Raw genomic sequence first — 115,343 nt, 5'->3', positions numbered from 1 at the left:
AATAAGACGAGTACTTTCCCCATCTTCATACTATCGTATAAATGGTAGTTACCTTTCGAATCGCCCACTTGTGTAGCATAGGTATTTAACTTAAACTCCCGCGGATTCCGCTGATAAGATATCAGAAACAGGTCTACGGTAGCAGTATCCCCTTTTGCTGAAAGTCCTACTTGCTTTATATCCACCTGAATTTCATCCACCAGTATCGCCGTAGTATCTATTTCCTGTGCAAATGCTAAATGGGTAAATAATATAAAAGACAACCCACAAAGTACCTTTTTCATATTCTTACTACCTTAAACGATCCGCTGATTTGATAATTTTTTCATCTTTACGAATGCCGCCAGCTGCCATTCCTAAAAGTATAACCGTTATCGGTAGCAAGAAAAATCCAATACCAATATTATGAGCTCCAATGGATTGTGATGTCAGCGAAAGCGTATGATTCGCCGTCACGATAAGCCAAACGCCAAATAGAACGATCAGCAAAATTTCTATTAAAACTAACAGTACCTGACGTTTTCTGTTTTTAAACTGGAAAATAATATAAAGGGGAAACAGGCCTAAGATCACGGTTGCTATCATCTGTAATATATTCGACTGTTGTTTTATAGGCTCACCATTTACCGCGGTATAGGAACCCGTTACATATAATTTTTTTCCTAAGCCTACTAAATCGTTATAATTTAAGTAAGGGAATAAAAATAGTCCAAAAATGACAATGCTAGCTAATAGTAACCATATTGTTTGAATACGCTGTATCATAGAATATCGATATTTTTAATTGACAACAAACTTAGATAACTTGTCGTGTAAATGCAAGTTATCAGCCTCCCATCTGCTGTAAATAACATACTTTGCACATAGAATACAGTATAAACACGAAAAAGATGATTTAGTTTATCATCAACTTCAACCTCGACATTCTAAATCATATGCTTACCGTCATTTTTCGTGTTTTAGACCTTTTAGGTTTACTGGACATTTTAGCGCATTACTAATTTATGTACCTTTGCTTGGTGAAAGGTACAAAACGCTTTTTTTTAGAAATTGCTTACGACGGTACGGCATATCATGGTTGGCAGATACAGCCTAATGCTGTATCGGTACAGGAAAAACTAAACCTTGCTTTACAGACTTTATTACGTGCCGAAGTGGAAACTCTCGGTGCGGGGCGGACGGATACTGGAGTACATGCAAAGCAACTCTATGTGCACTTTGACAGTGATAATATATTACTTATAAATAGTCCCGACCGATTCGTACACTCACTGAATGCTCTACTACCTTTTGATATTTCTGTAACCCGCCTTTTAGAGGTAGAGGCAGCATCACATGCTCGGTTCGACGCAACTGAACGGTCGTATGAATATCATGTTCATTTCACAAAGGACCCTTTTTTGATCAATAGATCATGGCAGCTCCGGGATCGACTGGATGTGCAACGAATGAATGAGGCTGCCAAGTTGTTATTGGGAAAAAAAGATTTTGGTTGTTTTAGCAAATCGAACACGCAGGTATTCACTAATATCTGTACGATAACAGAAGCGAAATGGATAGAGGTAGCGGAAAAATTAGTTTTCCATATTACAGCCGATCGATTTCTACGTAATATGGTGCGTGCTATTGTCGGAACATTGCTAGAAGTCGGTGCCAAAGGCAAGTCAATTTCTTATGTAGAAGAGGTACTCGCCAGTCAAGATCGTTCAAAAGCTGGCACCTCGGTTCCAGCACATGGATTGTACCTCACTAAGATAAAATATCCTTATATTGACCCAATTAAAGAATAGCATTGAAAGAAAATAAAATAGTAGGAAAAGCTTACGACGGCAGATTGATCAGTCGGTTAACGAAATACATGCAGCCTTATCGCCGTGTATTTTGGATATCCGTTATATTGACCATACTACTGGCTGCTGTTGCGCCGGCTCTTCCTCTCCTGATAGAACATACGTTAGATCGTTATATTTTGTCCGCCAACTACACCGGTTTGACCACGATGCTGATCGTCATGATGCTTTTGCTCATTGCACAGACCGTTATACGTTATTTTCACACGTTAATGACCAATATGTTAGGACAATCGGTCATTCGTGACATTCGGATTCAGGTATTTAATCATATTACCAACCTCAGATTAAAATACTTTGACAATACACCTATTGGGAGATTGATCACACGTACAATTTCCGATCTAGAAACTATATCCAATATTTTTTCTGAAGGATTGATCCAAATTATAGGGGATCTGCTACAATTGGTTGTCATTCTCGGCGTCATGTTTTATACTGACTGGCGTCTTACTTTAATTGTACTGATACCTATGCCACTGATGATCGGGGCAACTTACGTATTCAAAGAAGCTATGAAATCTGCTTTTCAGTCTGTAAGGCTTTGGGTCTCGAACCTCAACACATTTCTGCAAGAACATATTTCGGGAATGGGCATCATTCAATATTTCGCAAGAGAAGAGCAGGAAATCCGAAAATTCAAGACCATCAACAAGGAGCACCGAAATGCGCATATTCGCGCCAATTGGTATTTTTCAATATTTTTCCCGGTTTTAGAGATTATCATAGCAATCGCAACGGGTCTATTGGTATGGTACGGCTCAAAACAAATCTTGGTCGATGTTATCTCGCCGGGAGTTGTAGTTGCCTTTCTGATGTACATCAATATGATTTTTAGGCCTATCCGTGAGCTTATTGATAAGTTTAATACGCTTCAGATGGGAATGATCTCTGCAGAGCGGATATTTGAAGTGTTGGACACCAATGAATCTACGCCCAATGAGGGAACATACAAACCCAATCAGATCCGGGGCGAGATTGAATTTAAAAACGTTTGGTTTGCCTACAACGATGAAAAATGGATATTGAAAGATGTTAACTTTAAAGTTCGCGCCGGAGAGACGTTGGCACTTGTGGGTGCCACGGGTGCGGGTAAATCCTCAACCATAAATATTTTAAGCCGTTTTTATGAAATTCAAAAAGGGGAAATCCTTTTGGATGGTGTAGATATCCGCAGATACGATTTAAACTTTTTGCGCAAAACTATCGCTACGGTATTACAAGATGTATTTCTATTCTCGGATACGGTCCTGAATAATATTACATTGCGTGATCCTGCCATTCAAAAATCGGATGTTATAGATGCTGCCAAAAAAGTTGGAGCACACGATTTTATTATGCGCCTTCCAAATGACTTCAACTATGAAGTGCAAGAGCGCGGAGCAACGCTTTCTGCAGGACAAGCCCAACTGGTATCCTTCATCCGTGCGCTCGTACATGATCCTAAAATATTAATTCTCGATGAAGCTACTTCTTCCATCGACACGGAAACCGAACAACTCATTCAGTCTGCGATCGACAATCTAATGGAAGGAAGAACGGCAATTGTTATCGCCCACCGGTTATCTACCATCCAAAAAGCAGATAAAATTATCGTACTCGATAAAGGAGAAATTAAGGAAATGGGCTCGCATCAGGAACTTCTTACCCTAGACGGACATTACAAAAAACTGTATGACTTGCAGTTCAATTCGATTGGGATTTAAAAAAACAATCCCTCGCAGGGAAATCCATTGAGGGAATTGTCTATTGAGAAGAGATACAACAACTAGAAAATAGTGCCTAACCGGCTCGTTGCATTGGTAAAACGCACAAGCCGCTAGGACTTAATATTGTTAATTTATTAATTGATAAATTTCACGCATATAATAGGCTTCATTTAGTGATCCTGTGAAATCAGCCCATTCGTCTTCTGTGAACGTAAATAAAATTTCATATACCGGGGTAGTGAGCAGTAACCTAGAGTCTCCATCTGGAAATCTGACAAATTCTTCTGTCCCTATTTTACTTTTTATTTCAACTAAGAAACTAGTATACTGATTGGCATTAAAAGTCAGCAGGAAAGAATTCTGCCATATATAATGACTTTGACATTGACTACAATAACTTATTGTTGTATTACCTTTAGTGCTTAATATAATGGACTGACACATACATTAATCTTATTTAGATCAAATATAAATAAGATATTTGGATATCCAAATTTTATTACGGAAATTTTTATATTATTTCAAATCCAATACTACCTTTTACTTTTCCGTTGACAAGAATTTCTAACTGATGCTCGCCGGCGTAATGTTTTCGAGTAGTCAGATCCTGGAATTGTTGCTTTTTGCTGAATTGGATGGTCTGGCCTGGTAGAATCTTTACCTCTCTCAGTTTAAACACCTTTTTTGTACGGGAACCGGAAACTTTTACATAGTGAATGGCATAATCAACAACTAGTTTTTGTTCTTGCTCGCTTTCGCTACTCAATCCGAAGCTGAAATGTAGTGAATCACCTAATTGCAGAGAGGTTCTGTCTGTAGTAAGGTTATCCAGTTTGACCGATACCTCATTCTCAAAGCCAAAAATCATCAGCGCTTCTTTATTGCCCCGTTTAATAAGTGAGCGAATCGCATGCTTAATGATCCAAGATGTGTGTTTGTTGGCTTTGTCCCAGCTACTGACGAGTTTAAGCATGTATGAATCATTGTCTTTAGTATGGTCATTCAGGTGATTTGCAACGGATTTCCGTACATAAAGAGCTTCGTCTGCGTTTAATCTTTCCAAAATACCTTGCGTTAACATCGGCTGTTTAATGATTTCTGTCAATTTGAAGGACCAAGGAAGTCGCGGACGACTTCCTTCGGAGGCCAGACGTCTTACATGATCGTTGCTGTCTTCGGCCCATTTATGCATGACATCCAATGTTTTGACCAAATCCGTTTTGAGAAACTCACGTATAGCGAATTCTGCCGAACCGTACCTGGTAAAATACTGAAGGGCCTCCATAGACAGATCGAAATGTTGCTTTCCATATAAAGCCACGTAATCGGGTAATACTAGAGCGGTGTAACCACTCGGCAAGGATGGTGCAGCTTCGTACAGAATGGCAACAGCCCGCTTATAGTCTGTAGGAAGATACTTTTTGAGCACATGTGATGTATTACGCAGTCGGCCATTCAACGAGAGTGTGTCCATGTCACGGGTGACATCGCCTAGAAAGGAATCCACATGAAAGTCTTTGGTTACCTCGCCGAAGACGTGAGCAAAGTTTACATAAAATTCCCGATTAAACATTTCTTTAAGTGGTTCCATAGCATAAAAATAACAAATGCCAATTGCTTTTCCATATTTCAAAAAAACTTCTATCGTATGTACAAAGGTATCCCTGTGTTGAGTTGTCTAATAAAAAACATGAAGTTCATTGCTTACCCAATTTAATGGTATTGAGTTATATGTTTAAATTAACTTTTGCCGTTCCATCCTATTGGATTTTGGCAGAGCATAAAAAAAGCAAACTTTTCAGTTTGCTTTTTTTAGATGGTACTTTAGTTCAGTCCCCTTTTTTTCATCAAGTGAATCGGGTTTGGATCTGTCCCACGGAACGTGTGGTACATCTCTGCCGGATTACCCGTTCCCCCTCTCTCCAAAATATTTTTACGGAATGAGGCTGCAGTGCCTTGATCGTACAGCCCTTTTTCCTTGAACGCTGCAAATGCATCAGAATCCAGTACTTCAGACCAAATATAGCTGTAATAGCCTGCGGAATATCCTCCTGAGAAAATGTGTTGGAAATAGGAACTTCTATAGCGCGGAATGATCGCATCTATTAAGCCAATTTTTGTCATAGCACTTTTTTCAAAAGCATTTACTTCCGCAGTAATCGGAATGGTAGCAGCGTGATAATTCATATCCAACAGAGAAGCAGACAAATACTCTACTGTTGCAAATCCTTGGTCAAACGTACCGGCTTTATCCATTTTTGCAATTAATGAATCTGGGATTGCTTCACCTGTTTGATAATGCTTTGCATATGTTTTTAGTACTTCTGCATCAGCGGCCCAGTTTTCCATGATTTGTGAAGGTAACTCTACAAAATCACGCGGTACCGATGTTCCAGAAAGCGACTTATATTTAACATTGGACAATAAACCATGTAACGCATGGCCAAATTCGTGAAATAGCGTACTTGCCTCATCAAATGTTAATAATGCCGGCTGGTCTCCCACTGGTTTTGTAAAATTGCACACAATAGAAATTACGGGTGCTATACGCTGTCCCTCTTCTTTATACTGCTTGCGATAAGAAGTCATCCAAGCCCCCCCACGTTTTGATTCGCGTGGAAAAAAATCTGCAAATAACAGGCCAAGGTGCGATCCGTCTTTATCTTTTACTTCGTAAACTTCCACCTCCGGATGGTAGACAGGCACGTTGTTTAATGCAACGAACGATAAGCCCCATAACTTGCTGGCGGTTGCAAATGCGCCTTCGCGTACTGCTGCAAGGCTAAAATATGGCTTGATCTCTTCTTCATTCAACGCAAAACGTTTAACCCTGATTTTTTCGGCATAATATCTCCAGTCGTACGGAGCAACCTCGAATGTATCTTTAGCGGCTTCGATCTCCTTTTGAATATCTTCGGCTTCGATCTTGGCCTTCGCCAAAGCAGGAGCCCACAGTTTATTCAGTAATTCATATACACTTTTTGGATCTGACGCCATAGATTCTTCCAATACGTAAGCTGCATGCGACGGGTATCCAAGTAATTTCGCTTTTTCCAACCGCAGGTTTGCAATCTCTACCAATGCTTTTTTATTGTCGTTCGTATTTCCGTTGTTACCTCGCAATTGGTAGGCTTCCCAGATTTGTTTACGTAGGTCGCGGTTATCCGCATATTGCAAAAACGGCATAACAGAAGGATTCGAAAGTGTGAACACCCATTTTCCTTCTTTGCCCTTTCCATTGGCCACATCTGCCGCTGCCGAGATTAATCCCTCGGGTAAACCTACTAGATCTTCCTTTTTATCCACGACCAGCTCATACGCGTTGGTCTCGGCCAATAGGTTTTGTCCAAATTGCGTTGTCAAGATCGAAAGCTTGGCATTAATCTTTTTAAGCTTTTCCTTATCTGTGTCTGATAAATTTGCTCCCGAACGTACTAAACGTTTATACGTTTCTTCCAGCAATTTAATATCCTCGGCATCCAAACCCAAACTTTCCTTTTTACTATAAACTTCTTTTACACGTGCAAAAAGTTTTGGATTAAGATTGATTTCGTCACTATGTGCCGAAAGTACAGGAGCCAAATCTTTAGCTATAGCTTGAATGGTATCATTTGTATTCGCTGAATTGAGGTTAAAGAAAACAGTAGAAACCTTGTTAAGTAGTGATCCGGCATTTTCCAAAGCCAAAATAGTGTTGGTAAAACTTGCTTCGTCTTGGTTACTAACGATTTTTTCTATTTCCAAATTATGCTGCTGTAATGCTTCCTCAAAAGCAGGTCTAAAATGTTCATCTCTAATCTGATCAAACGCAGGAACATTAAAAGGTGTCTCACTATCAATCAACAAGGGATTGTCTGATTGATTTTGCTTTTCTTCACTGTTACAACCAACAAATATTGAAGCGATTACCATAAAGGGTAAGAAACTTTTTTTATTCATTTCGGATTTATTATTTATTTGCATTACTAAAATTAATTGCAAAGGTAAGGATTATTTGAGCAATCCTTTTGCATCAACATATTTTTAAAATTTATTCTGGTTTTGTTGTTACTTTTATCCATAAAAAGCGTCAAATAGTAAATTTTTTAAAATGAGCTCAATAAAACAATTCTTCTGGTGGTGCGCAGGTGTTCACGAAAAGACACTAGTACGTTGTCCTGAAGAACATAGCAAATATGTAAGCATCGGTGCGACAATTTTTTTTACCGGTCTTTTCGCAAGTATTGCAGGTGGATATGCCTTATATTTTGTATTCAGTGGAAGTCCCAATGCGCTATTTTATGCGCTCTTATTTGGTTTAACTTGGGGGTTGGCAATTTTCAATCTGGACAGATACATCGTATTGAGCATCGACAAAACACAGTCTAGTGGCAAACAATTTTTACAGGCACTGCCACGTATTATATTGGCTATAATTATCGGATTGGTGATCTCACGTCCACTTGAACTAAAGATTTTTGACAAAGAAATCAAAGAGCATCTTCGAGTGGAATACCTCAAACAGCAGCGCGCCACTATTGATACGTTGAATAGCACATTTGAAAATAAATACCTGGTAGAATATAGTCAGCTTACCGCTTTAAAAAAACAGGCCGATTCGCTAGAAAGTACGATTAGAACTTCACGGCAACAGCTAAATCACGAAATTTTCGGAACGAAGACAGAAGAAACTTCCGGCGTATTAGGCTATGGGCCTTATGCAAAGATGAAGGAAGAAAATCTAAAAAAACAAGAAATTTATTTGGACACCTTACGTTCGCGCATTCAGACCAAGGAATCTCAATTATTGGATAGAAAAACACATGAAGGTCTGATGGATCAAAAGATATTGTCGGACAAAGGGTTGGATAGCGTAATAAATATTGCTGGATTTGCTGACCGAAATGCGGCTTTGAGCAACCTTCATAAAAATCCAGACGGCACGATAAATGAATCCACTGAATATGCCGTCATTTTCATTGCTCTTCTTTTTATATTTTTTGAATGTTTACCTGTGTTTGTAAAACTAATGAGCGGGCGAGATACATATGATAACGCAATATTGAGTCAAAAAATCATTAATAATTACGAATCCGACACGAATATTGATGTAGAAAAGCAGGCCTTGGATAAATTGAAAGGGCATCGTACTGATGTAGCAATACAACGGCGTATGGCTAGGTTGAATGAGGATTACGAGGCGTCGAAATGAAATAAAAAGAAAGATCCTGAAGCGGGGAGCGACAGGATCTTTCAAACCAATTATTAACCTATTACAAATAACGTAAGTTTACCGCAATTTGTTACAATGGTCGTCTCATTTTAACAACTTTTTAACTTTAAGTATACCATCAACACATTATCTCAACAATTCAAGCAAATCATTTTTGGATAAATTACTCAGCGCGAACGCCTCTGTTTTTACCAGATCTTGAGCGAGTTTGCTTTTCCGTTGTTGAAGATGTCTAATTTTTTCTTCAATCGTGTCGGGACAAATCAACCGTACAGCAATTACATTCTTTGTTTGTCCGATCCGATAGCTCCGGTCGATAGCCTGGTTCTCTACCGCAGGATTCCACCAGGGATCTATTAAATAGACGTAATCTGCTTCCGTCAGGTTGAGGCCGGTACCGCCGGCTTTTAAACTGATTAGGAATACCCGAATATGTTCGTTGGCTTGAAAATTATCGACCTTGGCACCTCTATCCTTGGTCTGCCCCGTTAGATACTCAAAAGGTATTCCGCTGTTCTCGAGCTCGGTTCGGATGAGATCCAGCATGCCTACAAATTGAGAGAATATCAGAATTTTATGCTCACCGGATTTGTTGACAATCTGCTCCATCAATACATCGATCTTGACCGCATCGGCTCCGGAATAGCCTTCCTTCAACAATACAGGAGAATTACAGATTTGTCGCAGACGGGTGAGTCCGGTTAGTACGTGCATACCATTTTTATGGATTTCGTCCTCGTCCACAGCAGATATATATTCCCGCAGTTCCCGTTCATACCTATCGTATATTTCTCTTTGTGTTGCATTCATTTCACAAAAAATCACCATTTCGGTTTTTTGGGGTAGTTCTTTCGCAACCTGCTTTTTTGTACGACGTAGCATAAAAGGCTTGATCTTCTCCTGCAATTCGAGAGCTCTCTTATTATATTGAAATTTATCAATGGGCAGTGCGTACACATCCCTGAAATAGGACTTACTTCCTAACAACCCAGGACAGGCAAAGGAAAGCTGCCCGTACAGATCAAAGGTGTTGTTTTCAATCGGTGTGCCCGTAAGTACTATTCTATTTCTAGACTGCAGCAAACAGGCGGCTTTATAGCGTTCGGAATTTGGGTTTTTGATGGCTTGCGACTCATCTAGAAAAATGTAGTTGAACCGAAACTCTCTTAACCATCGGATATCGGAAAGCAGCATACCATAGGAGGTCAGGATTACCTCATATTCACACATGTCGTCTGTATTCTTACTTCTATCCGCGCCATAATGCACCTTTACCGATATCGAAGGTGCAAATTTTGTAAGCTCTTCCTGCCAATTGGAAAATAAGGACGTCGGTACCACAATCAGATTGGTATGATGGGTATGCTTATCACGCTGTGACAAGATGAAGGCGATAACCTGTATGGTCTTGCCCAAGCCCATATCATCCGCTAGACAGCCTCCAAAGTTAAACTGATCGAGGAGATTCAACCAATTCAGGCCTTCCTGTTGGTAGCGCCTCAACGTAGCATGTAGGCCTATAGGGACAGGTACTTCGGGGATCTGCTTTATCTGCAGAAATTGCTGTGCATATGCTGCTAATTCAAACTCGACTTCTTTACTCCACATTTCTTTCTCAAACAGATCTGAAATCGCGGTGAAATTGACCTTGGGGATCTTGATCAACTCCTTATCGATATCTCCGACCTGGAAGTAGCTAGCAATTTTCTGCACCCACTCCTCGGGCAGGAGGCCCTGTGTTCCATCGTCGAGCTGTACAAATTTACGTTTGTGGCGGATCGCCCTATGCAATTGCTTGAGGGAAGCTTGCTGTCTGCCAAAACGCACCTTTACATGGGCATTGAACCAATCTACTCCGCTGACGACCTGTATGTCTACCTTGGCTTTATGCGGATTTAATGTATTCACCTTAAGCTCATTGAATCCTAAGATGGTCGCTCCGGCCTGCCTCCATAACTCGAAGGCATCCAAAAACCAGCTGTCGTCCAAAAAGGCATCTTTATGCAGATAAAAATACTCATTCTCCTGTAACTGTTCTTCAAAATCAGGATGCTGTTGCATGATCAGGGTCGTTAGCTGCAATTCTGCTGCCTGATCGCGCTCAATCTGAAACAGATTCCCGTTTCGGTCGGTATCAAACAACTGTTGTCGCGAATACACAGGCACTTCGATTATACCATACCGCATAACGGGCGTGATAAAAATATAACTGCCTTCTTGATGCAAATAGACAACCTGTTCTCTTTGACAACTTTTCTCCGTTAATTCAACCGCTGTAGCTGCTCTAATGTAACTGTAGTTGATCCGGATACGCTGCCCCAAGGCGGAGAGAACGGTCTGGAGAAATTCGTCATATTTAGAAGAGTGTATCAATAATTTCTCATTATTACGCTTGAAGAACTTGATCACCCGAAGTTGATCAGGGTCACTTACCAAACTCATTCTATTACGTTGTACGACAAAGTATTCATTTCGAATGGTCACATTTTTGAAAGATATTGTATCATCATTAAATATCAGTTGCCCAGTAATTTCGTAAAACGGTTCCTTTTTAAAGACATGCAATTCTATTTCAGCTTGCAGCATATCGATTTCGATAGGTACAATGGATTTTGCGGTTATTTTTTCCGATATGCTTTTATCGTGGTAATACGTATCCAGCCCCAGTGGATTCTGTACAATGATCTTTAGGGCGTCGTATTCAGTCTCATCAATTTCCGTCGTATAATTATACTGGAAAGCACTTACCGCTGTATAAAATTTAACATGTAGTATATCTTGGGATTTCCATATTAGTTGCTTGGCATCAATCGTTGTCAGCGGATTTTTGACCTTGCCCGATCGGGTTTCTTCGCCTTCCATTACCTGAATGCTCAGCTGATGATAAAATCGATGTTTGCTGATTACAAGGATCTGTTTCTTTCCGGTATCCCGAAGGGCAAGCGCTACTATCTTGGATCTACGCCGAGGTAAAAGTTCTTGCGTAAATACGGTTGTATCGTGTTTCAGCAGTTCTTTTAACTTGGGCTGTATATCCACTAGCCCACCTTGATATATTAACTCAAAATAAATATCCAAGTTAGTTTCATTTTCCAGTCCGTATCCTTTAGCAACGGGGAGTAGGGTCTGTCGACGGAGGATACGGTCAAAAAAGAGGCGAAAATGTTTCTGTTCTAAAATGCATAAAATAATTTCGGCTTGGTGTGGGCAAAGAAACTGGCTATTGGAATGATCACAGGAACAGGAGGTCGTCAACGATGTGCCTACCTGACTGACCGCTACTGTTGGAAATGCGATTGCATTGATTGTCTTGGAAAAAACGCCTGCATTGATTTCAAGTGCGATCGGATAAATGGATCCGAAATCCTGCGTATCTAACGAAGCCGCGGATTGAACATGTTTCAATAAGCCAATGTAAGATAGTTTGTGTATATCCGTATCGTGTAATATATATTCGTGTAACGATTCACGCATGCCTAGCATCTCTTCTTATCCTAAAATTCGCACGCAAGATACATTCCCACATGCAAGCAACCGCAAGTTCGCTAAAATATTGATTTTTCTACTATTTGTAAAACATGAAACTACTCTGACTTTTCCACCTAAAAAGTTAATATATTAAATTATAATTTTACCCCGCGAAAGCTAATACCGGCATTGTTTGTTTTTATGGTACGTAAATACCATAAAACAGCGTGCATAACGGTAGGATACCTACCCCTAATGGTAGGTTTTATTATTATTTAAAGACTGCATAGACAATGAAGAATAATATACTTTTATTTGGTGTGGCAATACTACTGCTGCTAACAGGCTGTAAGAAAGCTTTTCAATACTCGCTATTGGAGGTAAGACCCCTGGCAAGTGATCTTAACGTCAATGCTGTTGAACAGATCCGCTCGCTTCCACAGAAAAGCAGCTTTACTTTTTTGGTTATCTCGGATACCCAGATTGCATTGGGTGAGCTGAGCGATTTTGTAAAATATGCCAATAAGCACTATACCGACGAGGAGATCGCCTTTGTATTACACGGTGGCGACATAACCGATTTTGGTGCGAACTACGAGTATAATGACTACTACAATGATATTAAAAAGTTGAAATTTCCAAATATCGCGACGATCGGAAACCACGATATGCTCGGCAATGGATCGGAAATATATCGAAAATACTTCGGGCCCGACGACTTCACTTTCCGATATGGAAAAAGTGCATTTATTGTCTTCAATTCTAATTCGAGGGAGCGTGGATTTGACGGGACTCTTCCCAACGAGGAGTGGCTCGCCCAGCAGATCCAGCAGACGGACGCCCAAGAGACGGATCATATATTTTTCCTCTCGCACGTACCTCCGATGTCCGCAGATTTCGATCCCAATAAAGTTGATTCTTTTACGGAGCTACTTGCGTCTACCGATAAAGCACGCCTGTCGATCCATGGGCATACGCATGTCTTTTCGTACGACGAGCCTTACAATGACGGCATGCCCTATCTCATCGCTCCCTCATTGGAGAAGCGTTCGTTTGTAGAGGTAACCGTTGTTGACGATCAATCCATTTCTGTAAATCTTATCCACTACTAATGAGAGCCTACATTTTATTGCTGCTTCTTTCCTTTTTTCTCGCAGACGTTGTATCGGCCCAGGATACCCTGCAAAAATCTGATCTGGCCTACAAGATTATGCCCAGCAATATCAAGCTTCAATTTGCCGGAAATATTGGTATGTTCTCGACAGGTATTGGTTACGAATCGCCCAACAAACGTTGGAAAGGGGATCTGTTATATGGGTTTGTACCGCGCAGGTACTCGGGCACGGAACCTATCCATTCCTTGACCGTTAAAGGTAAATACAGTACGCTACATCGCGAATATAAAGAGGATATCCATGTGGAGTGGCTCCAGATGGGGCTATGGGTCAATTATGCCCTGAATGAGGATTTTTTCTTCAAACTGCCGAGCTACTATGAACCCAATTATTATTTAATCCGACCGGGATTAAATATAGGGGGCTTCCTGGGTAGCGAAGTACGCTATAAGAACTGGGGGCTCTACTATGAGGTGGGTACAACGGATAAATATCTAATCCATTTTTTTAAAAATTTTCCATCGGTGCAGTTTAATCATATTGTCAGCTCAGGACTTGGACTGGTATTTCATTTAAAGCCATAGTTCGCGCGAGTTTGGCTTTTAAATCTTCGTGCTCTCCCGCTAAAAATACGATTTAGCACACCCAACGGGCGCTAATGTTAAAAAACGTTAAACATACATTTATTTAAACATTTTGCTTGCAACATATCAAAAATCGCCTTATATTTGTATCATCATAATTTAGGTTTATAATTGGTTAGTAAAGGTTTTCATTCTCCCCGTTTGAAAACCTTTCTTTTTTTAAGAAAATCCTAATTATTTATTTTCGAATCAAGTCTAACAGCCTAATATCCCCGCATTTACAGTAAAGGCGAATTATGATTTTCCAATTCTTCATACAAATGTTTGACATCTTGTGACGATCGCTTATGCACAACGAGTATGGCATCTTCGGTATGGACGAGAATGGTATTTTCTACCCCCAAGAAAGACACATATTTTTGGGTGCCGATGACCATATTCCCGCTACCATCGACTTGATGCCCTTTTACTTTGAGGTAATCGTATAAAGAATCGTAAGACCCCATGTCGGACCAAATAAAGTTAGAGGGAATAACTTTTATGCGTTCACTGCGCTCCATTACGGCGTAATCAATGCTCTTTGAGGGTATCTTAGCGGAAAGATCTGCCGAAAATTGGCCTCCATTGGCAGATTCATAAACTTCTTTGGATGTGCGGAATACTTTGGGCTCGAAACGGAACAGCTCCTCCAAATAAATGGATGCCTTAAAACAGAATATTCCAGAGTTCCATAAAAAGTTTCCTTTTTTCAGAAATTCCTTTGCGGTATCTTCATTGGGTTTTTCGCGAAAGGAAAGCACATCGTTTCCTTGATATTCAATATAGCCATATCCGGTCTCCGGACGTGTGGGCTGGATACCGAATGTCACCAAAAACCCTTCTTCAGCATATTTTATCCCTTCGCGCATAATATTTTCATATGCTTCCTGATTTTCGATCAAATGATCTGACGGTGTAACGATCAGGATGTCATCCGGATCGCATGCCAATGCGGCGAAAGCAATCGCCGCCGCGGTGTTGCGAGGTGCTGCCTCGACTATTGTTTGACTTTTGGTCGCAGGAAGGAATTCCCGAGCTAGGTCTACATTTTTGATTCCACCTACCATGAGGGTCTGATCTGTGAAGGTCTGATTTCGGGCTACCGTTAGTTCAAACAGGGACCGTCCTTCAAACAAGGGAATATATTGCTTAGGCTTTGACTTACGAGACAAAGGCCATAGACGCGATCCCACGCCTCCAGACAATATTACATTAACAACAGATGCCATATATTTTATTTTCGTAGATATCTAAATAATTAATGAATCAGCCGCTCTATCCTGATGTAGATATAACAGCGCGCTCGCACGGGCGTCGGATAGCGCATCATGATGGTCTAAGGGGATACCCATTACCTGACAACACATACTTAATTTTGTTTTTAAAAAACCTTTTGCTCTGTAAATATTGCTGGTACAATCCCATTTTTCGGGTAGATCTAAGGATTTGTAGTTCAATCCGTAAAATTTCATCGTTCGCTGCAACACTGATCGGTCAAAAAGCTCATTATGTGCAACCATTTTCTGGTTGGACAGCAAAGGTTCTAACTGTGGAAACAACTCTTTGAAGGTAGGCGCGTTTAAAGTATCTTTTGCCTTAATACCATGAACACGTGTGGTTTGCCACATGTATTTATTCTGTGGGGGGCGTACTAAACTGTAAAATTCATTGATGATCTTTCCCTCTACTACATTTACGATCCCCACCGAGCACACACTTACATAATCAGAAGTGGCTAATTCAAAGTCTATCGCGGTAAATGTTTCCATACTGAACAAAGTTAACAATTTGATATTGAATATCTGTAAAGTCATAAAGTTGATTATTCGTAAAGCCAATCTTACGGCTTTACATCTCCACACTCAATATCCGTATTTATTCTCCCATTTCTCTTTCAACGACTGCCGAAGCTTGTCCTCTGCACTGTTTTTCCCGGGATCATACAGTTTTGTATTGCTTATGGTCTCGGGCATATACTCCTGATTTACAAAATTACCAGTAAAACCGTGTGCATATTTATATTCGACACCGTAGTTTAGCTCTTTCATCAGTTTGGTTGGTGCATTCCGAAGGTGTAAAGGTACAGACAGATCGCCGGTCTGTTTCACCAACGCCTGTGCTTTGTTGATTGCTTCATAAGCAGCATTGCTCTTGGCCGAACTCGCAAGATAAGTAACTGTCTGAGAAAGAACAATCCGAGACTCTGGCCAACCTATCACATTGACTGCCTGAAAGCAATTATTAGCTAACAATAACGCATTTGGATTGGCATTGCCGATATCTTCGGAAGCCAAAATTAACAGTCGCCGCGCAATAAAAGAGGGATCTTCGCCGCCTTCTATCATCCGTGCCAACCAATATACAGCTGCATTTGGATCGGAGCCACGAATGGATTTGATAAATGCCGAAATGATGTCGTAATGCTGTTCGCCTGTTTTATCATAGCGTGCCATATTTTGTTGTACTTGCTGCAATACAAAATCATTTGTAATGATCTTACCGTATGGAACAGCAGCATTCACGACGAGCTCAAATACGTTCAACAAACGTCGGGCATCGCCACCTGAGACCCGAATTAACGCATCAAATTCTTTAATTTTTATTGTGTCATTTTTCAAAAACTCATCTTCCTTAATGGCTTTCTGAATCAATGAAATTAGATCCTCCTCATTTAAATTTTCTAATACATAAACCTGACAGCGAGACAATAATGCTGAAATCACTTCAAAAGAAGGATTCTCTGTTGTAGCACCGATCAGCGTGACTAATCCTTTTTCGACCGCACCCAATAGCGAATCTTGCTGAGATTTTGAAAATCGATGTATCTCATCGATGAAAAGGATAGGCTGCTCTTGATTGAAGTTCATCAGTTGTTCGGCCTTATCAATGACTTCTCTTACATCTTTCACCCCCGATTTTATTGCACTCAAACTGAAAAAAGGCCGTTCTAATTCTTTGGCAATCAAAAATGCCAGACTTGTTTTCCCAACTCCTGGAGGCCCCCAGAGTATCATAGAAGGAATATTTTGCTGTACTATTGCGTTTCGAAGGACGGCATCTTCGCCTACAATGTGCTGCTGACCGACATAATCGTTTAAATTCTTGGGCCGTAATCGCTCTGCCAACGGAATTCGTGTAACCATATCTACAAACTTAAGTGATTTTATCCAAACTCAACGCACTGAGGTCATACCTTAGCGGAGCAGGAGTAGCGTTTGTGAATATAAAGCATTTTAAGTAAATTTGATAAAATAGTTATATGCAAAGATCTTTTTTTATTCCCGTCGTATCTGTACTAGTGGCTGTTTTTCAGGTAGATTTAGTCGTTGCCCAAAATCGGGAAGTACCGCTGGATCCGGCTGGATTCGTCACAAAATATAATACCGAATTCGAGGGTGTGGGGCCAAAAGTGTATGTATTGCCTGCTCCGCGGACGAAAGAAGAAATGCTCACGGATACATTCGCAGAAATTTTATCGTTCCAGGATAGCATCCAACAGGCTATGGTCTACCAACGTCTAATCGCTGATTTTAAATCGACGAACAACGAAGGATTGGTAAAAAAAATTGTAAACCCGCTACCGAAAGATGAACTTGGCTGGAATACGGTGATTGAAACCAACATACAGCAAGAAAACCACGGAATAGCCTATGGATTGCTTAATGAGTATGCCAGCCAGTCTTTATCCATAGAACAGATTAACCGTGCGATCGCGCTCTTGGAAAGCGCTTTACAACAAGCGAATAAACAGGAGAACACGCGCGATCGTGGAATTATTCAGTCTAACTTGTCTGCGCTATTGATCTATTCTAAAAACTTTATGGAGGCTGGTAACTATGAAGAGGCCTATTACCAACAAGCTGTAAAGGATAAAAGCATCGTGGAGCAGGCTGAATCGTTGGTGAAAATAGCCAAGATACAGGCTCAGGACAAAGACTTCAATTCTGCTGAAAATACCATTATCCGAAAAGCTATCCCCTTGTTTAACAGGAGCAAACATTACGAAGGCAAACTACTGGCCTGGCAGGAACTGGCTTCGATTTACCAAATGCAAAACAAACACACGGAAGCACAATGGTTTTTAATACAGGCTCGCGATCTGGCCGAAACAAAGAATTTTCCGAATGAACTAGCCGAGATAGAATATATGTTGGCTTCGTCTAAAATCATTCAGAAAAACTACAGTGTCGCAAAAAAAGAGCTGGATCGAGCGAATAATCTTGCGCGCAAAGAGAACAACAAGCTGCTGCAGCTGGCCATCGTCGAAAAACTCGGCCGTATCAACATGATCCAACGAAATATTGATGACGCGGCAGAGAATCTTGAACATTACTGGGCCCTAAGGACAGAGCTTTTTTAGGCGATGCCCCCCATAATCCGGGCGTACTACGAAAGTTACAAGTGAATTGACACATTTTAGCAATTTATTACGTTAAGCAGATATAAGCTTGATATTTTTTTAACTAAATTTAGCCCTTGCAAGATTTGGAGAGAATTTTGCAAGAAGAATGAAGAATGATATTTAATACAACGTTACATATGTTTAAAAATTTAATTTTTTGTTTAGCCTTAATCTCCGTTGTAGCATGTGGATCGAAGCCGCGTGTACAATTGGAAGAGGGAGGTATAAACTTAGCTCCTACGGTGCAACATGAGGTCATAGCAAAAGAAGTAGCCATGCTACTTGAAAATCACAGCTATAAAAAGATACCTATGAGTGACTCTTTATCTGCTATTGTTTTCAACAATTTAATAAAATCCGTAGATCAAGGCAAAACTTACCTTATCCAAGCGGATATTGATGGTATCCAACAATATAAAAACACAATCAGTCAGGATTTCCGTCAAGGAGATCTATCTGCATCCTTTCATATTTTCAACATCTACTCTCAGCGTTATTTACAGTGCATGGAATATGCGCTAACGCAGATTGATGCATCCCACGACTTTACAGTGGATGAGAATTATTCGAACTTCAGAGAGAAACTGGACTGGTTTAAATCGGAAGAGGAACTGAAAGACCAATGGCGCAAGCGTGTGAAATATGACTTGCTAAATCTTCGGCTGACCAGTACAGACAAAGATGCTGACGAGGAAAAACATAAAGAGACGTTGCGTAAACGCTACAACAACTTAATCTCTCAAGCAAAAAAAACAAATTCAAACGATGCCTTTCAATTGATTATGACCTCTTTGACGGATGCTGTAGATCCACACACAACGTATTATAACCCTTCTTTTGCCCAGGCATTTAACGAAGGAATGTCTAACACATTGGAAGGTATAGGTGCACGTCTTCAGATGGAAAACGAAATGGTGACGATTAAGGAAATTATTGCCGGAGGCCCTGCTTTTAAAGACAAGACCTTACAAATGGACGACCGTATTATCGGTGTGGCACAAGGAAATGGCGAATTTGAAGACATCATCGGATGGCGTCTAGATGCAGCTGTAGCAAAAATAAAGGGACCTAAGGGAACCGTTGTACGTTTAAAAATACTTCCTGCGGGACAGGAGCTGACGGCACAACCAAAAACGGTTTCATTAACGCGTGAAAAAATCGTTATCGCGGAAGAATCTGCTAAAAAATCGATTAAAACTGTCCAAGGTGAAGACGGCAAATCATATAAGGTGGGCGTTATTACCTTGCCTAAGTTCTACATTGATTTTGACGCTTACCGCAAACGTGACCCAGACTATAAGAGTACTACCCGTGATGTAAAATTGATTTTGGATAGCCTTAATAATGAGAAGGTCGATGCAGTTGTATTGGATTTACGTAATAACGGTGGAGGATCGCTACAAGAGGCAATAGAACTTACAGGATTGTTTATTGACAAAGGCCCTGTAGTGCAGGTACGCGATGTCCGCAACCGTGTTGAAGTAGAAAGTGATAACGAGAGTGGCGTAAAATGGAGTGGGCCATTTGGTGTAATTATCAACAGGTTTTCTGCATCAGCATCTGAAATTTTCGCGGGCGCAATTCAAGATTATGGCCGAGGCGTTATCTTAGGTTCTACGACTTATGGTAAAGGAACTGTACAATCGGCTATTGAGATGGCACGCTTTATCAGCCCCACTAACAGGTTATTATTGAAAGCTGCAGGAGGCGACCCAGACACGCCAAACGGTGCGCCTGAATTCGGACAAATCAACATCACGATGGGTAAATTTTACCGTGTAAACGGTAGCAGTACGCAACATAAAGGTGTAGATGCTGATGTCATTTTTCCGACGCAGTATTCTGCGGAGAAATTTGGCGAAAGCTCAGAGCCTTCGGCTTTGCCTTGGGATCAAATCAAGACGACGACCTATGCTAAAATAGACGATCTTACCTCAACGATTCAAAAACTGAATGCATCTCATCAGACACGGATGGCAAAATCACCGGAATACAAATTCTTGTTAGAGGATATTGAAGAGTTCAACAAAATTGAATCAGTACCGCAGATTAGCTTGAACGAAACAAAACTTAAAACGGAACGCGATAATAGTATCGCAAAAAATAGAGCACGTATCAACAAAGTTTTGGAATTACGGGGACTTCCACTTTGGAAAGAAGGAGAACCTCAACCGAAAACGGAATTCGACTTTGTACTTGATGAAAGTTTGAATGTGATGTCAGACTTTATTCCATTAGCAAATCTTAGCAAATAACGCGGTAGCATTATTAAATAAAAAAACCTTCAGCTTACGTTGAAGGTTTTTTGTTTGTTCGTAAAGCCGAATAATTCGTAAAGTGTATTGACTTTACATCTAACGGCTTCACAATAGTACTAATCGGCTCGCCAATTTTTATATTGATTGATCAATCCATTGGTAGAGCTATCGTGACTTGAAATCGGAGCATTATCTTCCAATTCTGGTAATATTTTATTTGCCAACTGCTTACCCAATTCCACTCCCCATTGATCAAAACTGAAAATATTCCAGATGATCCCCTGCACAAAGATCTTATGTTCATAAAACGCGATCAATGTTCCAAGACTTCGAGGTGTAATTTTCTTGATCAGAAAGGAATTACTAGGACGATTACCTTCGAACACTTTATAGTTTTTTAATTTTTCAATTTCCACATCTGATTTACCCCCTTGCTGGAGTTCAGCAACAACTTCTTCTTCGCTCTTGCCGTTCATCAATGCTTCAGTCTGTGCAAAAAAGTTGGACAGTAACAACTGGTGATGATTGCCGATCGGATTGTGCGACACGGCAGGTGCAATGAAATCGCAAGGAATCAGTTTTGTTCCTTGATGAATTAACTGATAGAAAGCATGTTGCCCGTTGGTCCCTGGCTCTCCCCAAATAATAGGCCCCGTTTCATAATCTACACGGTTGCCGTTTCGATCTATATACTTGCCGTTACTTTCCATATCTCCTTGTTGAAAGTAAGCCGCAAAACGATGTAAATATTGGTCATACGGCAATATGGCATGACTTTCGGCCCCAAAGAAATTATTATACCATATCCCTAACATCGCTAATATTACCGGTATGTTCTCTTCAAAACTGGCGTCTTGAAAATGTATATCTGCTTCATAGGCGCCCTGCAATACTTCTTCAAAATTGTCAAATCCGATGGAAAGTGCAATAGAAAGACCGATGGCAGACCACAGGGAATAGCGACCACCTACCCAATCCCAAAACTCAAACATATTTTTTGGATCGATACCGAATGCCGAAACACCTTTTTCATTTGTACTCAACGCAGCAAAATGCTTGGCTACGTCGGCTTCTACCGCTCCGGATTTCAGGAACCAGTCTTTTGCCGATTGTGCATTTGCCATGGTTTCTTGGGTAGTAAAAGTCTTCGATGCAACTAAGAATAAGGTGGTTTCCGGGTTAAGACCTTTCAATGTTTCGGCGATATGTGTTCCGTCCACATTGGAGACAAAGAGCACGTTGAGATGTGTTTTATACGCTTTTAATGCTTCTGTCACCATTACAGGGCCTAAGTCCGAACCACCAATCCCGATATTGACGATATCTGTAATCGTTTTTCCGGTATAGCCTTTCCACGTGCCAGAATGTATCTGTTGGCAAAAGGCTTTCATGTGCTCCTTTACCGCTTTTACCTTTGCCATCACATCTTCATTATCTACAATGATCGGATTGCCCGCTTGATTACGCAAAGCGGTATGCAATACTTGACGTCCTTCCGTAACATTTATTTTTTCACCTGAAAACATAGCATGGATTGCTTTTTCCAATTGACATTCGCGTGCTAATTGGATAAGTAATACAAATGTTTCAGCATTAATTCTATTTTTGGAATAATCCAATAGAATGTCGTTTAACTTCACCGAGAAGTTTTCAAACCGCTGTGGATCTTCTTGAAAAAGCTGACGTATCGATTTCTCGTTAATGGCAATATAATGATCCGCCAGATACTGATAGGCAGGCGTTTCCGTAAAATTTATGGATGGTAACATATTTAAATTTGTGTTTAATCCAAAGATAACAATTCTAGGCGGAAACCTATTAAAGCAAATTTATCTAAGTTTATTACACAATTGAACAGGTTTATGCCTATTTCTCCTTTTTACTGTTTACTTTTGTTTTATGACGAAAGAACACATTCAAGACTTGAGGGATAGAGTGACGGCCCTGAGGAGGCATCTTTGACATAGATGCAAAAAAAGTAGAGATAGAAGAACAAACCGCTATCACCCTACAGCCCGATTTTTGGGACGATTCTAAAGCTGCGGAGAACGTTTTAAAATCCATTCAAATCACAAAAATATGGACTGATCAATACGATGAAGTTTCCTCTGCCGTAGAAGACGCTTACGTACTGTACGAGTTTTACCAAACTGGTGATGCGACAGAGAAAGAACTTGAAGAGCAATACCAGATTGCGCTGACCCATGTTGAGGAACTCGAATTTAAAAACATGCTCAGTGCTGAGGAGGACCAATTGGATGCGATCTTACAAATTACGGCTGGCGCTGGAGGTACAGAAAGCTGTGATTGGGCAGCAATGCTGATGCGTATGTATATCATGTGGGGAGAAAGGCATGGCTGTAAAGTAACGGAACAGGATCACCAAGAGGGCGATGTTGCCGGTATAAAATCAGTAACCTTACAGTTGTCGGGCGATTTTGCCTATGGTTACCTAAAAGGCGAAAATGGAGTTCATCGCCTTGTACGTATTTCGCCCTTTGACTCCAACGCCAAAAGACATACTTCTTTTGCATCAGTATACGTATATCCATTAGTAGATAATAATATTGAGATCGATGTTAAAGATTCCGAAATCGAATGGGATACTTTTCGTGCCGGTGGAGCTGGTGGACAAAATGTAAACAAAGTCGAAACAGCAGTACGTCTTCATCACAAACCGACAGGTATTATTATCAAAAATCAAGAATCCCGATCACAGCTTCAGAATAAAGAAAATGCACTACGGCTCTTAAAATCGCAGTTGTACGAGATTGAAATGCGTAAACGTGCAGAAGCTAGTGCCGCTATTGAAGGGTCTAAAAAGAAAATCGAATGGGGATCGCAGATACGTAATTATGTGTTGCATCCTTATAAATTGATTAAAGATTTACGAACCGGAACGGAAACCTCCAACACGCAAGGGGTACTGGATGGGGATCTGGATGAATTCTTGAAATCCTATCTGATGGAATTTGGCGGTTAATATAGCATAGAAAAAAGGATCAACGAGCAGGGGGGATATTTCTTTGTTCTTTAATCCTTTTTTCTTATTGTCTTTAAAAAGAGTTTTTCCACATCATACTTTCTACCGGACGCACGGTTTTACTATTGTATTTGGCATTGCCTTTTGTGTTATATAATGTCTCGATCTCTCCTTCAACAGCAAAGTAAATCAATTGACCGACAGGCATACCCGCATATATACGAACAGGTTGTGCGACCGAAATTTCCAGTGTCCAGGTATTACAAAAGCCCACATCTCCCTTACCTGCGGTGGCATGAATATCAATACCTAATCGACCCGTACTCGACTTCCCTTCTAGAAATGGAACATGTGCATGGGTTTCGGTATATTCTAATGTCACGCCTAAATATAACGTATTTGGCTGCAACACAAAACCTTCTTCCGGAATTTCAAAATGATCGATTTCATTGTGTTTTTTAGCATCCAAAATCCGGTCTCTGTACGTTGCAAGATACTTTCCCAGATGTACATCATAGGAATTTGTACCTAACCATTTACGATCAAATGGTTCAATAACAATTGTTCCCGTTTCTATTTCCTCTAATATTCGTTTGTCTGATAAGATCATATGGGTAATTTAATAACCAGCTGAGCCAGTAAGTTTCCAAAAATACATTATTACTTGAATCCAAGCAACTTTTAACATTAATATGTCGCTCAAGCCGCGACTGGCTCGTCCTTTTGTCTTTTCAAAAGGACGCAAAACCGTGTCGCTCGAACCTTTTAGCAGTAGGGATAGTGCCTCCTCCTGCTATTGCCAAACCGGAACGAAGTGGAGCTCAGCGTAGCTAAAGCTTCACAGGCGACATTTATCGGTGATGAAAGGATAGTGCTTTAATCTTAAATATTAGTTTAAACTTTAGCTTAATTTAAAAGGACGATCTAGGTCGATGTAGCGTTAAAAAAGCTTATGGATTTGCGTTAAGAACAGATCTACGAAGTGCAACGGCTCAGATCTGTTTAGTAAATCCAAAAGTTTTTAGCGTAACAGTGACCAAGTCTTGACTTTTTTTGCTTCGTTTTTTTGGTCAAGCAAAAAAATGAAGGCCGTGTCGCGGCAGCGACGGAAAGGCAAGGCGGTGGACCAGCCTCAACAAATATCGAATTTAAACCTTCCTTTAATCCCAATAATTAACCTTAAATAAACAAAAGACCACAATTCGTGTATAAGATGTTTTTAAATTTAATGTTGCCATTTCCCTTTTTACTGTTTACTTTTATCTATGGCACTGGTATATTTAAGGGAGCTAGACAGCACAACCAAATTTGCAATTTGGAAGATTGAAGAGAATGCGCAAGAACTCTTGGCGAAACTTCAATTGGATGAACATGAAAAAGCAAGGCTCCAACAGATGGGCAAAGGCAAACGAACATTGCATTGGTTGGCTACCCGTGTGCTGCTGCGCTATTTATTACAAACGAGCGAATATATCAATTGCCCTTCAGATTCCAATGGTAAGCCTTACCTTCCAGACTACCCGTATAAAATTTCGCTCACCCACTCTTTCGATTATGCGGGCGTGATGCTCAGTACCAATGGGGAATGTGGAATTGACCTCGAAATCGTAAAAGACAAGGTACTGCGGATTAAAGAAAAATTTCTTAAACCGGAAGAGTTGAGCTTTATTTCTGCCGAACATGAAATTGAACAGCTATATGCCTGTTGGTGTGCAAAGGAGGCTGTTTACAAGTTGCAGGGAAATAAAGGAGTTTCCTTTTTGCATGACATGACCATACTGCCTTTTAACTATAAGGCGCAAGGGGTGATGACGTTGACACTAAAAAAAGGAGATGAGGAACATCACTTTCATGTACATTATGAAAAATTCAACGCCTATATGTTAGGCTACGTAGCGGAATAGTTAGGGCTGATCTTGTTCCAATTGCTCTCGTTTTAACGCCAAGCGTTTATTGGCTTTATAAATTTTTACGGCTATTAAAAAGTAGGCTAGAAGAAGGGGGCCATATACTAATCCCATGATTCCGAACAATGGAAGCCCAATGATAACCCCTACTACGGTAATGATAGGATGAATATCGCCTATTTTTTTGGCGATTACAAGCCTTAATACGTTGTCGATATTGATGACTAGACCAAAACCCCAGAGTAATAATCCAACAGCTTGCCAACTCTGACCTTCGGCGAACAGAATCATCGCCGCCGGAACGAAAATCAGGGGCGGACCTATAAGTGGAATAAACGATAATATAGCGCAGATAACACCCCAAAATAGGGGATCCGAAACGTCAAAGATCCAAAACCCCAACGCAAGACAAGCCCCCTGTACAATCGCTATAAAGGTCTGACCGACGATATTGGAATAGGTAATGTTTTTTAACTCAGTACCAAATTCTACTGCATTCTCCGCGTCAAAAGGCATATAAAAAACGATGCCATTTTCGAAGCCTTTGTAATTGACAAATAGAAAGTACAAGATAAAATACATGACAGATATTTCTAAAAATATATTGGCTGCCATACCCAAAACGGCTGTCAACAGTTCACCGGCATAGGCTGCGCTGGCTTCAAGCTGCTCCTTTAGAAAGTCGGGCTTGCCCAACTTATCACCGACAAATGTATTGATCGCATCAATAATACTGTTTATCCAGTCGGGATTATCTTGTAGCTCCCTTGCTTTATTCAAAAGCATAGAGCCAATACCTACAAATGGAAGAACAATGATGAAAAGGGAAATAATAATAATAAACACCGAAGAAAGCGGCTTAGGCCAATGCCAGTTTTCGATCAGAAACCGATTGAGCCTTCGAAACAGGGTGTACATGACCATTGTTCCTAGAATAGCACTAAAAATTCCCTTTAATGCATACATCAGTATAGCACCGAGAAAAAGGACAATAATGAGGATGATGATATTCCGTTCCTTTTGAGAAAAAACAGCGTTATTCATATGTGTATAATTACTTCGTGAGCTCGCAAGCTCGGTTTGACTTTAATTGTCATATGGAATATCCAAACTATATTCATTCGTGTTTGTGCAGCCTATGCTACATGGATATTTCATATATAAAAAATCGTTTTGTGAGCTTGATCGCTCGAAAAAATGTATCTGTAATGATATAACAACAATGCGCTAGAAATTTGGTTTTCGCTTTTCAATAAAGGCTCTAATCCCTTCCTTTGCTTCCGGAGAGGCGAAGCATTGGCCGAATAACTCGATCTCCTTCTCAAACCCCTTTTGAGGAGTTTGTATTGCGGCATTTACCGCATCAATCGCCTTGGAAATGGCATTTGGAGATCTAGCAAATATCTTCTGAAGGAGTTGCTTACTGAAATCCATGATCGCAGCGGGATCAACGACATGATTCACCAGCCCCCAGTTATATGCCTCGTTGGCTCCTACTCTGTCGGCGGTCATGATCATCTCAAGGGCTTTTCCGCGCCCTATCAGCTGCGTGAGGCGCTGCGTACCGCCATAGCCTGGTATAATACCAAGGGAGACCTCCGGTAGCCCCAGCTGCGCATTGGTGGAAGCCACCCGGATATGACAGGACAAGGCTAACTCCAAACCTCCCCCAAGCGCAAAGCCATTGATAGCTGCGATCACGGGTTTAGAAAAATTGTAAATCGTATCCATAAGACCGTGCCCTTCATTGGCTAAGGTCTCGGCGCCAGTATCATCCAAGGATGCAAATTCGGTAATATCTGCACCTGCAACAAATGCCTTCTCTCCCGCTCCTGTAAGGATCACTCCCCTTACTTCGGATTGCTGCTCCAGGAAACGGAATGCCGTAGTAAGCTCGAGCACGGTCTCCCGGTTCAATGCATTTAATTTCTGTTCTCTATTTACGGTCAAAACTGCAGTTTGATCGGTTACCTGCAAGAGTAAGTTGTTATATGATGTCATTTCTATGTATTTACGGTTACAAATCTGTGAGGTGTTATCTGCTTTTAGCGAAAATGATGCCGAGATAAGCGTCGTCTTGTTTTAGAAATCAAAATGGAGCGAAACGCGAAACCGTTCTTTATTTATGCTCGCGTGATCGAGGTAATTGAGTCTTTTTATATATTCGACTTTAACTATTTTAAGGATATTATCGATGCCGACATATCCTTCCCAATAAGGGTTCTTGCCCATAACATGCGTCATGGCATTTCCTTCCTCATCGTTGTCAAAATAAACACCTCCTACGCCATTGTAGGGGTTATTCGAAGCCGACAGATCTCCATAGAACATTTTTGCGCCAAATACTTCGCGCAGTTTTAACTTTTTAATCAGGGGAAGTTTGTTAAAAATAAACCCCTGAAGCTGGTGATCATAGGAAAATTTAATGAATTGATCGGCGACGAATTCCATATTATTGGTCAGTTCGTAGGAAATTGTATGACGGTCTTTGATTTCCTGGACGTTAGGCATTTCTAGGAGTGGATATGGCAACTCTCCCCAGATCTTCCCCACGGAGAAAGTCATATCTCCAAAGCCGAGCTGGTTTAAAAACCATCTTTTGGATACAAAAAACCGTAACGCATCATAATTATATGATGCCGTCCAAAAACCTTCCAATCCCTTGTTGTATTGCAAGCTGAAAATTGGATATTTTTCGACCACTGTCGTCCTCCGGAGATTGCGGTAATAAAACTTTTCGAAAGGTGCCCATCGGAGCGTCAATTGTACATCATTCGTATTAATTCGGTCTAAAAATTGGGTGGTATCTATTGCTAGCGGAAAACGCAAATCGCCCACCGGTACCCGGCGCTGATGGGTTAGGTTTGTAGAAAGACTAATATGATTCCCAAACTCTACTAAATGTCCAAATCGGTATGCATCGGAGGACAACCATTTTAGCGGCCTATTGGTTCGAAACCCTTGAAAGAAACTATCACCCTTTAAAAAGCCAATACCTCTACCCGGATCAAAAACATCGTGCTGGACGGTGCCTTCGATATAGTGGGCAGGAAAAGTCGCGATAGATTTTCCATTTAGCGATACGGCAGATCTCAAAAAATACTTCCAAGCCTCATCCCGCGTTCCGTAGGCCAGATATCCCTCCAAATAAACTTTATCTGAAAAAGCCTCTGTCGTACGTCCGCCCAATCTAAAGCGATTGCCTTCTAGATTATTCTGATGATATGCGTATTCTAATGGTCCTAACTCTACCTTTCCCAACGAATAGTAGCTTTGCGAAAAGAGGTATCCTAGGGAGAGTAAGGTTTTGAACGATTTCAAATTGTTAACGCTGTCTACATTACTGTAGGTGCGCTGCTCCACAGGGTTGAGCGCAACGGGACGATCTTGGCCTACGATAGAGTTGACATCCAATTTGGCTTCAATCGGTGCTCCGGCAAACAATCCTTCAGGAAGAGGCATCCGTAAATTATAATCTTCATTGACACTCAAGCGTTCGCCAAATACGGCATCCGTCTTCCCCCTACCAAATAGGACACGTACCATTGCCGTATCCTGAAGCATATTGCCATCCCGATCTGGTGAATAGGCCAAGCGAATAGCAAACTCATTTACCCAGTTGACGTTGGTGTTGGCTCCAACGGACATATTCGCTTGCTTCACGGCATACTTACCATCCAAAGAGACTTGCAATTCGCCTCGCAATAATAGGTCGGTGCTATTCCGTGGTTCGAAAGCTAGCCGCACGTAGAGTTCCTTGGCCGTACGAACCGTATCAAGGATATAGTACTTATAGTAAATCTTACCGTTATCTGCAATCGGACTTAAAAAGAGCTTATTAAGGAAAAATATACTTTCGTCATAGATGTCTACCGGTTGGAAGAGGTAGTTCATATACGACTGCATATTGGGGTTATTGATATAGCGTGGATCAAATTCTGTTTTCTCCTGCGCGCGGATGATTTTCTTTTGACGGGAAGGGTTTTGCTTGGAATAGTTGTCCGAGATATTTTCTTCCATATATAGCGTAAGCAGTTCTTTGCCCGCAACTACGGAGGTGTCAACATTCCGAAAGAAAAAACTCAGGTTTCCGAGACGATTTTTAGCAGCGCTTGGCGGATCAACTAATCCAAATTTTATTTTTTCATACTGCTTAAAGTATAGGCTATCCTTACCCGAAAGTCTGTTTTGTCCCTTATTCCGGATCACCATGTCAATAAGTTCAACGGCGGGATTATTTCTATTCGAATACTTTCTTTTTCGGAATATATCGACCGCCTCAATTTCGTTTTGATCGGGCTTCAAGTACAGCGTCAATAAAGAGTCCTGCGTATAGATGGGAGCTTCGAACGATAAATAGCCGAGTGCCTTGATCATAACGATCAACTCGGAAGAGGAGTCGTATGGGATCGAAAACTGTCCCGAAGCATCTGTAGAGGTACCGGTTGTACTTCCCTTCACTAAAATACTTGCTCCCGAAATCGGCCTATGCGATTCTTCATCTATTACCCGACCTTTAAGAATAGATTGTGCCAATGTAGAGATGATTGTGAAATTCACAATGACTCCTATCAAAAACATACGTAATAGCAACAATTTTCCTTCTCTGCCCATAACAACCTTGGTCAATTATAAAGATACAATTTGTAGAGAAAGTTCAAAATTTAACGCAAGAAAAAAGAGGTTTTCCATTAGAAAAACCTCCTTTATCATAATTGACTACGTATTTTCACAATATACTAAGGATACAATCCGGATACAGCCCTATTAAAACGGTCACTAGGGTAGCAATGATAAAAACGATTTTAAAATTCAGCGGCACGGTTACCTCTACGACCCCTTCATCAGCAGACTTGAAATACATGTGGACAACCACGCGCAAATAATAAAAAACACCTATCGCCGCATTGATGGCAGCAAGGATCAACAGTGTAATTTTATAATCCTGCATAACGGTATGAAACATCATAAACTTCCCAATAAATCCCGCGGTAAGGGGAATACCTGCCAACGAGAGCATGGCTATAGTAATGGCAATAGCCAATAGTGAGTTTGTTTTTCCAAGTTCGTTAAATGCAATAAATTGATCCGATCCATGTGCCCGCTTCACCAATATTAACCCTCCAAAAGCGACTACAGAAGCCAACGAATAAGCGATCGCGTAGGCAAAGATTCCTGAGGCAGAATCTGCTCCTATCGCCACAATAGCAAACAACATATAACCGGCATGCGCTATACTCGAATAGGCTAGCATACGTTTAAAGCTGGTTTGCATCAACGCACTGATATTACCCATAAATAAAGTGATGATCACGATAACGAGTAGAACCGGTGTCCAATAATCATGTAGGGGAACAAACACATAGCTGAATAGGCGCAAAAAACCAGCGAAGGAAGCTACTTTCACAACCGTACTCATATAACTTGTGATCAATATAGGAGCCCCATCGTATACATCCGGTGTCCAAAAATGAAACGGTGCCGCACCTATTTTAAAACATAAACCGACCAAGAGCAGCAATATCCCACCATAGAATAATGGAGAGATCGTCTGCGGATTACCGATTACATATTCTTTCACTCCGGTAATATCAAATGTGCCGGTAGCACCATATAATAGGGTAATTCCAAACAACAAAAAGCCTGTCGAGAAGGCTCCCATCAGGAAGTATTTTAAGGCCGCTTCATTCGAGTTGAAGTCGGTTTTTCGTATACCTACTAATATATAAAGTGCAACTGACATGACTTCTATTCCAACGAAAAGCATGGCAAAGTTATGATAGGAATTGACCAATAATGCACCCGTCAGCGAGAACAGTATTAATGTATAATACTCTGCAACATTGCTACTAATAGCTCTAAAATATTCTTTGGAAAGCAGTAATATTAATCCAGTAATGACAATACAAAGGATAGAAAACGACAGTGCTAGGTTGTCAAACACAACCATTCCATGATATATAGGCGTAGCGCCTGTGTCCCATGCAGCTATTTCAAAACCTAGCGCCACTACTAACCCGAGCAATGTAACGGGCAATAAGGCATTCTTGGCTTTATACAGCCCTAAATACAATACTAATATTCCTAATAAAGACAGCGTTATAATCGCACCCATAATTCTTTTCGTATATAATATTCGCTATATTAAAATTTGACCTCTTGTAACATCTGAAAAACGGAAGCCTCTGATAAGTGCAATAATCCGTTTGGAAATACCCCCAAATACACAATAAGGATTGATATAATCGTGAGCAACACAAGCTCGTGACCTTTTATGTCTACAACACTCGCTTGCTGTTCCGCTAACTCGCCCAGCATGGTACGCTGATACAACCGCAACATATAAACGGCCCCCAAAATCAACGTGAGGCCCCCAAAGACGGCAAACCATACACCATAATCAAAAATACCTTTGAGCAATAAAAACTCGCCGACAAAGCCGTTGGTTAATGGTAGTCCTACTGCACCCATTATGATAATCAGGAAAAAGACGGCTAACTTTGGCATCTTACTCGCTAGACCACCTAGATCCCGCAATGATCGCGTTTGCGTTTTTTGTTCTATAATATCAATTACAAAAAATAATCCGACGACACTGATACCGTGATTTACCATCTGCATCACCGCACCTTGAAGACCTTCTTGATTCCAGGCAAATACACCCGCACTGATCAGTCCGACGTGTGCAATAGACGAATAAGCAATAAGCCGTTTGGTATCCTGTTGTTTGAATGCAATGATAGATGCGTACACAATACCGATTACGCATAGGATCAATGCGAGCTGACCATATGCTGCTACGCCAAGAGGTGCAATCGGAATCAACCAACGGATCAATCCATAAACACCCATTTTCAGCATAATACCTGCCAATAACATCGTGCCCGCAGCGGGCGCATGGGTGTAGGTATCCGGTTGCCAGGTGTGGAACGGAAAGATAGGTATTTTAATAGCGAAAGCTAAGAAAAAGGCCCAAAATATCCATCTTTGTGTAGGATCAGCTAAGTCTAATCCACTGAAAGACGTCCATTCAAAATCATTATTTGGTGTTTGATGATATAAATAGAGGATAGCGACCAACATAAATATACTTCCCAGGAAAGTATATACAAAAAATTTAAGATTGACCCTGATGCGATCACCTTCTCCCCATAACGCACAAATAAAATAAATAGGAATCAGTGCAATTTCCCATCCGACATAAAACGTAAATGCATCCAGGGCAGTAAATACCAATAACAGCCCGGCTTGCATGAAAGCGACCAAGGCATAAAAATTACCTTTTAAGGATTTACCAAAGGTCGAAAGTACGATTAACGGAATCAAACCATTTGTCAGTAAAACAAGCGGTAGGCTAATACCGTCTATTCCGATATGAAAATGAATACCCAAGCTCGTTATCCAAGGGAAAGATTGCTCAAACTGGAGCGCGGCCTCTGGAACAAACTGGCATAAGAAAGGTATTGTCAATACGAACTGTAATAACGATAAACCAAGCGCGGCCCATTTTGAAATCGTCGAGGACTTCATGAAGGCTAAAACCAGTGCGCTTATTATGGGGAATATCAGTAGTATAAAAAGGTTATCCATTGATTACTTCAATTATTTTTTAAACTATAGGTTTAACAATCCGTACAACATGATAGCGATCACACCGACTACCATCATGAAAATATAAAATCCGACATGCCCACTCTGTAACTGCCTTATACCTCTACCCGAAACAATAAAGAAATTTGCTACACCGTTAACCAGACCGTCAATTGCTTCACGATCGACGACTTTATAAAAGAACTTGGACAAGGCGTCCAATGGTCGTACAATTAAGGCATCGTAAATTTCATCGATGTAAAATTTGCGATAAGACAAGTCGTACAATAGGCTTTGCTGTATTCCGTCATCTTGGGGTATATCCGCACGTTTTACATACTTTGAATAGGCCACGAAAGCCATGACAAGAGCCGCTAGGGACGAAATACCCATTAAGATATATTCTGTTGTATGATCCAAATGAAAAGGTTGTGCCACAGCCTGACTATCTGCAAACACCGGAGTCAAGAAATTGGCCAGCCAATGACTCCCGTTCAACGCCTCGGGAACATTCAAAAAGCCGCCTACCACAGCTAACAAAGCAAGAATAACTAGCGGAACCGTCATTTGCCAAGGCGACTCATGCAGGTGATGCCGCTGTTCTTCTGTGCCTCTGAATTTACCAAAGAAGGTTAAATACAATAGTCTAAACATATAGAAAGCCGTACAGAGTGCTGCAAGAAATCCTACTCCCCAAAATATGGGATTGTGTACAAAAGCATAGGCCAATATTTCGTCTTTGGAAAAGAAGCCTGATAACGGGGGGATACCAGCTATGGCGATGGTACCGATCAACATGGTAGCATAGGTAATAGGCAACGATTTTTTCAGTCCTCCCATCTTACGCATGTCCTGCTCGTTACTCATGGCGTGGATTACGGAACCAGCACCTAAGAACAATAATGCTTTAAAGAACGCATGTGTTAAAACATGGAAAAAAGCGCCTGTAAATGCACCCACTCCCAATCCCAAAAACATATATCCCAACTGGGATACGGTTGAATAAGCCAACACCTTTTTAATGTCATTTTGCGTGATAGCGATCAACGCGGCCAGCAATGCGGTACAAACACCGACAACGGCGATGATCTGCATCGTAACAGGAGATAATGTAAACATGATATTTGATCGCGCAATCATGTATATACCTGCTGTAACCATCGTAGCCGCATGAATCAATGCAGAGACCGGAGTCGGACCCGCCATCGCATCGGGAAGCCAGGTAAATAGCGGGATTTGTGCGGATTTTCCGGTAGCTGCTATAAATAGCAATAATGTAATCACCAATAAGGTCGAATCGCCAGATGACATTTGCGCTGCCTGTCCTAGTACTGTACTGAATTCCAACGAACCAAACGTGGCAATAATAAAGAATACCGCAATCAAAAAACCAAGATCTCCTATCCGGTTCATGACGAAAGCTTTCTTCGCTGCAGCAGCATAGCTTGAATTTTTATACCAAAAGCCGATAAGAAGATACGAACACAGTCCCACACCTTCCCATCCAATAAACATAACCAAATAATTAGACCCAAGGACAAGCAGAAGCATGAAAAAGACAAATAGATTCAAGTAGGCAAAAAACTTCCCAAATCCGGCATCGTGTGCCATATAACTTATCGAATACAGGTGAATCAAAAATCCTATCCCTGTGATGATGAGCAACATAATAGCACTTAGTGGGTCAACGAGGAATGACAGGGAAAAATTAAGCGAACCTACACTGATCCAATCGAACAGATGGTAGGTGAATACGCCTGTTTCTCCTGCTTGGCGAGCGGCATTTACCTCGCCAAATAAAGCACAGCTAACCGCGAATGAAACCAAGATAGCACCGCTACCGATTATCCCAATTACCGGTTTAGGTAATAGGTTTTGTCCCAATCCATTTATTATAAATCCTACTAAAGCGCTTAATGGCACTAACCAAACTAATTCTATCATATTATACGGGTGTGCTTAATTATTACCAACGTAGTTTACTTAATGATTCTATATCTACAGATTTTGTATTGCGGTACACCATGATCACTATGGCAAGCCCTACCGCAACTTCAGCTGCCGCTAGTGCCATGACGAAGAATACAAAAACCTGACCGCTTGCATCGCCGCGATAAGCTGAGAACGCCGCTAACAGTAGATTGACGGAATTTAACATCAACTCGACACACATCATAATAATGATGACGTTACGACGAATCAATACACCGATTACACCTATAGAAAAGATGACACTACAAAAAATCAAATAATGATTTAATGGTATCCCTTGTATATTTTGAATGACACTATCCATTAGATTCTTTTGTTTCTTTTTTTGCTAGTAAAACGGCGCCGATCATTGCGGTCAATAGTAAAAGGGATGATAATTCGAATGGCAGTAGAAACTCATCGAATAAGACTTTACCCAGATTCTGCACCAAACCTACATCTGTATTGCCGGTCACATAGTCATTATTGACTTCAATCACACGGAAAGCGCCTAAAAGTGTTGCCAGTAAACACATTCCTGCGATAGCACCCATAATTTTGACCAAATTGGATCTCAGGGGTTCGGTTTCCTTATTGAGATTCAAGAGCATGAGGACAAAAAGGAAAAGTACCATGATAGCGCCCATATAAACAATGAAATTTACAACGGCCAAAAACTGTGCATTCAACAGGATGTAATGCACCGTAAACGTAAAAAATGTAATAACGAGATATAGCACGCTATGTACCGGATTCTTTGCGAAGATGGTCATCAATGCAAAAAATATAGATAAAAATGCGACAAAGTAAAATATGGACATTTTATAATGATTTTTGCTGTGTTAACTGTACCAAATTTATTTTTGGCTCGACCAACTTGTCCTTACCGTAAATAAAATCCTTGCGTAAATAATCTGCAGTAACATGGGGCCCGTCTAGGTAAATCGCTTCTTTAGGACAGGCCTCTTCACACAGTCCACAGAAGATACAGCGCAACATATTAATTTCATAAACGGAAGCGTATTTCTCCTCGCGGTAAAGATGCTCTTCGTCTTTTTGACGTTCTGCTGCTATCATCGTAATGGCCTCTGCAGGACATGACAATGCACACAACCCACAGGCCGTACAACGTTCCCGGCCTTCCTCATCCCGTTTGAGCGAGTGTTGACCACGGAAATTTTTTGAATAGGGTCGGATTTGTTCCGGGTATTTTATCGTAGGAATCTTCTTGAAGAAATGCTTCAAGGTGATACTAAGCCCTTTGGCAATGGCAGGTAAATATATACGCTCCCAAAAGTTCATCGGCTTTTGTTCTAATACTTTTTTTCTATTTGATAACGACTGCATCTTGTTCCCTTCTTAACTAGTTAAAATAAGTATCCTTTACAATAGTAATTATCCCTGTCAACACAATATTGGCGATAGCCAGTGGAATCAGCATCTTCCAACCCAGTTTCATCAACTGATCATAACGGAAACGTGGCAGCGTCCAGCGAATCCACATGAAAAAGAAGATAAAAGCAAATATCTTCGTAAAAAACACCAAGACGCCTATAATCGTGATCCAGTTTTCTGACAGTCCCAAGTCATACATGAATGGGAAGTTATACCCTCCAAAATACAATGCAGCCATCAATGCTGATGAAACAAACATATTGATGTATTCAGAAAACATGTAAAGACCTAATTTCATGGACGAATATTCGGTATGGTATCCGCCAATCAGCTCCGTCTCACATTCGGGTAGGTCAAAAGGTACCCGATTACATTCTGCAAATGCACAGGTCATGAAAATAAGGAATCCTAAGGGCTGTACCCAGATATTCCAATTGACAAAGCCAGACTGTTGCGACACAATATCACCGATAGATAACGAACCCGTGACCATCAATAAGGCGATCAGGGATAATCCCATCCCTATTTCATAACTGATACTTTGTGATGCCGCACGAATAGCTCCCATCAACGAGAACTTATTGTTAGACGCCCAACCACCAATCATAATACCATAGACACCCAATGCGATCACGCCGAATATATACAATACACCTACGTTGATATCAGCCACCTGCAGGGATACCACACGGTCTCCTATCGTTAGGTTCTGTCCCCAGGGGATTACAGCAGAACTAATACATGCAGTAATGATAGCAAGTGTTGGTCCGATAATAAATAAAGGCTTATGTGCTCCCGCTGGAATAATCTCTTCTTTGAAAAAGAACTTCCCCCCATCACAGAGTGGTTGCAATAGTCCAAACAGGCCGGCACGATCTGGCCCGTAACGATCTTGCATAAACCCAGCGATCTTACGTTCTGCTAGGGTAGAATACATCGCAATTACCAATGAAATAGTAAAAATGATGACAACCAATATTAATTTTTCTAAAATAAAAGCTCCTTCCATGTCGTGCCTGTGCTTATTTTAATTTTTCAGTTCTTGCTAATTGTTCCGCATTGGCTTCTTGCAATACTGGATTTTCTTTAATGACAGGTGGTGGACTAAAGTTGTAATAATGATTCGAATTAATTACCGATTCTTTATCCACTTGTGTAGGCTCCTCCAATATCCAATCACTGGTCTGCTTTGTATCGAAACGGCAGGTATTACAGATGAAGTCTTCCACCTCTCCAAACTCGTCTTTACGTCCGGTTACGCGCAGTACATCTGCGCCTTTATACCATAATGTAACCTTACCGGAACAAGACGGACAGTCCCGATGGGCATCTACGGGTTTGGTAAACCACACCCGATTTTTGAATCGAAACGTTTTATCCGTAAGCGCCCCAACTGGACACACGTCAATCACATTTCCAATGAAATCATTGTCTAAGGCTTCTTCAATGTAAGTAGATATTTCGGAATGATCTCCTCTATGCAGGATGCCATGCTCACGTTTGTTGGTAAGCTGATTGGCAACATATACACAACGATAGCATAAGATACATCTATTCATGTGCAGCTGTATCTTATCTCCAATGTCGATACGTTCAAAGGTGCGGCGCCCGAATTCATAACGTGTTTGCTCTGCACCGTGTTCGTAACCCAGATCCTGCAGCTTGCATTCTCCAGCCTGGTCACATACCGGACAATCTAAAGGGTGATTAATCAATAAAAACTCTACAACCCCTTTGCGTGCATCTACCACTTCGGGCGACGTAATATTTTGCACTTCCATACCGTCCATTACCGTTGTGCGACAGGAAGCTACCAATTTTGGCATTGGTCTAGGGTCTTTCTCGGATCCTTTGGAAACTTTCACAAGACATGTTCGACATTTCCCTCCTGAACCTTCCAACTTGGAATAATAACACATCGCAGGAGGAACGATATCCCCACCAATCTGACGTGCGGCATTCAGAATAGAAGTACCCGGAGCTACATCCACCGGAATACCATCAATCGTTACTCTAAATTTTACTTCTTCTTCAGCCATCTATCTGCTATTAATATTATTATACTACAGGTTCAATTGGATCTGCATAATGTGCTAATCCATAATTCCTACTTAGCGCTTCTTGGGGATGGGTAATGTGCCATTCAAATTCATCTCTAAAATGACGAATAGCGGCTGCGACAGGCCATGCCGCGGCATCTCCCAAGGGGCAAATGGTATTACCTTCGATACGGCGTTGAATATCCCATAACAAATCGATGTCTTCGATACTACCTCTTCCGGTCTCGATCTTATGTAATATCTTTTCCATCCAGCCTGTTCCTTCTCTACATGGCGAACATTGGCCGCAGCTTTCATGATGATAAAAGCGGGCAAAATTCCACGTATTGCGAACAATGCACTGATCTTCATCAAAGACAATAAAACCTCCTGATCCCATCGAACTACCTGTTGCAAAACCGCCGTCGGCCAATGACTCGTAAGTCATTAGGCGTGCGTTTCCATTTACTGTTTTGGAAATCAAATTTGCCGGTAAGATTGGAACTGATGATCCACCCGGAACCAAAGCTTTCAGCTTTTTACTATTAGCAATCCCGCCACAATATTCGTCTGAATAAATAAATTCTTCCACTGGAAGGCCCAAATCTATTTCATACACGCCAGGACGTATTATATTACCACTAGCGGATATTAGTTTTGTACCGGTACTTCTTTCAATGCCAATCTTGGCGTATTCTTCGCCTCCGTCGTTGATGATCGGAACAGTAGCAGCAATGGATTCCACGTTGTTTACCACCGTTGGGCAACCGTAGAGCCCGGCAATCGCAGGGAAAGGGGGCTTAATGCGTGGATTGCCACGTTTACCTTCTAGAGACTCCAACAGAGCCGTTTCTTCACCACAGATATAGGCTCCTCCTCCGGGCTGAACATAAATCTCCAAATCATATCCCGTCCCCAAAATGTTTTTGCCTAGAAATCCGGCTGCTTTAGCCTCCGCAATAGCTTTCTCCACAATACGGATTTGCGGCATCATCTCGCCACGGATATATATATATGATGTATTTGCTCCTAAAGCAAAGCTCGACACGATCATACCTTCCACCAAGATATGGGGAATGTGCGTCATCAAATAACGGTCTTTGAATGTGCCGGGCTCTGACTCATCTCCATTGCATACCAAATAACGCGGAACACCTTCGGGTTTGGCTAAGAATCCCCATTTCATACCGGTTGGGAAACCTGCTCCACCTCGTCCACGTAAACCCGATTTTTTTACCTCTTCCACTACATCTTCGGGCGACATGGTTTTTAACGCCTTTTCCACAGCACGGTATCCTCCCTGTTGCCGATACACATCAAAAGTATTGATGCCTGGAACGTCTATATGTTCTAATAATAACTTACGACCCATAATGATTACGCTTCCGTTTGTACTTTATTTTTCAAAGTTTCAATTAATTGAGCGACACTTTGTTCTGTTAAGTTTTCGTAAAAAGTGTAGTCTGGACCGATTTGTAATACCGGACCATATCCACATGCGGCAAGGCACTCGACTCCACGCCAAGAAAACAGTCCGTCTGCTGTGACTTCACCCTCTTTTACACCGAGTGTTTCTTCTATATACTGCATAATACGTTCAGCTCCTACCAAACAACATGGACCTGTACGACATATTTCCAAATTATACTTCCCTTGAGGGCGCAAAAAGTACATCGTATAGAAGGTAGCCACTTCATACACCTCAATCGGTTCGATTTGAAGAAAATGAGCAACTTTATCCATCGCGTCTGTACTCAACCAGCCATATTCTGCCTGTACCAAATGTAAAAGTGGTAAAAGCGCGGATTTTTGTTTGCCTTGCGGGTAACGACTTGCGACTTCTGCAAACTTGTCTAATAGTTCGGCAGAAAACTCTACGGGGTGATTTTCTTTTACACTAAGCATCTAATTCTCCTGCAATAACATTTAAACTACTCATGTTAATAATCGCGTCGGAAATTAACATTCCGCTACTCATAGGTGCAAACATCTGATAATTGATAAAGGAAGGTCTTCTGAAGTGAAGACGATACGGTGTGCGACCACCGTCATGAATCAAGTAAAAACCTAATTCTCCATTTCCTCCTTCTACCGCATGATACACTTCGGATTGCGGTGTTTCCCATTCGCCCATGACAATCTTGAAATGATAGATCAATGCCTCCATATTGGTATACACCTGCTCTTTTGGAGGGAGGTAAAACTCCGGTACATCGGCATGGAAAACACCCGATGGCTCTTTGGATATTTTTTCTAATGCCTGCTCGATAATGCGCATCGATTGCCACATCTCTTCGTTACGTACCATGAATCGATCGTACACATCTCCATTGGTACCTACCGGTACATCAAAATCAAATTCTTCGTAAGAACAATAAGGATCAACAACACGTACATCGTAATCGACACCTGTTGCACGCAGAATAGGGCCGGACCAACTATAATTTAATGCTTCTTCGGGAGTAACTGCAGCCACACCCGAAGTACGCTCTATGAATATTCTATTACGAACAAACAACTCCTCAAATTCTTCTAAAACTGCGGGGAATCGCTTGATAAATTCTTCTATTTTAGTAAACGCGATCTCATTAAAATCTCGTTCGAAGCCACCAATACGGCCAATATTTGTCGTCAAACGCGCACCACAGATCTCTTCAAAGATCTCATAGATAAACTCACGTTCCTGCATGAGATATAAAAATCCCGAAAATGCACCCGTATCTACACCTAAAATACCGTTACAGATAATATGATCGGCAATACGCGCAAGCTCCATAACGATTACACGCATATACTGCACGCGCTTCGGAATTTCAATACGGAGTAGCTTCTCAACCGTCATATGCCATCCCATATTATTGATGGGAGATGAACAATAATTCAGACGGTCTGTTAGCGGTGTAATCTGATAGAACGGACGGTGTTCCGCAATCTTTTCAAAAGCACGGTGAATATAGCCAATCGTTGAAATTCCACTTACAATCCGCTCGCCATCAATCTGAAGGACATTTTGGAAGACACCGTGAGTCGCCGGATGCGTTGGCCCTAGATTTAAGGTAATCAGATCCTCTTGCGGATCGTTATCAACAAAAACGCTTTTATTATTTGTTATTTTGGTGATAGGTACACTCATCTCATCTCTTAATTAACTCGGATTTAACGTCCAAAATAAAAATCTTTTTTATCTACCCGATTCGGATCTTCTAAAGGGTACTCCTTCCTCATCGGGAAAACACCTAAGTCGTCCATATTTAAAATACGCCGTAAATCTGGGTGTCCTTCGAAAATGATTCCAAAAAAATCATATGTCTCCCGTTCCATCCAATTAGCTCCATTCCAAACTATAGTAGCCGTGGGAATAACCGGATTTTGTCCATCAATATATACCTTAATACGTAAACGTATATTTTGATAGAGGTTATGTACATGGTAGACGACTGCAAAAGATTTTTCCTGGTTCGGATAGTGTACAGCTGTAATGTCGGTCAAATAGCTAAACTGAAGCATATCGTCCGATTTCACAAACTGCAATACCTCAATAATACTTTCAATTGACGTCTCTATGGTCAAAAGATCGTGTGGCTCTAACGGATTTTGAATCTGGTCTCCAAATTTATCCTTTAATCGGTTTAAAATGCTTTGATTATTCAACTTATCCATTATCTGTAACAATTCCGTATTTCTCTAATAATGCTTTATACTCGGGCGTATTCCGCCGATTAAGTGTTTCGCTTTTTACAATATCCTGAAGCCGCAGTACACCATCTAGAATTGCCTCAGGTCGAGGTGGACAGCCCGGGACATATACGTCTACAGGAATAATCTCATCTATACCTTGTAATACGGAGTAGGTATCAAAAATACCCCCACTAGAAGCGCAAGCTCCGACAGCAATTACCCAGCGGGGCTCTGCCATTTGAATGTATACCTGTTTTAAAACAGGCGCCATTTTCTTTGCGATGGTGCCCATTACGAGCAACATATCCGCTTGTCTGGGAGAAAAGCTTGGCCGCTCAGCTCCAAAACGAGCCAAATCATAAGTCGAACCCATAGTAGCCATAAATTCAATTCCACAACAAGACGTTGCAAAAGGCAAAGGCCAAAGGGAGTTAGCTCTTGCTAAACCTATAGCTTTATCCAGTGATGTTGCAAAAAATCCTGCCCCCTCTACTCCCGGAGGAGTTTCTCCTAACTTTACGTTACTCATGATGTTATTGTTATTCGGTTTAACTCGTTTTTTATGATCGAATTAGTCACAAAATAGTATTTTTCGTCTTTTTAAAAAAGGCTATTCTTTATTTATAACGATTCTAATCCCAATCTAGTGCCTTTTTCTTAATGACATAGATAAATCCTAACAGAAGCATCCCCATGAAAATAAACATTTCGATAAGACCTTCTATTCCAAATTCCCTGAAATTAACCGCCCAAGGGTACATAAATATAACCTCAACATCAAATACCACAAACAATAAGGCGACTAAAAAATATTTAATAGAAAAAGGTTGGCGGGCGTTTCCAATTACTTTCACACCGGATTCAAAAGATTCCAGTTTACTTTCTGTACGAACCTTTGGCCCCAGTAAATGTGTACTTACGATAGCAAATACACCAAATGCTACCGCCACCCCAAGCTGTATGAGTATTGGAATATAATCGACCGGAAGGCTTTCTCCCTGTAGGTTTTCCATAATTTTCTAATTTGTTGTTGTTCTAGCAAACTTAGATAAATTTGCTTTTATATGCAATTATAATTGCATCGCATATAAAAACAATTTATCGGTCTCTCCTCTACCATTGAGAATTTATTCATTGAGGAAATATAAAGATTTTTGGCAATAAAAAAAGGGACTTGACCAGTCCCCTTTTCAATGATGTTAATCATTAATATTAAATAACTATTAACTTTCCAGATATTCAATGTAAGCATTTGCAAATTCATCCTCCGGAGACAATTTCACTGTATTTTGGAAAGATTCCATTGCTGCATCATATTGCTCCTGCGTAATTTGATAATATCCGATGTAGTTATGTGCATCTACAAGGTACGATTTTTCTACATCTGTAATGGCTGCACCCCCTGCTTCTTTATCTTTAAGCACCTGAACCAATTGGGTAAATGCAGGAACAAACAAGCCTTTACATTGGTCTGCCTCTTCTGGGTTAACATTATCCAATGAAATATTTACATACCCAGTTAGGTACAATGCACGCGCCAAGTATTCTTCGTTAACTTTTTGATCATTCGATTTGATGATAATATCGAATGCTTTCAACGCAGTATCGAATTCTTTTGCTGGATCCTCACCTTTCTCTTTTTTCGCTACACCCGCGCGGAAATTTGAATCGCCTAAGAAGAAATTCGCTTCGTAGAAATAGTCTGTACCTTTTTGGCTTGCGGGAATATTGAAGATACCCGACGCCACATCGTATTTGCCTTCTCCATAAGCGATCATACCTGCCGTTCCTATTTCCGGCATCATCTCCGGGTTTTTCGCTAACGCGGTTTTCAGGTTTGCCAATCCCTTCTCTACATTTCCAGTTTGGATATAAGACAATCCTGAGAATAGATAATCATAGTCTATCAAACGGCTAGTGTCCGATTCTGCAAACAATTTATCAAAGTAGCCCACTGCTTTTTGGTAATCCTCATCTTGGTTGAACGCAATATATCCCAAATAACGGTATACTTTAGCGTCTACACCTGGTGCATTTTCCAATTGTTGTGCCACTGTTTTCAATTCTGCGTATTCCTGCCCAAATACCAAAAAGTCTGCATAACGTACGCGTGCATCGATCGAGTTGTCGCCGGTTACTTCTAAGTACTTTTTGTAACTGGTAACGGCTTTCGCAATCTCCGTTTCGTATGTTGCTTTTTGCTCATCTGTTTCATTAGGAAGACGTTTAGCAAACTGCAATTGTGTTTCTGCCAGTTCACGATAAATAGGACCAAACGTCGGATACTCTTCCGCTAATGCAGTTAATTGTTCTAAAGCTACATCATAAGCCTGTGCACGACGCGTAATAACCGCCTGAGCTACCTTCGCCTTAATCAAATTCTCGTCAATATTTAACGCATCACGATAATTAACATACGCTTGGCTGCTTTCGTTCAAACCTACGTATGCATCACCTAATGCTACTGGAATCAATGCGTCCTTTGCGTTTTTTGATTTTGCTTGTGTCAAATATTCGATTGCCTTAGTATAGTCCGGTTTTGGTGCATCAATATAAGCGCGCCCCACAAAATATAGTGGCAAATAATCTTTTTTACCTAAACTTGATGTTGCGGCCGCAAACTTTTGCTCCGCGGCTGTAGCGTTTCCCTTTTCTAAATCTACAATTCCCAATCCTACATTGTTCAATTGTTCTTTTGGACTATTCGTTAAACCTTCATTAAATACGATAGCAGCCGAATCGACTTTATCATTGATTAAGTGTACCTGACCTAAGTAAAAGTAATTTACGCCATCTTTGGCTTTCTTTTGCACAAGATTCTGCAAAATACCTTTAGCTTTATCGTATTGCTCTGCTTCAATTGCTGCTTGAGCATCTTTTAAACTTTGAGCACTTGCTGAACTAACCACTGCCCCTGCCATTAAAAGACTCAAAAATAATTTGCTTTTTGTCATAACTCTATTTGTGTTCTTTATTGTTTCTAATTTATTCTATCTCTTACTATAATCTCACGTCCCGGCATCGTTGCTGGGAGTAACCCTGACTTCAACACGATACGTTGCCCTCTATCGCCCGTTAAGAACGCTGAAAAACCGATTCCTAATCCAAAATTAGGTTGATAATTTAACACGAAAATCTCTCTTTTCAACGGATATTCGTCCGTCGCTAAACTCGCTTGAGAAGGCTTTACATACCTACGCTTTCCTCCGCTGTCGTTTAAGACGCTTAATATACGAATTTTATCCATTTCTGTAAAAGAACTTTTTAAATATAAATATTGATTAAAACTTATCAACCCTATTTTGTCCACATTATTTGCAACTTCCTTCAGCACCTCTTCCGACGAAGTAAGTGCTTCAACATAAGTACTCGCTATTTTGCCAACTTTCCCTAAATCTTTGAAGTAGCGCAGCACGCTCGAGTTTACATTATCAAAAACAAGCTTAACGTTTTTGGCTTTATTTCCTTTTAATAACGCTATAACGTCCGCAACGACAAAACTAGTATCCACGCTCGCGTTATTCGTTACCAAAACTATGCCATCGTATGCAATCGGATAAATGTATGGTTTAATCGAACGTTTTGCGAATGACTGATTCTCCTCGGCGGTCAGCTTGCGGGCCAATACCGCAAAGTTGGTCTCACCCTTTATCAACGCATTGATAGCATGCACTTCCGCTGCCGGCTGTGGAACTATTGTCGCATTATAATATGAACTTTCAAAGACCTCTACATTCTCCAGAAATAGCGGCAACACCGTCTCATCAACCCCCACCTGCATACTTCCCTTTAATACATCTTCCTTGTTCTCCTTTTCCCTATCCTGGGAATTGTTATTATTACCGCAACTGATCCAGCAAAAAGAAAGAAAAACGAATAGATATGTCCAGTTAAATATTCTCATATTATCAATAGGATTAGTAAAAATGGAAAAAGATTAACCCTTAACACTTTTTTAACCTTTATCTCGCATTAAGCGAATACAAATCTTAATGGGTAAAGTTTTTTTGAAATAGCCGAATAAAACGCATAAAAGAATATACGATCAGCAATATACCAAACATATTTCTATACCGTGTGTCTATTTCCAAAGGAAACTTATCCCAGAATATAATCAACAAGCCTAATGTGAAATACACTAAAAACATGAAAAGGCCTAAAATAGACAGAAATCGCTGCGTTGGCGATTTCTGTCTAAACTTTGTATTACTATTCATTATTGAATCTTCACGCTAATTACATATTGGTTAAATCCAATCGAATTGGTAAGGTGTAAGCCACACGTACTGGACGTCCATTTTGGATACCTGGACTCCATTTTTTCGCTTTCTTCAGCATATTAATAGCAGCTTGTCCTGTGCCGTATGACAAATCGCGTGCGACTTTAATATCTGTTAAGCTACCATCTCTCTCTACTACAAAAGATACTTGTACTGTGCCTTTTACACCGGCATCGATAGCCCCACTAGGATAAGCGTAATTATCGGCAATCCATTTCCGGAAAGCTGCCATGCCACCCGGTGGCTCTGGTTGTACCTCTACCGCTGTAAAAATCTCGTCGGCACCGCCAGTTCCTGTACCACCTTCGACACCTTTTGTACTACCTGTAGCGGCACCTGCAACATCTTTTGTACCCCATTTACCCTCTGTAGTAACCGCACCACCTTTCATACCTTTCATGGCTGTAGGCCCGATAAGTTTTTTCTTATCAGTAGCTTCTTCTACCGTAGCGACTTCCGTTTCTACGGCTTTTTCCTTGGGTACCGGTTTAATCTCAGGCAAAGCAACCACATCCAAAGCGGGTTTAGATTCAGCAATTTTTGGTGCTAACTCCTCTACAGGCGGTTTTTCTTCCTCAGGAGGTAACTCTTCGACAAGGTCTTCCAATGTTACTTCTTCCGTAAAAGCAATCTCTTGTTGAGGAGCATCGCTCTTTGGAAACAAGCTGATGTTGAAGACTTGTGTAGCACTGAATACAGCCACGACAGCCGCAACAATGGCCAAAGCGATGTTAGTAGCCTTAGGCCCCAACTTACGTAGCTCATATGCTCCGTAGGCTTTATTTCTGCCTTCGAAAACAACCTCGAGCCACTCGCTTTTGAATATATTTAATTTTTCAAACATAACTTCTTGATTTTATGTTAGAACCTTCTAACTAGTCGTTATAGATTCCTTCTTTTTCCAATAGCGCGACTTCCTCCGGCATAATACGATTTGAAATCATGTAACGTTTTATGTCAGCAATTTTCATTTCGTCTAGTGCATCGATAATATTGCGTGTTACAGCTTGTTCGCTTGGGCGAATAACAACAATTATGTCCTTTCCACCCGTCTTTTTTGGAACTTCTGCTTTCATCCGCTGAAGAACTGCGCGAATTCCGTCCTTACTATAATCGATTACAGCGGGTGGATAAATTGGACTTGCAATTGAACCATTATACCATACAATTTTGTCATCAGAGCCTAATACTAAAGTCACACTACGGTGTTCGTCAACGTTTACATCGGTATTTTTATCCGTTTCAACGTTTTTATCAGGCATAGCAACGTCCATTGCTTGAGGCTTGTTCAATGAAGTCGTCAACATGAAGAATGTGATCAATAAGAACGCCAAGTCTACCATCGCGGTCAAGTCGACCTTACCGCCATTTTTCTTGGACCTTACTTTCCCACCCTTTTTACCGCCGCCGGAATCTTGATTTAATTCTGCCATATCTCTTTAATGTTATTCAGCTTTAAGTCCTGTTACAAAACTGAACTTATTTTGCTTCTGGTTACGTAACGTTTCAATAATTAAATTCAAGCTAGGAAACTTCGCGTCTCCATCCGCTTTGATTGCTACCGTCATCAATTCGATATCATCCGGATCCTTATTATCTACAAGCGCCCTATCTTTTAATATCCTTGCCGAAGCAATGCGGGCTTCTTTAACCCAATGGAACAATTCATTTGATGCGTCCATCGTAGAATCCACAGGTACACCTTTCTGAAGTTCTACCGTTCTCTGTCCAGACTCTAACGCTAACAGTTGCTTTAAGTTTTTAATCGGAACTCCGAAATCTTCCGTAAGCGCGAATTTTTCATATTCTTCAGCTGTGAAAGAGATATTGTATCTACTTGACATACTTTTCAATGTCTCGGCACGTACATTAGGATCACTCATGCTATAGAACACTTTTCCCTCATCACCTACTGTAATCACACTCAAATTACCATCAGGTAATTTTGCTTGAGAATAAGAAGGGGCCGTATCGACAACTAATGTCTCAGGCGTTCTAGCTGTTGCTGTTAGAACGAAGAACGTAAGTAGCAAGAAAGATACATCACACATCGCCGTCATATCGATCGAGGTACTGGTTCTTTTTACTTTTGCTTTACCCATTTCTTTAGTTTTATTAAATTAACAACTCTATCTTTTATTAATGATGCCACAGATTTTCATTTTCCATAAAAAAAATGAAAATACTTTTATAGGCTATTTGTGGTTCGCGGCGTACGTTTGTACGATCGAGAAACCAGCTTCATCAATAGAGTAAGTTAATTTGTCAATTTTTGCAGTCAAGATGTTATACATGACAATCGCAAACGTCGAAGTTGCGATACCTGTAGCTGTATTGATAAGAGCCTCGGAGATACCATTTGCCAACTTAGCAGAATCTGGAGCTCCACCAGTTGCCAATGCCGAGAAGGCCTTGATCATACCTGTTACTGTACCCAATAGACCTGTCAATGTACCAATAGAAACTAATGTAGCAATAACGTTTAAGTTCTTCTCTAACATCGGCATTTCTAATGCTGTTGTTTCTTCAATTTCTTTTTGAATTGCTAAAGAAGATTTTTCAGCGTCTAAACCAGGATTTGCCTCTACGTCTTTGTACTTCAACAAACCTGCTTTGATTACATTAGCAACCGATCCTTTTTGTTTGTCACACTCAGCAACCGCAGCGTCAATGTTTTGACTTTTCAAGAATCCTTGGATTTTTCTCACAAAGTTTCCTACGTTTCCTGTACCAGAGGCTTTTCCGATAACGATGAAACGTTCGATAGAAAATACCCATACCATTAAGAACAATCCAAGAAGTACGGGTACTACAGCACCTGCGTGATAAACCATACCAAGATAATTACCTGGTTTTGGCTGGTTATCTGGATTGTTGTCTATAAAGTTTTCAGCATTACCCATTACAAATCTCCATACAAGAAAACCGATTATGAAACAGATGATAATTGCTAAGCTTGCAAATACATTACTTGAGTTGCCGCTTTCTTGTTTTGCCGGGCTAGTAGTTTTTGGTGCGTTTGCCATTTTACTAATTTTTAGATTTTACTGTTGTTTAATTATTATGTTTAATTCAATTTTTAAGCACGAATGCACGTTATTTCGACGTTCGTCAAAACAAATATACTATTTTGTTACAAAAGTCAAATTTTATTTGCATTTAAATTATATCCCTGTTAATTGTGAGGCTTGAGATGATCATCAGCAGCAATCATATCTCAATTTCCATATACTTAACGACGCCTTACCGTGAATATTTTACAATAAAAACCATTTTTTTTATGATATGCAAATTATTAAATTGTTAAATATGAAAAATAAGTAAGTGTTCACTCATCAAAACATATTCTGGTTAATAACGCTATAGCCAAAAATATATTATATAAAACATTAGTTATAACATATTTATCCTAAGCTGGGTTCCATACTACCCAATGCTTTTCGCCTTGTATCCCATCTGGATAAGGATGTCAAATATTTTTCCCTTAAAATCCCCTTGTATCAAAATTTCTCCGTCTTTCGCACTCCCGCCTACTCCACACTTTTGCTTTAACGTCTTAGCCAAATTTTCTAAATCTTCCTCTTTGCCTACAAAACCTTCTACCAAAGTAACGATTTTACCCTTTCGGGCTTTTTTATCTAAGAGCACGCGCAATCGTTGTTTTTCGTTGGGTTGTGTTTCGACGTCGGGAGTCTCTTCCGGATTCTGATAATCAAAATCATCAGCGGTTGAATATACAACACCGTCGTAGCGTTGTTTTTTTTGCTTTGCCATATCTAATTTATCTTAACAAATAATTTTTAATGAACTGGGTTTAATACTTATATTTAATATTCCTTCCATTTGGATAGGTTCGCCGTCTACATGTACCGGCCCCTCACTATCCCGTTCAATTTTAATGATTTTACCCGGAATAATTTCCACATATTCGGATTGGTCCGCTGTCTTACTGAATAGATGGTATATCATCATCGGTAATATATACATCGGAAACTTGTGCACAATACATACATCCAATAATCCGTCACTTACGGAAGCATTTGGAGCGATGTACGCATTATTACCATATTGCGGTGAGTTCGCAACGCTAATCATGAAAGCTTCTCTTTCGTATACCACGTCGTCAATGGTAAGTGTATATCTACAAGGTTTATAATCACTCAATACATTGATGACAGACCGCATATACCCGATCGGCCCTCGGGTCGAATCGTTTGCAAAGCGATCACTTACCGATGCATCAAAACCAAGTCCGGCAATATTGAAAAAAGGTCTTTCATTGATCATGCCACTATCTACTTCAACAATATCAAATCGATTGATGCGACGAATGGCAGAAGTCTCGTTTAAGGGGATACCCAAATACAACGCCAAACCATTCCCTGACCCCTCTGGAATAATCCCTAGGGGTACATTAGTACCCACTAAAGCGGATCCCAGTTCATTGATTGTACCGTCGCCGCCTACTGCGATGACTGCATCAAAATTCTCGACCACAGCCGTTTTTCCCAGTTCGAATGCATGATTGGGTTTTGTAGTCTGTTGGAAAGTAGGATTAAATTTTTGTAAGTCGAGCACTTCTAAAACCTGCTTATTAAAAGAAGTTTTCTTTTTGCCCCCTGAAATTGGATTTATAACGAATAATATTTTTTTCCGATCCATTATTTAAACACTGTTCTGTCGTAAAGATAAGCATTGGATGTGATTAAAGTTATATCAAAAAAAGGTAATAAATATTATTTATCTTTTTATAATACCGAAAGAGTTGTAGCTTTGCACCGACAAAAATGTGGACTGATTTGCATTTTACACTTCGATGTAAATGGGAGATTGCAACCACAGAAAAAAAGTGCTAAAACCTTTCGAGACTAAAAGTTTTTCCACTTCTTATCTAGAAGCATCTTCGGTAAATCATAATTTCAAAGATTTAAATATGGCGTATTTATTTACTTCCGAATCGGTATCTGAAGGGCATCCGGACAAAATTGCGGATCAAATTTCAGATGCACTAATCGACAATTTCTTGGCATGGGATGAAGACGCCCGTGTCGCTATAGAGACATTAGTAACGACCGGACAAGTGGTGTTGGCTGGTGAAGTAAAATCAAAAATTTATCTAGATGTACAAAAGATCACACGTTCGGTGATCGAGCGTATCGGGTACACCAAGTCGGAATATATGTTTGAAGCAAATTCATGTGGCGTACTTTCGGCCATTCATGAACAGTCGGCTGATATCAATCAGGGCGTAGACCGTATTACGAGACAGGAACAAGGAGCAGGTGACCAAGGGATCATGTTTGGATATGCCAATAATGAAACAGACAATTTGATGCCATTAGCATTAGATTTGTCGCACCGTCTGCTATATGAATTAGCTGCATTGAGACGTGAAAATAAGGAAATAACCTATTTACGCCCCGATGCCAAATCCCAAGTGACACTGGAATACAGCGACGATCACAAACCGCAACGCATTGATACCATTGTAATTTCTACACAGCATGATGATTTTGCATCAGAAGAAGAAATGCAACAAAAGATCAAAGCAGATATTATAGCAATCTTACTTCCTCGTGTAAAAGCACAATTAAAACCTGAACTACAGGCTTTATTTAATGATGACATCAAATTTCACATTAACCCAACGGGAAAATTTGTCATTGGTGGCCCACATGGAGATTCCGGTCTAACCGGCCGGAAGATCATCGTCGATACTTACGGAGGCAAGGGAGCCCACGGTGGGGGTGCATTTTCTGGAAAAGATCCTTCAAAAGTAGACCGGTCGGCTGCATATGCCACACGACATATTGCTAAAAATCTAGTCGCTGCAGGAGTTGCCGATGAACTACTTGTACAAATTTCCTATGCCATCGGTGTGAAAGACCCAATGGGAATCTATGTTAATACCTACGGCACAAGCAAAATCGGATTATCAGACAGTGAAATCGCAAAAAAAATTTCTGACATATTTGATATGACACCGTACGGCATTGAAACACGTCTGGGATTACGTAATCCAATTTATTCGGAGACAGCAGCATATGGACATATGGGGCGCACACCGAAACGGGTTACTAAAACCTTTGAAAACTCCAATGGGGAAGTCAAAACTATTGAAGTAGACCTTTTCACATGGGAACGACTCGATTATGTGGATCGCATAAAAGAAGCATTTAACATTTAATCGCTCGCTATAGTAACACAAGAAAGAGGCTCTTTAAAAAAAGGGCCTCTTTCGTAGAATTTATTTGTTTATATTCGTTGATAAGACCCTAAACAAATAGCGATGAAAAGAAGAAATTTTATCAACAAATCCACAGCAGGTATGGCAGCACTTACGCTAACAGGTATAACAGCACAGTCCTGTACCTCTCCAACGAAAACACATGAACCGACACCCGGCACAATTGTACACACGGTGTTCTTTTGGTTGCAAGAAGACTTAGGGGAAAAAGAGATTCAAAATTTTACGGGCTTTTTTGAGGCACTTCGAAAAATACCAACTATACAAAGTCTTCACTATGGAAAACCTGCGCCCACCACTCCGCGCGAAGTCGTCGACAACTCCTTTTCTTATAATCTGATCGTAACATTCGCAAATATCGATGACATCAATGTATACGAAACACACCCTATTCACCTTCAAGCGATTGAAAAATACAGTCACCTATGGACAAAAGTAAGGGTCTCGGACACAATATTGGAGGGTTGAAGTTAAACAATTGCGAAAGTTTATATCATACCCCTGGCTTTAATCTCCAGATATTTGTTTATCGAATTAATACTCAAATCTGCCGGATTTGTATAGATAGTCTGTAAACCATTTCTATTCAGTTCCTGAATAATTAGTTGCTTTTCGTACACAAATTTTTCGGCAATAATCTTATTATAAATATCACTTATTGTGGAGGCTGGCTCTTTGGCCATATCAACCAACTCTGTATTCTTAAATACAACGACAACGACAATATGGCTTTTGCGAAGCATCCGGAGGTAAGGCAACTGCCGATGTAAAGCGTCTAAAGTTTCAAAATTGGTATACATGAATATCAAGGAACGCTTGTTGATATGCTGCCTTGCAAAAGCATAGAGATTTCCAAATTCGGACTCTTCGAATAAGGTTGAAACACCATATAACACATCGGAGATTTTTCGAATCTGATTATTTCTCTTCTCTGCCGGCACATGGTTATTGATTTCTTTTGAAAAAGTGAGCATACCCGCTCGGTCCTGCTTTAATATGGCGGTATTTGAAAGCACCAACGTGGCATTGATCGCGTAGTCTAACAAGGTCATTTCGTTAAAGGGCATCCGCATTGCTCGTCCTGTATCGATAAAAGAATAAATCGGCTGGGATTTCTCCTCCTGAAATTGATTTACCATTAGTTTACTATGCTTGGCCGATGCTTTCCAATTCATGTGCTTATATTCGTCGCCTCGCACATATTCGCGCACGTGATCAAATTCCAACGTGGAGCCAATCTTGCGAATGCGTTTTATGCCCAATTCTACAAGACGGTCTGTAGTGGCCAACAATTGATATTTTCGCATCTGGATAAAAGAAGGATAGCAAGGAATAACCCGATCTTCATCCAGCACAAATTTGCGCTGAAATAACCCCAAGTGTTTTACCAGTGCATTACAAACACCGAACTGGTATGTTCCACGTGTTACAGGTGTCAATTCAAATCGAATTTCCTTTTCATCATGCGCTTTGATCGAAATATAGAATTCATTATCCCGCAATTGTAGCTGCTCCGGGAACTCCTCCAATACGCTAACCTTTACCATCAGTGGAAATGTGCTCTTGATGCTTAAGAAAAAGGGATTTGCATCTCCATTGGACAATTTCTCCGGGTAGTTTCTGTTCAGCAACACCTTATTTTTGGGAAAATATAAAATAAGAAGATCCCATGTACAGACTACAAACCAGCTCCAAATGAGTATATCCGCCACCATGCGAAATTCCTGCATATAGGCCGATAGAACGTACAGCGCCGCAATACCCAAGAGGATATAAAAAAACAGATTTGTGATATATAATCTCTTAAAAATCTTCATTAACGTGGTATCTCTACACTTTCGATGATCTGGCGTACAATATATTCTGCGGAGAATCCTTCCATCTCCTTCTCCGGTGTGAGTTGTACGCGGTGTCCGAGCACAGAAGGAGCGACATACTTCACATCATCAGGTGTAATAAAATCGCGTCCCTGCAACGCTGCAAGCGCCTTAGCAGATTCTAAAATAGCAATGGAGGCCCGTGGAGATGCACCTAAGGTTAAATTTTGGTCTACACGCGTTTGCTGGATCGTTTGTGCGATATATTGGAGGATATCTTCATGCACATAAATCAATTTAACCAAATGCTGGAAATGAATAAGTTCATCAATGGAAAGCACAGGCTGCACAAGGTCTTCTTTATTTTTCGTCTTCTGTGCGTGGTGCTCCCTTAATATTTCGAGTTCCTGTTCATATGCCGGATAATGCACATCAATTTTAAATAAAAACCGGTCTAATTGAGCTTCTGGCAACCGATATGTTCCTTCGTGCTCAATGGGGTTTTGGGTAGCAAAAACGAGGAAGGGGCGAGTCAATGGATAGGTATGTCCATCCACCGTGACCTGATTTTCGCTCATACATTCAAACAATGCCGACTGTGTCTTGGCAGGAGCCCTATTAATTTCGTCGATGAGCACGATGTTTCCGAAAATAGGACCTTTCTTAAACTCAAATTCATTTGTTTTCAAATCCAGAATAGCCGACCCGGTAACGTCGGAAGGCATCAAATCGGGTGTAAATTGGATCCGCTTGAATTCGCTATTGATTGTTTTGGCAATCAGTTTGGCGGTTAGCGTTTTGGCTACTCCGGGCAAACCTTCTATTAGCGAATGTCCGCCAGCAAGAATAGAAACCAACAGCATGTTGATCACCTTGTCCTGCCCGATAATGACCTTCTTCACTTCTTGACGTACTTCCTCAAATTTGGAACGCAATACAGCTACATCTATTCGATTCTCGAACGCTGGCGTATATTTCTCCTGTATATTTTCTAATTCGTTCATATGATATTCGCTTTACTTTTAAAGTCTTCTATAATGTAATTAATGAATTTAACATCTTCAATGGTGAAGGTTTCCCGATGTCTATATTGATCGATATATGTGATTAACGATTGAGTTTCCGCTATATCTACCCCTGATTTACGTGAAAGATGCCTGATGAATTCCGGATTCATCAGATCCAATGTTTCCAACTGATAGCTGCTACGAATGGCATATAGAAAATAATCGATCTTTTTGAGAACAATATTTCCAGGCTTCCCATTTTCAAAGTACAGGGCACCTATGGTTTTCGCAAAGTCTCTTGAAAGATTCGGTTCTGGTGTAACAATCTTTACGGCCCGCTGTTCGCGCTTACTCTTAAAAAGCAAAAGCAGCAGCAATCCTATCAATAGTAGATACCAGGCTTGGCGAAAACCAGATTGAGAGAGCACTACACGGAGTGGTGATCGCGACACTGCGCTATCGTAATAATTGTCGATCCAAAGTATATTTTTGTACGTAATGACCTGCAGCGCTTTACTTGAATAGCGGTAGCCCGGCTCGGTCAACATGTTATAATTCGTGAATACAGACGGCGAAGCATGCAAGTAGAAATGTCCTTTACCAAACGAAACTTTAATAAAATTAGGTATCGATCTCCCCCTTGCATGTAAATTGCCCAAAATAGTACAATGTTTGCTATTCAATTTAGTGAATACCGTAAAATCAGTTACTTTTTCCAATATGATGCGAGCCGTATCACCCGCTAATGAGTAAGTCACACTTTTATCCGACGGAAAAAAAATCGAGTGCCGCAGCTCTTCCTGTGCTATTCCTAATGTATCTAATAGCCATTCGTCAAAATACAGGGTAGACACAAATACTTCTCCGCCATTGCCCACGAAATTTAAGAGCGGTTCCATTTTCGTGTCGCCATAAGTACCATAATCCAGAATATCTATTAGTGCCGTATGATACGCCTTGAGACTATCAAGCTGTTCAATTTCTTCGTAAGCAGTACGTTTCGTATCATCGATTTTCTTTTCCGTTCCAAAAATAGATGACAGCTCCTGATGGAGCACATACAAGCCGAACGGAATTTTGTCACGCTGATCAAAGGTTGGTGTCCAATTTACCGGCCGATTGGTTCCGGCATCAATAAGCGCAATTCCGCCTAATACGACAATAAAGAAAACTAAAATCATCCCCCTGTTCATGCCCATTTCTTTTGAAATTGGTGGAACACCTGTGCATAGTGGTCGTACTCTTTTTTCCCGATCGGGAATTTTCCAAACCAGACGTGATCGAAGATAGCGACACTCTCCTGAAACGATCGTTTCAATTCTTCATTACCGATTTCTTCCGACAATTCCATATTCGTCTTGGTATGTTTCCAATCGATAACACCTTTTCGGGAAAGTACCTGAATATTGAGTAATTGTTGGTATCGAATCGCCAATGGAAAATTTTCGTTTTTTAATGCCTCACTGATATAATCCTGCACACGGACATGCATTAAGTTTCGTTCGACAAACTGTACTTGTTCCTCTTCTTCAATTTCTTCGTCTTTCAAATAGACAACCAGCTTATTTCTATTGAAAATGAGTTTATACACCAGAAATAGAAATATAATAGCCCCCATTGCACCTAATATATAGAAAAAGGGTTTGTTTACAGCGGTTTTAGATTTGGGAAATAAATCTTCCAGTAACTTCATAATACGATTCAGGATCGTGTCTACAAAGTTCATCTTCTGTGCCACGCTCTCGGAGTACACAAAATCTTTCTCTTGGTATTTAGCAATCAGTTGCTCAAAAGTCTGCGTATTTGTATTCACTAAATAGGCTGCGGACGGTATAGAATCGTAATATCTGCTCTGCCAATATTCATGCACCTCGATCGTATCAGAGGCTTCATCGTCTTCGAGTACCTCGAATTGTTGAGAAAAGGACTGAAAACTGATTAAACAAAGTAACAACAACGACAACCTATGCATGATTACTCCTTCCGATTTTAGAAATCTTCTCGAAGATATCCTCTCCATATTTCAGCTCTTTCGCCGTCTCGTAAATGATTCCGTAGCTCATAACTGCTAACATGGCATATACAATACTAAATAGCGTCAACACGCTTCCGCCCAACGACATCAGCATTCGACCATAAAATGTATTAAAAAAATCGGAATTGAACTCCAATGAATTATAAGCAATCAAACCGATAACAAGAGAAGGGATCAGGACGACCAGGCTAAGCAAGGATTGGAACAAGAAGCTCACGACATAAGACGCTACGCCGTATTCAAAAGCTCTTCTTTTTAACATCGAAAATGAGGACAGAAAACAATCCGTTAAGTCGTCGTACCCTTCTCTGTAAAGTAGAAAAGCACAAAAGTACCACAAGCCAATCATAGCATAAAATATACCCAAGCCTACAGAACCTACCAGTGGAATAAAGACACTTAAAAAAGTTACGATTCCAATCGGAATAATAGCGATAATAGAAACAATAAAAGCCACTAATAAAAATCGTATATACTTTGCCATATTGTCCTTAAAATTTCGCAATACATCCTTTTCGTCAAATCCCAACGCTCGAGTATCCCTGATCAATAAAAAGTATTCTATTGCGAATCCAAAAGCAATCAACGCCGTAAAGGAAAGTATGATAAATGCGAATCCAATGTTAGCAAATAGATCAACAGAGAAGCTGGTAGATAGATTGTATTTAGTAGAGATATAATAGGAAACCAATATCATGATACAAATAGGCAAGAACAAAAGCCGAATCATCACTTTAGCACAGTGCCCCAAAATAATCTTAAGCAAATTAATAAAGTCTTGAACAAACTCTCCTAGCTTGCGTTCCCGTTTAAATTCAAAATCCATCAATTCCATTCGTGTTTTTTTGCCATTTGCCTCGGTTTAATAATATAGGTATATATTATAGCAAATAATGATAAGGTAATAACGAAGATACTCAGCCACACCGAAACCTGATAATATCTCGTCACAAAACCTTCTAATGTCCCGGCGACGATGAAAAAAGGAATCGTACTAATCAACACCTTTGCCGCTCGTTTTACAGTTTTTCTGAACGATTCTAACCGCGTATATGATTTCGGAAACAAGATGCTGTTTCCTATCGCCAGTCCGCATCCACCAGCAATGACGATAACGGATAGTTCTATCGTGCCATGTATCCAGATAGCGGTCAATGCCTCCTGGAGTACACCATATTTATAAAATAAATAATGGAACGACCCTACCATTATGCCATTACTAAAAAGAATAAAACCCGTCCCTATACTTACAAAAATACCATAGATAAAAGCAAGAAACGCCACTTTAATGTTGTTAATAGTGATAAAAAGTGCACCACCGAAGCTATCCCCCTGTTGATATACCGCAGCAGGGTTACCCGCTTTTATATTGTCAATGGTCATATTAACATAGGCATCACCCATTATCAAACGCACAAAGTGTTCGTCGTATTGGGAAGAGACAAACCCTATCGTATTCGCCAATAAAAATAGTAGTAACGAATAAATCATCGGTCGTCGGATCTGCCAAATTGCTTCGTATATTTCATACTGGAAGAAATGGATCAGTTTATTATTGGAAGATTTTTGATCCTTATAAATGATCTGGTGGGCACGAATTGCCAATTCATTCAAATATACCCTAGTCTTACTTTTAGGATAAAATGTTTGTGCGTACGCTAGGTCGTTGGTCAGCTCGATATAGTTTGTTGCAAGAATATCAGGGTCAACTTCAGATTTATTTGCCAAGTTATTTTCAATTGACACCCATTTTTCTTTATTTCGTTCAATAAAGGATGCTTCCCGCATAATTTAAATTTATAGTACCTATTTCAAACTTAGATAAAATGCTTTGCATTTACAAGTTGCATATAAAAGCTAATTTAGCTAAGTTTATGTGATATGAACAAGCTGTACATTAATACCCCACAAAATGTAAAATTTGAATACAAATTGGCTTCCTTGGGCGCTAGGGTACTGGCTTTTGCCATTGATTACGGCATTATCATCACCTATTTTATTTTTATATTCCTTTTGCTTGCTTTGTCCGGATTTCTTGACAGCAAAGACAGTTGGCTCATAATGGGTATCGTGTCCTTAGCCTCTCTCCCAGCTATTTTTTATACACTCATTCTGGAAACGGCTATGGAAGGTCAGACCGTAGGCAAACGGTTAATGAAAGTAAAAGTCGTAAAGATTGATGGGACACGCGCTACATTTTATCAATATTTTATCCGATGGATCAGCAATACCGTGGATATCTTTTTAAGTATGGGCGGATTGGGTATACTGAGTATCATTCTTACGAAGAATAGTCAACGACTTGGCGATTTAGCCGCTGATACCACCGTAATTAATATTAAGGAAGATCTGAACTTAAAGGTAACGCTGTTTGAAGAGCTAACAGCGGAACACCTGGTAACCTACCCGGAGGTAGTCAGGCTGACAGATCGGGATGTCAACCAGATTAAAGAAATTTTTGAAACCGCAAAAAGTCGAAAAAATTACGGTATTGTTTTAGCACTCGCCACACGCGTGGAGATCCTGTTGGGTATAAAATCGCAGCTTGCGCCAGAAGATTTTATACCCTTGATTATACAAGATCATTATTACATATACAGAGACAAATAACCTTCTAATATTATAAAGAGGCTGAGGCCGAGGATGTCTGTACTTGTCTGTCTACCTTCTTCACCAAGCCCTGTAATACATTACCCGGACCTACTTCCACAAAGGCTTCCGCTCCATCTGTCAACATATGCTGAACAGTTTGTGTCCATCGTACCGCTCCAGTCAATTGAGCGATCAGGTTCGCTTTTATCTGTGTCGGATCTGTATACGGTTTAGCATCTACATTCTGATAAATTGGGCAAGAAGGTGCTTTGATTTCTGTGGCCTCAATAGCTGCCTGCAACTCTACTTTCGCTGGCTCCATTAAAGGAGAGTGAAAAGCACCACCGACATTTAACTTCAGTGCACGTTTGGCACCTGCCTCCGTCAACAATGCACAGGCCTTGTCGACACCTACTATTGATCCCGAAATCACCAACTGTCCCGGACAGTTATAATTGGCAGCCACGACTACATCTTCAATCTGCACACAGATTTTTTCTACGGTCTCATCGTCTAAACCTAGTATTGCCGCCATTGTCGAGGGTTCTAACTCACACGCTTTCTGCATGGCGTTGGCACGTTGCGACACTAATTTTAAACCATCTTCAAAAGACAATGCACCCGCTGCGACTAAAGCGGAGAACTCACCCAATGAATGTCCGGCTACCATCGAAGGCTGGAAAGATGTTCCCAGAGCTTTCGCCAAGATAACCGAATGTAAAAATATCGCAGGTTGTGTAACGTTAGTCTGTTTCAAATCTTCGTCGGTTCCGCTAAACATGACATCCGTAATGCGAAATCCTAATATATCGTTTGCCTGCTCAAATAAGGCTTTCGACTCTTCGCTCGAAGTATAAAGATCCTGTCCCATTCCTACAAACTGAGCACCTTGCCCAGGAAAAATATATGCTGTTTTCATCTAAAAAATTAATAGGTAAAAAGTCAAAATTAAAAAATAAAAATTACAACGGCACAATCTATCAATCCTCAGGCACAAAAGCCAAAGATACCATCGTTGACTCGTCTAAAAATTCCTGAGATAAAGCCAGGATATCCATTGCACGTACTTCATCTATCTTCAAAAACACCTCTTCGAGCGAGATGACCCTATCGTAATCGATTATATTTTTCGCTTCGGCAATGATCATACTCATACGATTTTCTTCAGCAAGGGCGATCTGCCCCTTGAATTTCTGTTTGGCACGCTGCAACTGGTACGCTGAGATAGGCTGACTTTTGAGCGTATCAAGCTCTTTTTTTACTAAACGGACAGCCTTATTTAACTTCTCTTCATCCGTACCCAGATAGATACTAAAATTACCGGCATCACTATAAAGCGTTAGATTCGATTCAATAGTGTAAGCAATACCGTGCTTTTCACGGATTCCAAGGTTTAAGATGGAACTCATCCCAATACCGCCAAGCATATTGTTGAGCAATAACATGGCCGTTTTGCGGTCGTCGTAAATGCCGAAGGTCTGCTTACCCAACATGTAGTGGGCCTGATTAATCGGTTTATGTACAACGATGGTATTCGATTCGCCACCTGTAACTAGATCGTTTTCCTTGGTAGGTACATTTCTTTTGATCTTGCCAAAGATTTTATTGGCAACGCGTTCCATTTGTGATTTGGTATAACTGCCCGCTACAGCTATAATTATTTCTTCGGTATTGTAGTTAGAAAGCATGAAATCATAAACGTCTTTCTTGGCAATGCTCTTCAGATCAGATTCCAATCCCAGAATATTATGTCCTAAACCTGAATTTGCAAACATTAGATCCTCAAAATCATCCATGATAGACTCTTCCGGGCTATCCAGGTAGGAGGCGATTTCATCCAATATCACCCCTTTTTCTTTTTCCATTTCATGTTCCGGAAAAGTAGAATGAAAAAGTACGTCTTCAAATAAATCCAATGCCCTTTCTAAATAGGGATTCAAAAATGATGCATGAATACAGGTATATTCTTTAGTCGTATACGCATTCAGATCACCTCCTACCTGTTCCAATCGATTTAAGATTTGATTGGTAGAACGCCGTTCTGTACGCTTAAACAGTAAATGTTCAATAAAATGGGCAACACCAAACTTTCCCTCCAACTCATGACGCGATCCCGCGTTCACGATCATACACGTGTGGGTAATCGAAGAATCTTGTTGGTGTAATAATATGCGTATTCCGTTATCCAATCGGATAAGATTTAATTCCTGCATGGAAAAATGAAATTAAAATGTTTGCAAAGCTACATAATTAAATACAAAAACGGCCGAAGTATCCTTCAGCCGTTTCCGCTATTATGTGTGCAGTTACATTCTTGGCCGACGCATTCCTCCAGGAAACGAATTGCCCGTATCAGGTGCCATACCCGAAAACTTTTGTAGCTTGAAGGTAAAGGTAAGCATGAAGTAACGTGCCAATCGATTAGATTGTTGATCGACAATATAGTTTTCAGCTACTGTACGTGATACATTTGTTTGCTCGTTGAGCAAATCGAAGGCCTGTAAACGTAGTGTACCACGTTCTCCTTTTAAGAATCGTTGCTCGATATAGGTGTTGATAATAAAAGGATTTGCACCCACCGAGCCAAAACCACTGTTAAATGTTTTGGAAACATCTGCTCCAAAAATAGTGGTAGGCGTCAAGTTTACCGACCCTATAATAGTTGGGATCCAGGATTGCACATTTCGCGTTTCGTTTTGTAACGAATTCTTAGTGTGGTTAAAAACGTATCGAACACCCGGGTTGATTTCCAGATTCTCAGAAGGGTTATACCTAAAAAATAACCCTTGATTAAAAACCCAGTTATTCGCGATATTCTTATCTCCTACCAAAGCCAAGCTATCCACCGAGGTATACGAGATATTTCTATTATAGCTTATTCCACCCATCGCCATTATATTATAGGTTTTTTCATTTATTGATTTGCCATAATGATAAAAGGAGTTCACCCCGTACACATTATCGTCTTTTTCATTTAAGTAACGAACTTCTTGAATGAGACCCACAGAATCAGGTGAACTATCAATATACCGTTTACTAAAAGAAACAATCTTATCCGTTGTTAAATTTGAATTGATCATGGCAAAAAAGGTATTTCCCTTTTGGAAATCTCCAGAGCGGTAGCGCACGCGTAATTGATGACCAAACTCCGGATCCAATTCCGGATTACCAAAAGTAATATTTGTACGGTTGGTCGTTACTTCAAATGGCAATATCTGCGAAACAGACGGCTCATTCGCGCGACCGGAATAGTTTATAGAGATATTAGATTGTCGTGAAAATTTATACTCAAACCGTGCAATGGGAATAAAATTAAAATTCTTGCGATCAATAATAGCTACCTCTGAACCGCTAAATGCTTCTCCATTCAATATAGATGGCTGTACGGAAGCACCTAGTGAATATTTAATTTTGTCGTTGTTAAACGCATAACTTGCACCAACGCGATGAGTAGAGAAGGAATAATCGTAATCATAGTCGAAGTTTAGTTTCGGATTTGGATTTAATGTTCCGTCTTGAAATCTAGCCTCTTGACTGTTGTTATTATCGTAGTCATTGACATTCAAATCATAGGAAACTTCAAGTCGGCCAAATTCGCTTAATGGCTCCGTGTAGGATACAGAAGAACCTGCATTCCAACTTTTATTGCGAACCGCTTGGAACGTCCGCTCATAAATCTCACTCATATCGGCATCGGTATTGTTCGGATCGGATACGAGACGATCTAACTCGCGGTCGTAATCATTTTGCGTGTTTGCGTTGTCGTAGTTAAAATTAAAAAATAGATTTCTGCCTTTGTCATTCAATTTACGGTTATATAGTCCGCTGATGCTATAACGTGGCGAATGCGTATCGGTCAAGGTGGTTTGATTTTGATAATTGTTTAGCACGTCATTCTCGAATAAGGAAGAACTCGCAAACGAACTTCCATCATTTTTATCAAAGCCAAACTGAGGTGTTAATTTTATATAATCTTTGTCCGTAATATTCCACTCTAAATTGGCTTCAAAACGATGATTAGCACGAATATTATTATCATCCTGATCGGATTCCTCTTTTAGGTTTTGGCCGATATATTCGGTAAAAGAACTAGAAAGGGTGGTATTATCATCCCTACCAAACGAATAACTTCCGTATACTTTTAATGTTTCACTAAAATCATGGCGGATATTTAAACCGATCGAACCGGTATTTGTCAACCCGTCCGAACCGCCGAACATACCACCACCACGACCTCCCCCACCCTGTCTACGACGGGCACCTCCTCCCGAAGTACTAAAATCAAACAACTGTGCATTCATGTTATTCAAATTTCCAAGTACAGAAACCTGTGTCTTGTCGGTCATCCCCATCCACATCGCTGTCGCTTGATACCGCTCCTCGGTACCCGCACCGACACGAAGCGTGGTCATGTATCCTTTATTATACTGCGGGTCAATCTGGATATTAATGATTTTTTCCGAATCTCCGGTTTTATTTCCGGTCAGATTTGCCATATCGCCGTAATCATCAACCACTTGGATCTTCTCAATAATATTTGCAGGCAGGTTTTGAGTAGCTGTTTTGACATCTCCGCCGAAGAAATCTTTACCATTGATGCGCACTCTTGTAATGGCTTCGCCTTGCGCGGTAACGTTTCCGTCTTTGTCGACTTCTACCCCTTGCAATTTTTTCAGCGCATCTTCTGCTACAGAGCCCTCTCTTAATTTTAAATCTTTGGTACCGTATTCCACGGTGTCGCCTTTTACCTGTACCGTAAGCACCCCGCTGACCACTACCTCCTCAAGCATATTCGGAATTCCTTTAAGTTCAAAAGACGGGATAATCATTTTCTGTTCACCTATCGGAAAGGTAAACTCCTTTTCGAAGGGCTCGAATCCTAAGCTCGCGATCCGGATTTTAAACTGATTACCCTTTACATTATTGAATGTATATATACCCGCTTGGGAAGAACTTGTTCCTAACGAATCTTGATCCGACACTAATAACACTGAAGCTCCAGCCACTATACGTGAAAGCGAATCTCTCAGCATACCTTGCACTATCTTTCCGGTCTGCGCATGGATAGAACCCGTACCCATAAACAAGAAGATAAGAATTAAGGATTTTAATAAACGACTCATATTATTTGATTTTCTCTTCATTTTACTATTTCACTTTACCAAAGATCCATACATCCGTTTTGAATTTATAGGGATTACGGATGGATGCCGTGGGTTGAACTCTACCGTACACGGAGTATGGTGTATTGACAGACCTATTCTTGGCCATCTTCTGTAGTTGAATAAATCTATTATTAACGACAAGCTGTACCGCAACTTCATCTTCCTTAAATTGAATAAGCTCTAACGGAATCAACGACTCATATATAAGGTTCTCATTGCTGTCCAGTTTCACAACAGCCTTAACACCATAGCTATTTTCAAAAGAAAGAAGTCCGTCTACCACTCTTGAAAAACCGTTCAGGTAGTATCCCCTCGAGCTATTTAATAGTTCCTGTTGAAGTGTCAAAACATTCAACTCTTCATCTTGAGCCAATGCACGCAACCGCTCCCTATCTGGAAAGGGGTATATCAGCTGGGCACCATCTTTCTTTTTACCCGTATAACTGATGTTCACAATGATGCCGTTTCGGATGGCTTCCTGCCTCAACGTGGGATCCTGGACACGTACCGCAACCAACAACTTATTTTCCTCCTTCACGATACCAAATGACCAAGCGTCGCCTTCTACAGGAATTAATTGATCATTCCATTCGTTAAGATCACCATCCACCGTGATATTGGATATTGATTGAAAGGTATACACATCCGACTTTTTCTTCTGCGAAAAAGAGGCAAATGGTAAGCTTCCCATAACTAATAATACCCAAAATTTATTCATCGTCGAATTTATCTGTACTTTTATATAACAAAAACTGTGAAACTTATTTTAAACAAGTCCATATCTTTGTACAAAAGAACAAATAAGTAACGTAAATTAATGTTAACGACATTATATCACAGATAAGTTACACTTTTACACAAGAATACGATGTTACTATCTCATTTTCAGCACACCTATATTGAAGCCGGTTGCGATGAAGCAGGACGAGGATGTCTCGCCGGACCTGTTTTTGCGGCAGCCGTGATATTTCCGCCTGAGTACTGCAATCCCATACTGAACGATTCGAAGAAACTGTCTGAAAAAAAACGAATGGAATTGCGCCCGATCATTGAGAACGAAGCTTTGGCCTTTGCTGTAGCCAGCGTCTCCCCGCAAGATATTGATAAAATCAATATTCATAATGCTTCATACAAGGCCATGCATCTGGCGTTAGATGCCTTAGCCGTAAAAGCAGAATTCATTATTGTCGATGGCAATAGGTTTATACCCTATCAGGATATAACACATGAGTGTATTATAAAAGGAGATGGAAAATACCTGTCTATAGCTGCTGCTTCTATTTTAGCCAAAACCTATCGGGATGATTTCATGATCCATCTGGCCGGAAAGTATCCGTCGTACGACTGGAAATCCAATAAAGGGTATCCAACCATCGCGCATCGCCAAGCTGTATTACAGCATGGCTTCACACCCCATCACCGCAAGACATTCCGTGTTACGGATCCACAACTAAAACTTTTTTAAACCAGAAGGGGATCAATATAGTAGCTGCAACTATTGATCCCCTTTCTCAATACCGTTACCGGTTTTCCTCTTTAAGCTTTTTTAGGTTGTCGTTTCCTGTTCGTATACCATACGGCCGCAATCAGTCCGACGACTAAAACAATAGAAGCTATCAAAGAAACCAAGTTGCTGATGCGCATGGTCGAAGGGGCAAAAATGAATTCTACCTTATGATTTCCTCCCGGCAGCTGTAATGCCCTTAGTATATAATCCGCTCGTAAAATAGGCGCTTCTTCACCATCTATATACGCTTTCCATCCTTTCTCATAGTACACCTCAGAGAATACGGCAAAGGCATCATGAGGTGCCGAATACTCGTACTTCAAGGTATCGGGGTGGTAGCTTACCAAATTGATCGCTGCGTTCCCGGGTTGTCCCAAACGCCCTGCACTAATTTTATTTCTAAACTCTTCATGCACAAAAGCTTCCTTTAACGGATCGAAACTACTGATGGCTTGCATTTCCTGTGCATTGTCTTTTACGAAAGTTACTTTCTCTACAAACCAGGCATTGCCTGTCGCCGTGCTTCTCCGTTGAATCCGTTCAGCCCCGTTTGAAGGATCTTTCGTCATGATATAACGCACATTGAACATATCCAATACGTCTTCATTAATTGCACCATTAAACTGATGTTCCAAAATCTCTTGAAAACGCATCAGTTTTGCGGCATGGTACCCGCCTAGATTCTTGTGGAAATAGGAAGCATGTGCATCTGAGAACGGGTTTGTCGTTAAATCCAAAACACGGTAACTCGGATCCTTATCCATTCGAATCAGCTGATCCACTTCTTTCTCGTCGATCGGTCTTTTCGTCAACCGTTCTTCTATAAATGAATTATCATTTAAGTAGCGTTTATCCACCGACCATAAGTCTACCAATGTTACAATTCCTAGGATAGCGATAAACACCGTGGACGTTAACTTTTTCTTGTAGAGCCCCCATACTGACGCGAAAATTAAAGCCACGATAAATAGGGAGCGCCAAGCATCGGCAGAAGCAAGTGCAGCACGATCCTTTACCAATGCACTGCCCAATTGCTGTCCCATATTCGCATCACCAAGTTGTTGGCCTAATCCGGCAACAAGTTCGTTGTGATTAGACGATCTGAAATTCAAAAACAGGTCGGGCAGAAGGGCCACAAGTAGACAAAATCCCCCCACGCCTATAAAAGTGTACAATATTTTCTTATCTAGTTTAGGGATCTCCTGTGTCCGATCCATCAGCTCCTGTACCGCCATAACAGCTAGGAGTGGAATAAGAATAGAGACAATGACCAAAATAGATTCTACTGCCCTAAAGTTATTATATAAAGGTACATAATCGAAGAAAAGATCAGATACCAATGGAAAATGTCGCCCTAAAGCCAATAAAATGATGAGTGCAGACGTAGCGAGAATCCACCATTTCAAACGATCCTTAACAAGGATAATTCCCAATACAAACAGAAAGAAAATCCCCGCTCCAAAGTACCAGGGTCCTGAGGTAAATTGTTTCTCTCCCCAATACGTTGGTATATATTGCGCAAACTGTACCGCTTGTACTTCGGGCACACCAAGGCCCGTAAGAAACTTAACGGCATTCGACTCTTTACCGAGGACACCTTGCGACTTACCCCCATAAGCATTTGGAATAAGAAAGGTAATATTTTCGCCAACCCCCTGGCTCCAGGCATAGGCATATTCCCTATCCAGACCACCATCTTTTGCCTCACCGTCAACTTTTACAATATTAGCTTTACCGCGCGTAGTAAGTTTACTGTATTCATAAGTCGGGAATAGCACCGAAGCATTCACCAACACCGCAATTACCGCTGCTGCAAGTTGCACTGCAGTTGCTTGTGCAAATTTGGGCAACTTTTTATCACGAATAGCATAGTACAATTCAAAACCGACCAATACCAACATCGCAATAAACAGATAGTACGTCATTTGGATATGATTCGTTCGAATCTCTAAAGACAAGAAGACGGCCAATAAAACAGATCCCCATAATCGATTGCCTCGATAACACAAGATAATAGCTCCTATTATCGGTGCCATATACGCTATGGCATAGGCTTTATTAACATGCCCTGCTTCTATGTAAATAAAATTATAAGATGAAAATGTCATCGCGATGGCACCTACGGCAGCTAGCCATGGTCTCACACGTAGTACACTGAGCAGAAAATAGCCTCCCAATAAGTAGATCAGTATCACGTCTGCCGGCAACGGGAACACTAATTTAATGGCCCTATTGATATAGGTCGTTACATTGGATGCGTGCTCATACCATATCTGATAAGTAGGCATACCGCCAAACATGGAGTTTGTCCATTCAGGAGCATGCCCATCTTTCTCCTTATAGTCAAAGATCTCTTTCTGACTACCTAAAGCCTGTACAACGTCATGTTGTGCTAAAGCTTTACCCTGCCATAGCGGAGAAAAATAAAAAATTACCAACAATATAAATATGGCAACTATAATAAGATGTGTCGAGTTTTCCTTAAACCAGTTTTTCATCAGATACATTTCTTTTTAAAAGTGATGAAGCTATCATGAGCATATTTATTTGCCTTGTGCAACTGCTATACTTACGACGGTTCATATATAATTTAATGGTTATGTTTTTCCGTATGGCCAAAAATAGATAAATGATTTTAATATTCCCTAACTATAAAAAGCTAGTTTCCTTTTTCGATCAATTTTTTTATATCGGAAAGTTCACCAAATAACACCAAAATATCGTTTTCATGTAATATCGTATCCGATTTAGCAATTCCTGACGCTTTTTTGCTGACTGTGCTCTTTCCTTTCTGTGTCTTCTCTGATAGATGTATCGTGGTCAAGACAATTACCTTATACTTATTCGTCAAATCTGCATCTTTTAACGTGAGTCCGATATACTTAGCGGGGACTTTGGTCTCAATAATACTATATTTGTCTGATATCTTGAAGGAGTCAACGATATCAATATTATCTAAGCGCAATGCCAGGCGCTCGGCAGCTTCTTCCTCCGGCATGATATATTCATCGATCTGCATAGCTTCCAACACGGTTTTTTGCAAATCAGATACAACCCGGCCAATGATCCGCTTTACATTAAACTGTTTAATCAGTGCTGTAGTGAGCAAAGAGGCTCCCTCATCTTCACCTATAGCAATTATGACGGCATCACTATCCTTTAGGGGTAATGAGCCTACCGCATCTTTATCCGTCGTATCCATACATACCGTATGTGTGATTCGGTCTTTAAATTGTTCGACAATAGTGAGACTTTTATCGGCAGCAATCACTTCGTGTCCCAACTCGGTCAAACGAATCGCTAAGGATCTTCCAAAGTGTCCTAGTCCTAAAACAATATATTTCATCTGGTTTTCTTAATTTCATTTCTTCGGTTGCCCCTTTGATGACTACAATAATCATCAAAGGGGCAACTATTTATTTTTTATCTGTCAGACTCAGCGGGGAGAAAATTAGAATAATATCTTTTCCGATGCATAAATATAACTCTTGTTCTTGATATTTTTTATAAATGCGACCAGAAGTGTTAGTGTACCAACCCGTCCTACAAACATCGTAAATATTATAATAATCTTGCCCGGGCTGCTTAGTGAAGCTGTAGCACCCAAGCTTAAACCGCACGTGGAGTACGCAGATACCGTTTCAAATAACAGTATCTTCATTTTTTGTTCAGGTTCTGTAAAACTCAGCAGTGTAAAGGACAACGTAATAGTTATTAAGGAAAGGATAATGATAGCGAAAGCTTTGTTAACAGATTCGGCAGCAATACTTCTCCTGTAGATTTCTAAGGAATCTTTACCTCGCGCTAATGACAGTATATTCATCAACGCTATAGCCACCGTTGTCACTTTTACCCCGCCGCCCGTTGAACCTGGCGCAGTACCAATCCACATCAATGTCGTTAACATAATCAAAGTAGGAGCAGTAACCAGATTTGGGTCTACACTATTAAAACCCGCTGATCGTGACGCATTTGCCATAAAAAACGAAGTTACCCATTTACCAATCGACGTGCGATCTTCTACCAGAGTATGATGTTGCTCCATCACAAAATATGAAACTGTTGCTAATACCAATACGATCATATTGCATGAAAGAATGAACTTTGTGTTAAAAGAGAATGATTGGGGCCGATGAACATGCTTTTGATTAAAAAAGATCGTCCCTAGTACACCTCTTAATTTATCCTTGATATAGGTATAGAAGTTAAATATTGTACTAAATCCTAAACTTCCAATAACAAATAAAAGGGAAAGCGCGATCTGAAAACCATAATTATACCTGTAGGCATCATTCATCACGCCGTCCTTGATAATGGTAAAACCCGAATTACAAAAAGAAGAGATCGCATGGAAAGCACAGAAAAAGACTTTCTCTCCTAAACTATCAAATGCCACATTGTCGAGTGAAATAAAAATAAATACCCCCCCGATAAACTCGAAGAGCAGCGTAATGAATATAATGGTTAATAAGGTCGATATGACAGCATTTAATTTCTTCTCGCCCAATATTTCTCCAAACATGAGCTGGTTTTTAAATGAAAATCCGCCCGAAAAAAAATAGCCAAAGAAACCTGTAAATGTCATGATCCCCAAGCCGCCAACCTGTACCAACAGCATAATGACCCCCTGTCCAAATAGCGAAAAATTTGCAGAGATATCGGTCACTGTCAATCCAGTAATGCATACTGCACTAGTCGCCATAAAAAAAGCATCTACAAAACTCAAGGGTGCAATTAAAGTCGTTCTTGGCAACATAAGTAGAACGGTACCGATAAGAATAAGGCTCAGAAAGCTGATGACAAATAATATGGTCGGATTAAAATAAAAATTGTCAAAGAAGAGGCTACTTTTAGATAGCTCGGATAAAAACACGACGGCAATTCCCACATACATCCACTCATCTTTTGCAAAAAAAGATAGTGCCGGTTCATTCGAAACACGGACGAGCATAATGAATAGAAAGTAAAAAATAACCAGAATACCGGAGTAATTGGAAACATTGATTTTTTTGAAGACAAAAATCAATGCGGTAATCCGGATAAATTCTAAGAAGAAAAGCGTATAAAACATGCAACGAATTGCGATTTCAGTTTTAGCGGCTATATCGGCATTTGTAATGTATCCAACGTGAACAATAACTGTAAATGCGCAAATCATGCTCACATAGAACATGATTTGATTAACTACTTTTTTGCGATATTTGAATACAAACTTTAAAAAGCTAACGAGTACTTCCATAACACAAACATAGGAATATTAAACTACGTTTACTTTTCGTCGCTATCCTCGGATTTCTCCTTTTTCTTAAAAATCCCTCTTATAAAACTTTTTGTTTTATTGACCGCCGAATTAGATTCCTTCACCGCATCCTGCGCTTTTGCTGCAGTTCCCATTAACCGTGCCTCCCGCTCAGGGCTTATGCCGGCCGTTTGCTTTATACCATCCAGCAAACTTTGCCATAGGGTCTTAAAGAAGGTATGTTCAGGGTCACGTTTGTAATTAATCTTACCAATATGATAGATTTCATTAGCATCGGGATTACTATCGTTAATGATGATCTGATTCACGAAGAAGGAAATTACTTTTTTAGAAGTCTGAGCTTCACCTTTCTTCTGTTCGTTGAGCAGTCTGATCTTTAAATTATCGTAGTCAAATCTAAAATCACCCCAATTTCTATAATCCGTTCCTTCCATATTAAAAGTTACCTTCTTCATATTTCCTGAAGCCAACTCAACGTTTAACAAAGGCTTCAAAATACGATTGAAAGCCGTTGCATTCATGGCACCTACACTGCCTTTATAGGTATGGTAACCATTTGTACTCAACATGTCGAATCCAAATTTGGCGTGCAACCTTCCCGAATTCATGATCTTTGCCGATAGATCCGCTCGCATAAATTTGTCCTTTGCTAATGCCAATGTATCATTCGTCACGTTAGTCAGGTTACCTCGCGCATGGTTAAAACTAATAGAACCCTCCCTTCCATATTTCGCACTAAACTCATGATACGTAATGGTCACATTATCCACCAAAACAGTATCCAACCTAATCAGACTATTCAGCTTCATTAACTGTTGATGGGGGGAGCGTCCTATTTTATTCTTAGGATATTTTGGATAGCGCCTGTCATTTGATAGATCAACTATTCCATTTTTAAGCTGTGCGCTAGCAGCGATGGTTTTTTGATTATCGATCAACTCCTTAAAATCCAAATTTTCAAGCCGGAGCGTATCAAATTTCAGGATAGTCATCGTAATATTCCTGTTTTTCTGTTTAAAAAAGGCAGATTTAGCCATTTTGGGTTCATAAGCAAATTTGGTCAGTAAAAGATTCTGATCTTTGGTGTTAATGCTTAGATCATCAAATTTCAGCTTATAAAAACCATCCGGGAGCTCATACTCAAATCCCGGTACGTGCACATCTATCATTTTGGTATAAAACAGACGGGTAGAATCATCGATTGAAGTTTTGTCTACCAACACGTCATGCACTTTAATAGTGACCCTATTAAGCTCAATTCCGCTAGTTTTACCCGAATCTATCTTCGAATAGGTAAACTTGACATCATCCAATTGTACATCGCGCACGTTGACGGAGGTAAAAATATCTTCTATACTTTCATAAAGCGTTTTCTTGGGTTCAGTGGATACCGTATCGTTAAAAGCATGCTTTTCCGAAGTTAAATGAATTTCCGGTTGTTCAAGAACAATACTTTTAATAGACAGTTGCCGGTTCCTTAACACATCCCATAGGCCAAATCTCCTAATCTTCAATGCCTTCAGTTTGATATGAAAACGGTTGTCGGGAGCCGACTTTTCCACTATCATCTGCTGGTAAATTGCAGAATCGGGAATTAATTCGACCTCACGCAGTGTAACATTTCCCAATCCAATATTGAGATCCAAATCATCGTACGTTAATGTATACAATCCATTTGAGGAATTATGCACCACTTCCTTAAGCTTGGTTTCCAGGATAGGTTTCCAGTTTCTTCCGTAGTACCATACCACGCCACCCACTGCCAAAAGTAGGAGTGCCAGAATGATGAGTATCCATTTCCAGATTGGTTTCATATGTAAATAACTTGTTTTTATCAGATTCACTAACTTTTCATTAAACAAAAAAAAATATCTTTTGTTTTAATTAAAGGCATACTTATCGTCGTGTATCCTCATTGTTATACATACTTATATAGCTATCGTAGCGGGAAGATTCTATATCACCCTCTTCCACCGCTTCTAATACCACACAGCCCGGTTCGTTCAGATGTCTACAGTTATTAAATTTACACCTATTCATCAATTGCCGCATCTCAGGAAAAAAATGCGAAAGTTCATGCTTCTCGATATCCACTATGCCCAATTCGCGAATTCCGGGCGTGTCGATCAATTTACCGCCGAACGGTAGGTCAATCATCTCTGCAAATGTAGTGGTGTGTTTTCCTTGGTCAGACCATTCAGAGATATTGCCCGTTCTCAATTCTGTCCCGGGCACAATCCTATTCACCAGGGTAGACTTCCCCACACCCGAATGTCCGGATACCAAGGTTACCTTATCCTGTAAAAGGTCCCGAATCGCACCTATATTCGTTCCCTCTATGGCCGACACCTCATAACAGGGATAGCCAATATTTTCATATATCGATTTGTATTCCTGCAATATTTCCAGCCCCTCTTCGCTAAACAGATCCAATTTGTTAAATACCAAAATAGCAGGGATATCGTAGGCTTCTGCCGTTACTAAAAAACGATCTATAAATCCAAGCGAGGTAGGAGGAGAAGCCAATGTCACCACTAAAATTGCCTGATCCAGGTTTGCCCCTATTATTTGCGTTTGCTTAGAAAGGTTGATGGACTTACGGATGATGTAATTTTTGCGTGGTTCTAATACGTTGATGACACCACTAGCCTGGTCGGGTTCTAAATCAAAATGCACCCAATCGCCTACGGCAATAGGATTTGTTGTCTTGATATCTTTAGTTCTAAACTTCCCTTTGATGCGGCAATCGTATTGCTCCCCGTCTTCTCCCGAAACCTGATACCAACTTCCGGTAGATTTTGTTACTAATCCTCTCATGCTTTATAAACTTACCGACTTATCTATCATATCCTAATACAAAAGTGGTAAAAAATTATTAATATCAAGCTTGCCCCTATTTTATTACCTTTGTGTAAATACGGATAAAATAAACTATTTTAATGAGAAAATTATTTCTATTAGACGGGATGGCTCTTATTTATCGAGCATACTTTGCATTAAATAAGGTGCCAAGATTGACAAGTTACGGTCTGAATACCGGTGCAATAATGGGATTCACCAATACCTTGTTGGAAGTATTAAAGAATCATCAGCCTTCGCACATTGCTGTGGTGTTTGATACTGCTGCTCCTACTAACCGTCATATAGAATTCGAAGCATATAAAGCACACCGTCAGGAAATGCCCGAAGATCTGGCAACATCAATCCCATATATCTTTCGTCTTATCGAAGGTTTTAACATCCCCATTATTACGATGGACGGTTACGAGGCAGACGATATCATCGGTACGTTGGCAAAAAAAGCAGAAAAAGAAGGATTTACCGTTTACTGTATGACACCGGACAAAGATTTTGGACAACTGGTATCCGAATCGATTTTCATCCTTAAACCTGCACGCATGGGCAATGGTGCAGAAGTACTAGGTGTTCCCGAAATACTTGAAAAATGGGAAATAACAGATGTGTGCCAGGTTATCGACATTTTAGGCCTTTGGGGCGATGCCGTAGATAATATCCCTGGAATACCGGGAATTGGCGAAAAAACAGCAAAAAAATTAATCCAGGAGTTTGGCTCTGTAGAAGGATTAATTGCCAATTCGGGCCAGCTTAAAGGAAAGCAAAAAGAGAATGTAGAAAATTTCGCGCAGCAAGGACTAATTTCCAAAAAACTAGCTACGATATTGCTTGATGTTCCCATTGATTTAGATGAAGAAGCCTTAGTATTAGATCAACCTAATAAAGAACTATTGGAGCCACTTTTTGCAGAACTGGAATTTAGGACGCTCGGCAAACGCGTATTTGGAGATGATTTTACCATCGTCGATTCTCCTTCCAAATCCAGCAACGGACAGATGGACCTATTTGCAGCAATCAGCGAAGTACCTACCGATAGCAGCATAGAGACACTCTTACCCCCATCTCCGTCATCCAACATTTTAAATACCGATCACGATTACATATTGGTCGATACCCCACAGGAAATAGAGAAACTAGCTAAACTTTTAGCTATCCAACCCAGTTTTTGTTTCGATACGGAATCTACCAGCCTTGATGCATTGCAGGCAGAGATTGTAGGGTTGTCCTTTGCATTTGAAGCAGGTAAAGCCTATTACGTTCCCACGCCAAGCGATAGCGTGGAAGCGCAGGCTATTGTCAGCATCTTCAAGTCTGTTTTCGAGAACCCTGCAATTCAAAAGATCGGGCAGAACATTAAATACGATGTACTCCTTCTCTCCAGGTACAACGTAAGCGTGCGTGGCCCATTATTTGACACCATGCTAGCCCATTATCTAATTGATCCCGACACACGTCATGGAATGGATATTCTTTCAGAGACCTATCTAGGTTATAGCCCGGTATCCATTACAGAACTAATCGGCGCAAAGGGTAAAAACCAGGGTAATATGCGCGATGTGGAAATTGAAAAAATCAAAGAATATGCAAGTGAAGATGCCGATATCACATGGCAACTTCATGAAAAATTCAAACCCCTGCTTGAAAATACATTTACCAGCGCACTTGCCGAAGAAGTAGAGTTTCCTTTGGTATATGTTTTGGCCGAAATGGAAAAAACAGGTGTCAAAATCGATATCGACACACTCCGCACGTTTTCTAAGTCCTTAGAACTTGACATCGCGGTACTTGAAAACACAATATATGAAAAAGCGGGTGTAAAGTTCAATATTGCATCACCAAAACAACTAGGCGAGGTGTTGTTCGATAAGCTACACTTGGATCCGAAAGCCAAGAAAACAAAAACAGGTCAATATAAAACCGGAGAAGACGTGCTATCTGCGCTTGCACACAAATCAGATATTGTCAAGGATATATTGGACTTCCGTCAATTGCAGAAACTTAAATCCACTTATGTAGATGCTTTACCTACGCTGATCAACCCAGAAACCGGCCTCATTCATACGTCGTACAATCAAGCTGTAGCAGCTACGGGGCGTCTGAGTTCGACAAACCCTAACCTGCAGAATATCCCGATCCGAACAGAAAAAGGGCGTGAAGTGCGTAAAGCATTTATTCCACGTGCTGATGATCACATTATTCTATCTGCCGATTATTCGCAGATAGAACTCCGTATTATGGCCGAATTGAGTCAAGATGAGAATATGCTCGATGCATTTACACAGGGGCATGATATTCACCGTGCGACAGCAGCGAGAGTATACGGAATAAATTTGGATGAAGTCACCTCCGAGCAGCGACGAAATGCCAAGGCAGTCAATTTTGGCATCATCTACGGGCAGTCTGCTTTTGGTCTCTCCCAGAGTCTAGGCATCCCACGTCGGGAGGCCGCCGAGATAATTGATCAATATTTTGGACAATATCATGGTATCCGCACATACATGTCCAAAGCAATAGAATTTGCCAAAGAAAACGGTTATGTTGAAACTATCCTGAAGCGCCGCAGATACCTTCGCGATATCAATTCGGCAAATATGACGGTGCGGGGTTTTGCGGAGCGAAATGCAGTAAATGCACCGATCCAGGGTTCTGCAGCCGATATGATCAAAGTTGCGATGATCAATATTCAAAAAGACATTCAAGACAAAAAATTATCCGGCAAGATGATCATGCAGGTACATGATGAGTTGGTATTTGATATTCCAAAACATGAGATAGAAGATTTTAAAAGTATTATATTTGATAGAATGAAATCTGCAATTCCGATGCGCGTCCCCATAGAGGTGGAAATTGGAACAGGTTCAAATTGGTTGGAAGCACATTAGAATTTTTATGAGGAGATCCGTTCTACTTTTAATATCTGTTATTCTATATGGTAATCTGGGTTGGGCACAACAGGACTCCGTGCGTAAAACGGTTTACTTTGAAGCGGCGCCTGAGGGACTGGTGCGGTTTTTCTTTGACCAAAATTATTACCTAGTTGAAAAAAACTGCCCATTCAAACATATTGAACGCGTAGCGGGTTTTATTCCGTCCAAGAACCAATTTCATGGCGAGTTTAAAGATTTTGGCCCTAATGGACACATCCTTTTGTCAGGAAACTACGTTAACGGAAAAAAAGACGGTATTTTTAAAGCATACCATCCCAATGGAAAGCTGAAATGGGAAACCACATTTAAAGATGGTGAATATCTTGGGGAATGGAATTATTATTATCCCGATGGCAAACCCCTATTATTTTTGGAGTTTGACACCGCAGATTACGCCATCAAACACATGTGGGATCAAAAGGGCAAGCAAATCGTAACCAATGGAGAAGGAAGATATGACTTCACGATGCCCATCATTGGATTTACGGAACATGGATTCACTTTTTACAACAGAAAGGGGAAAATAAAAAAAGGAAAGCCAGATGGCATATGGCAGGTGATGCTAGGGGATAAGCAAAAAACAAACTATTATATCGGCGAAGAATACTATGAAAACGGGATTCGTCGTCGAGTTCACCAAGTGTATGATTTTTTCAACTATTATAGAGCCAGCCTTACCAATTTAAACGAGTTCAGCATTTTACCGAACGACTACTTCGGGCTAGCGGAGCTGCTTCTTTCCAAAAATTGCTCTTTCGATGACTTTTCGGGTTTTTCGATTTACTTAGCCAAACGTTTTATGACAGCTAGAAAACCGTCAAATTTTCAGTTAGATGATAATTTTGAAACTACCATTCAGTATAAAGTAGCCGTTTCCCTGCGAGATGAACCTAAGGTAATCGACATCAAATTTCCCGATTCTATTTCGTCAGATACCAAAGACGCATTGGAGACCATCATTAAAGATGTACCGTATTACCTTCCATCTTATAAAGATGGACAAGAAATAGATGATATACTGACTGTTACATTTAGCATCGCGAACAGCCCGAAAGAACTGATTTTTCACTCGGTACGCATCAACCGGGAAAATGGGGAATAGTTAAATATATTTTTTAAGTTTGTAAAAAAAACAGATTAGATACATATGAAGTTTCACAAGGAAGGCTATACAAGTCTTGCAATTACAATATTATTCATATTCATCATAAATGCAATAGCAGATTATTATGATGCATCTACTTTGGTCAAATGGGTATTGTATATTTTTTCAGCTTTTCTTTTCATTACCATAGTCCAATTTTTTAGAAGCCCCAGGAAAAACATTTCTGTAGACGATCATATCATCCTGTGCCCGGCAGATGGCAAAGTTGTCGTCATCGAGGAAACGGAAGAGACTGAATATTTTAACGATAAGCGGATCCAGGTATCCATTTTCATGTCACCGGTTAATGTGCATGTGAATAGGAATCCTATTTCAGGTATCGTATCCTACTTCAAATACCACCCCGGTAAGTTTCTAGTTGCCTGGCATCCCAAATCTTCTACCGATAACGAGCGTACAACAGTAGTCGTAAAGCATCAAAACAATACAGAGGTATTATTCCGTCAGATTGCAGGTGCCCTGGCCCGACGGATTGTGTGGTATGTAAAAGAAGGCGATACGGTAACACAGGGAAATGAGTTCGGTTTCATCAAATTTGGTTCCCGTGTGGATATCTTTTTACCGTTAGGCACCCAGATTGATGTCAACATAAATGACAAGGTCATCGGCGGAAAAACGACAATTGCGAGATTTTAATATTATCTTAACATATATATAACTAATTTTAGGGCGCTGTCTAAAAAAGGTTTTCGCTTACAAGAAAACGCGTCATTGCGAGGAAGAATGACGAAGCCATCTGCGTTTTTAACGTCGTCAGATTGGTTTCCTTCGGAGTTGCTTCGCGGTCACCATCGTTCCTTCGGTTCGCAATGACGACGATGTTATGCTTTTTAGACATTTTCGGTTTTTTATGAACTTTAGGACATTGGTCATCAGTTTATCTCTCGTATTCGCGGGATCGCTGGCTTTTATAAGTCTATTTTACGAAAATAACTGGACACGCTTTGTCCTCATATTTTTCGTCTCGCTTGTCGTGAGTTACATTGCGCTGGATAATATTTTCCAGACCTACATTAACAAGAGGATTAGTAATATTTACAAATTAATAAATAACCTGAAATTGGGCAAAGACATCCAGAATGTATTGGCACAACATTCGAGCGATGATCCGATTAAAGATGCAGAACAAAAAGTACGCGATTGGGCGACACAGAAAGTATCCGAAATTGACAAGCTCAAGGAACAGGAAAAGTTCCGGAGGGAATTTTTATCCAATATCTCGCACGAATTTAAAACCCCTTTATTCGCTATCCAGGGTTACATCGAGACCATGCAGGATGGTATGATAGAAGAAGATCAGGAGATGGCATTGATTTTCCTAAATAAGGCAGCGAAAAACATTGATCGCCTTACCTACCTCATTAATGATCTGGATGAAATATCCAAATTGGAGTCCGGGAAAATCTCCTTAAATATCCAAAAGTTTGATATTGTTTCACTTATTACGGAGACCACGGAACAACTAATTGACAAAGCTAAAAAGAACAATATTAGTCTCACTACCAATTTAAAAAACAATAGCGCCATTTTTGTTAAAGCGGATCGTTTAAAAATACAGCAGGTATTGATCAATCTCATCGATAATTCCTTGAAATATGGCAAAATGAATGGCAAAACCACAATCAGTGTGTTTCCGCTTATCGATCAAATTCTGGTGGAAGTGACCGACAATGGGTACGGAATCGAAGAAAAAAACCTATCCCGTGTTTTTGAACGCTTCTACCGTACGGATAAAAGTCGATCCAGGGATATCGGAGGGTCTGGACTAGGGCTTGCCATCGTTAAACATATATTAGAGGCCCATCAACAAACAGTGAATGTAAGAAGTACGGAGGGGATCGGTACCACTTTTGGGTTTACTTTGGCAAAGAGTAAAACAAACTAGACATTAGCCCTGTTAAACTTAACATTAACTTAACATTAAGGTTATACTTTTGTAGCAAATTTTATCATTATGTCTTTAAATAGCATTTTTCAGTATTTTGTCCCGAAGGACAAAAAATTCTTCCCTTTATTTGAACAGGCTGGAGCCAATTTGATCGAGATGGCGAAGTTGTTGAAAGAAAGCGTCAACAGCACAAACCTAGAGATCAGAAAAGAAATATCTAAAAAATTAGAAGACCTTGAACATACCGGTGATAACATTACACACCAGATCCACTTAGAATTAGGTAGAAATTTCATCACTCCTTTTGATCGCGAAGACATCCATGCTTTAGCCAGTTCATTGGATGATGTTGCAGATTTTATCCACGGCGCCTCAAATAGGATGGAGCTGTACAAAGTGGAGAAACCAAGTCAAGCCATGATTGAAATATCAGATTTGATCTTGGAAGCTACAGAACATGTTGCTACGGCATTATACGAGCTGAAAGATCTTAAAAACATCCGAAACATTACCGATTCTTGCGTACGTATTAATAGCGTAGAAAATAAAGCAGACTATATTTTTGACAAAGCGGTAGCTGATCTTTTTGAGTACGAGAAAGATGCGATTACACTTATCAAATACAAAGAGGTGTTGTCGGCGATGGAAGATGCTACCGATAAATGTGAGGATGTGGCTAATGTATTAGAAAGCATTTTGGTTAAAAATGCATAACACCATTTTTAACAATATTAAAGCATAATATATTATGATCACAACATTATTAGTTGTCGTTATCGTGTTGGCCATAGCATTTGATTACATTAATGGTTTTCACGATGCGGCCAATTCTATTGCAACGGTGGTTTCGACTAAAGTACTTACGCCTTTCATGGCTGTCCTTTGGGCAGCATTATTCAATTTTGCCGCTTATTTTTATTTTACCGACCACAAGGTGGCCAATACCATCGCTAAGACGGTCCTCGAACAATACATCACGTTAGAGGTCATCTTTGCCGGTCTTGTGGCCGCCATTTCATGGAATCTATTTACGTGGTATTATGGTATTCCATCCAGTTCATCACACACCTTAATCGGAGGGTTTGCTGGCTCGGGCATGGCATACGCGTTAATTCTGGGCGCAAATCCACTTGAAGCAATTAACATTAGTGCAACATTAAAAATTATCTCGTTCATCGTCCTTGCGCCTGTAATCGGAATGACGATATCAATCATCATTACATTAATTATCATCAACCTGGCTAAAAAATCCCGGCCTTCTGTTGCAGAGAAATGGTTTAAAATCGGTCAGCTTATCTCCTCTGCTGCTTTAAGTTTTGCACATGGAGGAAACGATGCACAGAAAGTAATGGGTATCATCGCTACGGCATTAATCGCACAACAGGTTATACCCGATTTTGAATCTATGCCAGCTTGGGTACCTTTATCCTGTTATGTAGCTATTGCTGCGGGTACGATGAGCGGTGGTTGGAAAATTGTAAAAACCATGGGAACCAAAATTACGAAAGTAACCCCATTAGAAGGTGTAAGTGCTGAGACAGCGGGAGCGATTACATTGGGAATCACCGAACACTTTGGTATACCGGCGTCTACGACCCATACCATTACCGGTTCGATTATAGGCGTGGGTGTAGTAAAGCGCGTATCAGCAGTTCGCTGGGGCGTTACGATAAGTTTATTGTGGGCTTGGGTGCTTACTATTCCGGTTAGTGCAGTATTAGGAGGCGCTACCCTGGCTGTTATACACTACATTTTATAAGGTGTAATTTGTAGCTATTTTGCTACTTAGGCAATGAATTATTGATTTTCAATGAAAAAGAGCTGAAAAAATTTGTATGATATCATTGTAATCAGTAATTTTAGCCAATATTTTGGTGTTAAAGACCTTAATAGAACAATATGACGTCATTATTATTTTTGGCATCGTTATTGTTAAGTTATGTTAAATTGAGAACAATTAAAATTTTAATAACCTTTAAACAAAAGAGTATGAACTATTCTACAATTAAAAAAACGGCTGTTGCAGCTTCTTTAGTAGCCGCTTTAGGCTTTGCTGAGACTGCACAAGCTCAAACTCCTACTGTATTTGGCGGTAGATCACAATACAGAACTTGGTCAATTGGTCTTCAAGGTGGCATCACTACACCTAACGTGTTGATCGGTGGATCAAACAACTTCGGTCAAAAAGTTGGTTATTTCCAAAACAAAGTTGGTGAGTACTACGGTTTGACTGTACGTAAACAATTCTCTCACTTATTTGGTATCGAATTAGAAGGTAACCGTGGCCGTATCAAAACCTACAACCATGAGCTAGTAACTGCTCCTGAAACAGCTAATGGTGCTAGATCAGCAGAGACAGAAGTAAACTGGGCTGGTAGCTTGAATGGTGTATTCCAATTGGGTACTATCGATTTCATGAGAAGAGAAAATGCAGTTAATTTCTACGCTAAAGTAGGTTTAGGTGTATTGGCAAATAACCCTGTTCAATATTCGAACAATGACTTCACTGGAACTGAAGTTTACAATGAAAAAGGTAACTGGGGAGATGAAATCTTCGGAGATCGTACAGCTGTAGGAGACAGAGATTTCAAATTAGCAGCTTACGTACCAGTAGGTGTAGGTGTTAAATTCAAATTATCTGAAGTTGTTGCCTTGAACTTAGGTTACACCATGAACTTCACTGATGATAACTTATTGTACGGACCAGGTCGTTCAGACGTTAAAGGTAAATTCTCTAACGTATACGGTGGTTTAGAATTCACTTTAGGATCACGTGATAAAGAAAACTTAACATTCACTAACCCAGTAGCTACATTATATGATGAATTAAAGGATCCATCATTACGTAATGAAGTTGAAGCATTAAAACAACGTGTTTCTACATTAGAAGGTACTGTTGATCAATTAGGTAAAGATTCTGATGGTGACGGTGTATCTGATAAATTTGACAAATGTCCTAACACTCCTGCAGGTACTGTAGTTGACGGTTCAGGATGTCCTATCAAATTCCCAGAGCCAGTAGTACAAGGTAATAACCTTGGTCAAGGTGCTTACTACGCTCCAATTCAATTCGAATTTGATAGCTCAGTATTAAAAACTTCATCATACTCTACTTTAGATAAATTAGCTAAAGAATTGCGTGATGCTAACTCATCTGTTACTTTAGATGGTTATGCTTCTTCAGAAGGTACTGAAGACTATAACTTGAACTTATCTAAAGACCGTGCTAACGCAGTAAAACAATACCTAGTTAACGCTGGTGTAGCTGCTTCAAGCATCAATGCTAATGGTTACGGAGAGGCTAACCCAATTGCATCTAATGCAACTGAAGAAGGTCGTGTTCAAAACCGTCGTGTTGAAATCAAAAAATAATCTTACTTTATACAAGTAAAATTAACACAAGAAAGCCGTTACTCGTTGAGTAACGGCTTTTTTCATGTTAAACCATTGCCTTTTATTACATTCCTATGTTAGGATGTGGAAAATAATTTGTAGTAACTTTACAGCGAAAAGTGTATTTTTCACTAAATAGTATAATATGGAAGAGGAATTTGAATTTGGATCACCGGAAGAACAGAAACAATCTGTGGACCGTTATGAAGAAATGATTCGTAATGATGACCAGTATTTTTTCGATTCGACCGCTTTTGAAGGGATTATTGAGTACTATATAGACAAAAATGACCCCATTAAGGCCTTGCAGGTTGTAGATTATGCTATTAACCAACATCCTTATGTCACTTCCTTTCTACTCAAGAAAGCGCAGCTCCTAGCCAGCATTCAGCAGTTTGATGCAGCTTTAGTATCGCTCGAAAAAGCAGAACTCCTAGAACCTTCAGAGGGAGAAATCCATCTGATTAAGGGGTCAGTTCTAGCCTCTTTAGGAAGCTATAAGGAAGCCGAGGATGCCTTTTTGTACGCGCTATCTTATGCCGAGAACAAAGAGGATGTATATTACCAACTCTCCGGTCTCTACCAGATACAGGGCGATTACAACAAAGCGATTACTTTTTTGAAAAAGAGCCTGGAGATGAACATGGAAAACCAAGACGCGCTATACGAATTGGCATTCTGTTATGACATCTTGGACAAACAGGAAGAAAGCATTGTGTTCTATTCGCAATATATCGATAATGAGCCCTACTCCTATGCTGCCTGGTACAATCTCGGAAACGCCTATCATAAGCTCACACGTTTTGAAGAAGCGATCGATGCCTACGATTACGCCATATTGATTAAGGAGAATTTTGCTTCGGCATACTTTAATAAAGGTAATGCACTGGTAAATCTAGATAAATATTCAGAAGCCATTCTTGTCTATAAACAGACATTTGAATATGAGCCACCCAATGCTGATACGTATTGTGCGATGGGCGAATGCTATGAAAAACTGGAGCAAATGGATACCGCACGTGATTATTATAAAAAAGCGGTAAAGTTGGATAACACGATGGCAGATGCCTGGTTTGGAATAGGTGTCACGCTTGATTTCGAAGAGCGCTATTTTGAATCACTGCATTTCTATAAAAAAGCGTTAGAAATAGACGACGAAAATCCAGATTATTGGTTTGCAATAGCCGATGCACGATACAAATTGGGACAGATTGAGGAATCCGAAGCAGCCTATAGCAAAGTGGTAGAATTAAACCCCACCGATATAGAGGCTTGGCTTGATTTTTCTTCCATTTACTTCGAACAGAAAAAATATCAGGAAGCCATAGAGACCATGTCAGAGGCTATAAAATGTAATCCCGAGGCAGCAGAGCTATACTATAGACTGGTGGCTTATCTCTTTGCCAATGGTCAATATAATGATGCCCTTAATTTCTTGGAGCTAGGCTTAGCCATCTCACCCGACAAGCATTACATCCTATTCGATTACCTCCCTCAGTTACAGGGCAATCAAATAATCGTCGACATCATCAAAAAATATTCATCCGATAAATGAAGAAACTTGGTTTGATTGGATATCCACTTGGACATTCCTTTTCTAAAAAATATTATCTCCAAAAATTTGAAAACGAACATATTGAAGATATAAATTACGACCTATATGCCATAGAAGACATTCAGAACTTCCAGCATCTGTACCGTCATGACATTAGCTTCTATGGCTTTAATGTCACTATACCCCATAAATTGACCGTAATGCAATTTATCAATGAGCTTTCAGCTGAAGCGCAGGAAATCAACGCAGTCAATTGCATTAAAATTAGGAGAGAAGGAGACAACATTTATCTCAAAGGCTTTAATACCGATGCATTCGGATTCGAAGAATCCCTTAAACCGCTGCTAAAGCCGATACATCAGCAGGCACTTGTATTGGGCAATGGTGGCGCCGCAAAAGCCATAATATACACGTTAAAGAAATTAAATATTCCATACCTCATCGTTAGCCGTACCAAAGAAAATGGCGACCTGACCTACGAGGAGTTAAAACAAATCGATTTAAAGGACTATCAGATCATTATCAACTGTTCACCAGTCGGCACCTTCCCCCATGTCCAGGATGCTCCTGATATAAACTACGAACAGCTATCAACAGATCATCTATTATACGATTTGATCTACAACCCAGCCGAAACACTGTTTCTGCAAAAGGGAAAAGAAAGAGGCGCCGTGATTAAGAATGGACATGAAATGCTTATTCTCCAGGCAGAAAAGAACTGGGAGATCTGGAACAATGAAGAATAACATGCGGATAAGTGTTGCATCTCTTTTCATCATGCTTGTACTTATCGGCTGCCAGCATACATCTTACACTCCAAAACCCAGGGGCTTCTTTAAGATTGATTTCCCAGAAAGAGTCTATACGCAAGCCACGACAGGATGCCCGTTTGATATTGAGGTACCACGCTATTCCCAGCTTGTGGCAGATCCTTCCCAAAATACACAGGACTGTTGGAAAAACCTAGATTTTCCACAATTCAATGCGCGTCTACATCTCAGCTATTACCGTATCAGCGCATCCGCACCATTTGACTACCTCACTGAAGATGCCCGTACATTTGTATTTAAACACACAGCCAAAGCAACTTCCATTGAGCAAAAGCGCATTCAGGATCCCGATCGTAAAATCTATGGAGTCGAGTATGCAATCCGCGGAAATACGGCTTCCAACTATCAATTCTACATCTCCGACAGCACCACACATTACCTAAGAGGAGCTTTGTACTTTAATGAAAAACCACATCTAGATTCTATTCAGCCCGTTTTAGATTTTCTAAAAGAAGACATTCGCTATATGATTTCTACCATTAGGTGGAAATAATTCCCTAAATTTATCTAAGTTTGAGGTATGATAAAAATCGAAACTTTCGTCTTTAACCCTTATCAGGAAAATACGTATATACTACACGATGAACAGCAAAACTGTATTATCGTCGATCCGGGTATGCACAATCCTATGGAGGAGCAGAAAATCAAATCTTTTATCGAAGCGCACAAACTCTCTCCTATTTCGCTGTTAAATACCCATTGCCACATAGACCATGTATTGGGCAACAGGTTTGTATTTGATGAGTGGGGACTAAAACCTCAATTTCATGAAGGCGAAGTACCCGTATTGGTGGCCGTACAGAATTATGCCCCGCAGATGGGAATCCGGTACGAGGTTTCCCCGATTCCAGATACATTTTTGACAGAACAGGATACGATACAACTGGGGAAACACGAATTGCAGATTATTTTTGCTCCAGGGCACTCCCCCGCGCACCTTTGCTTCTATTCAGCAGCATTCGGCTTTTTAATCGGCGGCGATGTGCTATTTAGAAATAGCATCGGACGTACCGATCTGCCGGGCGGAGATCACGACACCCTCTTGAACAATATCGCTACCAAGATCTACACGCTGCCTAACGATACGGTTATATACCCGGGGCATGGTCCGACCACAACTGTTGAATTTGAACGAAATACCAATCCATACATTAGGGGATGAGACACATAAGAGTTCCTTTGCTATTTGCTTTTAGGTATCTTTTCTCGAAGAAATCGGTGAATGCCATTAACATTATTTCGCTGATTAGCGTGGTAGGTGTTTTTGTCAGCACGGCCGCATTGGTTATCGTGCTTTCCTTTTACAATGGAATGGAGAGCTTTATACTTTCGATGTACAGCACATTCGCGCCCGAGCTCAGGATAGAACCTACAAAAGGCAAAGTTTTTTCTACCGATACACCCGAGTTTAAAAAAATAGCCGCCGATCAACGCATACAAAGTTACTGCGAAGTACTGGAAGATAAGATACTCCTCCAGTACGACAACCAACAGTTTATCGGACAGCTGAAAGGGATAGATCCTGAAGAATTGTCCAAACAAGGCACAGAAAACATACTCCATACAGGAAATTACACCCTGCAGAAAGACACCACTTATTACGCCCTAGTTGGCGCACAAGTACAAGCCAACCTCAAAGTACCCGTATCTGGCACCTACAATACCATTGAGTTGTTTTCCCCACGAAAAGGCACCTCGGTACACAATATAAACCCATTGGACGATTTCAACTCCCGTCACATTCGTCTTAGCGGTGTGCTCACCTATCAGCCCGAATTCGACAACCTGGTGATCGTACCCTTAGCGTTTGCGCGCGATTTGCTTGGTGAAGCTGATAAAATCACGGCTGTAGAGATCTTTTTGTTCGATTCCCTATCTTCGAACGTTGTGCAGCATCAAATCCAGCAGACGTTGGGTACAGACTTCAGCGTAAAGAATAGAGAAGAACAAAACCCCACATTATATAAAACAATAAAGTCCGAAAAATGGATTGTGTTCTTTATCCTTACATTTATTGGCATCATTGCAATATTCAACATCGTCGGCTCATTGACCATGCTCGTGATCGATAAAAAAGAGGATATGAAAGTGCTTCAAAGCTTAGGTGCGGAGCAGTCCATGATAGAGCGTATATTCTTTATAGAAGGAATCCTTATCTCCCTGATTGGTGGTGTCGTAGGCATTATAGTAGGATATGTGTTCTGTAGATTACAGGAAACCTACGGATTTATACGCACAGGCGAGATCGACGGATCATTAATTGATGTCTATCCTGTGGATATTCGTTCAGAAGATTTTGTGCTTGTATTTGTGACGGTAGCCACTTTATCTTTAATTGTATCTTACTTCTCCTCTAAATTGAGTGTTAGAGAAATTGGCAACACCTAGTATTTCAATTTTTCCCGACTCCAATCCCCTCTCTTTATCTGCTGGATCAACTCGCCCCAGGCAAAAGGATTCAACAACGGGTTATTAAAGCGTTGATTGATATTCTTGTTGTTCATTATACTGTGCCGTTGCAGCGAATTGTAACTCTGAATTTCTTCGGCACTTCGAGGCACTATCCTTGCCAACGCAGCCAACGCCTCTGGGGTAAGATTTTTTCGAGCCGCCGCAATGTGATCATCTCCGAGATTCAACGCCATAAATTCAGAAACATAATGTTCATAACTCGCCCAGGGGAATGGTGTTACCGCGGGTAACTCAATGACCAGACTTTGCATTTTAATATGTGCGGTATGTCTGTCCAGATCGGTTGTGGGAATAACAAATGTAACGGGATCATATCCCACCGAACTAAATCGGATGGTATCGCCAACATGTGCTACAAAAGAAAAGTAGCCATCATTATTGGATACGAAAACCTGATTATTGAACGAGATATTGGTAATAGACACGTAAGCAACCGGCAAATCCGATCCGATAGATCTAATCAATCCGCTAAATTGCACTATTTTCCTTTCCTGCGCTTGTCCCGTCAAAAACAGAACTAACGTTAAGCAAAGGATTAAGATATGTCTAAAGCTATTATTTGGCATCTTAACAAAACTAAAGAAAAAAGTCCGTTACCGTTGTTAAAATGTGTTAATCAGTACACAACAATGCTATTACAATTGATTCGGTGTAGTGGCATCAGGATCATTCATATCGGTGATATTAATCGCTTCCACGGCCACTATTTCAGGAACAGCTTTTTTAATCGCCTGCTCAAGGCCCGCCTTAAAAGTCATAATACTCATAGAACAACTCGCACAGGCGCCCAATAATTTCAACCTAACCACATTGTCTGCTGTTATTTCTTCAATACTGACATTCCCCCCATCCGTTTCAAGATAAGGTCTAATCGTATCCAATGCTTGTTCGACTCGTTCTGTTAAGGTCATTCTTGTTTCAATTACTTTTACACTTTTACGTAGGTGTAAATATACACATTTTTATTTTCATACTTATGTCCTATCAATTTATTAGCAATAGCATGACATCAGTACGCAGAACAATTGGTTAAACTTTGTTAAACTCCATTATAAGGACAATAGTAATCCATTAAAATCAAGTAAATTGCGCTTCAAAAATTAATTGAATATTATTGTTAATTGACGTATCTTTGTAAAATGTTTTTAAATAAGCGAATAGGAATATTAACTGCCTTTCTGGTCATCATTTTCGTTTTTACTGGCTGTAAAAGTAAATTCGAAAAACTACGAAACAGCAATAATCTTGGGATGAAATACCAAGAGGCCGTTAAATTATACGAAAAAGAGAAGTATTCAAAGGCACTGATTCTATTTGACGATTTGATCCAAAAGTATCGCGGACGTGCCGAGGCGGAGGATTTGTATTATTTCATGGCTTATACAAACTACAGACTGAGAGATTACACCTCTGCCCGTTTTCACTTTAAACGATTTGCGGAAACATATCCGGGCAGTGAAAGAGCAGAAGAATGTCTATTCATGTCTGCATACTGTTACTATGTAGAATCTCCTCGGTCAAATTTAGATCAGGAAAATACCAGAAAAGCTATTGACGAACTACAGCTATTCATATTTAGATATCCAGAAGCCGAGAAAGCAAAAGAAGCGGGAGATTTGATTCAAAATCTACGGGATAAATTAGAGAAAAAAGCCTTCGATAACGCTAAGCTATATTTTAATATGGGCTTAGCAGATGACTACCGCGCAGCAGTAATTGCATTCGAGAACCTGTTAAGAGAATATCCAGATACCAAATACGCGGAAGAAATCGAATATCTAATGATGAAATCGCAGTATCTATTTGCGGACAACAGCTATCCTAATCGTCAGGAAAAGCGTTTTAACGAGGCAATAGATTATTACAATGCATTCATCAACAATTATCCGGAGAGCAAATACAGATCTGAAATGGACGGATTAAAAACAAGTGCAGACAAAAAGATTATACTTGCTATCCGTAGATTAGACGAGCTAAATAAACAAATCGAAGAGCGTGAAAGGGAGCTTGGAATCACACCGGTACAAGAACTTTCAGAAGCGAACGGTGCTACTAATTAATACGAATTTTCATAATATATAACAATATGAGTCAATTAAAGAACAACACTATTGCTAATTCTACTGTCACAAGAGATTTAAGAGAGTTGGATAAAACGACTGATAACCTCTACGAGTCTATCGTCGTGATCAGTAAAAGAGCAAATCAAATTGGGGTAGAAGTCAAAGAAGAATTGACATCAAAGTTAGCTGAATTTGCAAGTAGCAATGACAACTTAGAGGAGGTATTTGAAAATCGTGAACAAATCGAAATCTCGAAACATTACGAGCGTTTACCAAAACCTTCCTTAATCGCTATCGATGAGTTTTTGAACGACAAAGTGTATTTCAGAAACCCTGCTAACGAACAAGAATAAGCTACGGGCACCATGTCTTTAAAAGACAAAAATATTTTGCTAGGTGTATGCGGTAGTATTGCCGCATACAAAATAGCTTCCCTAATACGACTCCTCGTAAAAGCCGAAGCCCATATACAGGTGGTCATGACCCCCGATGCTACGCAATTTATTACGCCTCTAACACTTTCTACCCTTTCCAATAATCCGGTTTTAGTCGATTATTTTAACCCCAAAACAGGGGAATGGAATAATCACGTCCATCTGGGATTACAATCCGATCTAATTATCATAGCACCTGCCTCAGCGAATACCATCGGAAAGATGGCCAATGGACTCTGCGACAATTTACTAACGGCAATCTATCTCTCGGCCAAATGTCCTGTATACTTAGCTCCAGCAATGGATTTGGATATGTGGAAACATACTTCTACACAACGTAATATTGCTCTTCTGGAATCATACGGGAATATCATTATCCCTCCGGGAAATGGAGAACTGGCCAGTGGATTAGTTGGAGAAGGACGCCTCGCCGAACCCGAAGAGATTCTATCTTTTTTAGTGGACCATATTACCACACCGCTACCCTTAAAAGGCAAACGAGCCTTGGTAACAGCCGGCCCTACCCACGAAGCCATAGATCCCGTACGGTTTATCGGCAATCACTCCAGTGGTAAAATGGGCTATGCAATCGCAGCCCGATTGGAACAGCTAGGTGCCGATGTAACGCTAGTAAGCGGCCCCACAGCCCTGAAAATACCGCATCATGTCACAGCGGTAGCCGTACAATCCGCAGCACAGATGTTTGATGCCTGTAAAGCGGTATTTCAACAAGCCGACATTATCGTAATGAGTGCCGCTGTAGCCGATTACACCCCAACAGAAGTAGCCGATCAAAAAATTAAGAAAAAGACCGAAGACTTTAGCATTGCATTGAAAAAAACAACAGACATTCTTGCTAGGTTAGGTAAAGAAAAAAGAGAAGATCAAACGTTGGTGGGATTTGCACTCGAAACGAATAACGAACTCGAACATGCAATCGATAAATTACAGCGCAAGAATTTAGATCTTATCGTATTAAACTCCATGCAAGATAGCGGTGCCGGTTTTGCTGCAGACACGAATAAAGTTACCATGATCAATCGGGCTGGAGATATCCAGACCTACGACCTAAAATCAAAAGAAGACGTCGCAAAAGATATTTGTACACGTATCATCGACCACCAAGCAGCCTTATAGATTCACGATCCGGATTTCCTTTGGATAATAATTATTGATGCGATTAGACATCGTCTTGATCCAGCCCAGATTCATCCCTTTATACTTGATCAGTATCCAACCTACTTGACCAGTTGTATTTAGTTCTACCGGTAACACCTCTTTACGTAAGAAGTTTAACGCATCCTCCAAATCAAGTTCTAAAAAAGGAATCTCCGCTAATATATAATTACTAAGGGCCAGATCGTGCGATGGTACCAATTCCCTTCCCGCAACCTTTCCAATTTGTATGCCCGCATTTCTGAGGTATAATACATTTCGAAGCGCCCGTAGATCCAGTTCATAGCGGTTGGGTATGACATGTATATTTTCTTGGTGGGAAAAAGCGAATAGCTCGTTGTCGGTTTGCAGCCATTTTTGGAGAATGTGCTGCGGGACATCCGATTTTTCGGATTTTATCCTTTTCATCGAGAATGTATCCTGTATTTTTCTTTTCTGTAGCACAGCAAAGAAAAAACCTTCGCCTTCTATTTTGTGCGGATAGAATCGAAAAGATCTAGCCTGGTACTTTGCCGATGTCGTCTCCGCTATTTGCCATTCGTCCTTAATTTTAAGCGGAACACTGATCATGTCAAATTCGGCAATCAGCCAATCCACTATATCTTCGTTCTCTTCTGTCGAGTATGAGCAGGTGGAGTAAAATAAATACCCATTTGTTTTTAAAGAAGCTATACTGGCGGCTAAAATGCGTCGTTGTCGTTCGCTGCACAATTTGACATTTGCATCCGACCACTCGTCTATCGCTGTACTGTCTTTTCTGAACATCCCCGATCCGGAACAGGGAGCATCTACGACCATTAGATCAAAATATCCAGGCAATCGATTAAACGCCGAAGGATCATTATTGGTGACTACAACATTCGGATTGCCCCATTTCATCAGGTTATCGGCTAGAATAGTGACCCGTGATTTAATAATTTCATTGGCGACCAATAGGCTCTCCGGATGGAGCGAAGCGTTCAGCAACGTAGACTTGCCACCAGGAGCTGCACATAAATCCAATGCCTTTTTCGGCGAATGATGCAGACCCAGTTCGTGAATAGCATGTGTTAAAAACATAGAGCTCGCCTCTTGAACGTAGTAGCAGCCGGCGTGAAACAAGGGATCCAGCGTATATATCGGCCGCTCACTCAAGTAATAGCCTTCTTTACACCATGGCACTTGCTTTTCGGCCTTTAGATGCGTTATATCGGCCTGCTTCGCCGGATTGATACGAATAGCATTTGATTTTTGCGTGGTCTCATGAATAGTAACAAACGCTTCCGTATCAAAGCTTTTATCTGCACTTAAACGACGGACTAACTCATTAGGCAACTTATTACTCATTGCATAAAAGTAAAAAATCAAAAGTAAAAAGTAAAAATTTTGGCTAAGTTTGTCTATGAAGAATTTCAAGCAATACTTTGTTATTCCGGCTAGTCCTGCGGAGATTTACCTTGCCCTCACGACCGAGATTACCATTCGTCTTTGGACGGGGGATGCGGTAGAAATAGACCCTCAGGTTGGAGGAGAATTTTCCTTATGGGATGGCGCTATCACGGGGCGCTTCCTCGAACTGGAGCCAGGTAAAAAGATTGTGCAGCAATGGTATTTTGGCGAGCAGGAAGAACCTTCTATCGTGACCCTCAAACTGCATGAACATAAGAAAGGTACTTCTTTTGAAGTAAACCATATTAATATCCCCGAAGATGCCTACGACGAGATCGTTGAGGGCTGGGAATCGGAATACGTAGACAGTTTAATTGACTTTTATACGGAGGAGTAAGAACTCCCAAATAATAGATAAAAAATAGATCTCCGTATGGATACATACGAAGATCTATTTAAATCTTAGACAAGATACAATTTAATTAATGTATCTCAAGTACCCTCTCCGTCAGGGAAATCTCTCCTAACGACATATACGCTAAATTATTAATACTTGTTTTAAATACCAAACGTACATACTTCGTCTCGACAGGTGTCGCTAAATCGAACGATATTACTGCGGCATTCGTGGTTGAAGTGTTCAAAAACGATTCCCTTGTTACGAAATTCGTTCCATCTGTACTGGTTTGAAAATCAATATCTCTCGGCGCACCTGAGCCATTATTGTGTCTCAGGGAGAGTATAAAACCACCCAAGTCCCTTACATTATCCAATGTAATAGTCGCATGATGTGGCCAAGGAAGAATCGTCCCACTCCATGGCGAATGCCAGAACGTATCCGCAGCGCCGTCAATAAGAGCAGGCGCTCCACCTCCATCACCACTTTGGTTAGAACTAACCGCGGCAGACCAGCCTGCTTTCTGTGCAGCAGAAGTAAGGTTTACAGAAGTCAATCCATAGTTAAAGGTTTTCGAGGTCATATTTCCAAAACTATCTTTCATTTGAAGTTCTACACTATTACCGTATTTTCCATTAAAAGAAAATTCACCCTTTTCTTCTGAGCTCTGAATTTTTTCTACTTTTTGTCCTGTTGAAGATTCATAAATGATACTAACTTCTATTTCTCTTTCCAATGGGTTAGTCCAATCCAATATGACATTAAAACCATTTGCTTTAGCATCTGTAAATTGAATAATATCATTGATATACAACCCTTTATTTGTCGCTTTCTTGGTTACAGTTCCAGTCTCTCTTCCGTCCGTTGCAATACTGCTTATCTTAAACTCAAACTCTCCTACTAAAGATGTTGATATCAGAAAGTCTCCGCTAAAATCAGATATTATCACTTCCTTTTCTTCTGTACCATCCGTATAGCTAATTTTAACCTTTTCTATTTTATTACTCAGAACCGGCCATTTGAAAGTGAAACGGTTCTCATAATCACCATATACTTTCACGTCCGTAGGCTTTGCAATCACATCGATCGGCTCTTTAGAGCCGTCATCTACAACTTTTTCTGGAAAAGTTAAGGTATCTTTCACACAGGAAAAGAACAAGACCAAGACAGCAGCAAGCGCGCACAACTTTATATCTCTCATAATCTATTTTCTAAATTCGTTTTCAAAATTTTTCAAAAATACGGTTCCCGCCAAGTTCCAGTTATCATCAGCAGGAATATCCATCCAGTAAAAGACCTGTGGGAATAGATCAATATTTTGCAAGAATACCTCAGCAGAAGCCGTGCTACAAGGCTTAAAATTAGAAAGTACGCTCACATTAGGATGGCCGGAAACGGTCATATCCGGAGCAGGAGTATTAGCCGTATTTTCCCAAATATTACCATTCACAAACTGTGTATAGTAAGCTACCAGATTAGCTTTCAATGCGTGATCATCGCCAATCCATTTTGTACAAGCCAGTTCATCTATCTGATTATCATCCAACGCCTTATTCCAAACCCTTACATCCGACATATCCGCGTTAACGAATGCCATCCGCGTGTCAGACGTGTTAAAACCCATGGTTAAGGGTTCAGTATTTTGAAAGGCAGAAACAGCATACGCCAATTCTTTAGAAGCTGTTCTCGATCCGTTTACATATATTGTAGCCAATGTTCTACTGCCTACTGCTTTAAAAACGATGGCAAAATGATTCCACTGTCCATCCGTCCCTCTAGAAAAGCTCAACGTTTCCGTACCCGAACCATTTTGTACACGTAGCTCCAAAGCCATATCCAGTCCCCGCACATGCCAACCGGCATTCACACCATCCGAAGCATCTTTACCCAAAAAGTAATTATAATAATTGCGGTATCCTCCGGAAAAGGAGAGTCCACCCCAAAAATTATCCTCTCTCAGCTTCATCTTAAACTCAAATGTTAGCTCTCCCGTTGCCGACGGATTGAATACATTACTCTCCGCACCAGCGGGAGTTTGCGCTCTCACCCCAATTTCACTAAATGTACGTCTCGCTACCCCGTCATAATGTGTATACGTCCCTGCAAAGTATCCGTTGGCAAAAAAGGTGGCCATTGGATCAGCATTAAGCTCTGTAGAAACGAAGTCCTTATTGTAATACAAGGTAAATGTATTCATTTCATCTGCAGTACTTCCACCGTAGCTCCCGGTCGGCGTACCTCCCTGAGCAGAACAAATAACGATTAACCAATTTTCATTCGCATAATTCGAACGAGTCTCCAAAGCTGTCTTAATCTCTCCGATATAGCCATCTACCTTATCCAATGCGGTTTTATATTTTGCATTACTGACAACAAACCCCCCATCTTTACCAGCATCTTGTACCTCCGAAAACTGTAGAAGCATCAAATCCGGATTATTACTGTTTAAGAAATCAACTGCCTTGCTTTTTACCGCTTCGTCCGAGCTTTCAACAGTAGAAAAATCAGCTTCTCCCAGAAAGTTACCCGTCAATGCGACATTTCGCATTATGGCAGACGTATTCTTTTTACTATCCTTATTCTCCAGTCTATAAATAAAGGAAGGGGTAAACTGATTATCTCCGTGCGGATCAGAGGGATCGAAATCTGGTAGATAAGACTCTGATATCACTTTATGTGTTGCAGACGGATATCCTGTTAACAAAGTCACCATACCTGCTGGATCATTTGTATTTACATCTGCTTGTGCAATAAATGAATATTTTGATTTCTCCAACATTTTTGCAATGACCGTAGGTTGGTACGCCTTTATCTGACTTCCGACAAGCCCATCTACAGCGATCACCAAAACCTTATTTCTAACGACCGCATCCTCTTCCTGCTCATATTCTTCAAAAGAAGGTTGTGGATTGTCATATTTCGTACATCCGACAGACAGAAAACTGGAAATTAATATACCTATAAAAATCTTCTTCATAATTTATCGCTATTAATTATCATAAAATAAGCCTAACTCACCAAGTGCTACGTGGTTTGCATTATTTCCGTAAGAAGGGAATTCGATGCGAAAATAACGTGCTTCATATACTTCGTCGAATGCAATCTCGATACGTTGTGCGCGAATATCGGGTTGATCTGGATAATCTCCCAATAGCGTCCAATTTACGTTATTATTACTCATATAGACACGGATATGTTTATTGTACATACTGTGATTCCGATTAGCATAAAAGAACCCTTTAAAGGCTTCCGTGCCTTTCATATCCACATCAATGGTCACTGGCAAGTTAGGTACAGGACATCCGGACCAACAGGTGTGCCAATAAGTAGTATAATCACCATCGTTTAATCCGGGAAATCCCTTCCCATCATTTGTTGCTGTCTGCGCATTAGATGTATAGGTAAACAAGGAATGGTTCAGATCGTATTTAGCAGGAAGCGCGCCATCTCCCCCTGTCTTTGTCCAAGGGTTATACGTCCACAGTGCGGCATCCATCGGTGGATATTTATTTCGCATCTCCCGGCGCGCTGGATTACTAACTGCAATACCCCACGCGCTGAAAAAACGTTGATAATCCTTTCCTGTGAAGTCACAGAGCGAACGGTAGAAGAAATCAATCTTTGCCTGATCCAAAGAAAAGGATTGATTTGAATTCCGTGCTTGCGTATACACATAGGTCATAAAATCCCAGCCTATTTCATCATTCTTTCCTTTCACCTTGTTAAAGATCTGTAAGAAAGGTGTAAGTCTAAAAAAAGGACGTAAACCATCGTTTATATCCGACAACGTATTAAAATTCTTCGCTGTAGTAGAAGCTGCATACGTCATTGCTCTTGAGAACGCTTCTTGAAGCGCAGGGTGAGATGCAATCGCAGGATTACCAAACCGTTCTGCTGCCTTAAAAACAAACAAATTGTTTGTGGTCTCTCCTAATGCCGACCAGCTCCAGGCACGCCCTTGCTGATAATTATGACCTATCTCATGGAACGTACCCCAGGCACCCTCATTCTGCGAAAAGTTACCCATCACGTAGTTGTAATTACTGAACATAAAAAACCAGTGCTTGTCTTGTTGTGCCACCCACGGCACACCATCTCCGCCAGAACTGTGTGCATATCCCACACTCGGATGTATATCCAGAACACCACGCTCCGGCAACTCCGGATAGGCGTTTCTTACGTCAGGATTCCCTTTCGTTAATCCCATCCAATCGTAATAATCCTTTTCGTATATATCATTCCAAAGTTCCAATACCTCAGCCACCTTAAGATCATTTTTATACTGCAACACTAAGCTGCGAGGCACAGTAAAAATCGTACGTTCCGCCCGAAGTTCTAACCAAGGTACATCTGTCGCTTCAACTTCTTTTAACCAATCTGCCTGATTTGATACACCATGGATAAAATCTGGAGTTTTTACCGCACCAGACACTTTAACGGGTACAGACTGAGGCTGTGATAACATAGCTTTTATCCACAATAATCCTCCGAAAGGATTCCGAATATAATTATCTCCCGGGATCAGCTCTTTCACCGTATAAATAAGCGGTTGCCTGCGCAGCGGGTCTTTACCGGTCAAGTCATCGGTATGTGCACCTATCTGAGCAGTCAAACCAATAATTCCTGCAGGAACCGTGATGCGGATGTTCTCTCCCGCAGGGGCATATAGTCCTGTACTGAACACAGGTCCTGGGGCAGATCCAACCTTTAAATCAATTGCCGATATCCATCTAAAGTTTAACGGTAAATTTATAGTCGTATCTTGGATACGCCTTACATTAGCTCCCACCATACCGGGATAGATCCTGGCTTTATCATACATGGATTTATCAATATAGGACATATCTGTTTCGACATCCTTACCGGTAGGATCCCCCGTCTGATAGCCGTCTTCAAATTCATATCCATATTTGCCACAGGATACCAGTATTGATAATAATATGGTGCCTATAAATAATAATTTCTTTTTCATCATTGTAATTATTAACAAGTTAATATCCAGCTACTAGTATTCTAATATCGCATAGGGAGGAGTCCAAGCCTGTCCATCTAAGCTCCAAGCGACATTTGGCAATACACCATACCATTGATATATAAAGAAAGGGATGTCCACCTGGTTAGGCACCAAGCGAAATGTACCCTCATTGACATCCGGTTTGAAAAAAGGGACGAACTCATCAAAAGAAGCCCATTTTAATTCATTTACAATCTTTAGATTTCCTGCTTTACCGGTAACATCAGTCACTACACGGGTTCCGTTATCTTGATAAGCAGGCCAATACCCCAGCAAATTAGCATAGAGCGGGGAATTATCTGGTTTAACTAAACCTAGACCCGCCATAGATGCCACTTCCGCATCGTTCATAGCGACATTGTAAATCTGTAAATTGCAAACTATAAAGTCTCCCGTATTACTGCCATTACCCGTTTTCTTTCCCCACACCATAGGAATTGTATTCGTGATATTTGTTGTTCCGGCCGTAGTCTGCGCAGACAGCACACCATCCGTATAGATTTTTGCGGTATTGGTCGCACGATTAGCAGACAAGGTAATCGCGTGCCACTTCCCATCTTTTACAGGAGCCGAACTAATCTTGTTTATTCCCGAGGCACCAAATTGGACGTTTCCCCCCGCCATAATGAATTGCCAACCCACACCATCATCCGTATTATTACGTTTTATTAATATTGGGGGGTAATTGTGGTCTGTATTTAACGTATTTTGTTTAAAGAAAAAGTTGATGGTAAAGCTTTCGGACGAACCAAAATTCATTTTACTAACGTCATCCAGTTGCGCTGAAGTGGCATTAATTCCCGAACTTCCATACGTTAAATGTAATCCTGATCCTACAAAAGGAGCTGTACTTGTCGACGGGCGCGCCTGATACTTACGTGTAAACCTCGGCGAATAAAAATAGGTAAAGGTGTTACGTAGATTATCTGCAAATACGGTTTGATCGTCTGGATCTACCTCGGCAATAGGCCCTCCTATTGAAGATGTAATAACGACTAACCAGTTTTCAGATTTGTAATTCGGCCTTTTCTCTAAGGTCGAAATTAAATCCGCCATTTGGACATCAAACTTTCTAATAGCTTGTTGATAGGCCACATCGTCACTTTCAAAAGAATTATCATTCCCCACCTGCTCTATATCCGAAAGATGAGCAACAATCATTTCTGTGTCACCTGAAATAGCCTGCTTGGTCTTTGCAATGACCTCATCGTCTGTAGACAAGACTTCCTTCTCATCCATATCTGCATAAAGATATTGGCTTACATCGTTACTGGTCGTATAACCTATAGCATTGAATCCCTCATACCCCGACTTCAACCGATCAAACAACGTCGGGAAACCTTCCGTATCTATTGTTGATAAATCGGTCGTTACTTGATGCTTCGCAGAATTAACTCCTGTAAAAATATTAGCGAGACCCGTTTCCTTGGTGAACGCCACATTTCCCCTGAAATCACCAAGGGATGCATTCGTATAAAACGAGTTACGGGCTATTTTACGCATGTTTTCGGGATCTATATCGGTCATAGCATCACCGCGGATACCATCAACAACAACAACAAGCACTTTATTAAGCGAAGAGCCCATTTCCTTATTATTATATTCCTCCTTTAGTATATTCGGAAAATCCTCATTACAGGACAATTGGAATACAGCCATAAATGCTAGAACCGCCTTCCATAAATTAGTAAAATTTAATATTCTTTTCATAAATCTAGCTTTTAAAATTAGTTTCTCACCTCTAGCCTAAATAGATTTCCTACAACTCTTCCGTCAGCAAGTCCAATGCTTCCCCCAATCAATAATGCAGGGTAACCCAAGCTGGAAGTAGTCTCAATCACATGGTTGATCCGACCCGAGAATTCGCCAATATTGTTATATTGCTGTAGTGCTTCACCGCTGCTTTCCAAAATCAGCAATTTGGACCGATGTACACCATTATATCGGACAAAATCTCCCGATACTAGTACCCTACCACTATTCATGACATACGCATAGCTTGGTATACGTTGTTCTACATCTCCTAAAACAAAGCTATTATCCACAGAGCCGTCCGCATTTAGTAGCACAACTCCCCTCGTAGCCTGTCCATTGAAAGACGTAAACCGACCTGCCAATGCAATCTTATTCAAGACTTTATTATAGGTGATCGAATATATTTCATCATTTGCTCCTGTTCCGACATTGAAACCTGCATGTATGCTTCCGTCTTTGTTAAAAGCTACGACGCGATTAGCAGATTTGGCATTAAAAGAAGTAAAAGATCCAACCACGATAATTTTACCATCGTTTGTTTCTACAGCACCGTTAACGAAGCCGTTTGCTCCGGCATTATTATAGCCAAATGTTGAATCTACCCTGCCGTCAGCTTTCAAACGTACAATATTATTTACCAGCGTATTGACATACAATTTAGATTCACGGGAAGAATACCTATAGTCAATATAGCCATGCACCCCGAAATTTCCAACAGCGATCACACTGGTATCTGGCAGCGCAAAAAGAGCCGTTATTCCACCAAACCCTGAATTAATCGTTGCTCCCAGGTATGCATTAAATGCCGGTAACGTATCGTATGCATTGGCTGGTCTTTCGGGTGTTGTGTTGATTAACTCAAGAACCATCGAATCGATACTTCCCTCCGAGTTGAGTCGGGTAATATGTCCCAAATTGTAACGGTGATTGTTGAGATTTTCCATCCCGTAGATACCTCCTCCGACCATATACTTTCCATCAGGTAGACGGACCATACTATTAATACCTCCATCAGCTCCTTTTTGTACAGCAAAAGAACCTGCAGTAGTAGCAGCGGATTCACCGTTTGCATTAATTTTATGGATATTACGTCTAAATACTGTTGCCGAAGCCTGATTTTCAAAATTCGTAAAGTTCCCTAAGATCCATAAATCACTTCCACTTGTTGCCGGCAAAATGTAGTTTACCGAACTGTTGAATCCATTTCTTACCGCATAATCAGTATCAAAAGATACGTTTCCTTCAATCGGAACTCGGGGGCCAAAAAATATCTGATCATTGATTTTTACTTTTAACCCTCCCGATGACACTGTCAAGGGTACCCGAACTTCCATTGTCGAATCGGTCAATGATACCACCTGTGCCAATTCTTCGTTAATGAACACTTTTACATTACTTTCGTGTTTCAACAAGCCCCTTACTGATATTTCAAACACGTCATCGGGTCTAACAGCAGGCAAAGGCCGGTTCAATCGTTCAAATACCACGCCCAATTGTTCTCTACCCCCCGCATAGGGGTCTTCTCCAAAACCGTCTTGATTTGTCTTACAAGATTGAAACACCATCAATCCCAGAATCATCGGGACAAATCCAATTATATTGAAAATTCTTTTCATCAGCATGCCTATTTATAAATTATACCCTTAGTAATCGCTGCATTCACAAAGTTGCTGGTTACAAAGCCAAACGTATGTCTACGATATTCCAAAGCATGGATTACGCCATTAGAAGTTTGAATATCTGAAGTCGCTACAGGTGCATTTACCATGCTTCCAAAAGACCCCACATTTCCGGTATTCCGTATATAAGAGATAAACAGCTGTCTATAACCTGCATACTTTACGATCTGAAATTCATCCTCCCGGATTTCTGAAATCACATCGTTATAATTGACGCCCAGATTCATATTGGTACCACCATATGACTCAAACCCCTGACCCGGATAGATATTTAGGTTGAGGGTGTCCACCTGTGGGATATCTTTCAACAGATAGGTATCGTTGTATATATACATAGACAAGTACTCTCGCCACACGGCGGGATCCACTTGATCCAGTGTATATATACTGTCGCGCCCTGTTAAATACAAAGCTTCGTTCAGCGCAAAAACCGCTTTGCGGATCGATTGGTCTCCAGGAGCAAAGAACGTCACTCCCTTTTGGTTGAGTACAGACTCCAGTTCACATAGCTGTATGACTTTGTATAAGGAATCAAATACATCTTTACGCATTTTTATATAATCTACTACTGTACCATCATAATGCGATTCATGAACACCCGAATCTATAAAATATTTATCCTGGCAGGAACCCAGAATCAGTCCCATCAAACAGGTAAAAAATAAATTTCTAATAATATACTTCTTCATTATCTAAGTGCTTAATTGTTCCAGTACGTATTCAAAGTCATAAAAGGATTATTTACTAGGGCGGCGCGATCAATCGGCCATGTCCAAGCGCCGCGATTGAAATCGGCCAAAGAGACCGGATTAGATGTATAATCTGAGTTTAAGATTCGTTTGGTCCGCACCAGGTCATAGAAAAAATGTCCTTCGCCCAATAATTCCCGAACCCGCTCCCACCAGATTGCAGTCTTCAAATCCTCTCCGCTGTCTTGCACCTCCAATGCATTGGCGCGGTCACGAACAACTTTCAACATTGCTCGTGCATCTCCGTCACGCCCTAGTTCTGCCAATGCTTCTGCACGCAATAGAATCGCATCCGCATAACGAAACACAATAGCATTGTCATCTGGATTACCATCTTCCCCTTCTGCTACGAAAATATTAGCGTATTTCAAGAACACAAAACGGTTACTCGTAGCATAAATATCTTCCTGAAACCAAAATGTTTTCCGTTCATCCACGGCATCCTCGGGATACATCTCCTTCATGAATTTAGGTTCGTAATGTATATATGAAGCCGTTACCAATGCCTTATAAGGCGCACGCAATACATAATCGGCATAGGTTGCCGAGATATGAAAGAGTTCCCCATAATTGTAGTTTTGCACAATTTCAAACAACCCTTCTTTTGTACGGCCTTTGAATATCTGCTTGGTATCTTTCAATGGCAACAGCTCATAGGAGTCCTGATTTTCTTCCATCAACTCTTTACCCAACACATTCGTGCGTTCATAATGCTTGTTCTTTTCTCCTTCCGAAAATCCGGCTTTCCACATGTTGATGTGCATCATCAGCGCAATTGCTCCGCCACGAGACGCTCGGTTCCCTACTTCGGTAGGATCTTCATATGTCCAGGGTAGATCCTTATAGACAGACTGCATATCCGCATCTATCTTTTCCAAAACAACTAACATTGGGCTACGACCTATTGCTTCCGCATGGAATGCTTCTGTATAGTAGGGCACATCGCCAAACAGTCTGACCAAGAAAAAATAAGATAGGTTCCGCATAAAAGTTGCTTCCGCAATAAATTGCTTTTTTTCGCTGTCCGAAATAATATTTTCCAAACGTTCTATTTCGTGAATGGCAATATTCGCTTTCGCAATAACGGTATAAAATCGGGCCCAGTTACGGATATTATGGAATCCAAAGAAATCCATTCCATCAAGATAGTTCCGCGTCGGATCGTGATATTGGTTAAACAGTCCATTCAAATCATTATTTCGCAAATAAGAAATATGGTTCATAAAGCTTCCGGCAGCATTCGATCCGGCGTTACGAACCGTAGGCGCGCAACGCAGATCTCCTGTACCCGGAAAGAACGCGTGGTTCATTGTCGCATGGCGGAAGTTCGAGTATAATCCCTGGATAAACATACGCACATCCCCCCGGGTTTGCCAGTAATTGCTTCCGGTGAGATCATCAATCGGATTTATGGTCAAAAAGTCCTTTCCGCAAGAGCTCATGAAGAGCACAACGAACGATAGGATATATATAAATACTTTTTTCATGTCTATTAGCTATTAAAATTGTACATCCAAACCAAAAGTAAACGATCGCGCCCGAGGATATCCATTGGAATTATCATATCCCATACCCGTTACCAATTCGGGATCTGGCCCCGAGTATTTGGAGAAGGTATAGATATTCGCTGCAGTTAATAAAACACGTAAACCTGAGATATTTAACAACCTCTGTATCTTTGCTCTATCAAAATTATACGATAATGTTGCTGACTGGAACTTCAGATACGATCCATCTTCTTGGAAAAGCGTTGAGTTCTGACGGAAGGGGTTTACTATCGCTGCTCGTCTAAAATCAAACGGGTTCGGATACACTGCATTGGGATTATCCGGTGTATAATAATCATAGTCATCAATTGGCACCCTCGCCAAATCATTATTTGGGCTATAATAATTTCGAAAACGGTCGGCTATAGCCGAATTCATAATATCACGCTTTATTGTATAACTAAATGATGGCTGAAAACTCCAACCCTTATACGAGATCGTCGCACCGAAACCGCCCCACGCCCGTGGCTGCGAGTTGCCGGCAATAACCAGGTCATTTTCGTCCAATACATAGTCTCCGTTCAAGTCTGTAAAAATAGGATCTCCTGCTCGGAAAAAATATTCCTCCCCGGTACCATTACCTGCCCTATATCGCAAACCAGTTGCAGGATTGACCGGAACATCGTCATCGCTTTGATACACCCCTCTATAATGGTACAACACATTCGACAGCGTATTTCGACCCAAACGCTTTAATATCTTCACGTAGGCGAGATCAGTACCGATAATTTCCTGTCGAAAATCCCCGGCCATATCTGTTAGATAATCCTTGTTAAAGGATACATTCGCGTACAAGGTAGCCCGCCAATCGGTATTCTTAAAATTTGGTCTGAAAAAAGTGGAAAATTCATGCCCGATATTCACGATCGACTGTTCATTGATTTTCAGTTCCGCAAAGGAATTTATATTGGCCAGCTTCACGGGAACCAACTCCTTATCGACCTGTTTGTAATAATTTTCATAGGTTACGGTTAAGCGATCATTCCAAAAACCGAGATCCAATATCGAACTCCACTGCGTAGTTACAATGGGTTCTAAGCTTATATTAGGCAAAGAACGCATATCTATACCAACCGTTGGTTGTCCATTATAGGTCGCTGCATCCATCACATATCTGCCGTATGCATCATATATCGTTCCTGTCGGCACCGTATTTTTCCCAAAATTGCTACGAATATTCGCCGTACTAATCCAATCAAATTTTGACATAAATTCTTCTTGTCCAAAATTCCACCTAAAGCCCACAGAAGGGTTTTCGGACCATAGATCAGAAGAACCGCGGTTAGAGTTACCATCTAAACGATAGGAAAACTCCATAATATATTTGTCGTCAAACTGGTAAATCAACTGCCCGGCATAACTTGCCGAACGAAAGTCATCCAAGTTATCCAACACCCCGCCACGTGTAAACCGCGTATTGTAGCTTAACCCAGACTGTATACGGTCAGAACCTGTCCCTATTAAATTTACAGCTTCTGCCCTGTACTTGCTTATGTCCGCCTCATTAAATATGAAGGCGTTCAGTAGATGTCTATCGTTCCCAAACGACTTGTTAAATTGTAGCATATTCCGATTGTAGATCTTATTCCTTCGATCATTATACACTTCGATCATGCTTTCCCCTCCATTTAGGATTTCCGGAGTAAAACGATCTTGATTCGCTATATTGTAGGAGTATTGTAGCGTCGTTATCGCCCTAAGGTTTTTCAGAATCTGGTATTCCAACTGTACCTGCGTATTCGCCATCGCCGTTTTGTTGTCATTCACGACATTCGTCGCCGCCAGTGCATCATAGCTTCCCGAAAAAAGAGAAGGTGGCGGAATTAATGAGCTGGTATTAGCACTAGATGCCACGCCCGACTGTTCATAGGCATTTCCCGATCCTAAGCTATTGCGCACCATATTTACATTCATATAAGTACTCATAAAGAACTTGTTATTCGGCCGATACTGCATATTTGTATTCATCGTGTAGCGTGTGAAGCCCGTATTTTGAATAATCCCATTTTCTTTATAGTAGCCCGGTGCTATCTTATAGTTGAATGTTTGATCCCCTCCGCTGATCGTCAATGCCTGTTGCAGATTCAGTGTATGTCCATAAAAATAAGACTGCCAATTGGTTGAATTATTATAGAATGCATTTAATGAATCGGCTAGGCCAGGCGTTCGGTTGACTAAGTCTAATCCAGAATTGAGGGTGGTGTCATTGGCAAGAATTTGCCAAACGCGTTGCCGACGCTCCGATACTCCCCCCATTACAGTCCGCAAATTTGGAATCGTATTGGCAAAATATTTCGAGTTCCAGCTTACAATCGGAATCTTAGAATTTCCTCTCTTCGTGGTTACGAGGATCACACCATACGCCCCTCTAGAACCATACAACGCCGTCGCCTGTGCATCTTTCAGAATCGTAATGTCCTCAATATCCTCTACTGGAATCATCGATATCGGACTAATACCAGGCCCCTGTGTTTGAAAACCATATTCAAAGCTGTTCCCTTCATCCACAGGCACTCCATCGATAACAAATAAAGGTGACGTATTGGTCATATAGGCATCTGCTCCTCCACCCGACACATTCGCCGAATTCAGTCCACGAAGTGACATACTTCCCCGTATTCCAGGTGTACCCGTATTTAATTGCACATTCAATCCCGGAACCCTTCCTTGCAGCAAATCCGTAAAGTTGGCCGCCGGTGCATCCCGGATATCATCCGCCTTAATCACCACCGCAGATCCTGTTAATGACTCCTTTTTTCGAGCCACATAACCCACGGTTACCGTTTCGATCTCATTCTGGCGTTCGTCCATCGCTATCTGGTAAGATGTCTTTCCCTGTGTCAATCGAACAGTTGCATCATCATAATTCATATGGTTTACACGTAAACTTGTCGTCCCCGAAACAACTTTTACACTAAAGCTACCTGTTCCAGAAGAAATCCCGACACGTTTCCCTCCAGGCAGAGCAGTAATCGTTGCTCCCGCAATGACAACCCCGTCCTGATCCTTTATCGTACCAGTTATCGTCAATTCTTGCGCGAAGAGTGGAGCAATACATATATTCAATAATATAAATACTAAAAATATTCTTTTCATAAGGCTAACAATTACTGTTCGTTTTCAAAATTTGGTGTCTCACCATTAAATCTTATCTGGAGTTCCCAGTGTCCTTCACGGAATATGGCAAAATCAAACATCACAAATGCTTCGCGCAGAAATCCTCCCTTTCCCAATCTGTTGTATTTCAAATTTAATCGTGCTTTATCCCCCGAAGGGTTAGTATATCGTGTAGGATAGTTAATCAATGGCATTGGGTAAGCTACATCATATATTACTTTTCCATTCTCAAAACGATGATTAAAACCATGTACTAAATGTCCAAATTCTGAGTCTTTAAATTTGCGCATATCGATGGCCTGACCCAACGAGTCCAATGCACTGATAGTTAATGTATTTCCGGGTGACGTATTTTCTGTATTTTCAAAGATAAAAATCCGTACATCGCTCGTCGGCATACCCGTTTTTTCACCAAAAACATTGTACAATATAGATGGTCGTAGATACGAATTCTTTGCGATACCCAGAATATCGTCGTACTGCGAAGGTTCATAATCACGTTCCCTTCTTGGCTTCAGTATCAGATTACGCACATAGCGTCTTCCGCCCGTGTTTGCTATCTCGACATCGAAGAGATAGCCTTCACTAGGCAGTGTTTTAATAAAGGAAGCGTCGCCTGCATCCCAAAAAACTATATCTCCGCTTTTTTCCTGTATTTCCAAAAGCGATCTGTATTCCACTTTTCGTTTACCTTCTATCTCTTCTAATGAAGTTTCTTTACCGGTGTAGGTTCCCGTCCATATTTTTACGGGATATTTTTCCATAATCTCCGGTGCAAGTACACCTTCTGCCGTGCGCGCCCCCAATATCTTGAAATTCAGCGGCAAAGTGGATTTATTACTCACACTGACAACATTCTCATAAGAGGTTTTTCTACCCAAATAAGGGGAGAATTCGGTCGTCGTGATCATTACATCGTCGCCTAATGCGTCTAGATCATCTGGAATTAAATCCGTACAGGATGAGAAGAATGACAGTACGCTTAGTGTTATAACGGATAGACCTCTCACCATGCTATAATAAGGTTCTTTTCTTTTCATAATTTAGTTCTTTGATAGATAAGCGGTTAACTTCCCAAACCCAAATTCATGCCTCGCCGTTAAGGTATGTATAATCCCATTTTCGGTCTTAAAATCTACGGTAGCTGTTGTCGTGCTGTTCCAATATCGCTGATAAATAGATTCGTTCACATCGCTAAACATTAGCTGCTGTTGTCCCCCATTTACTAGGCCAGAAGAGGTTAAGACCTTATAAAGTACGTGCATCTCATAATCGTACTTTGTACTGAAGATACTTTGTCCATCCAAATAGCTTTCAAAATCTGACACTGGATATCGTTCATCAAATACATAACGTTGGGCGAGGGTGTCCAACACGTCCAGCTTGATGTCTTCTAAATATAATGGAGGCAGCCCATTTTGTTTCCTTGCCACATTTAGATTTTCAACAGCCAATGCAAACGAACGATTGTTGACAGCGAATAGCGTTATATCATTATTCGTTTGATTCAGTTTTTCCTTCAGATCTGGTAAACGCTCCAACACAAGTGCTAAAGAGTCATACGTTCCTTTCTGATTTATTAAATAACTGTAGATTGAACCATTATATAACTGTTCTGCCTTTTGATAGTCATAATAGTGACTATCTCCTTTTTGACAGCTGAGCATACCTGAAATACCCAAAGTAAATAGTAAAAAAGAAATATATTTCATAATTCTAGCTGTTAATTCCAATACGTATTTTGTGTAATCTGACGGTTATTTCTGAGCACATTTCGGGAAATAGGCCAATAAATACCTCCCTTTTGGATCATATCCGTTAGCTTTGCATCCGTTGATTTAATTCTGTTCCAGCGCACTAAATCGAAGAAACGCCACCCTTCTCCCATTAGTTCCCTTCTTCTTTCCTTAAACACTTCGTCGATCAACGGCTTTGTATCCAGTTCTGAAACCTGGTAAGAAGATGTAAAACGCATCGCCTTAATGACATTCAACAACTCTATGGCTTTGATATGCTGTCCTAAGACAGCTAGAGCCTCCGCCCTTAATAAGGTTAATTCTTCCAGCCTTGTGAATACCAAATTCGATCCGAATACGGCATAATTTCCTTCATTAACCCCATCACGGATAATCTTGATCTTGTTAAACACCGGAATTTCATTGCTGTAATCCTTAAAATAATTCTCCCTAAACAAGCCTGACACCGTATCAACTCCAAAACGCCTGTCATTACGCTCCAGAAATGCTGAGGTAATTGAATCCTTGCTTACATATACATCCGGATTTGCCCGATTTACATAAGGAGTGGCTAACGTCAATTGTTCGATATGACCCGATGGTGTTGCTTCTCCATAGCTGTATGCAGCGCTAAAGTTGACGATCTGACCAAACTGAAAATTGTTGGTGAATATGCCAAAATTGCCGGCTAGCCCTGCCGTCCCTGTGCTCGAAGGAGCTATATTGTTTAGATAAGTAATATTCGATTGGGTATAGTTGTCCATAATAAACTGCGTATAGGCAGCGACATCCAAATACTTACCTTGCCACGCCGACATATGAGCCAAGATTGCATATCCTGATATTTTATTGAATAAGATTTTTTGCCAATTAGTGGAGAATGAGCCATAATACTGCTGAGGCGCCACTCCATACCGAAAAGGTAATACCTCCACAGCTTCTATCAGTTCCTGCTCAGCAAACGTTAATACATCTCTGTAATCCGTACGCGCAAATTCTGGGAACTTCCCGTTGTCGAACGACGAAGTAATCAACGGAACATCGCCCCATACCCTTACCATATAGAAATAGGTAAATGCACGGATAGCTCTAGCTTGGGCAATATCCAAATCCAGATTAAATTGTGTATAGCGTGAATCGTGTTGCAGTACCCGTGGTGCCTTTTCAATAAATAAAGACGCCGCATTGATCACCGCATAAAACCTTCTCCAGTTGGACAGATTTTCGAGTAAGTCATACGATTTATTTAATTCACTGTTTATTACTGCAGATAGGTCTTGTCTTCGGTACGAGGTAAAATCACCGGACCGAAATTCGCCATACATCCAATGTGCATTATTGTCTACCATGGCAGCACGCAGTAATCCGTACATACCGATTAAAGCAGCTTTTGTATCCGAAACACTTTCCCAATGCACTTCTTCTGTCGACACTTCGACAGAAGGAGCGTCTAGCGCCTTATTACAGGAGGAGTTAATCTGTGAGATCGCACACAATGCAATAAGACAAGATTTAAAATATATATTCTTTAACATAACAATCATTTTATTCAGGTCTGTTTATAAATCCAATTTCAATCCCAACGTGAATGTCTTCGTCAATGGCAATCCGTATCCATCATACACCCCATTGAAATTTACCAGCTCCGGATCATTCCCGGTGAACTTCGTTAGGGTGAAGATGTTGTTGGCCGTTACATACAAATAAGCCCTACGCAACGTTTTGATGTTACTTTTAAAGTAGGCTAATCTGCTTAGATCGTAGCCTAATGATGCCGACCGTAATTTCAAATAGGAGGCATCCTCCAAGAACAGATCCTGATCCACGCGGTATGGATTGGTACCACTCCATACATTGTATACGGGATACTTGTCAATGTCGAGATCCTGCTGCCAATGAAAGATCTCACGGACCGCACCCATTGTATTATTATCTTCATTATTCACAAAGTCATAACGATAAGACGCACGTTGGTTTAACGCATTTACGCCCAAAGCATAAGTAAAGGCTAGGTTTACGTCAAAACCCTTGTAGGTCAGTGTATGATTAAAACCACCGTAGAATTGCGGGGTAAAACGCCCTTGCAGTACCTTATCCTCATCGTTGATGATGTTGTCTTTATTCTGATCGATCCAACGCGCATCACCAACTTCAAAAGGTACACCATTGTTATTCAGCGGACTACCTTCTGTCGATCCTGGTATTTCAGCGGCAGTCTGATATATACCTGCATTTTGGAATAACCAAAAACGGTCGATCGACTCCCCTACACGCAATAAGCGGTTTCCTTCATATAGTTCGGATATCCCGCCTGGGAGCGCAGTTAGCTCATTTCTATTTAGATTCAGATTTAAAGACGTAAACCAACTCACTTTCCCATCACTAACCGGCAATATAAATCCATTGATCGTTGCATCCAATCCTTGATTGCGTACAGACAAACCATTTTTATATTCTCCTGTATAACCAAATTCAAGCGGAACAGGAGTCAATGCAATTTGATCGTTATCTTCCCTTTGGTACAAACTGATAGACGTAGACAATCTTTCGTTAAAAAATGAATTGTTTAAGGTCAGCTCCAATTTATCACTGTATGCCCATTCCAAACCATATCCCGTCCAGCCATGCGAATATGGGCGAGAAATGCCGGCATACCCAAAATAAGAGGACACTGTCGGATCTTGCGACCAGCCCAATTTAGCATCATATTGTGGTCCTGCGGCATAGCGACTCGTATACACTGGCTTGCCTATTCTTGAATACCCTAAATTGACATTAAATATATTCTTCAAGTCAAACTGTTTATCTATATTCCATTTTGCTCCAGCGGATGGCGTAAATAACCATCTGCTATCCCGTTGTACAGTCGAAGAACCATCCCACCGTAATACTGAAGAAAGCTCCAATACGTTATCAAAACTATATCCAAGCTTTCCATAAATAGAATGTAAATGGAATTGCTCCTTATTCAGATAGCGTAACACGCGAAGACCACCTCTAGGCTCTAAATAATCTGCCTCATTACGCCTTCCATTAACTACATTCAGCTTGATGTAATCATTTGGGCCATCATACGCGCGCGCAAAATTATAGCGGAACAGATCTTCAGAGTAATCTGTACCCACAACTGCAGAAAAATGATTCCTATCTAATTGATGTTTATATGCAAGTTTATTAGAAAAAATAAACCTTTGCGTATAGCCATAATAGGTAGACATATAATTGATAGTTTCCATCAAACCGCTTGGATAAAACAGATCTCTAATACCCTCATTATAATCTAAGGAAAATGTGGACGAAAAATTCAAATCCGAAAGGATATCCAAAGACAAACGGATATTCCCTTGCACATGATTCGTGACATTGTCGTCTACTACATCATTCCTATAAAAATCCATATATCTTTCATAAACCGATTTATTGGGTGCTAGAGGTGTAGACAAATCTGGCAAATAGGCCATCTCTGTATAGCGGTCTCTCAAGTTTGAATTTCGATCGCGTTCCAAACGGCGTGCATTAATAACAGACGATACGGAAAACCACTTGAAGGGAAGCATATTGATATTAAATAATGCATTATACCGTTTCAAATTTGTTTCATCGGACGATAGTGCACTCTTCGTATGACTTCCCAAGAAGCCAAAGTTTGCGCGATCAGAACCACCTCTTAGACTTAAATCCAATGTATATAGCGACGCTGTAGAATAATAAACATCCTGCCAATCGGAAGATCCATAATAATTCGAATTCGTAGAATCCGACAAGTAACCCGGATACTTTAATTTATCATCAGCAGTTCCATATTTCGAATAAAAATTCTGTCTAAATAAATCCTCATACTCCGCATTAAAAGGCGTAACGGCGGGCTTTGTATTCACGCCGTAATAGCCATTTACCGAAATCTCGCTTTCTCCGGTTTTACCGCCAAAAGTTGTAATCCAGATCGCACCATTAACGGCCAAAGGTCCTAACTCAGCCAAACGTACAGGGTCTTTAATCACTTCGATAGATTCGATAGATGCCATATCAATTGACGATGCAAAATCTGTTGCCGGACCGATACGATTATAGTCGTACAATTGGATATCGTAAGCGAAGCTATTCTCCATACCCATTGGGATACCGTTTACGAAAATAGTCGCTTGATTGTTATTGATATCCCTATTCGTAAACTGTACAGCGGAAAGCCCCCGAACCAAAATGTTTTGAAATGTTCCTGGTTCGGCAGAAGGCTGCTGCACATACACACCTGCAGCTTGTCCTTTGAGCACTTCCCCGACGGTTAAATACGGATTGTTTTTTAGCGGTAGCACATTGATGCTATCTGTAGTTAATACTTTAGAGTTCAAAGTGTTAATCTTCGCAACGTCGGCGGAATCAAGAGGTTCTTCTTCTAATGTATCTTGCTGGAGTACATAATCAAAGTATACATGATCAATGCTATTCTTACCCCATGAAACAAGAGGGACTATCAATAAGAAAAAGACATAATAAAGGCTTCTTATCATACAATTTGCTATTTAAGGTTAATTGCTTTTCAATACTTTAGGTTAAAACAATTAAACAATGATAGAGATAAGATTTCAATATTCATAGCCTCCTAAAGGCGATAAAGCAACGAAAACGTTTGCGCAATTTTACGCAAACGATTGTTCTATTTAACATTTCTTTAACAAGTTTTATATCTTCTTCCTTTTGTCACAAAAATATAGACATATGCAACTGCTAATAACATCTCTATGCCGCAGACTCCTCCAATCAAAACATAAAATGACTTCACTTTCAATCACAATATTAATGTCGTAAATCCTGAAGAATAAGATATTCAACATGCGCTTTGATATAAAGATGAAATAAGGATTAAATTAATAAGATCTGAGAGATCTTCTCTTCTCTGCGATAAAGTGTGAAGGGTGTTATCGTACTATTTGACATTTTCAAAAAATACGAACGGTACACTTTAAGAGAAGCAAAAATACCGAGCAAAAAAAAGAGCCCTTACTGTTTCCAGCAAGGGCTCTGTATAAAAAAAGGCACCGACCTACTCTCCCACCTGTTACGGCAATACCATCGGCTCTGGCGGGCTTGACTTCTCTGTTCGGAATGGGAAGA

95 protein-coding genes and 1 rRNA gene (1 of these 96 running past the window's edge) are annotated in these 115,343 nt (G+C 40.5%); 29 read left to right on the top strand and 67 right to left on the bottom strand.

Annotated features, from left to right (window positions below; translation table 11 throughout):
- Both FAZ15_RS13050 and FAZ15_RS13045 read right to left on the bottom strand, forming a co-directional pair.
- On the bottom strand, positions 1 to 284 hold the 5' portion of the coding sequence (locus FAZ15_RS13050; protein WP_136901762.1) for a hypothetical protein. It extends 172 nt beyond the left edge of the window; 284 of the gene's 456 nt are visible here — the first part of the coding sequence; it begins with the start codon at positions 282 to 284; the stop codon falls past the left edge of the window.
- 7 nt (positions 285 to 291) lie between these two features.
- The gene (locus FAZ15_RS13045; protein ID WP_136901761.1) at positions 292 to 765 is read right to left on the bottom strand and encodes a DUF4293 domain-containing protein; all 474 of its coding nucleotides are present in this window, start codon (positions 763 to 765) and stop codon (positions 292 to 294) included.
- 239 nt (positions 766 to 1,004) lie between these two features.
- On the opposite strand from FAZ15_RS13045, the gene truA reads away from it, so the two are divergent.
- Positions 1,005 to 1,790 carry a tRNA pseudouridine(38-40) synthase TruA gene (gene truA / locus FAZ15_RS13040; RefSeq protein ID WP_202912393.1) on the top strand — a complete coding sequence of 262 codons (786 nt, stop codon included), beginning with the start codon at positions 1,005 to 1,007 and terminating at the stop codon, positions 1,788 to 1,790.
- 68 nt (positions 1,791 to 1,858) lie between these two features.
- The gene (locus FAZ15_RS13035) at positions 1,859 to 3,556 is read left to right on the top strand and encodes an ABC transporter ATP-binding protein (RefSeq protein ID WP_394343814.1); all 1,698 of its coding nucleotides are present in this window, start codon (positions 1,859 to 1,861) and stop codon (positions 3,554 to 3,556) included.
- A 514-nt stretch (positions 3,557 to 4,070) separates the two neighbouring features.
- Here FAZ15_RS13035 and FAZ15_RS13025 read toward each other — a convergent pair.
- Together FAZ15_RS13025 and FAZ15_RS13020 are read right to left on the bottom strand one after the other, a co-directional pair.
- Positions 4,071 to 5,150, bottom strand: a complete 1,080-nt coding sequence (locus tag FAZ15_RS13025) for a DNA alkylation repair protein (RefSeq protein ID WP_136901758.1) — start codon at positions 5,148 to 5,150, stop codon at positions 4,071 to 4,073.
- 233 nt (positions 5,151 to 5,383) lie between these two features.
- Positions 5,384 to 7,498 (bottom strand): M3 family metallopeptidase, encoded by a 2,115-nt coding sequence (locus FAZ15_RS13020; RefSeq protein WP_136901757.1) that lies wholly within the window; start codon positions 7,496 to 7,498, stop codon positions 5,384 to 5,386.
- 151 nt (positions 7,499 to 7,649) lie between these two features.
- Between FAZ15_RS13020 and FAZ15_RS13015 the strand changes: the two genes are divergently transcribed.
- Positions 7,650 to 8,750 carry a DUF4407 domain-containing protein gene (locus FAZ15_RS13015; protein WP_136901756.1) on the top strand — a complete coding sequence of 367 codons (1,101 nt, stop codon included), beginning with the start codon at positions 7,650 to 7,652 and terminating at the stop codon, positions 8,748 to 8,750.
- Between the two features lie 147 nt (positions 8,751 to 8,897).
- Here FAZ15_RS13015 and FAZ15_RS13010 read toward each other — a convergent pair whose 3' ends face one another.
- Positions 8,898 to 12,245, bottom strand: a complete 3,348-nt coding sequence (locus FAZ15_RS13010) for a DEAD/DEAH box helicase (RefSeq protein WP_136901755.1) — start codon at positions 12,243 to 12,245, stop codon at positions 8,898 to 8,900.
- A gap of 287 nt (positions 12,246 to 12,532) precedes the next feature.
- On the opposite strand from FAZ15_RS13010, the gene FAZ15_RS13005 reads away from it, so the two are divergent.
- A complete protein-coding gene (locus FAZ15_RS13005; protein ID WP_136901754.1) occupies positions 12,533 to 13,351 on the top strand; it encodes a metallophosphoesterase family protein in 819 nt (272 codons plus the stop codon).
- Positions 13,351 to 13,938: a hypothetical protein gene (locus FAZ15_RS13000; RefSeq protein WP_136901753.1), complete on the top strand. Its 588-nt coding sequence runs from the start codon at positions 13,351 to 13,353 to the stop codon at positions 13,936 to 13,938. Before FAZ15_RS13005 ends, FAZ15_RS13000 begins: the two co-directional genes overlap by 1 nt.
- Positions 13,939 to 14,216: 278 nt before the next feature.
- Here the strand turns inward: FAZ15_RS13000 and FAZ15_RS12995 are convergent, their stop codons facing one another.
- The 3 genes from FAZ15_RS12995 to FAZ15_RS12985 form a co-directional block, all read right to left on the bottom strand.
- Positions 14,217 to 15,206 (bottom strand): mannose-1-phosphate guanylyltransferase, encoded by a 990-nt coding sequence (locus tag FAZ15_RS12995; protein WP_136901752.1) that lies wholly within the window; start codon positions 15,204 to 15,206, stop codon positions 14,217 to 14,219.
- A 21-nt stretch (positions 15,207 to 15,227) separates the two neighbouring features.
- On the bottom strand, positions 15,228 to 15,746 hold the full coding sequence (locus FAZ15_RS12990; protein ID WP_136901751.1) for a 3'-5' exonuclease: 519 nt from the start codon (positions 15,744 to 15,746) through the stop codon (positions 15,228 to 15,230).
- Between the two features lie 93 nt (positions 15,747 to 15,839).
- Entirely contained in the window at positions 15,840 to 17,120 is a 1,281-nt protein-coding gene (locus tag FAZ15_RS12985; protein WP_136901750.1) for a replication-associated recombination protein A, read from the bottom strand.
- A 116-nt stretch (positions 17,121 to 17,236) separates the two neighbouring features.
- Here FAZ15_RS12985 and FAZ15_RS12980 point away from each other — a divergent pair, with 116 nt between their 5' ends.
- Positions 17,237 to 18,337: a tetratricopeptide repeat protein gene (locus FAZ15_RS12980; protein WP_136901749.1), complete on the top strand. Its 1,101-nt coding sequence runs from the start codon at positions 17,237 to 17,239 to the stop codon at positions 18,335 to 18,337.
- Between the two features lie 179 nt (positions 18,338 to 18,516).
- Positions 18,517 to 20,634: a carboxy terminal-processing peptidase gene (locus tag FAZ15_RS12975; protein ID WP_136901748.1), complete on the top strand. Its 2,118-nt coding sequence runs from the start codon at positions 18,517 to 18,519 to the stop codon at positions 20,632 to 20,634.
- A 119-nt stretch (positions 20,635 to 20,753) separates the two neighbouring features.
- Here the strand turns inward: FAZ15_RS12975 and pgi are convergent, their stop codons facing one another.
- Positions 20,754 to 22,406, bottom strand: coding sequence for a glucose-6-phosphate isomerase (pgi, locus tag FAZ15_RS12970; RefSeq protein WP_136901747.1), 1,653 nt, complete (start codon positions 22,404 to 22,406; stop codon positions 20,754 to 20,756).
- Positions 22,407 to 22,536: 130 nt separating this feature from the next.
- Between pgi and prfB the strand changes: the two genes are divergently transcribed.
- A protein-coding gene (gene prfB, locus FAZ15_RS12965) for a peptide chain release factor 2 (RefSeq protein ID WP_136901746.1) occupies positions 22,537 to 23,620 on the top strand; the annotation gives its coding sequence in 2 pieces (ribosomal slippage) (positions 22,537 to 22,596 and positions 22,598 to 23,620; 1,083 coding nt in all).
- Between the two features lie 73 nt (positions 23,621 to 23,693).
- On the opposite strand, the gene dcd is transcribed toward prfB, so the two are convergent.
- A complete protein-coding gene (gene dcd, locus FAZ15_RS12960; RefSeq protein ID WP_136901745.1) occupies positions 23,694 to 24,230 on the bottom strand; it encodes a dCTP deaminase in 537 nt (178 codons plus the stop codon).
- Positions 24,231 to 24,885: 655 nt separating this feature from the next.
- On the opposite strand from dcd, the gene FAZ15_RS12955 reads away from it, so the two are divergent.
- Positions 24,886 to 25,524 carry a 4'-phosphopantetheinyl transferase family protein gene (locus tag FAZ15_RS12955; protein ID WP_136901744.1) on the top strand — a complete coding sequence of 213 codons (639 nt, stop codon included), beginning with the start codon at positions 24,886 to 24,888 and terminating at the stop codon, positions 25,522 to 25,524.
- Here the strand turns inward: FAZ15_RS12955 and FAZ15_RS12950 are convergent, their stop codons facing one another.
- The 25 genes from FAZ15_RS12950 to FAZ15_RS12825 all read right to left on the bottom strand — a co-directional run bounded on the left by FAZ15_RS12950 (position 25,525) and on the right by FAZ15_RS12825 (position 51,142).
- Positions 25,525 to 26,571, bottom strand: a complete 1,047-nt coding sequence (locus FAZ15_RS12950; RefSeq protein ID WP_136901743.1) for an AI-2E family transporter — start codon at positions 26,569 to 26,571, stop codon at positions 25,525 to 25,527.
- A 183-nt stretch (positions 26,572 to 26,754) separates the two neighbouring features.
- A complete protein-coding gene (locus FAZ15_RS12945; protein WP_136901742.1) occupies positions 26,755 to 27,528 on the bottom strand; it encodes an enoyl-CoA hydratase/isomerase family protein in 774 nt (257 codons plus the stop codon).
- A gap of 81 nt (positions 27,529 to 27,609) precedes the next feature.
- Positions 27,610 to 30,141: a DUF5686 and carboxypeptidase-like regulatory domain-containing protein gene (locus FAZ15_RS12940; protein WP_238387246.1), complete on the bottom strand. Its 2,532-nt coding sequence runs from the start codon at positions 30,139 to 30,141 to the stop codon at positions 27,610 to 27,612.
- 115 nt (positions 30,142 to 30,256) lie between these two features.
- Positions 30,257 to 31,642 (bottom strand): NADH-quinone oxidoreductase subunit N, encoded by a 1,386-nt coding sequence (locus tag FAZ15_RS12935; RefSeq protein WP_136901741.1) that lies wholly within the window; start codon positions 31,640 to 31,642, stop codon positions 30,257 to 30,259.
- Positions 31,643 to 31,671: 29 nt separating this feature from the next.
- Positions 31,672 to 33,117 carry a complex I subunit 4 family protein gene (locus tag FAZ15_RS12930; protein ID WP_136901740.1) on the bottom strand — a complete coding sequence of 482 codons (1,446 nt, stop codon included), beginning with the start codon at positions 33,115 to 33,117 and terminating at the stop codon, positions 31,672 to 31,674.
- A 24-nt stretch (positions 33,118 to 33,141) separates the two neighbouring features.
- The gene (gene nuoL / locus FAZ15_RS12925; RefSeq protein ID WP_136901739.1) at positions 33,142 to 35,061 is read right to left on the bottom strand and encodes an NADH-quinone oxidoreductase subunit L; all 1,920 of its coding nucleotides are present in this window, start codon (positions 35,059 to 35,061) and stop codon (positions 33,142 to 33,144) included.
- 22 nt (positions 35,062 to 35,083) lie between these two features.
- The gene (nuoK, locus tag FAZ15_RS12920) at positions 35,084 to 35,413 is read right to left on the bottom strand and encodes an NADH-quinone oxidoreductase subunit NuoK (protein ID WP_136901738.1); all 330 of its coding nucleotides are present in this window, start codon (positions 35,411 to 35,413) and stop codon (positions 35,084 to 35,086) included.
- Positions 35,406 to 35,909, bottom strand: coding sequence for an NADH-quinone oxidoreductase subunit J family protein (locus tag FAZ15_RS12915; protein WP_136901737.1), 504 nt, complete (start codon positions 35,907 to 35,909; stop codon positions 35,406 to 35,408). Before FAZ15_RS12915 ends, nuoK begins: the two co-directional genes overlap by 8 nt.
- Before the next feature lies 1 nt (position 35,910).
- Complete coding sequence (locus FAZ15_RS12910) at positions 35,911 to 36,435, bottom strand: NuoI/complex I 23 kDa subunit family protein (RefSeq protein ID WP_136901736.1); 525 nt, start codon at positions 36,433 to 36,435, stop codon at positions 35,911 to 35,913.
- Positions 36,436 to 36,451: 16 nt separating this feature from the next.
- The gene (gene nuoH / locus FAZ15_RS12905; protein ID WP_136901735.1) at positions 36,452 to 37,492 is read right to left on the bottom strand and encodes an NADH-quinone oxidoreductase subunit NuoH; all 1,041 of its coding nucleotides are present in this window, start codon (positions 37,490 to 37,492) and stop codon (positions 36,452 to 36,454) included.
- Positions 37,493 to 37,505: 13 nt separating this feature from the next.
- Positions 37,506 to 38,522, bottom strand: coding sequence for a 2Fe-2S iron-sulfur cluster-binding protein (locus tag FAZ15_RS12900; RefSeq protein ID WP_136901734.1), 1,017 nt, complete (start codon positions 38,520 to 38,522; stop codon positions 37,506 to 37,508).
- A 19-nt stretch (positions 38,523 to 38,541) separates the two neighbouring features.
- Positions 38,542 to 39,894: an NADH-quinone oxidoreductase subunit NuoF gene (nuoF, locus tag FAZ15_RS12895; RefSeq protein WP_136901733.1), complete on the bottom strand. Its 1,353-nt coding sequence runs from the start codon at positions 39,892 to 39,894 to the stop codon at positions 38,542 to 38,544.
- 5 nt (positions 39,895 to 39,899) lie between these two features.
- Positions 39,900 to 40,427 (bottom strand): NADH-quinone oxidoreductase subunit NuoE family protein, encoded by a 528-nt coding sequence (locus FAZ15_RS12890; RefSeq protein WP_136901732.1) that lies wholly within the window; start codon positions 40,425 to 40,427, stop codon positions 39,900 to 39,902.
- On the bottom strand, positions 40,420 to 41,655 hold the full coding sequence (locus FAZ15_RS12885; RefSeq protein WP_202912390.1) for an NADH-quinone oxidoreductase subunit D: 1,236 nt from the start codon (positions 41,653 to 41,655) through the stop codon (positions 40,420 to 40,422). Before FAZ15_RS12885 ends, FAZ15_RS12890 begins: the two co-directional genes overlap by 8 nt.
- Positions 41,656 to 41,678: 23 nt before the next feature.
- Positions 41,679 to 42,182: an NADH-quinone oxidoreductase subunit C gene (locus FAZ15_RS12880; protein ID WP_136901731.1), complete on the bottom strand. Its 504-nt coding sequence runs from the start codon at positions 42,180 to 42,182 to the stop codon at positions 41,679 to 41,681.
- Positions 42,175 to 42,729: an NADH-quinone oxidoreductase subunit B gene (locus FAZ15_RS12875; protein ID WP_136901730.1), complete on the bottom strand. Its 555-nt coding sequence runs from the start codon at positions 42,727 to 42,729 to the stop codon at positions 42,175 to 42,177. The genes FAZ15_RS12880 and FAZ15_RS12875 overlap by 8 nt, the downstream gene beginning before the upstream one ends.
- Before the next feature lie 103 nt (positions 42,730 to 42,832).
- Positions 42,833 to 43,213: an NADH-quinone oxidoreductase subunit A gene (locus tag FAZ15_RS12870; RefSeq protein ID WP_136901729.1), complete on the bottom strand. Its 381-nt coding sequence runs from the start codon at positions 43,211 to 43,213 to the stop codon at positions 42,833 to 42,835.
- Positions 43,214 to 43,423: 210 nt separating this feature from the next.
- A complete protein-coding gene (locus FAZ15_RS12865; protein WP_136901728.1) occupies positions 43,424 to 45,154 on the bottom strand; it encodes a tetratricopeptide repeat protein in 1,731 nt (576 codons plus the stop codon).
- 26 nt (positions 45,155 to 45,180) lie between these two features.
- On the bottom strand, positions 45,181 to 46,104 hold the full coding sequence (locus FAZ15_RS12860; RefSeq protein ID WP_136901727.1) for a PstS family phosphate ABC transporter substrate-binding protein: 924 nt from the start codon (positions 46,102 to 46,104) through the stop codon (positions 45,181 to 45,183).
- Positions 46,105 to 46,436: 332 nt separating this feature from the next.
- Entirely contained in the window at positions 46,437 to 47,324 is an 888-nt protein-coding gene (locus tag FAZ15_RS12850; RefSeq protein WP_136901725.1) for an energy transducer TonB, read from the bottom strand.
- 31 nt (positions 47,325 to 47,355) lie between these two features.
- Positions 47,356 to 47,913: an ExbD/TolR family protein gene (locus FAZ15_RS12845; RefSeq protein ID WP_136901724.1), complete on the bottom strand. Its 558-nt coding sequence runs from the start codon at positions 47,911 to 47,913 to the stop codon at positions 47,356 to 47,358.
- Positions 47,914 to 47,925: 12 nt separating this feature from the next.
- Positions 47,926 to 48,582 (bottom strand): ExbD/TolR family protein, encoded by a 657-nt coding sequence (locus FAZ15_RS12840; protein WP_136901723.1) that lies wholly within the window; start codon positions 48,580 to 48,582, stop codon positions 47,926 to 47,928.
- 93 nt (positions 48,583 to 48,675) lie between these two features.
- Positions 48,676 to 49,506, bottom strand: coding sequence for a MotA/TolQ/ExbB proton channel family protein (locus tag FAZ15_RS12835; protein ID WP_136901722.1), 831 nt, complete (start codon positions 49,504 to 49,506; stop codon positions 48,676 to 48,678).
- A gap of 400 nt (positions 49,507 to 49,906) precedes the next feature.
- A complete protein-coding gene (locus tag FAZ15_RS12830) occupies positions 49,907 to 50,254 on the bottom strand; it encodes a translation initiation factor (protein ID WP_136901721.1) in 348 nt (115 codons plus the stop codon).
- A gap of 12 nt (positions 50,255 to 50,266) precedes the next feature.
- On the bottom strand, positions 50,267 to 51,142 hold the full coding sequence (locus FAZ15_RS12825) for a diacylglycerol/lipid kinase family protein (protein WP_238387245.1): 876 nt from the start codon (positions 51,140 to 51,142) through the stop codon (positions 50,267 to 50,269).
- A gap of 271 nt (positions 51,143 to 51,413) precedes the next feature.
- Between FAZ15_RS12825 and metK the strand changes: the two genes are divergently transcribed.
- Both metK and FAZ15_RS12815 read left to right on the top strand, forming a co-directional pair.
- On the top strand, positions 51,414 to 52,667 hold the full coding sequence (metK, locus tag FAZ15_RS12820; protein ID WP_136901719.1) for a methionine adenosyltransferase: 1,254 nt from the start codon (positions 51,414 to 51,416) through the stop codon (positions 52,665 to 52,667).
- Between the two features lie 102 nt (positions 52,668 to 52,769).
- Positions 52,770 to 53,195 carry a Dabb family protein gene (locus tag FAZ15_RS12815; protein WP_136901718.1) on the top strand — a complete coding sequence of 142 codons (426 nt, stop codon included), beginning with the start codon at positions 52,770 to 52,772 and terminating at the stop codon, positions 53,193 to 53,195.
- 20 nt (positions 53,196 to 53,215) lie between these two features.
- On the opposite strand, the gene FAZ15_RS12810 is transcribed toward FAZ15_RS12815, so the two are convergent.
- Genes FAZ15_RS12810 through FAZ15_RS12785 form a run of 6 tightly spaced genes read right to left on the bottom strand, consistent with a single transcriptional unit; the run spans position 53,216 to position 59,374 of the window.
- Positions 53,216 to 54,544 (bottom strand): DUF58 domain-containing protein, encoded by a 1,329-nt coding sequence (locus FAZ15_RS12810; RefSeq protein ID WP_238387244.1) that lies wholly within the window; start codon positions 54,542 to 54,544, stop codon positions 53,216 to 53,218.
- Positions 54,544 to 55,548, bottom strand: coding sequence for an AAA family ATPase (locus tag FAZ15_RS12805; protein WP_136901717.1), 1,005 nt, complete (start codon positions 55,546 to 55,548; stop codon positions 54,544 to 54,546). Before FAZ15_RS12805 ends, FAZ15_RS12810 begins: the two co-directional genes overlap by 1 nt.
- The gene (locus FAZ15_RS12800; RefSeq protein WP_238387243.1) at positions 55,545 to 56,732 is read right to left on the bottom strand and encodes a DUF4350 domain-containing protein; all 1,188 of its coding nucleotides are present in this window, start codon (positions 56,730 to 56,732) and stop codon (positions 55,545 to 55,547) included. The genes FAZ15_RS12805 and FAZ15_RS12800 overlap by 4 nt, the downstream gene beginning before the upstream one ends.
- 8 nt (positions 56,733 to 56,740) lie before the next feature.
- Positions 56,741 to 57,523: a hypothetical protein gene (locus tag FAZ15_RS12795; RefSeq protein WP_162304936.1), complete on the bottom strand. Its 783-nt coding sequence runs from the start codon at positions 57,521 to 57,523 to the stop codon at positions 56,741 to 56,743.
- Positions 57,516 to 58,412 (bottom strand): ABC transporter permease, encoded by an 897-nt coding sequence (locus tag FAZ15_RS12790; protein WP_136901714.1) that lies wholly within the window; start codon positions 58,410 to 58,412, stop codon positions 57,516 to 57,518. The genes FAZ15_RS12795 and FAZ15_RS12790 overlap by 8 nt, the downstream gene beginning before the upstream one ends.
- Positions 58,412 to 59,374 (bottom strand): stage II sporulation protein M, encoded by a 963-nt coding sequence (locus FAZ15_RS12785; protein ID WP_136901713.1) that lies wholly within the window; start codon positions 59,372 to 59,374, stop codon positions 58,412 to 58,414. Before FAZ15_RS12785 ends, FAZ15_RS12790 begins: the two co-directional genes overlap by 1 nt.
- Positions 59,375 to 59,467: 93 nt before the next feature.
- Here FAZ15_RS12785 and FAZ15_RS12780 point away from each other — a divergent pair, with 93 nt between their 5' ends.
- A complete protein-coding gene (locus FAZ15_RS12780; protein ID WP_136901712.1) occupies positions 59,468 to 60,196 on the top strand; it encodes an RDD family protein in 729 nt (242 codons plus the stop codon).
- 10 nt (positions 60,197 to 60,206) lie between these two features.
- On the opposite strand, the gene fabD is transcribed toward FAZ15_RS12780, so the two are convergent.
- The 4 genes from fabD to FAZ15_RS12760 all read right to left on the bottom strand — a co-directional run bounded on the left by fabD (position 60,207) and on the right by FAZ15_RS12760 (position 66,061).
- Entirely contained in the window at positions 60,207 to 61,097 is an 891-nt protein-coding gene (gene fabD / locus FAZ15_RS12775) for an ACP S-malonyltransferase (protein WP_136901711.1), read from the bottom strand.
- 61 nt (positions 61,098 to 61,158) lie between these two features.
- Positions 61,159 to 62,391, bottom strand: a complete 1,233-nt coding sequence (locus FAZ15_RS12770; RefSeq protein WP_136901710.1) for a M16 family metallopeptidase — start codon at positions 62,389 to 62,391, stop codon at positions 61,159 to 61,161.
- 93 nt (positions 62,392 to 62,484) lie between these two features.
- Positions 62,485 to 65,301: an outer membrane beta-barrel protein gene (locus tag FAZ15_RS12765; protein WP_136901709.1), complete on the bottom strand. Its 2,817-nt coding sequence runs from the start codon at positions 65,299 to 65,301 to the stop codon at positions 62,485 to 62,487.
- 25 nt (positions 65,302 to 65,326) lie between these two features.
- Positions 65,327 to 66,061: a hypothetical protein gene (locus FAZ15_RS12760; protein ID WP_136901708.1), complete on the bottom strand. Its 735-nt coding sequence runs from the start codon at positions 66,059 to 66,061 to the stop codon at positions 65,327 to 65,329.
- A 150-nt stretch (positions 66,062 to 66,211) separates the two neighbouring features.
- On the opposite strand from FAZ15_RS12760, the gene FAZ15_RS12755 reads away from it, so the two are divergent.
- A complete protein-coding gene (locus FAZ15_RS12755; RefSeq protein ID WP_136901707.1) occupies positions 66,212 to 66,808 on the top strand; it encodes a ribonuclease HII in 597 nt (198 codons plus the stop codon).
- A gap of 71 nt (positions 66,809 to 66,879) precedes the next feature.
- Here FAZ15_RS12755 and FAZ15_RS12750 read toward each other — a convergent pair whose 3' ends face one another.
- The 5 genes from FAZ15_RS12750 to rsgA form a co-directional block, all read right to left on the bottom strand.
- On the bottom strand, positions 66,880 to 69,348 hold the full coding sequence (locus tag FAZ15_RS12750) for a YfhO family protein (RefSeq protein WP_136901706.1): 2,469 nt from the start codon (positions 69,346 to 69,348) through the stop codon (positions 66,880 to 66,882).
- A 161-nt stretch (positions 69,349 to 69,509) separates the two neighbouring features.
- Complete coding sequence (locus FAZ15_RS12745; protein ID WP_136901705.1) at positions 69,510 to 70,196, bottom strand: potassium channel family protein; 687 nt, start codon at positions 70,194 to 70,196, stop codon at positions 69,510 to 69,512.
- Positions 70,197 to 70,301: 105 nt separating this feature from the next.
- Positions 70,302 to 72,089, bottom strand: coding sequence for a TrkH family potassium uptake protein (locus tag FAZ15_RS12740; protein WP_136901704.1), 1,788 nt, complete (start codon positions 72,087 to 72,089; stop codon positions 70,302 to 70,304).
- Between the two features lie 29 nt (positions 72,090 to 72,118).
- Positions 72,119 to 73,924 carry an AsmA family protein gene (locus FAZ15_RS12735; protein WP_136901703.1) on the bottom strand — a complete coding sequence of 602 codons (1,806 nt, stop codon included), beginning with the start codon at positions 73,922 to 73,924 and terminating at the stop codon, positions 72,119 to 72,121.
- 82 nt (positions 73,925 to 74,006) lie between these two features.
- On the bottom strand, positions 74,007 to 74,927 hold the full coding sequence (gene rsgA, locus FAZ15_RS12730) for a ribosome small subunit-dependent GTPase A (RefSeq protein WP_136901702.1): 921 nt from the start codon (positions 74,925 to 74,927) through the stop codon (positions 74,007 to 74,009).
- A gap of 122 nt (positions 74,928 to 75,049) precedes the next feature.
- On the opposite strand from rsgA, the gene polA reads away from it, so the two are divergent.
- Genes polA through FAZ15_RS12715 form a run of 3 tightly spaced genes read left to right on the top strand, consistent with a single transcriptional unit; the run spans position 75,050 to position 79,694 of the window.
- On the top strand, positions 75,050 to 77,848 hold the full coding sequence (gene polA, locus FAZ15_RS12725; RefSeq protein WP_136901701.1) for a DNA polymerase I: 2,799 nt from the start codon (positions 75,050 to 75,052) through the stop codon (positions 77,846 to 77,848).
- Between the two features lie 7 nt (positions 77,849 to 77,855).
- On the top strand, positions 77,856 to 78,995 hold the full coding sequence (locus FAZ15_RS12720) for a toxin-antitoxin system YwqK family antitoxin (RefSeq protein ID WP_136901700.1): 1,140 nt from the start codon (positions 77,856 to 77,858) through the stop codon (positions 78,993 to 78,995).
- 45 nt (positions 78,996 to 79,040) lie between these two features.
- Positions 79,041 to 79,694 carry a phosphatidylserine decarboxylase family protein gene (locus FAZ15_RS12715; RefSeq protein WP_136901699.1) on the top strand — a complete coding sequence of 218 codons (654 nt, stop codon included), beginning with the start codon at positions 79,041 to 79,043 and terminating at the stop codon, positions 79,692 to 79,694.
- A 40-nt stretch (positions 79,695 to 79,734) separates the two neighbouring features.
- On the opposite strand, the gene FAZ15_RS22490 is transcribed toward FAZ15_RS12715, so the two are convergent.
- A complete protein-coding gene (locus FAZ15_RS22490; protein ID WP_162304935.1) occupies positions 79,735 to 79,896 on the bottom strand; it encodes a hypothetical protein in 162 nt (53 codons plus the stop codon).
- Between the two features lie 12 nt (positions 79,897 to 79,908).
- Between FAZ15_RS22490 and FAZ15_RS12710 the strand changes: the two genes are divergently transcribed.
- The 9 genes from FAZ15_RS12710 to FAZ15_RS12670 all read left to right on the top strand — a co-directional run bounded on the left by FAZ15_RS12710 (position 79,909) and on the right by FAZ15_RS12670 (position 89,112).
- The gene (locus FAZ15_RS12710) at positions 79,909 to 80,943 is read left to right on the top strand and encodes a sensor histidine kinase (protein ID WP_136901698.1); all 1,035 of its coding nucleotides are present in this window, start codon (positions 79,909 to 79,911) and stop codon (positions 80,941 to 80,943) included.
- Between the two features lie 69 nt (positions 80,944 to 81,012).
- On the top strand, positions 81,013 to 81,660 hold the full coding sequence (locus FAZ15_RS12705; protein WP_136901697.1) for a DUF47 domain-containing protein: 648 nt from the start codon (positions 81,013 to 81,015) through the stop codon (positions 81,658 to 81,660).
- Between the two features lie 34 nt (positions 81,661 to 81,694).
- Positions 81,695 to 82,705: an inorganic phosphate transporter gene (locus tag FAZ15_RS12700; protein WP_136901696.1), complete on the top strand. Its 1,011-nt coding sequence runs from the start codon at positions 81,695 to 81,697 to the stop codon at positions 82,703 to 82,705.
- Positions 82,706 to 82,935: 230 nt separating this feature from the next.
- Positions 82,936 to 84,318: an OmpA family protein gene (locus FAZ15_RS12695; RefSeq protein WP_136902073.1), complete on the top strand. Its 1,383-nt coding sequence runs from the start codon at positions 82,936 to 82,938 to the stop codon at positions 84,316 to 84,318.
- Between the two features lie 166 nt (positions 84,319 to 84,484).
- Positions 84,485 to 85,894, top strand: coding sequence for a tetratricopeptide repeat protein (locus FAZ15_RS12690; protein ID WP_136901695.1), 1,410 nt, complete (start codon positions 84,485 to 84,487; stop codon positions 85,892 to 85,894).
- Positions 85,891 to 86,640 (top strand): shikimate dehydrogenase family protein, encoded by a 750-nt coding sequence (locus FAZ15_RS12685; protein WP_136901694.1) that lies wholly within the window; start codon positions 85,891 to 85,893, stop codon positions 86,638 to 86,640. The genes FAZ15_RS12690 and FAZ15_RS12685 overlap by 4 nt, the downstream gene beginning before the upstream one ends.
- 1 nt (position 86,641) lies before the next feature.
- Positions 86,642 to 87,217 (top strand): gliding motility lipoprotein GldD, encoded by a 576-nt coding sequence (gene gldD, locus FAZ15_RS12680; RefSeq protein WP_136902072.1) that lies wholly within the window; start codon positions 86,642 to 86,644, stop codon positions 87,215 to 87,217.
- A 27-nt stretch (positions 87,218 to 87,244) separates the two neighbouring features.
- Entirely contained in the window at positions 87,245 to 87,886 is a 642-nt protein-coding gene (locus FAZ15_RS12675; protein WP_136901693.1) for an MBL fold metallo-hydrolase, read from the top strand.
- A complete protein-coding gene (locus FAZ15_RS12670) occupies positions 87,883 to 89,112 on the top strand; it encodes an FtsX-like permease family protein (RefSeq protein ID WP_136901692.1) in 1,230 nt (409 codons plus the stop codon). Before FAZ15_RS12675 ends, FAZ15_RS12670 begins: the two co-directional genes overlap by 4 nt.
- Here the strand turns inward: FAZ15_RS12670 and FAZ15_RS12665 are convergent.
- Both FAZ15_RS12665 and FAZ15_RS12660 read right to left on the bottom strand, forming a co-directional pair.
- On the bottom strand, positions 89,109 to 89,762 hold the full coding sequence (locus tag FAZ15_RS12665; RefSeq protein ID WP_136901691.1) for a peptidase associated/transthyretin-like domain-containing protein: 654 nt from the start codon (positions 89,760 to 89,762) through the stop codon (positions 89,109 to 89,111). The two genes, FAZ15_RS12670 and FAZ15_RS12665, sit on opposite strands and share 4 nt — an antisense overlap.
- A gap of 69 nt (positions 89,763 to 89,831) precedes the next feature.
- Positions 89,832 to 90,107, bottom strand: a complete 276-nt coding sequence (locus FAZ15_RS12660; RefSeq protein ID WP_136901690.1) for a NifU family protein — start codon at positions 90,105 to 90,107, stop codon at positions 89,832 to 89,834.
- Positions 90,108 to 90,335: 228 nt separating this feature from the next.
- Between FAZ15_RS12660 and FAZ15_RS12655 the strand changes: the two genes are divergently transcribed.
- The 3 genes from FAZ15_RS12655 to coaBC are packed head-to-tail and all read left to right on the top strand — an operon-like array spanning position 90,336 to position 92,830.
- On the top strand, positions 90,336 to 91,256 hold the full coding sequence (locus FAZ15_RS12655; protein WP_136901689.1) for an outer membrane protein assembly factor BamD: 921 nt from the start codon (positions 90,336 to 90,338) through the stop codon (positions 91,254 to 91,256).
- Positions 91,257 to 91,282: 26 nt separating this feature from the next.
- The gene (locus tag FAZ15_RS12650; RefSeq protein ID WP_136901688.1) at positions 91,283 to 91,612 is read left to right on the top strand and encodes a DNA-directed RNA polymerase subunit omega; all 330 of its coding nucleotides are present in this window, start codon (positions 91,283 to 91,285) and stop codon (positions 91,610 to 91,612) included.
- 12 nt (positions 91,613 to 91,624) lie between these two features.
- Positions 91,625 to 92,830, top strand: a complete 1,206-nt coding sequence (coaBC, locus tag FAZ15_RS12645) for a bifunctional phosphopantothenoylcysteine decarboxylase/phosphopantothenate--cysteine ligase CoaBC (protein WP_136901687.1) — start codon at positions 91,625 to 91,627, stop codon at positions 92,828 to 92,830.
- Here coaBC and FAZ15_RS12640 read toward each other — a convergent pair.
- Complete coding sequence (locus FAZ15_RS12640; RefSeq protein WP_136901686.1) at positions 92,825 to 94,195, bottom strand: methyltransferase RsmF C-terminal domain-like protein; 1,371 nt, start codon at positions 94,193 to 94,195, stop codon at positions 92,825 to 92,827. The genes coaBC and FAZ15_RS12640 overlap by 6 nt on opposite strands.
- Before the next feature lie 55 nt (positions 94,196 to 94,250).
- On the opposite strand from FAZ15_RS12640, the gene FAZ15_RS12635 reads away from it, so the two are divergent.
- Positions 94,251 to 94,634: an SRPBCC domain-containing protein gene (locus tag FAZ15_RS12635; RefSeq protein ID WP_136901685.1), complete on the top strand. Its 384-nt coding sequence runs from the start codon at positions 94,251 to 94,253 to the stop codon at positions 94,632 to 94,634.
- An 85-nt stretch (positions 94,635 to 94,719) separates the two neighbouring features.
- On the opposite strand, the gene FAZ15_RS12630 is transcribed toward FAZ15_RS12635, so the two are convergent.
- The 13 genes from FAZ15_RS12630 to rrf all read right to left on the bottom strand — a co-directional run.
- Positions 94,720 to 95,835 (bottom strand): discoidin domain-containing protein, encoded by a 1,116-nt coding sequence (locus FAZ15_RS12630; RefSeq protein ID WP_136901684.1) that lies wholly within the window; start codon positions 95,833 to 95,835, stop codon positions 94,720 to 94,722.
- 3 nt (positions 95,836 to 95,838) lie between these two features.
- On the bottom strand, positions 95,839 to 97,611 hold the full coding sequence (locus FAZ15_RS12625; protein WP_136901683.1) for a LamG-like jellyroll fold domain-containing protein: 1,773 nt from the start codon (positions 97,609 to 97,611) through the stop codon (positions 95,839 to 95,841).
- A gap of 12 nt (positions 97,612 to 97,623) precedes the next feature.
- Positions 97,624 to 99,609, bottom strand: coding sequence for a M60 family metallopeptidase (locus FAZ15_RS12620; RefSeq protein ID WP_136901682.1), 1,986 nt, complete (start codon positions 99,607 to 99,609; stop codon positions 97,624 to 97,626).
- 30 nt (positions 99,610 to 99,639) lie between these two features.
- Positions 99,640 to 101,358 (bottom strand): LamG-like jellyroll fold domain-containing protein, encoded by a 1,719-nt coding sequence (locus FAZ15_RS12615; protein WP_136901681.1) that lies wholly within the window; start codon positions 101,356 to 101,358, stop codon positions 99,640 to 99,642.
- Positions 101,359 to 101,375: 17 nt separating this feature from the next.
- The gene (locus tag FAZ15_RS12610) at positions 101,376 to 103,019 is read right to left on the bottom strand and encodes a DUF5008 domain-containing protein (RefSeq protein ID WP_162304934.1); all 1,644 of its coding nucleotides are present in this window, start codon (positions 103,017 to 103,019) and stop codon (positions 101,376 to 101,378) included.
- An 8-nt stretch (positions 103,020 to 103,027) separates the two neighbouring features.
- On the bottom strand, positions 103,028 to 103,771 hold the full coding sequence (locus FAZ15_RS12605) for a fasciclin domain-containing protein (protein ID WP_136901679.1): 744 nt from the start codon (positions 103,769 to 103,771) through the stop codon (positions 103,028 to 103,030).
- Positions 103,772 to 103,782: 11 nt separating this feature from the next.
- Complete coding sequence (locus FAZ15_RS12600; protein WP_136901678.1) at positions 103,783 to 105,318, bottom strand: RagB/SusD family nutrient uptake outer membrane protein; 1,536 nt, start codon at positions 105,316 to 105,318, stop codon at positions 103,783 to 103,785.
- 12 nt (positions 105,319 to 105,330) lie between these two features.
- Positions 105,331 to 108,474 carry a SusC/RagA family TonB-linked outer membrane protein gene (locus FAZ15_RS12595; protein ID WP_136901677.1) on the bottom strand — a complete coding sequence of 1,048 codons (3,144 nt, stop codon included), beginning with the start codon at positions 108,472 to 108,474 and terminating at the stop codon, positions 105,331 to 105,333.
- An 11-nt stretch (positions 108,475 to 108,485) separates the two neighbouring features.
- Positions 108,486 to 109,535 (bottom strand): DUF5007 domain-containing protein, encoded by a 1,050-nt coding sequence (locus FAZ15_RS12590; protein WP_238387242.1) that lies wholly within the window; start codon positions 109,533 to 109,535, stop codon positions 108,486 to 108,488.
- 3 nt (positions 109,536 to 109,538) lie between these two features.
- Positions 109,539 to 110,207 (bottom strand): hypothetical protein, encoded by a 669-nt coding sequence (locus tag FAZ15_RS12585; RefSeq protein WP_136901676.1) that lies wholly within the window; start codon positions 110,205 to 110,207, stop codon positions 109,539 to 109,541.
- Between the two features lie 11 nt (positions 110,208 to 110,218).
- Positions 110,219 to 111,766, bottom strand: coding sequence for a RagB/SusD family nutrient uptake outer membrane protein (locus FAZ15_RS12580; protein WP_162304933.1), 1,548 nt, complete (start codon positions 111,764 to 111,766; stop codon positions 110,219 to 110,221).
- Positions 111,767 to 111,790: 24 nt separating this feature from the next.
- Positions 111,791 to 114,739 carry a SusC/RagA family TonB-linked outer membrane protein gene (locus tag FAZ15_RS12575; protein ID WP_136901674.1) on the bottom strand — a complete coding sequence of 983 codons (2,949 nt, stop codon included), beginning with the start codon at positions 114,737 to 114,739 and terminating at the stop codon, positions 111,791 to 111,793.
- Positions 114,740 to 115,259: 520 nt separating this feature from the next.
- Positions 115,260 to 115,343, bottom strand: a 5S ribosomal RNA gene (gene rrf, locus FAZ15_RS23180); the annotation flags it as partial.

The sequence above is a fragment of the Sphingobacterium olei genome (assembly GCF_005048855.1).
Classification (GTDB): domain Bacteria; phylum Bacteroidota; class Bacteroidia; order Sphingobacteriales; family Sphingobacteriaceae; genus Sphingobacterium; species Sphingobacterium olei.
Note: the sequence above shows the minus strand (reverse complement) of the source record. Positions and strands in the feature narration are given on the sequence as shown.

Coding starts and splice junctions, on each gene's coding strand:
- FAZ15_RS13045 (WP_136901761.1), bottom strand. CDS start 765: ATGATACAGCGTATTCAAACAATATGGTTACTATTAGCTAGCATTGTC.
- truA (WP_202912393.1), top strand. CDS start 1,005: ATGTACCTTTGCTTGGTGAAAGGTACAAAACGCTTTTTTTTAGAAATT.
- FAZ15_RS13035 (WP_394343814.1), top strand. CDS start 1,859: ATGCAGCCTTATCGCCGTGTATTTTGGATATCCGTTATATTGACCATA.
- FAZ15_RS13025 (WP_136901758.1), bottom strand. CDS start 5,150: ATGGAACCACTTAAAGAAATGTTTAATCGGGAATTTTATGTAAACTTT.
- FAZ15_RS13020 (WP_136901757.1), bottom strand. CDS start 7,498: ATGAATAAAAAAAGTTTCTTACCCTTTATGGTAATCGCTTCAATATTT.
- FAZ15_RS13015 (WP_136901756.1), top strand. CDS start 7,650: ATGAGCTCAATAAAACAATTCTTCTGGTGGTGCGCAGGTGTTCACGAA.
- FAZ15_RS13010 (WP_136901755.1), bottom strand. CDS start 12,245: ATGCGTGAATCGTTACACGAATATATATTACACGATACGGATATACAC.
- FAZ15_RS13005 (WP_136901754.1), top strand. CDS start 12,533: ATGAAGAATAATATACTTTTATTTGGTGTGGCAATACTACTGCTGCTA.
- FAZ15_RS13000 (WP_136901753.1), top strand. CDS start 13,351: ATGAGAGCCTACATTTTATTGCTGCTTCTTTCCTTTTTTCTCGCAGAC.
- FAZ15_RS12995 (WP_136901752.1), bottom strand. CDS start 15,206: ATGGCATCTGTTGTTAATGTAATATTGTCTGGAGGCGTGGGATCGCGT.
- FAZ15_RS12990 (WP_136901751.1), bottom strand. CDS start 15,746: ATGGAAACATTTACCGCGATAGACTTTGAATTAGCCACTTCTGATTAT.
- FAZ15_RS12985 (WP_136901750.1), bottom strand. CDS start 17,120: ATGGTTACACGAATTCCGTTGGCAGAGCGATTACGGCCCAAGAATTTA.
- FAZ15_RS12980 (WP_136901749.1), top strand. CDS start 17,237: ATGCAAAGATCTTTTTTTATTCCCGTCGTATCTGTACTAGTGGCTGTT.
- FAZ15_RS12975 (WP_136901748.1), top strand. CDS start 18,517: ATGTTTAAAAATTTAATTTTTTGTTTAGCCTTAATCTCCGTTGTAGCA.
- pgi (WP_136901747.1), bottom strand. CDS start 22,406: ATGTTACCATCCATAAATTTTACGGAAACGCCTGCCTATCAGTATCTG.
- dcd (WP_136901745.1), bottom strand. CDS start 24,230: ATGATCTTATCAGACAAACGAATATTAGAGGAAATAGAAACGGGAACA.
- FAZ15_RS12955 (WP_136901744.1), top strand. CDS start 24,886: ATGGCACTGGTATATTTAAGGGAGCTAGACAGCACAACCAAATTTGCA.
- FAZ15_RS12950 (WP_136901743.1), bottom strand. CDS start 26,571: ATGAATAACGCTGTTTTTTCTCAAAAGGAACGGAATATCATCATCCTC.
- FAZ15_RS12945 (WP_136901742.1), bottom strand. CDS start 27,528: ATGACATCATATAACAACTTACTCTTGCAGGTAACCGATCAAACTGCA.
- FAZ15_RS12940 (WP_238387246.1), bottom strand. CDS start 30,141: ATGGGCAGAGAAGGAAAATTGTTGCTATTACGTATGTTTTTGATAGGA.
- FAZ15_RS12935 (WP_136901741.1), bottom strand. CDS start 31,642: ATGGGTGCGATTATAACGCTGTCTTTATTAGGAATATTAGTATTGTAT.
- FAZ15_RS12930 (WP_136901740.1), bottom strand. CDS start 33,117: ATGGATAACCTTTTTATACTACTGATATTCCCCATAATAAGCGCACTG.
- nuoL (WP_136901739.1), bottom strand. CDS start 35,061: ATGATAGAATTAGTTTGGTTAGTGCCATTAAGCGCTTTAGTAGGATTT.
- nuoK (WP_136901738.1), bottom strand. CDS start 35,413: ATGGATAGTGTCATTCAAAATATACAAGGGATACCATTAAATCATTAT.
- FAZ15_RS12915 (WP_136901737.1), bottom strand. CDS start 35,909: ATGTCCATATTTTACTTTGTCGCATTTTTATCTATATTTTTTGCATTG.
- FAZ15_RS12910 (WP_136901736.1), bottom strand. CDS start 36,435: ATGCAGTCGTTATCAAATAGAAAAAAAGTATTAGAACAAAAGCCGATG.
- nuoH (WP_136901735.1), bottom strand. CDS start 37,492: ATGGAAGGAGCTTTTATTTTAGAAAAATTAATATTGGTTGTCATCATT.
- FAZ15_RS12900 (WP_136901734.1), bottom strand. CDS start 38,522: ATGGCTGAAGAAGAAGTAAAATTTAGAGTAACGATTGATGGTATTCCG.
- nuoF (WP_136901733.1), bottom strand. CDS start 39,894: ATGGGTCGTAAGTTATTATTAGAACATATAGACGTTCCAGGCATCAAT.
- FAZ15_RS12890 (WP_136901732.1), bottom strand. CDS start 40,427: ATGCTTAGTGTAAAAGAAAATCACCCCGTAGAGTTTTCTGCCGAACTA.
- FAZ15_RS12885 (WP_202912390.1), bottom strand. CDS start 41,655: ATGAGTGTACCTATCACCAAAATAACAAATAATAAAAGCGTTTTTGTT.
- FAZ15_RS12880 (WP_136901731.1), bottom strand. CDS start 42,182: ATGGATAAGTTGAATAATCAAAGCATTTTAAACCGATTAAAGGATAAA.
- FAZ15_RS12875 (WP_136901730.1), bottom strand. CDS start 42,729: ATGAGTAACGTAAAGTTAGGAGAAACTCCTCCGGGAGTAGAGGGGGCA.
- FAZ15_RS12870 (WP_136901729.1), bottom strand. CDS start 43,213: ATGGAAAACCTACAGGGAGAAAGCCTTCCGGTCGATTATATTCCAATA.
- FAZ15_RS12865 (WP_136901728.1), bottom strand. CDS start 45,154: ATGACAAAAAGCAAATTATTTTTGAGTCTTTTAATGGCAGGGGCAGTG.
- FAZ15_RS12860 (WP_136901727.1), bottom strand. CDS start 46,104: ATGAGAATATTTAACTGGACATATCTATTCGTTTTTCTTTCTTTTTGC.
- FAZ15_RS12850 (WP_136901725.1), bottom strand. CDS start 47,324: ATGTTTGAAAAATTAAATATATTCAAAAGCGAGTGGCTCGAGGTTGTT.
- FAZ15_RS12845 (WP_136901724.1), bottom strand. CDS start 47,913: ATGGCAGAATTAAATCAAGATTCCGGCGGCGGTAAAAAGGGTGGGAAA.
- FAZ15_RS12840 (WP_136901723.1), bottom strand. CDS start 48,582: ATGGGTAAAGCAAAAGTAAAAAGAACCAGTACCTCGATCGATATGACG.
- FAZ15_RS12835 (WP_136901722.1), bottom strand. CDS start 49,506: ATGGCAAACGCACCAAAAACTACTAGCCCGGCAAAACAAGAAAGCGGC.
- FAZ15_RS12830 (WP_136901721.1), bottom strand. CDS start 50,254: ATGGCAAAGCAAAAAAAACAACGCTACGACGGTGTTGTATATTCAACC.
- FAZ15_RS12825 (WP_238387245.1), bottom strand. CDS start 51,142: ATGGATCGGAAAAAAATATTATTCGTTATAAATCCAATTTCAGGGGGC.
- metK (WP_136901719.1), top strand. CDS start 51,414: ATGGCGTATTTATTTACTTCCGAATCGGTATCTGAAGGGCATCCGGAC.
- FAZ15_RS12815 (WP_136901718.1), top strand. CDS start 52,770: ATGAAAAGAAGAAATTTTATCAACAAATCCACAGCAGGTATGGCAGCA.
- FAZ15_RS12810 (WP_238387244.1), bottom strand. CDS start 54,544: ATGAAGATTTTTAAGAGATTATATATCACAAATCTGTTTTTTTATATC.
- FAZ15_RS12805 (WP_136901717.1), bottom strand. CDS start 55,548: ATGAACGAATTAGAAAATATACAGGAGAAATATACGCCAGCGTTCGAG.
- FAZ15_RS12800 (WP_238387243.1), bottom strand. CDS start 56,732: ATGATTTTAGTTTTCTTTATTGTCGTATTAGGCGGAATTGCGCTTATT.
- FAZ15_RS12795 (WP_162304936.1), bottom strand. CDS start 57,523: ATGCATAGGTTGTCGTTGTTGTTACTTTGTTTAATCAGTTTTCAGTCC.
- FAZ15_RS12790 (WP_136901714.1), bottom strand. CDS start 58,412: ATGGATTTTGAATTTAAACGGGAACGCAAGCTAGGAGAGTTTGTTCAA.
- FAZ15_RS12785 (WP_136901713.1), bottom strand. CDS start 59,374: ATGCGGGAAGCATCCTTTATTGAACGAAATAAAGAAAAATGGGTGTCA.
- FAZ15_RS12780 (WP_136901712.1), top strand. CDS start 59,468: ATGAACAAGCTGTACATTAATACCCCACAAAATGTAAAATTTGAATAC.
- fabD (WP_136901711.1), bottom strand. CDS start 61,097: ATGAAAACAGCATATATTTTTCCTGGGCAAGGTGCTCAGTTTGTAGGA.
- FAZ15_RS12770 (WP_136901710.1), bottom strand. CDS start 62,391: ATGCAGGAATTAAATCTTATCCGATTGGATAACGGAATACGCATATTA.
- FAZ15_RS12765 (WP_136901709.1), bottom strand. CDS start 65,301: ATGAGTCGTTTATTAAAATCCTTAATTCTTATCTTCTTGTTTATGGGT.
- FAZ15_RS12760 (WP_136901708.1), bottom strand. CDS start 66,061: ATGAATAAATTTTGGGTATTATTAGTTATGGGAAGCTTACCATTTGCC.
- FAZ15_RS12755 (WP_136901707.1), top strand. CDS start 66,212: ATGTTACTATCTCATTTTCAGCACACCTATATTGAAGCCGGTTGCGAT.
- FAZ15_RS12750 (WP_136901706.1), bottom strand. CDS start 69,348: ATGAAAAACTGGTTTAAGGAAAACTCGACACATCTTATTATAGTTGCC.
- FAZ15_RS12745 (WP_136901705.1), bottom strand. CDS start 70,196: ATGAAATATATTGTTTTAGGACTAGGACACTTTGGAAGATCCTTAGCG.
- FAZ15_RS12740 (WP_136901704.1), bottom strand. CDS start 72,089: ATGGAAGTACTCGTTAGCTTTTTAAAGTTTGTATTCAAATATCGCAAA.
- FAZ15_RS12735 (WP_136901703.1), bottom strand. CDS start 73,924: ATGAAACCAATCTGGAAATGGATACTCATCATTCTGGCACTCCTACTT.
- rsgA (WP_136901702.1), bottom strand. CDS start 74,927: ATGAGAGGATTAGTAACAAAATCTACCGGAAGTTGGTATCAGGTTTCG.
- polA (WP_136901701.1), top strand. CDS start 75,050: ATGAGAAAATTATTTCTATTAGACGGGATGGCTCTTATTTATCGAGCA.
- FAZ15_RS12720 (WP_136901700.1), top strand. CDS start 77,856: ATGAGGAGATCCGTTCTACTTTTAATATCTGTTATTCTATATGGTAAT.
- FAZ15_RS12715 (WP_136901699.1), top strand. CDS start 79,041: ATGAAGTTTCACAAGGAAGGCTATACAAGTCTTGCAATTACAATATTA.
- FAZ15_RS22490 (WP_162304935.1), bottom strand. CDS start 79,896: ATGTCTAAAAAGCATAACATCGTCGTCATTGCGAACCGAAGGAACGAT.
- FAZ15_RS12710 (WP_136901698.1), top strand. CDS start 79,909: ATGAACTTTAGGACATTGGTCATCAGTTTATCTCTCGTATTCGCGGGA.
- FAZ15_RS12705 (WP_136901697.1), top strand. CDS start 81,013: ATGTCTTTAAATAGCATTTTTCAGTATTTTGTCCCGAAGGACAAAAAA.
- FAZ15_RS12700 (WP_136901696.1), top strand. CDS start 81,695: ATGATCACAACATTATTAGTTGTCGTTATCGTGTTGGCCATAGCATTT.
- FAZ15_RS12695 (WP_136902073.1), top strand. CDS start 82,936: ATGAACTATTCTACAATTAAAAAAACGGCTGTTGCAGCTTCTTTAGTA.
- FAZ15_RS12690 (WP_136901695.1), top strand. CDS start 84,485: ATGGAAGAGGAATTTGAATTTGGATCACCGGAAGAACAGAAACAATCT.
- FAZ15_RS12685 (WP_136901694.1), top strand. CDS start 85,891: ATGAAGAAACTTGGTTTGATTGGATATCCACTTGGACATTCCTTTTCT.
- gldD (WP_136902072.1), top strand. CDS start 86,642: ATGCGGATAAGTGTTGCATCTCTTTTCATCATGCTTGTACTTATCGGC.
- FAZ15_RS12675 (WP_136901693.1), top strand. CDS start 87,245: ATGATAAAAATCGAAACTTTCGTCTTTAACCCTTATCAGGAAAATACG.
- FAZ15_RS12670 (WP_136901692.1), top strand. CDS start 87,883: ATGAGACACATAAGAGTTCCTTTGCTATTTGCTTTTAGGTATCTTTTC.
- FAZ15_RS12665 (WP_136901691.1), bottom strand. CDS start 89,762: ATGCCAAATAATAGCTTTAGACATATCTTAATCCTTTGCTTAACGTTA.
- FAZ15_RS12660 (WP_136901690.1), bottom strand. CDS start 90,107: ATGACCTTAACAGAACGAGTCGAACAAGCATTGGATACGATTAGACCT.
- FAZ15_RS12655 (WP_136901689.1), top strand. CDS start 90,336: ATGTTTTTAAATAAGCGAATAGGAATATTAACTGCCTTTCTGGTCATC.
- FAZ15_RS12650 (WP_136901688.1), top strand. CDS start 91,283: ATGAGTCAATTAAAGAACAACACTATTGCTAATTCTACTGTCACAAGA.
- coaBC (WP_136901687.1), top strand. CDS start 91,625: ATGTCTTTAAAAGACAAAAATATTTTGCTAGGTGTATGCGGTAGTATT.
- FAZ15_RS12640 (WP_136901686.1), bottom strand. CDS start 94,195: ATGAGTAATAAGTTGCCTAATGAGTTAGTCCGTCGTTTAAGTGCAGAT.
- FAZ15_RS12635 (WP_136901685.1), top strand. CDS start 94,251: ATGAAGAATTTCAAGCAATACTTTGTTATTCCGGCTAGTCCTGCGGAG.
- FAZ15_RS12630 (WP_136901684.1), bottom strand. CDS start 95,835: ATGAGAGATATAAAGTTGTGCGCGCTTGCTGCTGTCTTGGTCTTGTTC.
- FAZ15_RS12625 (WP_136901683.1), bottom strand. CDS start 97,611: ATGAAGAAGATTTTTATAGGTATATTAATTTCCAGTTTTCTGTCTGTC.
- FAZ15_RS12620 (WP_136901682.1), bottom strand. CDS start 99,609: ATGATGAAAAAGAAATTATTATTTATAGGCACCATATTATTATCAATA.
- FAZ15_RS12615 (WP_136901681.1), bottom strand. CDS start 101,358: ATGAAAAGAATATTAAATTTTACTAATTTATGGAAGGCGGTTCTAGCA.
- FAZ15_RS12610 (WP_162304934.1), bottom strand. CDS start 103,019: ATGAAAAGAATTTTCAATATAATTGGATTTGTCCCGATGATTCTGGGA.
- FAZ15_RS12605 (WP_136901679.1), bottom strand. CDS start 103,771: ATGAAGAAGTATATTATTAGAAATTTATTTTTTACCTGTTTGATGGGA.
- FAZ15_RS12600 (WP_136901678.1), bottom strand. CDS start 105,318: ATGAAAAAAGTATTTATATATATCCTATCGTTCGTTGTGCTCTTCATG.
- FAZ15_RS12595 (WP_136901677.1), bottom strand. CDS start 108,474: ATGAAAAGAATATTTTTAGTATTTATATTATTGAATATATGTATTGCT.
- FAZ15_RS12590 (WP_238387242.1), bottom strand. CDS start 109,535: ATGAAAAGAAAAGAACCTTATTATAGCATGGTGAGAGGTCTATCCGTT.
- FAZ15_RS12585 (WP_136901676.1), bottom strand. CDS start 110,207: ATGAAATATATTTCTTTTTTACTATTTACTTTGGGTATTTCAGGTATG.
- FAZ15_RS12580 (WP_162304933.1), bottom strand. CDS start 111,766: ATGTTAAAGAATATATATTTTAAATCTTGTCTTATTGCATTGTGTGCG.
- FAZ15_RS12575 (WP_136901674.1), bottom strand. CDS start 114,739: ATGATAAGAAGCCTTTATTATGTCTTTTTCTTATTGATAGTCCCTCTT.